90 protein-coding genes, 2 tRNA genes, 1 other RNA gene and 2 pseudogenes (1 of these 95 running past the window's edge) are annotated in these 115,343 nt (G+C 56.9%); 49 read left to right on the forward strand and 46 right to left on the reverse strand.

What is annotated here, in order from left to right; genetic code table 11:
- The 5 genes from BFP89_RS02545 to gdhA all read left to right on the forward strand — a co-directional run.
- Positions 1 to 476: MFS transporter (locus BFP89_RS02545; protein ID WP_141689029.1), on the forward strand; the 476-nt coding region annotated here is incomplete at its 5' end.
- 39 nt (positions 477 to 515) lie between these two features.
- Positions 516 to 1,766, forward strand: coding sequence for an aminotransferase class I/II-fold pyridoxal phosphate-dependent enzyme (locus BFP89_RS02550; protein WP_065883849.1), 1,251 nt, complete (start codon positions 516 to 518; stop codon positions 1,764 to 1,766).
- Between the two features lie 3 nt (positions 1,767 to 1,769).
- The gene (locus BFP89_RS02555; RefSeq protein ID WP_065883851.1) at positions 1,770 to 2,615 is read left to right on the forward strand and encodes a hypothetical protein; all 846 of its coding nucleotides are present in this window, start codon (positions 1,770 to 1,772) and stop codon (positions 2,613 to 2,615) included.
- Between the two features lie 47 nt (positions 2,616 to 2,662).
- Positions 2,663 to 3,553, forward strand: a complete 891-nt coding sequence (gene aepX / locus BFP89_RS02560; protein ID WP_065883853.1) for a phosphoenolpyruvate mutase — start codon at positions 2,663 to 2,665, stop codon at positions 3,551 to 3,553.
- 203 nt (positions 3,554 to 3,756) lie between these two features.
- The gene (gene gdhA, locus BFP89_RS02565) at positions 3,757 to 5,094 is read left to right on the forward strand and encodes an NADP-specific glutamate dehydrogenase (RefSeq protein WP_065883855.1); all 1,338 of its coding nucleotides are present in this window, start codon (positions 3,757 to 3,759) and stop codon (positions 5,092 to 5,094) included.
- Here gdhA and BFP89_RS02570 read toward each other — a convergent pair.
- From BFP89_RS02570 to BFP89_RS02585, 4 genes are all read right to left on the reverse strand, one after another.
- Complete coding sequence (locus BFP89_RS02570; RefSeq protein WP_065883856.1) at positions 5,091 to 5,588, reverse strand: GreA/GreB family elongation factor; 498 nt, start codon at positions 5,586 to 5,588, stop codon at positions 5,091 to 5,093. The two genes, gdhA and BFP89_RS02570, sit on opposite strands and share 4 nt — an antisense overlap.
- Before the next feature lie 55 nt (positions 5,589 to 5,643).
- On the reverse strand, positions 5,644 to 6,000 hold the full coding sequence (locus BFP89_RS02575) for a hypothetical protein (protein WP_065883858.1): 357 nt from the start codon (positions 5,998 to 6,000) through the stop codon (positions 5,644 to 5,646).
- 236 nt (positions 6,001 to 6,236) lie between these two features.
- Positions 6,237 to 8,090 (reverse strand): Lnb N-terminal periplasmic domain-containing protein, encoded by a 1,854-nt coding sequence (locus BFP89_RS02580; RefSeq protein ID WP_065883860.1) that lies wholly within the window; start codon positions 8,088 to 8,090, stop codon positions 6,237 to 6,239.
- Between the two features lie 92 nt (positions 8,091 to 8,182).
- Positions 8,183 to 8,671: a DUF3015 domain-containing protein gene (locus BFP89_RS02585; protein ID WP_003194274.1), complete on the reverse strand. Its 489-nt coding sequence runs from the start codon at positions 8,669 to 8,671 to the stop codon at positions 8,183 to 8,185.
- Between the two features lie 266 nt (positions 8,672 to 8,937).
- On the opposite strand from BFP89_RS02585, the gene BFP89_RS02590 reads away from it, so the two are divergent.
- Together BFP89_RS02590 and BFP89_RS02595 are read left to right on the forward strand one after the other, a co-directional pair.
- Positions 8,938 to 11,376, forward strand: coding sequence for a Lon protease family protein (locus tag BFP89_RS02590; protein WP_065883862.1), 2,439 nt, complete (start codon positions 8,938 to 8,940; stop codon positions 11,374 to 11,376).
- A gap of 655 nt (positions 11,377 to 12,031) precedes the next feature.
- Positions 12,032 to 12,349 (forward strand): PA4575 family protein, encoded by a 318-nt coding sequence (locus tag BFP89_RS02595; protein WP_065883864.1) that lies wholly within the window; start codon positions 12,032 to 12,034, stop codon positions 12,347 to 12,349.
- 7 nt (positions 12,350 to 12,356) lie between these two features.
- On the opposite strand, the gene BFP89_RS02600 is transcribed toward BFP89_RS02595, so the two are convergent.
- Entirely contained in the window at positions 12,357 to 14,177 is a 1,821-nt protein-coding gene (locus BFP89_RS02600) for a hypothetical protein (RefSeq protein WP_065883866.1), read from the reverse strand.
- 165 nt (positions 14,178 to 14,342) lie between these two features.
- Here BFP89_RS02600 and BFP89_RS02605 point away from each other — a divergent pair, with 165 nt between their 5' ends.
- A complete protein-coding gene (locus BFP89_RS02605) occupies positions 14,343 to 14,831 on the forward strand; it encodes a TIGR00645 family protein (protein ID WP_057724985.1) in 489 nt (162 codons plus the stop codon).
- Between the two features lie 15 nt (positions 14,832 to 14,846).
- Here BFP89_RS02605 and BFP89_RS02610 read toward each other — a convergent pair whose 3' ends face one another.
- From BFP89_RS02610 to BFP89_RS02625, 4 genes are all read right to left on the reverse strand, one after another.
- Positions 14,847 to 16,286, reverse strand: a complete 1,440-nt coding sequence (locus BFP89_RS02610) for an ArnT family glycosyltransferase (RefSeq protein WP_065883868.1) — start codon at positions 16,284 to 16,286, stop codon at positions 14,847 to 14,849.
- Positions 16,287 to 16,426: 140 nt separating this feature from the next.
- Positions 16,427 to 17,323 (reverse strand): LysR family transcriptional regulator, encoded by an 897-nt coding sequence (locus BFP89_RS02615; protein WP_065883870.1) that lies wholly within the window; start codon positions 17,321 to 17,323, stop codon positions 16,427 to 16,429.
- A gap of 224 nt (positions 17,324 to 17,547) precedes the next feature.
- Positions 17,548 to 18,546 carry a GTP 3',8-cyclase MoaA gene (moaA, locus tag BFP89_RS02620; protein ID WP_065884004.1) on the reverse strand — a complete coding sequence of 333 codons (999 nt, stop codon included), beginning with the start codon at positions 18,544 to 18,546 and terminating at the stop codon, positions 17,548 to 17,550.
- A gap of 264 nt (positions 18,547 to 18,810) precedes the next feature.
- Positions 18,811 to 19,071, reverse strand: coding sequence for a DUF6124 family protein (locus tag BFP89_RS02625; protein WP_065883872.1), 261 nt, complete (start codon positions 19,069 to 19,071; stop codon positions 18,811 to 18,813).
- Between the two features lie 854 nt (positions 19,072 to 19,925).
- On the opposite strand from BFP89_RS02625, the gene BFP89_RS02630 reads away from it, so the two are divergent.
- Positions 19,926 to 20,894: a hypothetical protein gene (locus tag BFP89_RS02630; RefSeq protein ID WP_065883874.1), complete on the forward strand. Its 969-nt coding sequence runs from the start codon at positions 19,926 to 19,928 to the stop codon at positions 20,892 to 20,894.
- A gap of 290 nt (positions 20,895 to 21,184) precedes the next feature.
- On the opposite strand, the gene BFP89_RS02635 is transcribed toward BFP89_RS02630, so the two are convergent.
- From BFP89_RS02635 to BFP89_RS26965, 4 genes and pseudogenes are all read right to left on the reverse strand, one after another.
- Positions 21,185 to 22,615: an IS1182 family transposase gene (locus tag BFP89_RS02635; RefSeq protein WP_065883876.1), complete on the reverse strand. Its 1,431-nt coding sequence runs from the start codon at positions 22,613 to 22,615 to the stop codon at positions 21,185 to 21,187.
- A gap of 188 nt (positions 22,616 to 22,803) precedes the next feature.
- Complete coding sequence (locus BFP89_RS02640) at positions 22,804 to 24,651, reverse strand: UvrD-helicase domain-containing protein (RefSeq protein ID WP_065883878.1); 1,848 nt, start codon at positions 24,649 to 24,651, stop codon at positions 22,804 to 22,806.
- Positions 24,648 to 26,942, reverse strand: a complete 2,295-nt coding sequence (locus BFP89_RS02645; protein WP_065883880.1) for an AAA family ATPase — start codon at positions 26,940 to 26,942, stop codon at positions 24,648 to 24,650. Before BFP89_RS02645 ends, BFP89_RS02640 begins: the two co-directional genes overlap by 4 nt.
- Before the next feature lie 216 nt (positions 26,943 to 27,158).
- Positions 27,159 to 27,496, reverse strand: a pseudogene (locus BFP89_RS26965) (transposase); the annotation flags it as partial.
- A 219-nt stretch (positions 27,497 to 27,715) separates the two neighbouring features.
- Here BFP89_RS26965 and BFP89_RS02655 point away from each other — a divergent pair.
- Positions 27,716 to 30,577: a DNA methyltransferase gene (locus tag BFP89_RS02655; RefSeq protein ID WP_065883884.1), complete on the forward strand. Its 2,862-nt coding sequence runs from the start codon at positions 27,716 to 27,718 to the stop codon at positions 30,575 to 30,577.
- A gap of 540 nt (positions 30,578 to 31,117) precedes the next feature.
- Here the strand turns inward: BFP89_RS02655 and BFP89_RS29615 are convergent.
- The 5 genes and pseudogenes from BFP89_RS29615 to BFP89_RS02680 all read right to left on the reverse strand — a co-directional run.
- A pseudogene (locus BFP89_RS29615) lies at positions 31,118 to 31,789 on the reverse strand (integrase arm-type DNA-binding domain-containing protein); the annotation flags it as partial.
- Positions 31,790 to 33,058: 1,269 nt separating this feature from the next.
- A complete protein-coding gene (locus tag BFP89_RS02665) occupies positions 33,059 to 34,624 on the reverse strand; it encodes a DUF6119 family protein (RefSeq protein ID WP_065883886.1) in 1,566 nt (521 codons plus the stop codon).
- Positions 34,625 to 35,714: 1,090 nt separating this feature from the next.
- A complete protein-coding gene (locus tag BFP89_RS02670; protein WP_065883888.1) occupies positions 35,715 to 36,575 on the reverse strand; it encodes an SMP-30/gluconolactonase/LRE family protein in 861 nt (286 codons plus the stop codon).
- 39 nt (positions 36,576 to 36,614) lie between these two features.
- Positions 36,615 to 37,088: a DMT family transporter gene (locus BFP89_RS02675; RefSeq protein WP_015371102.1), complete on the reverse strand. Its 474-nt coding sequence runs from the start codon at positions 37,086 to 37,088 to the stop codon at positions 36,615 to 36,617.
- An 11-nt stretch (positions 37,089 to 37,099) separates the two neighbouring features.
- Positions 37,100 to 38,497: an amidohydrolase family protein gene (locus BFP89_RS02680; protein WP_015371103.1), complete on the reverse strand. Its 1,398-nt coding sequence runs from the start codon at positions 38,495 to 38,497 to the stop codon at positions 37,100 to 37,102.
- Positions 38,498 to 38,642: 145 nt separating this feature from the next.
- On the opposite strand from BFP89_RS02680, the gene BFP89_RS02685 reads away from it, so the two are divergent.
- Positions 38,643 to 39,554 (forward strand): LysR substrate-binding domain-containing protein, encoded by a 912-nt coding sequence (locus BFP89_RS02685; protein ID WP_015371104.1) that lies wholly within the window; start codon positions 38,643 to 38,645, stop codon positions 39,552 to 39,554.
- Here the strand turns inward: BFP89_RS02685 and BFP89_RS02690 are convergent.
- Positions 39,467 to 40,714 carry an MFS transporter gene (locus BFP89_RS02690; protein ID WP_015371105.1) on the reverse strand — a complete coding sequence of 416 codons (1,248 nt, stop codon included), beginning with the start codon at positions 40,712 to 40,714 and terminating at the stop codon, positions 39,467 to 39,469. The genes BFP89_RS02685 and BFP89_RS02690 overlap by 88 nt on opposite strands.
- An 88-nt stretch (positions 40,715 to 40,802) precedes the next feature.
- On the opposite strand from BFP89_RS02690, the gene BFP89_RS02695 reads away from it, so the two are divergent.
- Positions 40,803 to 41,597, forward strand: coding sequence for an AraC family transcriptional regulator (locus BFP89_RS02695; protein ID WP_041931406.1), 795 nt, complete (start codon positions 40,803 to 40,805; stop codon positions 41,595 to 41,597).
- 117 nt (positions 41,598 to 41,714) lie between these two features.
- A complete protein-coding gene (locus tag BFP89_RS02700; protein ID WP_015371100.1) occupies positions 41,715 to 42,335 on the forward strand; it encodes a tyrosine-type recombinase/integrase in 621 nt (206 codons plus the stop codon).
- A gap of 99 nt (positions 42,336 to 42,434) precedes the next feature.
- On the opposite strand, the gene BFP89_RS02705 is transcribed toward BFP89_RS02700, so the two are convergent.
- The 3 genes from BFP89_RS02705 to BFP89_RS02715 are packed head-to-tail and all read right to left on the reverse strand — an operon-like array spanning position 42,435 to position 47,357.
- Positions 42,435 to 43,280 carry an SDR family NAD(P)-dependent oxidoreductase gene (locus BFP89_RS02705; protein WP_015371099.1) on the reverse strand — a complete coding sequence of 282 codons (846 nt, stop codon included), beginning with the start codon at positions 43,278 to 43,280 and terminating at the stop codon, positions 42,435 to 42,437.
- Complete coding sequence (locus BFP89_RS02710; protein ID WP_043205928.1) at positions 43,277 to 45,709, reverse strand: flavin-containing monooxygenase; 2,433 nt, start codon at positions 45,707 to 45,709, stop codon at positions 43,277 to 43,279. Before BFP89_RS02710 ends, BFP89_RS02705 begins: the two co-directional genes overlap by 4 nt.
- On the reverse strand, positions 45,696 to 47,357 hold the full coding sequence (locus BFP89_RS02715) for a GMC family oxidoreductase (protein ID WP_003192627.1): 1,662 nt from the start codon (positions 47,355 to 47,357) through the stop codon (positions 45,696 to 45,698). The genes BFP89_RS02710 and BFP89_RS02715 overlap by 14 nt, the downstream gene beginning before the upstream one ends.
- A gap of 209 nt (positions 47,358 to 47,566) precedes the next feature.
- On the opposite strand from BFP89_RS02715, the gene BFP89_RS02720 reads away from it, so the two are divergent.
- Both BFP89_RS02720 and BFP89_RS02725 read left to right on the forward strand, forming a co-directional pair.
- A complete protein-coding gene (locus tag BFP89_RS02720; RefSeq protein WP_043205926.1) occupies positions 47,567 to 48,589 on the forward strand; it encodes an AraC family transcriptional regulator in 1,023 nt (340 codons plus the stop codon).
- A gap of 479 nt (positions 48,590 to 49,068) precedes the next feature.
- On the forward strand, positions 49,069 to 49,440 hold the full coding sequence (locus tag BFP89_RS02725) for a DUF1203 domain-containing protein (RefSeq protein WP_225927072.1): 372 nt from the start codon (positions 49,069 to 49,071) through the stop codon (positions 49,438 to 49,440).
- Between the two features lie 825 nt (positions 49,441 to 50,265).
- On the opposite strand, the gene BFP89_RS02735 is transcribed toward BFP89_RS02725, so the two are convergent.
- The 3 genes from BFP89_RS02735 to BFP89_RS02745 form a co-directional block, all read right to left on the reverse strand.
- Positions 50,266 to 50,847: an NADPH-dependent FMN reductase gene (locus BFP89_RS02735; RefSeq protein WP_065883890.1), complete on the reverse strand. Its 582-nt coding sequence runs from the start codon at positions 50,845 to 50,847 to the stop codon at positions 50,266 to 50,268.
- A 122-nt stretch (positions 50,848 to 50,969) separates the two neighbouring features.
- The gene (locus BFP89_RS02740) at positions 50,970 to 51,713 is read right to left on the reverse strand and encodes an SDR family NAD(P)-dependent oxidoreductase (protein ID WP_056861412.1); all 744 of its coding nucleotides are present in this window, start codon (positions 51,711 to 51,713) and stop codon (positions 50,970 to 50,972) included.
- A gap of 2 nt (positions 51,714 to 51,715) precedes the next feature.
- Entirely contained in the window at positions 51,716 to 52,573 is an 858-nt protein-coding gene (locus BFP89_RS02745; protein WP_056861411.1) for an SDR family NAD(P)-dependent oxidoreductase, read from the reverse strand.
- 149 nt (positions 52,574 to 52,722) lie between these two features.
- Here BFP89_RS02745 and BFP89_RS02750 point away from each other — a divergent pair, with 149 nt between their 5' ends.
- From BFP89_RS02750 to BFP89_RS26975, 4 genes are all read left to right on the forward strand, one after another.
- Complete coding sequence (locus BFP89_RS02750; RefSeq protein WP_234010441.1) at positions 52,723 to 53,682, forward strand: LysR substrate-binding domain-containing protein; 960 nt, start codon at positions 52,723 to 52,725, stop codon at positions 53,680 to 53,682.
- A 256-nt stretch (positions 53,683 to 53,938) separates the two neighbouring features.
- Positions 53,939 to 55,582 carry a GMC family oxidoreductase gene (locus BFP89_RS02755; RefSeq protein WP_065883894.1) on the forward strand — a complete coding sequence of 548 codons (1,644 nt, stop codon included), beginning with the start codon at positions 53,939 to 53,941 and terminating at the stop codon, positions 55,580 to 55,582.
- Positions 55,583 to 55,906: 324 nt separating this feature from the next.
- The gene (locus BFP89_RS26970) at positions 55,907 to 56,653 is read left to right on the forward strand and encodes an AAA family ATPase (protein ID WP_083203152.1); all 747 of its coding nucleotides are present in this window, start codon (positions 55,907 to 55,909) and stop codon (positions 56,651 to 56,653) included.
- A gap of 279 nt (positions 56,654 to 56,932) precedes the next feature.
- Positions 56,933 to 57,301 (forward strand): hypothetical protein, encoded by a 369-nt coding sequence (locus tag BFP89_RS26975; RefSeq protein ID WP_082463679.1) that lies wholly within the window; start codon positions 56,933 to 56,935, stop codon positions 57,299 to 57,301.
- Between the two features lie 25 nt (positions 57,302 to 57,326).
- On the opposite strand, the gene BFP89_RS02760 is transcribed toward BFP89_RS26975, so the two are convergent.
- Positions 57,327 to 57,566, reverse strand: coding sequence for a hypothetical protein (locus tag BFP89_RS02760; protein ID WP_065883895.1), 240 nt, complete (start codon positions 57,564 to 57,566; stop codon positions 57,327 to 57,329).
- A 150-nt stretch (positions 57,567 to 57,716) separates the two neighbouring features.
- Between BFP89_RS02760 and mobI the strand changes: the two genes are divergently transcribed.
- Positions 57,717 to 58,178: a conjugative transfer protein MobI(A/C) gene (gene mobI, locus BFP89_RS02765; RefSeq protein ID WP_065883897.1), complete on the forward strand. Its 462-nt coding sequence runs from the start codon at positions 57,717 to 57,719 to the stop codon at positions 58,176 to 58,178.
- A 381-nt stretch (positions 58,179 to 58,559) separates the two neighbouring features.
- Here mobI and BFP89_RS02770 read toward each other — a convergent pair whose 3' ends face one another.
- Both BFP89_RS02770 and BFP89_RS02775 read right to left on the reverse strand, forming a co-directional pair.
- Positions 58,560 to 58,925, reverse strand: a complete 366-nt coding sequence (locus BFP89_RS02770) for a hypothetical protein (protein ID WP_065883899.1) — start codon at positions 58,923 to 58,925, stop codon at positions 58,560 to 58,562.
- Positions 58,926 to 59,469: 544 nt separating this feature from the next.
- Positions 59,470 to 60,438 (reverse strand): integrase, encoded by a 969-nt coding sequence (locus tag BFP89_RS02775; protein ID WP_065883901.1) that lies wholly within the window; start codon positions 60,436 to 60,438, stop codon positions 59,470 to 59,472.
- 226 nt (positions 60,439 to 60,664) lie between these two features.
- Here BFP89_RS02775 and BFP89_RS02780 point away from each other — a divergent pair, with 226 nt between their 5' ends.
- Positions 60,665 to 61,246: a recombinase family protein gene (locus BFP89_RS02780; RefSeq protein ID WP_065883903.1), complete on the forward strand. Its 582-nt coding sequence runs from the start codon at positions 60,665 to 60,667 to the stop codon at positions 61,244 to 61,246.
- Between the two features lie 225 nt (positions 61,247 to 61,471).
- Here the strand turns inward: BFP89_RS02780 and BFP89_RS02785 are convergent, their stop codons facing one another.
- From BFP89_RS02785 to BFP89_RS02830, 11 genes are all read right to left on the reverse strand, one after another.
- Positions 61,472 to 62,560, reverse strand: coding sequence for an endonuclease NucS domain-containing protein (locus BFP89_RS02785; RefSeq protein WP_065883905.1), 1,089 nt, complete (start codon positions 62,558 to 62,560; stop codon positions 61,472 to 61,474).
- Between the two features lie 35 nt (positions 62,561 to 62,595).
- A complete protein-coding gene (locus BFP89_RS02790; protein ID WP_065883907.1) occupies positions 62,596 to 64,299 on the reverse strand; it encodes a restriction endonuclease subunit S in 1,704 nt (567 codons plus the stop codon).
- Positions 64,296 to 65,765, reverse strand: coding sequence for a type I restriction-modification system subunit M (locus tag BFP89_RS02795; RefSeq protein ID WP_065883909.1), 1,470 nt, complete (start codon positions 65,763 to 65,765; stop codon positions 64,296 to 64,298). Before BFP89_RS02795 ends, BFP89_RS02790 begins: the two co-directional genes overlap by 4 nt.
- 89 nt (positions 65,766 to 65,854) lie before the next feature.
- The gene (gene hsdR / locus BFP89_RS02800) at positions 65,855 to 68,221 is read right to left on the reverse strand and encodes an EcoAI/FtnUII family type I restriction enzme subunit R (protein WP_065883911.1); all 2,367 of its coding nucleotides are present in this window, start codon (positions 68,219 to 68,221) and stop codon (positions 65,855 to 65,857) included.
- A gap of 291 nt (positions 68,222 to 68,512) precedes the next feature.
- Positions 68,513 to 69,103, reverse strand: coding sequence for a helix-turn-helix domain-containing protein (locus tag BFP89_RS02805; RefSeq protein WP_065883913.1), 591 nt, complete (start codon positions 69,101 to 69,103; stop codon positions 68,513 to 68,515).
- A complete protein-coding gene (locus BFP89_RS26980) occupies positions 69,096 to 69,335 on the reverse strand; it encodes a helix-turn-helix transcriptional regulator (RefSeq protein WP_083208001.1) in 240 nt (79 codons plus the stop codon). The genes BFP89_RS02805 and BFP89_RS26980 overlap by 8 nt, the downstream gene beginning before the upstream one ends.
- Positions 69,336 to 69,793: 458 nt before the next feature.
- Complete coding sequence (locus BFP89_RS02810) at positions 69,794 to 70,999, reverse strand: tyrosine-type recombinase/integrase (RefSeq protein WP_065883915.1); 1,206 nt, start codon at positions 70,997 to 70,999, stop codon at positions 69,794 to 69,796.
- Between the two features lie 173 nt (positions 71,000 to 71,172).
- Positions 71,173 to 71,569, reverse strand: a transfer-messenger RNA (tmRNA) gene (ssrA, locus tag BFP89_RS02815).
- 93 nt (positions 71,570 to 71,662) lie between these two features.
- Positions 71,663 to 71,941, reverse strand: coding sequence for a hypothetical protein (locus BFP89_RS02820; protein WP_065883919.1), 279 nt, complete (start codon positions 71,939 to 71,941; stop codon positions 71,663 to 71,665).
- Positions 71,942 to 72,078: 137 nt separating this feature from the next.
- Entirely contained in the window at positions 72,079 to 74,889 is a 2,811-nt protein-coding gene (locus BFP89_RS02825; RefSeq protein ID WP_065883921.1) for an FAD-binding and (Fe-S)-binding domain-containing protein, read from the reverse strand.
- A gap of 70 nt (positions 74,890 to 74,959) precedes the next feature.
- Positions 74,960 to 76,654, reverse strand: a complete 1,695-nt coding sequence (locus tag BFP89_RS02830) for a lactate permease LctP family transporter (protein ID WP_065883922.1) — start codon at positions 76,652 to 76,654, stop codon at positions 74,960 to 74,962.
- Between the two features lie 251 nt (positions 76,655 to 76,905).
- On the opposite strand from BFP89_RS02830, the gene BFP89_RS02835 reads away from it, so the two are divergent.
- A complete protein-coding gene (locus tag BFP89_RS02835; RefSeq protein ID WP_065883924.1) occupies positions 76,906 to 77,673 on the forward strand; it encodes a GntR family transcriptional regulator in 768 nt (255 codons plus the stop codon).
- 37 nt (positions 77,674 to 77,710) lie between these two features.
- Here the strand turns inward: BFP89_RS02835 and smpB are convergent, their stop codons facing one another.
- Positions 77,711 to 78,193, reverse strand: a complete 483-nt coding sequence (smpB, locus tag BFP89_RS02840) for an SsrA-binding protein SmpB (protein ID WP_003235073.1) — start codon at positions 78,191 to 78,193, stop codon at positions 77,711 to 77,713.
- Positions 78,194 to 78,362: 169 nt separating this feature from the next.
- On the opposite strand from smpB, the gene BFP89_RS02845 reads away from it, so the two are divergent.
- Positions 78,363 to 78,797 (forward strand): type II toxin-antitoxin system RatA family toxin, encoded by a 435-nt coding sequence (locus BFP89_RS02845; RefSeq protein ID WP_065883925.1) that lies wholly within the window; start codon positions 78,363 to 78,365, stop codon positions 78,795 to 78,797.
- Positions 78,790 to 79,092 (forward strand): RnfH family protein, encoded by a 303-nt coding sequence (locus BFP89_RS02850; RefSeq protein ID WP_065883927.1) that lies wholly within the window; start codon positions 78,790 to 78,792, stop codon positions 79,090 to 79,092. Before BFP89_RS02845 ends, BFP89_RS02850 begins: the two co-directional genes overlap by 8 nt.
- A gap of 56 nt (positions 79,093 to 79,148) precedes the next feature.
- On the opposite strand, the gene BFP89_RS02855 is transcribed toward BFP89_RS02850, so the two are convergent.
- On the reverse strand, positions 79,149 to 79,676 hold the full coding sequence (locus tag BFP89_RS02855) for an outer membrane protein assembly factor BamE (RefSeq protein ID WP_057725005.1): 528 nt from the start codon (positions 79,674 to 79,676) through the stop codon (positions 79,149 to 79,151).
- A gap of 98 nt (positions 79,677 to 79,774) precedes the next feature.
- On the opposite strand from BFP89_RS02855, the gene fur reads away from it, so the two are divergent.
- Positions 79,775 to 80,179: a ferric iron uptake transcriptional regulator gene (fur, locus tag BFP89_RS02860; protein WP_003194220.1), complete on the forward strand. Its 405-nt coding sequence runs from the start codon at positions 79,775 to 79,777 to the stop codon at positions 80,177 to 80,179.
- 85 nt (positions 80,180 to 80,264) lie between these two features.
- Here the strand turns inward: fur and recN are convergent, their stop codons facing one another.
- Positions 80,265 to 81,938 carry a DNA repair protein RecN gene (gene recN, locus BFP89_RS02865; protein ID WP_065883929.1) on the reverse strand — a complete coding sequence of 558 codons (1,674 nt, stop codon included), beginning with the start codon at positions 81,936 to 81,938 and terminating at the stop codon, positions 80,265 to 80,267.
- 254 nt (positions 81,939 to 82,192) lie between these two features.
- Between recN and grpE the strand changes: the two genes are divergently transcribed.
- The 8 genes from grpE to BFP89_RS02905 all read left to right on the forward strand — a co-directional run bounded on the left by grpE (position 82,193) and on the right by BFP89_RS02905 (position 92,666).
- Entirely contained in the window at positions 82,193 to 82,753 is a 561-nt protein-coding gene (gene grpE, locus BFP89_RS02870) for a nucleotide exchange factor GrpE (RefSeq protein WP_065883931.1), read from the forward strand.
- Positions 82,754 to 82,855: 102 nt separating this feature from the next.
- Complete coding sequence (gene dnaK / locus BFP89_RS02875) at positions 82,856 to 84,772, forward strand: molecular chaperone DnaK (RefSeq protein WP_065883933.1); 1,917 nt, start codon at positions 82,856 to 82,858, stop codon at positions 84,770 to 84,772.
- A 318-nt stretch (positions 84,773 to 85,090) separates the two neighbouring features.
- The gene (gene dnaJ / locus BFP89_RS02880; protein WP_065883934.1) at positions 85,091 to 86,215 is read left to right on the forward strand and encodes a molecular chaperone DnaJ; all 1,125 of its coding nucleotides are present in this window, start codon (positions 85,091 to 85,093) and stop codon (positions 86,213 to 86,215) included.
- Positions 86,216 to 86,225: 10 nt separating this feature from the next.
- On the forward strand, positions 86,226 to 87,032 hold the full coding sequence (gene dapB, locus BFP89_RS02885; protein WP_057725010.1) for a 4-hydroxy-tetrahydrodipicolinate reductase: 807 nt from the start codon (positions 86,226 to 86,228) through the stop codon (positions 87,030 to 87,032).
- Between the two features lie 258 nt (positions 87,033 to 87,290).
- Positions 87,291 to 88,427 (forward strand): glutamine-hydrolyzing carbamoyl-phosphate synthase small subunit, encoded by a 1,137-nt coding sequence (gene carA / locus BFP89_RS02890; protein WP_065883936.1) that lies wholly within the window; start codon positions 87,291 to 87,293, stop codon positions 88,425 to 88,427.
- A gap of 105 nt (positions 88,428 to 88,532) precedes the next feature.
- Positions 88,533 to 91,754, forward strand: a complete 3,222-nt coding sequence (carB, locus tag BFP89_RS02895; RefSeq protein WP_065883937.1) for a carbamoyl-phosphate synthase large subunit — start codon at positions 88,533 to 88,535, stop codon at positions 91,752 to 91,754.
- Between the two features lie 2 nt (positions 91,755 to 91,756).
- Positions 91,757 to 92,233 carry a transcription elongation factor GreA gene (greA, locus tag BFP89_RS02900; protein ID WP_057725061.1) on the forward strand — a complete coding sequence of 159 codons (477 nt, stop codon included), beginning with the start codon at positions 91,757 to 91,759 and terminating at the stop codon, positions 92,231 to 92,233.
- 28 nt (positions 92,234 to 92,261) lie between these two features.
- Positions 92,262 to 92,666 carry an MFS transporter gene (locus BFP89_RS02905; protein ID WP_065883938.1) on the forward strand — a complete coding sequence of 135 codons (405 nt, stop codon included), beginning with the start codon at positions 92,262 to 92,264 and terminating at the stop codon, positions 92,664 to 92,666.
- 9 nt (positions 92,667 to 92,675) lie between these two features.
- Here BFP89_RS02905 and BFP89_RS02910 read toward each other — a convergent pair whose 3' ends face one another.
- Complete coding sequence (locus tag BFP89_RS02910; protein ID WP_003176146.1) at positions 92,676 to 92,984, reverse strand: YhbY family RNA-binding protein; 309 nt, start codon at positions 92,982 to 92,984, stop codon at positions 92,676 to 92,678.
- A 105-nt stretch (positions 92,985 to 93,089) separates the two neighbouring features.
- Between BFP89_RS02910 and rlmE the strand changes: the two genes are divergently transcribed.
- The 16 genes from rlmE (at position 93,090) to BFP89_RS02985 (ending at position 109,303) form a co-directional block, all read left to right on the forward strand.
- Positions 93,090 to 93,740, forward strand: coding sequence for a 23S rRNA (uridine(2552)-2'-O)-methyltransferase RlmE (gene rlmE / locus BFP89_RS02915; protein WP_003235041.1), 651 nt, complete (start codon positions 93,090 to 93,092; stop codon positions 93,738 to 93,740).
- Between the two features lie 200 nt (positions 93,741 to 93,940).
- Positions 93,941 to 95,851 (forward strand): ATP-dependent zinc metalloprotease FtsH, encoded by a 1,911-nt coding sequence (gene ftsH / locus BFP89_RS02920; RefSeq protein ID WP_057725015.1) that lies wholly within the window; start codon positions 93,941 to 93,943, stop codon positions 95,849 to 95,851.
- 8 nt (positions 95,852 to 95,859) lie between these two features.
- Entirely contained in the window at positions 95,860 to 96,711 is an 852-nt protein-coding gene (gene folP / locus BFP89_RS02925) for a dihydropteroate synthase (protein WP_065883940.1), read from the forward strand.
- A gap of 16 nt (positions 96,712 to 96,727) precedes the next feature.
- A complete protein-coding gene (gene glmM / locus BFP89_RS02930; RefSeq protein WP_065883941.1) occupies positions 96,728 to 98,065 on the forward strand; it encodes a phosphoglucosamine mutase in 1,338 nt (445 codons plus the stop codon).
- Positions 98,066 to 98,131: 66 nt separating this feature from the next.
- Positions 98,132 to 98,887 (forward strand): triose-phosphate isomerase, encoded by a 756-nt coding sequence (gene tpiA / locus BFP89_RS02935; RefSeq protein WP_057725018.1) that lies wholly within the window; start codon positions 98,132 to 98,134, stop codon positions 98,885 to 98,887.
- 4 nt (positions 98,888 to 98,891) lie between these two features.
- Complete coding sequence (gene secG, locus BFP89_RS26985) at positions 98,892 to 99,275, forward strand: preprotein translocase subunit SecG (RefSeq protein ID WP_010206600.1); 384 nt, start codon at positions 98,892 to 98,894, stop codon at positions 99,273 to 99,275.
- A gap of 21 nt (positions 99,276 to 99,296) precedes the next feature.
- Positions 99,297 to 99,382, forward strand: a tRNA-Leu gene (locus BFP89_RS02940).
- A 96-nt stretch (positions 99,383 to 99,478) separates the two neighbouring features.
- Positions 99,479 to 99,555, forward strand: a tRNA-Met gene (locus BFP89_RS02945).
- A gap of 140 nt (positions 99,556 to 99,695) precedes the next feature.
- Complete coding sequence (gene rimP, locus BFP89_RS02950) at positions 99,696 to 100,154, forward strand: ribosome maturation factor RimP (RefSeq protein ID WP_065884005.1); 459 nt, start codon at positions 99,696 to 99,698, stop codon at positions 100,152 to 100,154.
- 47 nt (positions 100,155 to 100,201) lie between these two features.
- Positions 100,202 to 101,683 (forward strand): transcription termination factor NusA, encoded by a 1,482-nt coding sequence (gene nusA / locus BFP89_RS02955; protein ID WP_057725019.1) that lies wholly within the window; start codon positions 100,202 to 100,204, stop codon positions 101,681 to 101,683.
- A 27-nt stretch (positions 101,684 to 101,710) separates the two neighbouring features.
- Positions 101,711 to 104,224 (forward strand): translation initiation factor IF-2, encoded by a 2,514-nt coding sequence (gene infB / locus BFP89_RS02960; RefSeq protein ID WP_065883943.1) that lies wholly within the window; start codon positions 101,711 to 101,713, stop codon positions 104,222 to 104,224.
- 159 nt (positions 104,225 to 104,383) lie between these two features.
- Positions 104,384 to 104,779 carry a 30S ribosome-binding factor RbfA gene (gene rbfA, locus BFP89_RS02965; RefSeq protein ID WP_065883945.1) on the forward strand — a complete coding sequence of 132 codons (396 nt, stop codon included), beginning with the start codon at positions 104,384 to 104,386 and terminating at the stop codon, positions 104,777 to 104,779.
- Between the two features lie 3 nt (positions 104,780 to 104,782).
- Positions 104,783 to 105,700 carry a tRNA pseudouridine(55) synthase TruB gene (gene truB, locus BFP89_RS02970; RefSeq protein ID WP_003176136.1) on the forward strand — a complete coding sequence of 306 codons (918 nt, stop codon included), beginning with the start codon at positions 104,783 to 104,785 and terminating at the stop codon, positions 105,698 to 105,700.
- Between the two features lie 116 nt (positions 105,701 to 105,816).
- The gene (rpsO, locus tag BFP89_RS02975) at positions 105,817 to 106,086 is read left to right on the forward strand and encodes a 30S ribosomal protein S15 (protein ID WP_003176135.1); all 270 of its coding nucleotides are present in this window, start codon (positions 105,817 to 105,819) and stop codon (positions 106,084 to 106,086) included.
- A gap of 194 nt (positions 106,087 to 106,280) precedes the next feature.
- Entirely contained in the window at positions 106,281 to 108,386 is a 2,106-nt protein-coding gene (gene pnp / locus BFP89_RS02980) for a polyribonucleotide nucleotidyltransferase (RefSeq protein WP_049711495.1), read from the forward strand.
- A 296-nt stretch (positions 108,387 to 108,682) separates the two neighbouring features.
- The gene (locus tag BFP89_RS02985; RefSeq protein WP_065883947.1) at positions 108,683 to 109,303 is read left to right on the forward strand and encodes a BON domain-containing protein; all 621 of its coding nucleotides are present in this window, start codon (positions 108,683 to 108,685) and stop codon (positions 109,301 to 109,303) included.
- 379 nt (positions 109,304 to 109,682) lie between these two features.
- On the opposite strand, the gene BFP89_RS02990 is transcribed toward BFP89_RS02985, so the two are convergent.
- From BFP89_RS02990 to pgi, 3 genes are all read right to left on the reverse strand, one after another.
- Positions 109,683 to 112,616 (reverse strand): DUF748 domain-containing protein, encoded by a 2,934-nt coding sequence (locus BFP89_RS02990; RefSeq protein WP_065883949.1) that lies wholly within the window; start codon positions 112,614 to 112,616, stop codon positions 109,683 to 109,685.
- Between the two features lie 88 nt (positions 112,617 to 112,704).
- Positions 112,705 to 113,721 (reverse strand): class I SAM-dependent rRNA methyltransferase, encoded by a 1,017-nt coding sequence (locus BFP89_RS02995; RefSeq protein ID WP_065883951.1) that lies wholly within the window; start codon positions 113,719 to 113,721, stop codon positions 112,705 to 112,707.
- Between the two features lie 108 nt (positions 113,722 to 113,829).
- Positions 113,830 to 115,343 carry the 3' portion of a glucose-6-phosphate isomerase gene (pgi, locus tag BFP89_RS03000; protein ID WP_065883953.1) on the reverse strand. It continues 151 nt past the right edge of the window, so the window shows 1,514 of its 1,665 coding nt (coding positions 152-1,665); the start codon falls outside the window, past its right edge; the stop codon is at positions 113,830 to 113,832.

Consider the following 115,343-nt stretch of genomic DNA (forward strand, 5'->3'; position numbering starts at 1 on the left):
TTTTGCTCAAGGCCAAGGGGGCCGGGCCTGCGGGCATTGGCCTGGCGCTGACGATGCTGTTCGTGGGGGGCGCCTTCGGCAAATTGCTGTGCGGTTACCTCGGTGCGCGCATCGGCATGATGAAGACGGTGTGGGCCACGGAGTTCACCACGGCGGTGCTGATAGTCATGGCGGTGTACCTGCCCTACGCCGGCTTGATGGTGATGTTGCCGCTGCTGGGGCTGGCGCTCAATGGCACCTCGTCGGTGCTGTATGGCGCGGTGCCGGACCTGGCGGGGCCGGGCCGGCGCGACCAGGCGTTTGCAGTGTTCTACACCGGCACCATCGGTGGCGGCGCGTTGGCGCCGGTGCTGTTCGGCAGCCTCGGTGATACCACCGGGGTGCCCGTGGCCGTCTTGTTGCTGGCCGCCACCTTGTTGCTCACCTTGCCGCTGTCCTGGCGGGTTCAGCAAGGGCTGGAGGCCCAGGCCCGGTAGGGCGAACGAATTTTCCAGCGTGTTCTGGCAGGTATAACAATGAATAACAGTGAGCCGTCTGCCGTGTCCTTGCCGTTGTCCCAGCGTGCGCAACGCCTCAGCGCTCCGGGCACGTCCAGCATGCGCAGCAAAGCCAATGCCTTGAAAGACGCCGGCGTCGACGTAATCAATTTTGCCGCCGGTGAATTGACCTTCGATGCCTGTCCGGACATGAAAGCCGCCGCGAGCGATGCGCTGGCCACTGCGCGCAACCGCTATACGCCGCCCATCGGCTTGCCCCAATTGCGCCACGCGCTGGCGCAGCAGGTCACTCAGCGCTGCGGCGTGAACTACAGCGCCGATGAAGTCGCGGTGACCGCCGGTGCCAAGCAGGCGCTGTATAACGCCGCGATGGTGCTGCTCGATCCGGGGGATGAGGTCATCGTTGCGGTGCCGTACTGGGAAACCTTTCCCACCCAGATCCAGCTGGCCGGTGGCGTCCCGGTCTATGTCGACACGGCAGCCGATGACTATCGCCTCACCTGCGCGGCCGTCGAAAACGTCCTGACTCCACGCACCCGCATGATTGTGATCAACACCCCGAACAATCCGACGGGCACGGTTTATCAACGCGAACAATTGTTGGGGATCGCCCGGCTCGCGTTCGAACACCGGCTGTGGGTGGTGTTCGACGAGTGCTACCGCAAGCTGGTGCGCGCGCCCCATGAACATCACAACATCGTCTCGCTGTTTGCGCCGCTCAAACACCAGACGGTGCTGGTCGATTCGTTTTCCAAGAGCCACGCGGTCACCGGCTGGCGGGTAGGGTATGCGTGCGCGCCCGCAGCGGTCATCGCCGCCATGCACAACCTGCAGGGGCACACCACATCCAACCCCAGCAGCCTGTCCCAATACGCCGCGCTCGGCACTTTGATGGCGGACGCGCCGCACTTTACCCGCCAGGTCAACGCCTTCCTCGACCAGCAACTGCTCGCGGCCTGCACTTGCCTGGGGCATATCGATGACATCACCTGCGCCCCGCCGGAAGGGGCGTTCTATCTGTTTATCGATGTGTCGCGCAAATTGGGTGGCCGCTACCTGGGCACCGTTATCCGTGATGTCGACCACCTGGCCGATCTGTTATTGACCCAGGCCCATATCGCGGTGGTGCCCGGCTCCGGCTGCGGCGACCGCAACAGTATCCGCATTTCCTACGCCGTTGAGCGCGAAGCATTGATCGAAGGCCTCACGCGCTTTGCTCGCTTCATGGCAGAAATCGTTGCGCACCAACCCCAGCCAAAAAGGATATGAGCCGTGGAAAATCTTAGCCGCCAATTTATCGGGTACGTGAACCAGGCGCTGGTGGATGTCGAGGACCGACATCTGGCCCAGGCCCTGCTCAGCGGTTTCAACAGCCAGCCTGCCGAGCTGGACAGGTACTGCGAGACCTATGTCGACATGACTTCCAGTAACTGGAGCGAGTCGTCGCTGTGTACGTTCTTCTGCGGCTGGCGCAGCCCGGACGGCGCCGCCCATGCTGTCTCAAGCATCATTGTGCGCATTCTCCAGGAGTCGGCATCCCTGGCCGACGCCGCCCGGCTGCAGATGCTCGAAGCGGCGGCGCACTGTGGCGAGATCATCGTCGAGGACATCGGACTGGGCGAAATGCACGGGCATCCGCACCACTCCAAGCTGTATTACCGCATGGCTTCGGCGATATGCGGCTCGGATGAATGGCGCCTGCAGGACAAATTCCTGAACCCGATCACCAAGGAATTTTCCGGCTGGGTTGGCGAAAAACGTCCATTGGCGCCGCAGCTCATTGAGGCGCTGGAAATGATGGCCATGACGGAGCTGTTCAACACCGGCGAATACAACCTGATGACGCCGTTATGGAAGCAGTGGTTGCGCGATGTGCGCGGCTACAGCGCCGGTGAGGCCAGCCGCGTGGCGAGCTTTCTCAGCGTGCACTGCGGCAGCGTCGAAGCGCGCCACTTCAAGCATGCGGCAGAGGCGCTGCGGCTGTATGCCAGCGCCACCGGGCAGGCCGTGGATTACAGCCGTATTGCGCAGCTATCCAGGGAGTACGTGGCCAGGGCCTGTGAGCATCTGCAAAAGATGGCGTCGGTGCTCAAGTGTGAACAGCCCGCCTGGGATTGAGGCGACCCGATAACCCTCGTTGTGCCGCTGACATGGAGCCTGGACCTATGATGGATACTGAAGCGCGCCGACGCCCTCTGTCGGCGCTACTGGATAGCACCCGTTGCCTGCGGGTACTCGAAGCCCATAGCCCGATATCGGCGTTGCTCGCGCAGCGCGCCAGGCTGGAAATCAGCCCAGGGCATACGGTGGGGTACGACGCCATCTGGTCCAGTTCGCTGACCGACTCGACCCAGCGCGGGTTACCCGATATCGAAATTCTCTCGCCCAGCAACCGCTTGCCGGGGATCCGCGAAATATTCGATGTGTGTTCGCTGCCGCTGATATTCGATGCCGACACCGGCGGCAAGCCCGAACATTTCGCGATTCACATCAAGATGCTGGAGCGTGCGGGCGTCTCGGCGGTGGTGATCGAAGACAAGTGCGGCTTGAAGAAGAACTCACTGTTCGGCACCGAGGTCGACCAGGCGCAGGAGCCCATTGAGACCTTTTGCGCCAAGCTCCAGGCCGGTTGCGCCAGCCGCACCGGCTCAGGGCTGATGCTGATTGCGCGGTGTGAAAGCTTGATCCTCGATCGCGGCATGGAAGAGGCGATGACGCGGTGCCTGGCGTATGTGGAGGCGGGGGCGGATGGCATCATGATCCACAGCCGCAGACAGGATGGTCTGGAAATCCTCGAGTTCGCCAGGCAGTTTCGTCGGCAACGGCCCAGGGTACCGCTGATTTGTGTGCCCACCAGCTACGCTCACCTGAAGTTCGAGGTGTTGCAACAGGCTGGTTTCAACGCGGTGATTTACGCCAATCACATGTTGCGCAGTGCCTATCTGGCTATGCGCGATACCGCTGTGGGCATACTCGCCCATGGCAGGACCCTGGAACTGGAGCCGCGCTGCCTGGGCATCGACGAAATACTCGACCTGGTGCCCGGGACGCGCTAGCGCGATGCTGTCGTCCAGCCGTTTACTCATTGGTGCATGTGTCGGATTGAAATCCCCGTTTCGGGGCGAAAAGCGCTGTTTATTTATACAAATGCACCATTTAAATTCATAAAGGCGACATTTTGCCCTGTCACGGTGCGAAATGAATTGATAAAGTCCGGCTCAATCTCTGTTTAACAACAATCATTTTGCCGAGACTTTTCATGAGCGAATCCGTCGAATCCTTCCTTGCCCGCCTCAAGAAACGCGACCCCGACCAACCGGAATTCCATCAGGCCGTGGAGGAAGTCCTACGCAGTCTGTGGCCGTTTCTTGAAGCCAACCCCCACTACCTGACCTCGGGCATTCTGGAGCGCATGTGCGAGCCGGAACGCGCGATCACCTTTCGGGTGTCCTGGGTGGATGATCATGGCAAGGTCCAGGTCAATCGCGGTTTTCGTATCCAGATGAACAGTGCCATCGGCCCGTACAAGGGCGGTTTGCGCTTCCATCCCTCGGTGAACCTGGGCGTGCTGAAATTCCTCGCCTTCGAGCAGACCTTCAAGAACTCCCTGACCTCGTTGCCCATGGGTGGCGGCAAAGGCGGCTCGGACTTCGACCCCAAGGGCAAGAGCGACGCCGAAGTGATGCGCTTCTGCCAGGCCTTCATGAGCGAGCTGTACCGTCATATCGGTGCGGACGTGGACGTACCGGCCGGTGATATCGGCGTGGGCGCACGGGAAATCGGCTTCCTGTTCGGCCAGTACAAACGCCTGGGCAATCAATTCACCTCCGTCCTGACCGGCAAAGGCATGACCTACGGCGGCAGCTTGATCCGTCCGGAAGCCACCGGTTTTGGCTGTGTGTATTTCGCCGAGGAAATGCTCAAGCGCGAGGGCCAGCGGGTCGAAGGCAAACGTGTGGCGATCTCGGGTTCCGGCAACGTGGCGCAATACGCGGCGCGTAAAGTGATGGACCTGGGGGGCAAGGTGGTCTCCCTGTCGGACTCCGAAGGGACGCTGTACGCCGAGAGCGGTTTGACCGAGGAGCAATGGTCGGCCCTGCTCGCGCTGAAAAACGTGCAGCGTGGCCGTATCAGCGAACTGGCTGAGCGTTTCGGCCTGGAGTTTCGCCAGGGTCAAACACCCTGGGCGCTGGCGTGCGATATCGCACTGCCCTGTGCCACCCAGAACGAACTCGACGCAGCGGCTGCCCGCACGCTATTGCGCAATGGCTGCATCTGCGTGGCCGAAGGCGCCAACATGCCGACCACGCTCGAGGCGGTGGATATCTTTATCGACGCGGGCATTCTGTTCGCGCCGGGCAAGGCCTCCAATGCCGGCGGCGTGGCCGTCAGCGGCCTGGAGATGTCGCAGAACGCCATGCGCCTGCTGTGGACCGCGGGTGAAGTGGACAGCAAGCTGCACAGCATCATGCAGTCGATCCACCATGCCTGCGTGCACTACGGCGAGGAAAATGGCCGAGTCAACTATGTGAAGGGCGCGAACATCGCAGGCTTCGTCAAAGTTGCCGACGCGATGCTGGCCCAGGGCATCGTCTAAGCCTCGGGCTCGATGCGCAGCACTTCGATCAACTGATCGCCGACGGGGCGCTTCCACAGCACCTCGTCACCCACCTGGGCGCCCAGCAACGCGCGGCCCAGGGGCGAACCCCAATTGATCAGGCCCGCGTTGGCGTCGGCCTGGTCTTCGCCGACCAACTGGATACGCTGCTGCTCGTCCTGCTCATTGGCGAAGGTCACCCAACTGCCGATGTGCACCTTGTCGGTGGAGGTGGCCGGCGGCACAACCTGGGCGCTTTGCACGCGCTGGTTGAAGTAGCGTAAATCCCGCTCCAGGTCGGCTTGGCGTTGCTTGTCTGCCTGCTCGCCTTTAGTGGATTCGGTGCTGTATTCCAGTTGCAACTGCGTAACCTTGGCCTGCAGTTGCGCCAGCCCTTGCGCAGTCAAACGGTTGGGCTGCGCGCTGACCTGACGCTCCACCGGCTGGTCGGCCTGGGCGGCGGCGTTGTCCTCATTTACAAAAGCTCGGCTCATGACATTCTCCTTCAATGGAGTTTGGGCCATGCTCACCGCCGGATCGTTCCCACGCTCATTGCGAGCGATAGGCTCTGGCCGCATCACGGTCTTTCTCCTGCTGCCACTCGTGCTCGCGATCGTTCCTGCGGTTGTCCTGGTACTCGCGCAATTCCTCGTTCTCGCGCATGGCTTTGCACTGGCGAAAACCGTCCTCCCAGCCTTCGGCGTATTGCCGGTCTTTCAAATAGCGCGGCACGTTCTTGCGAAACTCCCCGGTGATCACCCCAGCGGCCTGGCGCCCGCTGCTGCAACCGTCGTCAAAGCCATCGGCGAAGGCGGGTGGATAACCTTTGGCCAGCAACTCCTGATGAGTGGTTTGGCAGCCTGCTAACCACAGCGCCGTACTCAGCACTACCGCATATCGCCACATGGCGTACTCCCTGGCCGATTTACGGCTGATAGGGAGAGTCTAGAAGGGGATTTGTTGGGGCGGTGTGAAATGGCGGTGAGGAATGTGTGGTAAGCACAATGGCTTTGACTCAGCTCAACACCAAATGTGGGAGGGGGCTTGCCCCCGATGGCGGTGTGTCAGCCAACCTTGCAGTGACTGACACTCTGCTATCGGGGGCAAGCCCCCTCCCACATTTGATTTTCATCAGGCTTTAATTAGTAGTGATACCACTTCACTTCGAGCATCACTTCATTGACCGGCGTCGACAGGTGGCTGTATTCGCGCTGGGCGCTCAGGCGCAGGCCGAGGTTGCGTGACAGTTCCCATTGCTGGTTGAGGCTGATGCTGCGCCGCACTTCGCCATTGGTGAAGAAATCGCCCTTGGCTTCCAGGCTCAGGTTGCCCAGCGGGTTCTTCCACAGCACGCCGGTGTTGAAGCCGGCGGCGGGGGAGATGGCTTCGCTGAAGTCATTGTTGTGTTCCACACGCACGGTGCCGAGGGCGAAGCCGAGCATGTCGTCCGAGAGTTGCCAGGTGCCGCCGGCGCCGCCGTTGACGTGGGCGACCAGGGTTTCGTCGTCGTGTTTGCCCGGCACCCGTTCCAGGCCGCCGGTGACTTGCCAGGACCACGGTTGCAACAGGGCGTTGCGCGGGGTCAGGGAGCGGATGGTGGCCAGGTCCAGTTGCTGCAATTGCCAGTGGTTGCCTTCGTACTGGCGCAGTTTCATCTGCAGGATTTCGATTTGTGCGCCCAGGGGGAAGCCTTCGGCGTTGTCGTTGAGGTCGTGATAGGCCATGCGCAGGCCGTACTCGCCGAAGGCTTTGTCGCCGCGAGTGCCGATGCCGGCCTGCCAGGTGCGCGACTCGTGACCGTTTTCCGGCAAGCCGGGCGGGGTGATCTTCAGGTCGGGCGCCGGGTTCTGATTGATCGCGCGCAGCAGTTCGAAGCTGCGCTGGGAGCGTGCGGTGTCGCGTTCCAGGCCGTTGGCGCGGTAGCGGCCAAGGCGATAGGCCGCGTCCACCACCAGCGCCTGGCGCTCGCGCGGCAGCGCCTTGAAGGCTGGCTCCTGCAACTGTTTCTGGTCATCGCTGATCTTCAGTACCCATTGCTGCTCATCGCTGTCGAGCGGCTTGGCGCGTTCGAGCAGTTCGCGTTCACGGGACGGACGATAGTCGATCTTTTCCACCAGGCCCGCGTCCTTTACCGCTTTGACGGTATCGGTCGGGATCGCAGTGAGTGGGAATTGCTCGGTCAGGCGCAGGCCGGGGCGCGCGACTTGCAGCAGTTCCAGCAGGCGATAGGAGCAGTTTTCATCGAAGAAGAAGTAGTCGAACTGGATCTGCTTGAGCTCCCACACGTGCTCGACCATGCGCTTGGTCTCGACTTCGGTGAGGTTCAGGCGGTATTCCCACAGGTCACGGTTTTCCAGGCTGCGGTATTCGGAGAGTTTTTCCTGGTAGGGCACCAGGGCGAACAGGCCGGGGTAGCCGCCCATCAGGCCCTTCCAGGCATACAGAATGCTGTTGTCCGAGCCTTCGATATAGGCGCCGAAGTTGATTGCGTAGCTGAGCAGGGCGGTGTTGTTGCTCTGCACGTCGGCCTGGTCGATGCGCAGCAAAGTGTGACCGAACATCGACGAGGGGCTGTTGAGGTACGCCGCCGGGAAAATCATCACCGCGCTGTGGGGCGCGACGTCCGAGAACCACTGTTTGAATTCTTTGCAGTCCGCAGCAGGCAGGTCGGTCAGTTGCAACTGATCCTTGAGCCAGCGGGTGCGTGCGGGGTAGACGCATTGGGCATGTTTTTCGCCCAGGCCGGCCGGTGCGTAGAGCGCGTCCACAGTGGCCTTGAGTTCGGCGTCCGGATGATGCGCGCCGTCAGCGGCGAGAAAGAATTTCTTGTCGCTGACATAGCTGCGCCAGCCATTGATCTTGCCGGCCTCGTAATGCCCCAGCGAAAGCCAGAACGGATCATTGGCCAGTTGCTGCAAACGTTGATCGTCGAGGTGCGGGGCCGCGTGCAGCGGGGCGCAGGCGAAGAGAGCCAGGCAAGCGAGGCGTTTGAGCATGGGGGCTACTTAAGTCGGACTGAAAAAAAGACCCAAGGGGGACAGGTCGAAAAAACAAAACCCGCGCCTCGAAAGACGCGGGTGGGTCGAGCTTAAGCCTGGGTAGCGTATTTCGCCAGACGGGCATCGCTTTTCAGTACGGCAATGGTGTTGTTGTGCACGTCATCAGCAGTCACATCAGCCTTGCTGAAGATCTGCTGAAAGTGCTCGTGGGTCACGGCCGCGAAGTGATCGCGATCTTCCGGAGCCACACCCAGTACCACCGCGTAGGTGGTCAGGGCTTCGCCGTTGCCTTTGGCCATGTCTTCGGACAGCTCGTTCATCATGCCATTCATGGCAATCCAGGACTTGCCGCCGTAGGTCAGGGCGCTGTTGGTGCTGCAACCGTTGGTGCCCGAGGTCATGCCGAAGGTGGCGTTACCCGAGGTGCCGTTGGTGGTGGAAGCGAGGAAATGAGCAGGAGTACCGCGCTGGCCTTCAAACAACATGTTGCCCCAACCGCAGTTCGGGCCACCTGGTGCTTCTGCCATTGCATTGAGGGAGACGACGGTGAAGAGAGTACCAAGAAGGATCCGTTTCATAGCTTTGTTCTCTTTGTGTGCAAACCAATGGACAAGGGTTCAGGCGCTTCGCAGCACCCTAGGGGCCAGTTATTAGTCCAACCCGCGCAGTTTGGAGTTTAGGCACGTTCCATGGGTTCCGTGAGTTTTTATAAAACATTCAGTCTTGAACGTTTTTTTTGTGCGGCACGCGCCGTGGCTATGCTTTCCCAACAGCGCGCCTTGCCAGAGCGCGTAACCGAGAGCCAGAATGCCCCCATCTGCCCCGCCTGATGTAAGGAAGCCCGATGCCTGATCCTGTTGCTGCCAGCTTGCGTCTAGCGCCCGAAGCGCTGACTCGCCCTTTCTCCGCTGAACAGTTCAGCTTCTCGACCACCAATGATTTGGAGCCCTTTCGCGGTGTGCTTGGCCAGGAACGTGCGGTTGAAGCCTTGCAGTTCGGTGTGGCCATGCCACGCCCCGGTTACAACGTGTTTGTCATGGGCGAGCCCGGTACCGGTCGCTTTTCATTCGTCAAACGTTACCTGAAGGCTGAAGGCAAGCGCCTGCAAACCCCATCGGACTGGGTCTATGTAAATAATTTCGACGAACCGCGCGAACCACGCGCGCTGGAATTGCCAGGCGGCGGCGCTGCAGCGTTTATCACCGATATCAACGCGCTGGTCGACAATCTGGTGGCGACCTTCCCGGCCGTGTTTGAACACCCGACGTATCAACAGCGCAAAAGCGCCATCGACCGTGCATTCAACCAGCGCTACGACAAGGCCCTGGACGTGATCGAGCGCCTGGCCCTGGAAAAAGACGTGGCGCTGTACCGCGACAGCTCCAACATCGCCTTCACGCCGATGCTTGACGGCAAGGCGCTGGACGAAGCGGAGTTCTCGCAGTTGCCGGAAGCCGATCGTGAGCGCTTTCACACCGATATTTCCGAGCTGGAAGAGCGCCTCAACGAAGAGTTGGCGAGCCTGCCGCAGTGGAAGCGTGAGTCAAACAACCAACTGCGCCAGTTCAACGAAGAAACCATCACCCTGGCCCTGCAGCCTTTGCTTGCGCCGCTGTCGGAAAAGTACGCGGAAAACGCCGCCGTCTGCGGTTACCTGCAGGCCGTGCAGGTGTATCTGCTCAAGACCGTGGTCGAGCAATTGGTCGACGACGCCAAGACCGACGCCCAGGCGCGCAAGCTGCTCGAAGAGCAATACTGCCCAAGCCTGGTAGTAGGGCATTCGGTCAACGGCGGCGCGCCGGTGGTGTTTGAGCCGCACCCGACCTACGACAACCTGTTCGGTCGTATCGAATACAGCACCGACCAGGGCGCGCTTTACACCACCTATCGCCAACTGCGTCCGGGGGCGTTGCACCGTGCCAACGGTGGCTTCCTGATTCTTGAAGCGGAAAAAATGCTCAGCGAGCCATTCGTGTGGGATGCGCTCAAGCGTTCCCTGCAATCGCGCAAGCTGAAGATGGAGTCCCCGCTGGGCGAACTCGGCCGCCTGGCGACCGTGACCCTCAACCCGCAGATGATTCCGTTGCAGGTCAAGGTGATCATCATCGGGTCGCGTCAGTTGTACTACGCGTTGCAGGACGCCGATCCGGACTTCCAGGAAATGTTCCGCGTACTGGTGGACTTCGACGAAGACATCCCGATGGTCGACGAAAGCCTGGAGCAGTTCGCCCAGTTGCTCAAGACCCGCACCTCGGAAGAAGGCATGGCGCCGCTGACGTCGGATGCGGTGGCGCGGTTGGCGACTTACAGCGCACGCCTGGCGGAACATCAGGGCCGTTTGTCGGCGCGCATCGGCGACTTGTTCCAACTGGTCAGCGAGGCGGACTTTATTCGTCACCTGGCGGGCGATGAAATGACCGATGCCGGGCATATCGAGCGCGCGCTCAAGGCCAAGGCCACGCGCACCGGCCGTGTGTCGGCACGGATTCTCGATGACATGCTCGCCGGGGTCATCCTGATCGACACCGCCGGCGCCGCCGTCGGCAAGTGCAACGGGCTGACGGTGCTGGAGGTGGGTGACTCGGCGTTTGGCGTACCGGCGCGGATTTCCGCCACGGTGTACCCCGGCGGCAGCGGCATTGTCGACATCGAACGTGAGGTCAACCTCGGCCAGCCGATTCACTCCAAGGGCGTGATGATCCTCACCGGTTACCTGGGCAGCCGTTACGCGCAGGAATTCCCGCTGGCGATCTCGGCCAGCATCGCGCTGGAACAGTCCTACGGTTACGTGGACGGCGACAGTGCCTCCCTGGGCGAGGCCTGCACCTTGATTTCGGCGTTGTCGAAGACGCCGCTCAAGCAGTGCTTTGCCATCACCGGCTCGATCAACCAGTTTGGCGAAGTGCAGGCCGTGGGTGGGGTCAACGAGAAGATCGAAGGCTTCTTCCGCCTGTGCGAAGCGCGCGGGTTGACGGGTGAACAGGGCGCGATCATTCCCAAGGCCAACGTGGCCACGCTGATGCTCGACGAAAAGGTCTTGCAGGCCGTGCGCGCCGGGCAATTCCATATCTATGCGGTGCGCCAGGCGGATGAGGCGTTGAGCCTGCTGGTGGGCGAGGATGCCGGTGAGCCGGATGCCGAAGGGCAGTTCCCGGAAGGCACGGTGAATGCGCGGGTGGTGGAGCGCTTAAGGGCAATTGCCGAGATGATCAGCGAGGAAGACTTGAAGGAGGCAGAGAAAGAGCTGGCGCAGCAGGCTTTAGCTGAAGCCAAGCCCACCTGATCCCTGAAGCTTGATGAGATCAAAAATGTGGGAGGGGGCTTGCCCCCGGTAGCCATAGGTATCTACACAACTCTGTAGCGCCCAACCGTAACCGCGATGCGAAGCGAGTCGCTCTTGATCTTGATCTGCTTTTGATCTCAGGCGCCCCGTTAAACCACGCTGGCCGAACGCAGGCTTGAATCCGTGGGTAACCCGGCAGGACGCCGGGTTAGCCGCACTGGGCCATGGATGGCCCATTGCGGCGGCCCACGGATTCAAGCCGGAGAGAGGGCACACCGAGCCTAAGCGAGGTGCCGAGTGGTGGGGCAAGAGCGTTTTGCTTACTTTTGCGCTTTTCAAAAGTGAGCCGCCGTTGAACCCTAAGTGGCCGTGACCGCAGAAACGGATATGTACTCGATCTGATCCAGCATCCTGGTCGGCCCAGAGGCCGCCATCGGGGGCAAGTCGAATCGTCGCACCGCCCCTCCCACAGCTTGATCTGTTTTTGTCATTAAATTGACAGGTGCCTGGAGAGAATGTCCGTTGGTCTCTACGAGCTTGGTTCGTCGCGTTTTTCTTCTATTCTCAATATCAGGGATATCCGCAGGAGTCGCAGGATAGAAACAGCCTCGCCTTTGCGTTGGGGCTGAACACCGATCTACCGAGGGTCGCCGCCATGCCGCGCAACCTTTGCCTTACCCGCCAGTGCCTGGGCCTGGAAACCCGTATCGAATGCTCCATTCGTCCCCTCTCCGGGGAGAACGGGCTGTGGACGTTGTTATTTGCCGCCGGCATGTCGGGCGAGCAGCCTTCCACCGTCAAGTCTCAAGGCCCGTTTCACGGGCCGTTCGTGGCGGAAACCATGTTGGGTTCCATTGTCGACAGCCTGACCCTGCACGGTTACGAGCAATTGGACGAACCGCAGATCTGGTGCCTGCACCTGCAAGCCCATCTGCGCCAACTCAACGGCGGCCAGGAGCGATTGGCCCTGTAATCCCGGGCTATTTGCTTTCCGGTTTGTCCAGCTTGACCTCAAAGCCATATTGCACGGTGTTGAGGTCGGTGCGCTGGTAGCTTTCCAGGGTGGTCGGCTGGCCGTAGAAATAATGCACATCAAACAACGCCGTGCCGTATTCCTCGGCGCGGTGGCTCACGCCGAGAATTTCCTTGAGGTAGTTGCCGCTCGCGTCCCTGGCGTAGAAGCGCCAGCTGTCAGCGGGAAACGCTTGCTGGTCGACGATCAGCGCGTTGTCCTTGAGCGACAGACCCTTGGGCAGTTTTCCGACGTCAATCGAGGCCTTTTCGATGGTGGCGAGAAACAAGGGTACCGAGCCGACCACAAACGCCGGGGTTTCCGGGAACAGGTTGAGGTCATAGGTCAGCGTGCCGCTGGCCGCGTTCAGCTCGTAGGCTTCGGTCGGCAACTCGATGGGTTCGCCGCGCTCGCCCTTATCATCTGCGGTGAAAAAGGTGATCGGCGCGGCGCTGTTATTGCGCTCGGCGCCGACCAGGTCGTCATTGAAGGTGAAAGGGTGGTCGAACACGATTTTCGCGGCACTGGCGTCTTCGGTCGATTGGCTGATGGTAACGCTGTTTTTCAACTGATCTTCAGTCATTGACGCGTCTTTGAGCCAGCTGGCGGCGGCGTCGTCATACACCGTGACCGGCATCGGCAAGGGCTGCACGCTCTGTTGCAGGCTGTTTTTGTCGAAGCGCATCACCGGCAGGTCCAGCGCCTTGCGAGTCACCGTGGCTTTGGAAAAATCCAGTACGTTGACCTGCAGGGTATCGATCAAGCCGTTGAAGTACACCTTGGCGTAATGGCTGTTCTGGGTGTGTTCGAAGGCTTTTTGCGCGTCGGTGAGCTGTTTATCCAACGCTTCGGACCAGGCCTTCTGCTGTTGCAGCTGCGTCAGCTGCTTCTCATAGAACGCCACTTGTGCAGCGCTTTCGTTGATTGAACCTGAGCGGGTGAGAAATTGCCCGGTGTTGTCCCGGGCCTGTACCAGCAGCGGGTTGGGCGAGTCGTCGCCCAGCTCGGTGGCCAGCGGCTCGCTGTTGGTCAGTTCGATTTCGGCGTAATTTTTGCCCAGCGACAGCAGCTTGAGGCTGATATTGCCCTCGGTGCGTGAATGGCCAACGTCGTTTTTTGACAGGTCAAAGGTCAGCACCCTGCCCGGCGCGGCGACCTCAATCGTGCCTTTAAGGCTGACGGGCTGCGGCTGGCTCTTGTTTTCCGTCTCGATGCCCTCGATGAACGGGTAGGTCACCGTCAGGTCGTCGGGGTTGGTCAGGTTGGAACTGCTGGGACTGAGCTGGATGCCGGGGTCGGTCTCCGACCACTCCGGCTGGAAGGGAATGACTTTGTTGTTGCTCAAGGTCACCGACTCCCACTCCAGGCCATGGGGGAAGGGGAATTGCTCGGGAGCGTTGAACGTGAACGGGAAGACCGGCTGCAAATCCGTCAGGTAGTCGGAATGGGAGGCCCTGCGCAGGACGAACAGGCCGTTGATATAGGTGTCCACTAAGGCCTGGGGGCTGGGGTAATGCTTGAGCAAGACCAGGCTGTCTTCGCCGTATTCGGCCTCGATGGGCTTGGTGTCGAGCTTGATCCGCGCACGTTCCAGCAACAGCAGCGAACCGCCAAGGTCGGCGATGACGTCGCGCAGCTTGGGGTCCTGGATGCTGTCCAGGGACTGTTCGAACGTGGTGGTTTTTTCTTCGAGGGTGGCCTGCTTCTGCTCTTCTTTGGGAGAGCAGCCGCTGGTCATCAGCAACGCCGCGCACAGGCCTAGACTGGCCAAAGGGGATCGCACATCCATTATCTGAGTTTTCCTGTCCGACATCATCGAGCCGAGTGAATGGTCTCGACACTAGCAGAAAAATCCTCTTACAGATGCCACTTGGCGCAGTTTTCTCGCGGTGACAGGCGCCGGGTAGCCACTGGTATACTCGGCGCCATTTTTAGCCAAGCTGTGTGGGATTCAATGGAACGCTTTATCGAAAACACGATGTATGCCGCGCGCTGGCTGCTGGCGCCGATCTATCTGGGTTTATCCCTGGGGTTGTTGATCCTGGCGATCAAGTTTTTCCAGGAAATCATTCACGTGATTCCGAATATTTTTTCCTTGCTGGAATCGGAAGTAATCCTGCTGCTGCTGTCGCTGATCGACATGGCCCTGGTCGGCGGCCTGCTGGTGATGGTGATGATTTCCGGCTACGAGAACTTCGTCTCGCAGCTGGATATCGATGAAAACAAGGAAAAGCTCAACTGGCTGGGCACCATGGACTCTTCGTCGCTGAAGATGAAAGTGGCGGCCTCCATCGTGGCGATTTCCTCCATCCACCTGCTGCGCATCTTCATGGACGCCAAGAACGTCGATCCGCAACACCTGATGTGGTACGTGATCATCCATATGACCTTCGTGGTCTCGGCGTTTGCCATGGGTTACCTGGACAAGCTGACCAAGCACTGATGGCGCGCGCCGGCCTTACTGCTCGACGAAGTAGTAGGGCTGGCGGTTGATCTTCATTTGCTTGACCACGGTGACTTTCTGACTGAGCCGATCGGTCTGATCCAGCAGCGCGACGTTGCCGGGTTTGGCGCTGAGAAAGGCGTGCAATTGGGCCTCGGTCTGCAGAATCGGCAAATAGGCCTGCAGATAGAACACACTGGCGCCGGCGATTCGCTCATTGGGTTGGAACAGCGCCACCTCTTTACCTTCGTCCTGCAGTGTCTGGACCTGACTGATCACCGGCACGAATGACTGGCGCACATCGGCTTTGGGGGCGAACCAGAAGGCGGCGCTGAGATAGCAGGCGATGGCCAGGGTGAATACACCGCCGATGATCTGTCGGTGGTAGCGGTAGAGTGCCGGCTTGTGTTGTTTGACCCACTCCAGCAGCACCCGCGCATATTCCGCCGCCAGTACGGCGGCGGCCGGAGTCAACGCCATCAAATAGACGGTGCGTTTGCTCGAGGCCAGGGTCAGCAGGGTGAACTGCGCCACCAGCCACACGCTGAAAAACAGGCGGTAGCGGTTGCGCACCAGGCTTTTGCGAAAGTGCCACAGGCCCAGGTACACCAGAATGTTCCATGGGAGGAAGGCCTCAGGCAGTTTAACGAGGTAGTAATAGAACGGCTCGTAATGCCCGGCTTCCACAAACGAGCCGCTGAAGCGCCCGACACTGTTGGTCCACAGCACGTCACCGACAGCCTGCATACCGCCGCGCTGAAACAGAAACCCGAGCCAGATCAGCAGCGGCACCAGCGCCAGCAGCGTGAACAGCGCCGGCTTGAGCCAGTCGCCGATACGCAGGCGCTTATCCATCAGGCTGGTGCACGCCAGGTAGACAAAGATCACAATCCCCGGCATCGCCAGGCCCAGCACACCTTTGCTCAACGTGGCGATGACCATCCCCGCCGTAAACAGTGCCCACGCCCAGGCGCTGGAACCCTGGCGCTCCGACTCGGGGCGCATTGCCTGATAGAACCCCAGCAACGCTGCAGTCACGCCCAGGGCGAGCAACGAATCTTCACCCACTCCTCGCACATTGCCCCAATAGCTGGCCATGGTCGCCAGGATCAACGCGGCGCTGAACGCCAGCGTTGTGGGCCGCCCGAACCGGCGCAACATCCCGTAAAGCAGCATCACGCTGAACAACCCGGCAAACGCCGACGCCAGGCGCACGGCCCCGGTGCTCGCGCCAAACAGACGAATCGCCCCGGCGTCCAGCCAAAGACTCAGTGGCGGTTTCTCCAGGAAAGGCTCACGAAACAGACGCGGCACCACCCAGTCATTGTCCAGGTGCATGGCCATGGCAATCCCCGAGACGCGGGCCTCGGTGGAGCCTTGCAGTTCATGGTTGCCAAGGGCGAAGAAAAACAGCAGGCCAACGAGCAGGAGCAGCAGGGGAACGGGACGCGTCATTGAGTGGCTACCGGGCAGGGGACCGCTCGGGGGAGCGGGCATGGCTGCCGGCTAGTATAGGGAGGGGTTTCTTAACGGTTCGTGAACGAGTGTAGGGTTTTTGTGCGGTCAGGCGGCGAGAGCTTTACGTACCTGACACGCTAATCCGCGCCCTTGGCAGCAAATAATCTCTTGGCCTGCGCAAAACACTTCTCTGCAATGGCCGAGCGCGGTTCGGTCTTGCGCATCACCATGCCCAGTGGTGCGAGCACGCTGGCGTCCGGCAGGTTGATGAACGCGAGGTTCTCGATCGGGCTTTCCAGGCCGCTGTCCAGCGGCATGATTGCGCAGCAGAAGCCTTCGTGGATCGCCTGGAACAGCTGATAGGTTGAGTCGCTTTCGAGCATGGGCTGGGGCGCCAGGCCGCGGCTGCGGAAACTCAGGTCAATGGACTTTCGATAGTGCATGCCCGTGCTGATCATCCCCAGGGGCAATTGCGCGGCGTCTTCCCAGCTCATTTCGCTGCCTTCGAAGTGGAAGTGACGGGTGTCGTACAGCAGGCCGACACGGGTCTCGCCCAGCTCGAAAAAATCCAGGTAGTTGGCGTTAACGTGGTCCAGGTAACACACACCCAGATCCAGTTGATTAGTGCCCAGCGCCTCGATGATGTTGTCCGAACTCATCGACGTCAGGCTGAACTTGAGCTCGGGAAAGGTGTGGGACAGGCTCTGGATATAGCTGATCGGGTTGAACCCGCTGAGCGGCACCAGGCCCAGGCGCAAGTTACCCACCAACTGGCCGCGACACGCGGCCGCTTCGGCGAACAGCCCGTCATGGGCGGCGAGCAAGGTTCTGGCCCACGCCAGCACGCGTTCACCGGCCTCGGTAAAGCCTTCGAAACGCTGGCCGCGGGTGACCAGCTCCAGGCCCAACTCCTCCTCCAGATTGCGCAGGCGCATCGACAACGTCGGCTGGGTGATATGGCAGCGCGCAGCCGCCTGGCCGAAGTGACGGGTCTGCTCCAGCGCAATCAGGAATTTGAGTTGTTTTATGTCCATCAAGGTGCCTGCCAGGGAAGAAGTGAAAGGTCTGTCAGAGTGGAATCACCTATTCCTGAGAACTGGCCAACGCACTCGATAACCGGTCGCCAGACAATGCTGGATAGCCCGATCAGCCTTGACGATTAGACAGGCATTTTTCAGTTCAGTACACAGTCGATGGCTTGAAGGACGGGCGGCAGCCCTGCCGTGCGCAGGATGGTATGGGGTTGAAACCGGGTCGATCAGCCGCCCGTCATGTTCATGAAGCGCACCACCTGCACCTCATCGTCGAGGGTGAAGTTGTGTCGATACGGCTTGAGTTTCATCGACTCGACAATCGCACGCTCCAGGCGTCTCGGTTCGCCCGGATAGCGCCGCAGCACCGCCTTGAGGTCGACCGAATGCTCGTTGCCCAGGCACAGCAGCAACCGGCCCTCAACGGTCAGGCGCACACGGTTGCAGGTCGCGCAGAAGTTGTGACTGTGGGGCGAAATAAAGCCCAGGCGAATATGCGGCGCCTCGGCCAGACGCCAGTAACGCGAAGGCCCCTGGGTCGATTCCGCAGAGTCGATCAGCGTGTAGCGTTCAGCGATACGCTCGCGCACCTGCGCACTGGAATAAAACGCCTCGGCACGGCTGTGTTCGCTGATCACCCCCAGCGGCATTTCTTCGATAAAGGATATATCCAGACCACGGTCGATGGCGAAGGCCACCAGGTCGTTGACCTCATGGTCATTGCGACCCTTCATCACCACGCAATTGAGCTTGGTGTGCTCAAACCCCGCAGCATTCGCGGCATCGATACCGGCGATCACCTTGGCCAAGTCACCGGTGCGCGTCAGTTCACGAAAGCGCGTGGGGTCCAGGCTGTCCAGGCTGATATTCAAGCGCTTAAGCCCCGCATCGAACAACGGAGCGGCCAGCTTGCCCAGTTGCGAACCGTTGGTGGTCATGCACAACTCGCGCAGACCGGGGAGCGCGGCGATGCGTCGGCACAGCTCCACCACGCCCTGACGAACCAAGGGCTCGCCGCCGGTCAGACGGATCTTGCGCGTGCCCAGCGCGACGAAACTGTGTGCCAGTTGATACAGCTCTTCCAGCGACAGAATCTGCTGGCGCGGCAGGAACTCCATGTCCTCGGCCATGCAATACACACAACGGAAATCGCAACGGTCAGTGACGGACATCCTGAGGTAGTCGACCCGGCGCGAAAAGCTATCCATCAGGATTTGATCGGTCATGAAAAACCTCGGCGGCGGCGTCGGGCGCATAACCCTGGCGCTTTAATGGGCGCGTTATCTACGCGAGGCTAGAGTTGTTTTGAGCGTACGTCTAATCAGTATTAGCAACTGGGTGATCGACGGGGTCTATGGGGTGTGGCTGATGGTTTTTAGGGGGCGGCGCGGTGGCGGGTGATGAAGGGCTTGGTCTGTCAAGGTTCGATTCCGTCCAGCGGCGAGGGCGCCTCGCTCGCCGCAGGTACGGAGTGATCGTGCGGTCGGTTTCTATGGGTTCTCGCCAGTTGTCTGCACAGTGAATACCTGAGTTTCCAGCATCCGCTCCAGCAACAACTCCCCCAGCACGACCAGTTGCTGAGCCGCCAGCAGCTTGTGGCGGTGTGAGCCTTCCAGTTCAAAGGCCAGGTCGGTGGTCATGACGTTCAGGGAGGCGAGGGTTTCACTGGCTTGGACCAGCAGGGTTTCGACGGGGATGCCTGGGGCGAGGGTGAACAGGGTTGTTGGGGGATTGGGGGTGATCTTTTTCATGATGAAGCTCCCACACTGTTTAAGGAGCCGCCGCCCCCTGCTGTCAAACAGGATTGGGTGGCAGCTGTACGCGGGTTGACAGACCGGAAGTGTAGGAACCCGGCGCACCCGAAGATGCCCCACGCACAGCCACCATGAACGAGGCGGAACGCGTAGCGCATGCCGTCTTACCAAGGGGTGTGAAAGGTTACACTTTTCGGCCTGTCAAAGCCGATCGCTGATGAGCAGCGACGTGGAAAAGTTAGCGTGGTGGAGGGGGTTGTGCCAGTTCATTGAAGGCGCGATATGTTGAAGGAAAATTCTGAAGGCCTGTCTGCTGGGCTTTTTGAACCTCAGAAACAACAAAACCCGCACTAGGCGAGTTTTGTCGATGCTTCGTCCGGGGTAATCTGAAACGGTAACTTATCATATTGATTATTACAGCTAATATTATTTGTGTGCTTTGATTGGAATACCAAATGGAATACCTTATGAGATAGCACTCCGTTATCCCCGCCTGTATTCGATCTGAAAACTTTGCTTCGCATCCATGATAAGCAGTGATCTTCTCGCGGCAGTCGGGACAACGGGTAGCAATCGATCCAAGTCGGAAGGTGGCAGCAGGCAGAAACCGGCCAAAAGTAGCCATTCAAGGGCACAGCCCGGGTGATTTCGGAACATAATCCCCCTCTTGTCTAAAGCCCGACCTGCAAGCTAATGTGCAATCCGCTAAGCATGGCGGCAAAAGGCCTTGCCAGGTTGGCTCCTAAACCCCAATATTCGCGCAGAAGTCTTAATTAAAACTGTCAAGCCCGCTCACGAGAGAGTTCTCATCCGCCAATGAATGTCTATGTAGTTAGGCTAAGGAAGAAAAAATGGATGCCAGTATAAATGGCCCGGTACTCGCTGCAGCGGCCGCCATTACAGTTGCGGTAATTGCCGGTAGCTTTTCCTTCCTTAATCTAATTACCTCAAAAGAACAGAAAGTCTCTGAGTTCCGCCAGCAGTGGATCGACTCGCTAAGATCATCGATGGCCGAGTACTTGTCTGCTTTGTCCTATCTCTCGGAACTTTACAGAAACTTCTCTGAGCAATCGGGACAAGACAAGGATCGGTTCGAGATTGCTGAAAAAGTGGAAGACACCCATGTCCGGGTAAACCAGTCGTACAACGACATAGTCTTTCGCATAAACCCTGCTGAGGATAATGCCGAGGGCCAAAGCCTTAACAAGACTTTCCTAGATGCGCTTGAAAAGTCAAAGGAGCACTACAACCAAAGTGAACACAAGGAAGCCCTTTCTGCATGTGACGCTGTACGGGAGGCCGGCAAGCCCCTGCTCAAGCACGAGTGGAAGCGTGTAAAGCGAGGGGAACCCTCTTATATCAAAGCAAAGAGAGCCGCTCTAGCGGTGTTGGGGGCGGGATTAATTGCAGCAGTTGTCATCACGGTGCTGGTTGTGGCCGGCTTCCGAGTTATGCCGAGCGAAGCGGCCGTCGTTCAGATGACAGCACAGTCTTCGGCAGTCAGTACGATCGCTGCACCCGAGTCCCCGGAGCGAGCGTTAGCGCTTCAAGGACTCGTGGGCATTGCGAAGCAGTTTGTCTGGGGTATGAATTTGTTCGGGCTGATCGTAATTGCGGCGACGCGGTTTTGTTGGCATACGAAGTTCGGCTGGGCGGCGAGCGGAAGCCTTCTGCTAGTCGTCGCCATCGGCAATGCTCTGCTACTCACAAGCGCGGGCCTAACTCCCTCGCAAGAAGCGGGGTCGATTTTCGGTCTAGTGGTCCATGGATCGCTTGGCTCGCGCTTCATCGGGAACTGGCTGACTGATGGTGCGACCTAAGTAGACATGAGGCCATGATGAACACTGGCGCGCCTCAGTTTGAAGAGCATAAACCTTGAGGCTTAACAAATGGCTGGAGTGCGACGGCTAGTTCGAAGCCGAGGTTCAGCTAAGGAATGAGTGACCGCTTCTGGCCCAGAGTGTGTAAAAACGCTCAAGGCCTCGTCGTCTTGGATCATTGACGTTCGTGGCTGAACGAGCGCATGGCAAATACTGCGTATTGCATCAGCCGCGACCTGGAACACGTCAACTCTGTTTATAGCCTCTGGGATGGGCCAAAATCAGCTTTTTTATGCCGATAGCGCCTTCATCAAACCGTGAGCACCGATGATTTTCATGACTCGTTTCATGTTGTAGGCGAGCACATTTAAACTCATCTCCGCACCCACCCCGGCCAGCTTTCGCGTCAGGAAGTGCGTCGCACCCATCCATTGTTTGAGCGTCCCGAAGGGATGCTCAACCGTCCGCTTTCGGACTCGCATCATCTCCGGCGCTTTGCTCAGCCGAAGCTGCATCTCCTCCAATACGGCTTCATGCTCCCAGCGTCGAACCCGTCGTTCCGTGCTCGGAGTGCATTGCGACTTCAACGCGCAGCCCTGGCATTTCGAACTCCAGTAACGGTGCAACGTCAGGCCTTTTTCAACGTTGGTATAGCGCCAGATCAGCGCCTCTCCAGCCGGGCAAATGTATTCGTTTTTTGCCGCGTCATAGAGGAAGGCATCGTTATTGAAACGCCCGTCTGCCTTGGCTCCAGAGGTCATCGGCTTGGGCACATAGGCGGTGATGCCGGCAGCGTGACAAGCCAGGATTTGTTCGCTTTTGAAGTAACCTCGATCAGCCACTACCGACAACGTTTCTGACGCCATAGCCTCGCGGGCCTGCTTGGCCATTGAGCTGAGTTGATCGCGGTCGGAACCGACGTTGGTCACCTCATGTGCAACGATCAAATGGTGCTGAGTATCGACCGCTGTCTGCACGTTGTAGCCGACGATTCCCGTGCCACGCGTCTTCATGGAGCGGGCGTCTGGATCGGTCAGTGAGACCTGTTTATCCGGCGATTCATTGAGCTGGATTTCGATCGCTTGAAGCTCCTTCATTTGAGTTTTGAGCTTGGCGATTTTCTCTTCCAGCCGCACGGCGCTTGGCTCGGAAGCTGTGGGTTCTTGCCGATCGGCAGCATCGAGTGCAGCCAGGTAACGCTTGATGCTCGATTCAATTTCTTCCATTCGCCGCTTCAATTTGGCGCTGGTGAAATTGCGGTCGCGGTTGTTGACTGCTTTGAATTTACTGCCATCGATGGCGACCAGATTTTCTCCGAACAGTCCCAACTGCTGACACAGCACAACGAACTGGCGACAGACGCCTTGAATGGCCTTGCTGTTGTCTTTTCGGAAGTTGGCGATGGTCTTGAAATCCGGCATCAAACGCCCGGTCAGCCACATCAGCTCGACGTTGCGTTGGGCTTCTCGCTCCAAACGTCGGCTCGACTGGATGCGGTTGAGATAACCGTAGATATAGATCTTCAGCAGGATCGCGGGGTGGTAAGCCGGCCGGCCTGTGTCAGCAGGAATAGCACCCTCAAAACCCAGACTGACCAGGTCGAGTTCGTCGACAAAGACGTCGACTACCCGCACCGGATTGGTATCGCTGACGTAGTCGTCGAGGCTCTCGGGAAGTAAGGTGCCTTGGCCTCGATGTTCACCTTGGATAAAGCGCTTCATGGGCGATCCCTGCGATGAAATCCTCAGAAATCATAGCAAGAGTTCGCGAAGGCGTTTTTACACACTCTGGGCCAAAAGCAGCCGCTGGCGGAAGCCCTGCTCAAAAAAGGGAGCTCGCTCATATAGCCTCACTATGACGCCCGGAAGAGTCTACGCAACTAGGGCGACTCAATCCTAGGAGGAAGGCCTCACAGGATTTCGACCTCGCTCTCATGAAGCCAGCCAGCAGCAACAACGTTTCGCTTAGCCAGCGTCGGCTGGGGTGTATATACTACAATCGCCAGGCTCTTTTCAGCCCGACTACATGTCACGTAAAGCAGCCTACGAGTACGTGCTAGTGCGTTGTCCTTGCCGTCACGCTCGTTGTCTCGGTCTGTCTTTGTTGGTTCTTTTACACCCAGCAATTTGTCGTAGCTGAATAAGAAACCGCCTGCCTCTTCATCGTTGATGACGACCATGACTCGTGGAAACTCCAGCCCCTTTACCCCTTGATGTGTACCATAGGGTGAAAGGCCATCCGCGTAACTCGCAAAGGCTGCCAGCTCCGAAAATGGACGCTCAAGGAATAGCTGGTAGGCGTAGTTGGTCATCGCGTTCGTATCTTTAGGATCTGGAGCCTCACCAGGAGCTCCCAACACCATTGCCCCAACCAGATTTTCAGGGACATCAAGTAGTTGGGTTTGCAACAGAAGCGTTGCGACCTCGCTCAGTGTTGGATCGTTTCTTTCGAAAAGAGAGAGCAGGGCGTGCGTCGCTTCCTCTACACGCTGCATGTGGGCCGATTGATCCCCTGTTGATTGCATAGCGTCCTTACTGAGCAAAGGAGAGCGAGAGCGTACTGCTTCAAGCAGAAGGAAGTGATCGTCCTTTGCGGTAAGAATGGGAAGAACGCCTTCGCTGAAAACGCGAAGTGCGGGCAGGGTTCCATCCAGCAAGCCTGTTTGAAGGTGCTCAACCGCGTGTAGGGGCGTGAACAGCTTCTCGAACCCCATTCGCCGTCCAGCCATCTTATGTTCGAGGATCAAGGTCTTTCGGCCTTCAGGGCCGGTAGCCCATTCTCCGTCGTCGGTGATTGCAGCCATCGAATGAGCGATTCCTTCCTCAAGATTCGATGCCTGTTCTTGGCTTTGACTAATGCAGTACATGCGCACTACGCCTTCAATGGCATCAGGTTTTGGGGTCTGCTGATGAGTGTCGGCAGTGCTTCGAATCACGTTGATAAGGTCTACCACCCTACGAGGGCAGCGGCGATTAACGACCTTTTCAGGTTTCAGCCAGTCACCCGGTATCGCTTTATCAAGGCGCGTTACTCCATGGCCGTAAATCTGTTGCATGGTATCGCCCAGTAGCCCTAAGCAGAAGCGTGTCTGCGCCAATTGCTGGACTTTCAGAAAAGCCTCCATTACTGGAGCGTGGGTGTCCTGACTTTCGTCGATCAATACAACTGGGTAGCGGTCTACTAGAACATCCAGCAAAGGGCGTTCAGGAACGAATGCTGCAGTTAACTTGATGACCTCATCGTGATTAAGTGCTTGCCGCTCTCTGTTGTCGCCAGCGGGGCTGTAGATGAACTTCGTAATCTCGTCGAGAGTCTCAAGCCTGCGTATTTTGCTTTGTAGCTTCCGTCTGTTTGCCCGAGATGTTTTATTGTCGCCTCTCGAGCGTGCTAGCTCGCCCTCGATCTTTTCAATGTCCTGGGCAAGTTTGATTCTTAGCCACTCTCTGATCTCGTTGTCGAATCCTTGGATTAGGCGCCAGGCGAACGCGTGAATGGTCGAGACTTCCACGAGTGGATCATACTCTAGCCTCCGAAGAATCTCATCGCAGGCTGCGTTTGTATAGGTGATCACCGCAATGCGCCTGCCCTCGAATGTCAGGCGTTCTCGCTCGCGACTTTTGAGTTCGCGGATAGCTTCGACGAGTGAGTGGGTTTTTCCTGAGCCAGCACCTGCGTAAAGAAAAAAACTCTTCGGGTCTGCCAGATTCAGGCAAGCCTGCATAATGGTGTCGGCATCTGCGATAGGTGCCTCGCTCATGGCGTCACCTCCACGCCCTCGGGTGGAATTACCAGCAGCTCTTTTTGCTTGCTTCGCAATTTGGACTCAAGCCAGTTGAGGCCTTCACAGATGTATTCAGGGATTTCGAGGCTGGGAAAGTTTTTGTCGCCCAAAACGAGCAACACAAACTCTGCTTTCTTTCCTTCGCGTAATTCGTTGAAAAATCCTTCTCCGACGGCTTCCGATGTTTGCGCTTCATTCAAAACTTTTACGAAAGCCTTCATCAGACCAGTACTGTTTGTCTTTTCCGCAAAGTGACCAGCGTTGCTAAGCACGAAGCTGTCTTCAAAGGTATTTGGAAGAGCTTGTATTGCTTTACCAGTAGCGGGCAGGTGGGTGGAAATAGGAGTTTGATAGGCGATGCGTACCGAGTACAGGTCGTCGATTTGGTGCTCTTTTTGGTTCGCTGGCAGCTCAAGCAGCTCATCCACTGTGCTGCCCAGATGCATCAGTTTCATCCAGCTCCGCAACGTCGGATTGTTCGTAATCTGATCTGCGTTTCTTTGCACCGGTTTTGCAGCTTTATTAAGCCCTGCATCGAGGTCTGTAATAACCAGGGTGAGTATGCCAAGGGCGTCAATTAAAGGCCTTAGTCGGTGTGCGTGACTACCACCGATATCGAGAGTTGTGATGTAGCAGCGGTCAAGGAATGGAAACTTATTTCGCAAAAAATGCGGCAGCATCATTCGCTCTGCTGAACCCTCTACCAAGATGACGGCGTCGGCGAAGAATATGTCCGCGTGCTGTGCACGCAAATACCTGGTTACGAACTCCTTCGTCTTTGTTCCCTCGCCGAACACGTTAGAGAGATTAGAGACCGTCGACACCGGTACACCGATGCCGTACATCCCAGCTGGGAGTCGCCTGAAATACCTAAGGTTCTGGTACTCCACTTCATGTGTTACATGGCTGGAGTGCGTGCTCACCAAAAGCTGAGTCTTCAGATTTGGGTAGCGTTCAAGCAAAGCGTCTCGGCATAGAACTTGGTAGGCGTGCCGCACGAACACTTGTTGCACTTGAACATGAAGGTGGGCTTCAGGCTCTTCAATGAGCACTAGGTGGATGGGCTCGACGCGGTCTATTACTTCAGTGCTGGCGGCCCTGGTTTTTCTCAGCCACTCGTCCCTGAAGCCCATCAGCCGGAAAATCATAGATATCAGGTTTTGATATCCCAACCCGTTAGCGGTCTCTGGTAAGTGAAGAGGAGGGGCTCCTGGAGCGCCCTGGATTGAATCCAACTCAAAAAGGACGGCCGCTTCATGATTCATGCCGTCAGTTGTTGCCAGGCGACTTGCGACTTTGATGCGTGGGTCATTGCGGCCGGGGTAGCCCAATCCCTCGACCTCTCTAATAGCAGGTTCGAAGCTGCTACCTAGCTTCGTATCGAATGCCGACTGGGCTGCTTCTATCGCCCGCAACGCTTCGAGATCTGAAATATCTGGGCTGTCACCTGGATCAAGGTGTCGGGAGTAATAAGATCTGAGTTGTTCCGAGAGTTTTCGAGCGCCGCTGGGTCTAGTGCTATCGCCTTGATTGTCGTCCGAATGGTCGCCGAATCCCCGCTGTGCATTAATTTCATGTACTCGAATTAATCCACTGAGAGGATTGCTTTCCAAGGGCAGGGCAGTAGGGCCCAATTGCTGCATTTGCGCCATTCGAGTCGACTTGTCAGGCTTCTTAAGTTGTTGTGGATCTAGGCGGTACCAACGAATCTTGAATTTATCTCCCAGACGACGGTTCAAGTAATCATGAAGGCTCTGCGGCCATAGTGTCAGCGGGCTACCAGGCGGGTCTTCCTTCCCTAGAGCATCCTCAAGCTCTGCAACCCTCGCGCGCTCCTTTCGGTAGTCCGTGTACAACATATTCATATCATCTGGTTCAAGCAGGAAACGCATTCCTACAAGCCCCCCTCGCCACTCAAAGCTGGGTATGAGATCGCGGATGAAGTGGAACTCTCCTTGATCTGCCGACACCCAGATATCCAGACTAGGGAGCCAGTCGGCCCAGTCCTTGGCTGTAGGAATTTCATAGTTTGCTGGTGGGTTCTCCCAGTCCTTCCCAATCTCGTCCAGCTTGGCGAGATGACAAAGAGTCAGATCCTGGAGCCGAAAAGCAGAAGCCTTCGAAACCAAAAATCTCCGGAGTGCCAGCATAGCGGAGGATTTGCCGCTGTTGTTTGCACCTACAAGCAGAGTGGTCTCATTAGCGAAGTCAATTCGGACAGAAAGCAGTTTTCGAAAGTTAGATATCTCTACGTGCTGGATGCGCATGGGTCGTCCTTGAAAGCCTGAGGAGTATCAATTTGCTATCAATATAGCTAGCTGCCTATAACAATCAAAGAGAGAACAATGGAGAGAAATTTATTTTTTGGCCGAAAGTAGTCGTTCGTGAGCGGCAGCTTTCGGCCCAGAGTGTGTAAAACGCTTTGACCTCATCGTTGGATCATCGACCTTCGTTGGCTGAGCGATCGCACGGTAAATGCTGCGGAACTGGCGACAGACGCCCCGGATGGCATTGCTGTTGTCTTTTCGGAGGTTAGCGATGGTCTTGAAGTCGGGTATCAACCGCCCGGTCAGCCACATCAGCTCGACGTTACGTTGGACTTCTCGTTCCAGGCGTCGGCTCGACTGGATGCGCCGGGTGATAAGCAGGCCGGCCTGTGTCGGCTGGGATAGCACCGTCAAAACCCAAGGAGACCAGGTCGAGTGTCATTGACAAAGACGTGGACTACGCGCACCGGGTTGATAACGCTGACGTAGTCGTCGAGGCCCTCGAGAAGTAAGGTGCCTTGGCCTCGATGTTTACCTTGGATAAAGCGCTTCATGGGCGATCCCTGCGATGAAATCCTCAGAAATCATAGCAAGGGTTCGCGAAGGCGTTTTTACACACTCTGGGCCAGGAGCCGCCGCTCGCGAATGGCAAACGGCCTGAGGTACCCATAATGATGGCGATTTGAACATAAATTTTTACGTAGCGTAGTACAGTAGCCAGCGAAATTTTACGTGCTACACAACTCCTAACCATTGCAGGACGCACATCCGACATGACCGCTATCTGTAAAGCTCCCCTTCAGCAATTTGTTCAATGGTGCTCGGATCACATTATCGGCGATGAGAAAGGTGAGGCCCAAATTTTCTTGGATCAACTTTTTCGAGCCTTCGGTCATGCAGGCTTTAAGGAAGCAGGCGCCGTCTGCGAAATGCGCGTTAAGAAGGCGGACAAGGGCACCAGCTTTGCGGATTTGGTCTGGAAACCAGTGGTGTTAGTGGAGATGAAAAAGCGCGGTGAGGACCTCTCCAAGCATTACTCTCAGGCTTTCACATACTGGACCCGCTTGGTTCCCAACCGCCCGAATTATGTCGTACTGTGTAACTTCGATGAGTTCTGGATCTTCGATTTCAATAGCCAGATGGACAGCCCGGTCGACAAGGTCCGTCTCAGTGAGTTGCCAGAGCGATTTGGGCCGCTGGCGTTTCTATTCGCTGCTCCCACAGAGCCTGTCTTCGGTAACCACCAAGAAAGCGTCACACGTAAAGCCGCCGATCAGTTAGTGCTGCTTTTTCGCTCTTTGATCAAGCGAAATGTTGATCGTGATCTTGCTCAGCGTTTCACGCTTCAAATCCTAATGTCGCTGTTCGCAGAAGATATTGGCCTACTTGAGAAATATTTTTTAACCCGACTACTAGATGACTGCACAAGTCCGGCGCTTGCCTATGACCTGATCGGACAGCTATTCGTGGAGATGAACACCCCCGGCAGAACACCCGGAGGCCGCTTCAAGGGTGTTCCCTATTTCAACGGTGGCCTATTTGCCAATCCTGCTCGCATCGAACTCAGCGCGGACGAAATTGTGATGCTCAAGGAAGCAGCCAAGTTCGACTGGTCGCAGGTGCGACCGGAGATATTCGGCGCCATCTTTGAGCACAGCATGGACTCCGACGAGCGCCGTGCCTACGGTGCCCACTACACAAGCCCTGTGGACATCATGAAGGTGGTTGGACCGACGATTGTCGAGCCTTGGCGGCAGCGCATCGACAACGCGAAAACGCTAACGGAGCTGGAGCACCTCCTGATGCGTATCGAGAGCTTCAGGGTGCTGGACCCGGCTTGCGGCTCAGGTAATTTCCTTTATATCGCCTACCGTGAGATCAAACGCCTGGAAGCTGTCATTTACGAGCGCATGGGTGAGTACAAGAGCATTGACGCATCCCAGAGGCCGATGGGCTTTGTCTCCACACGTAACTTTTTCGGCATGGACATCAATCCATTCGCGGTTGAATTAGCCAAGGTAACGATGATGCTGGCGCACAAGTTGGCTATCGAGGAACTACATGTTCAGGAGCAAGCACTTCCGCTGGATAATCTCGACGCCAACTTCAGTATCGGTGATGCCTTGATACTCGATGACGGAGCTCGTACCCCTTGGCCAGAAGTCGACGTGATCATAGGTAACCCTCCATTTCTAGGCGCTAAACTACTCAAACCCAAACATGGTGCAGACTATGTCAAGCGTTTGCGTAACGCCTACCCAGAAGTACCGGGCATGGCAGATTTCTGCGTTTACTGGTTCCGCCGTGCAGAACTGCACCTAGCTGAAAGCACCATGAACGACTGGCCGTCTGGGCGTGCAGGTTTGGTTGGTACGCAGAATATCCGCAATAATGCTAGTCGCATCGGTGGTTTAGACTTCATTTGTGCAAGCGGTACAGTGATCGAGGCCATTGATAACCAACCCTGGTCCGGAGAAGCCAACGTACACGTTTCTATCGCTAACTGGATTAAATCTCAAGATGCTGCATTGCTGCCGAAAGGCCGGAGGTTGTGGTACAAGATTGAACAGGCACCCAAAGCTCGCAAGGCTCGTGGTAGCGGACATGCAAGCAAGGATTACGAACTGGATATGCGCATAGTGACGCATATCAACGCGTCGTTGTCGGATAAGGTAGATGTGGGGGCTGCAGAAAAACTATCCTGCAACAGCCAGGTCGTTACTTGCCAAGGTATTACCCCTGGTCATTCTGGTTTTCTACTGGACAACTTCGCTAAATCCGCGATGCCTGAAAACGAGCAAGTCATCATTCACCCATATCTGGTTGGTGATGATCTGCTTAGTGGTCGCCAGCTCGCCCGCAATATTATCGACCTTGGCGATATGGACGTTCTCCAAGCCAAGCGTTTCAAGAAGGTTTTTGCCCATTTGGAAACAAACGTACTTCCAGATATGTTGGCAAAATCAGAGGCTTCTGAGCGAGCAACATCTATTAACTACTGGTGGAAACATTGGCGTCGACGTGAGGATTTGATTGATGCCATCAAAGAAGTCCCGCGCTACCTCACCTGCTCCCGGGTCACGAAGCGTCCAATCTTCACATTCATTGATGCGACCATACGTCCCGGTGACGCGCTTCAAGTATTTGCCCTCGCTGATGACTACAGCTTCGGCATCCTACAATCGGCTGCACATTACAAATGGTTTCATGCCAAATGCTCTAATATGAAGTCGGACCCGCGCTACACCTCGGAATCAGTGTTTGATACCTTTCCTTGGCCGCAAGATGTAAGCGTTGCCGAGATCGACGCGGTGGTGAATGCAGGACGTCATTTGCGTCAGGTGCGCGATCAAGCCTTGGAACATCTCGATGGAGGCCTTCGTGCCCTCTATCGCACCATTGATGTACCCGGTAAGAACCCCCTCAAAGACGCTCATGCGATCCTTGATACCTCGGTGCTGAAGGCTTACGGCTTTTCTGCCAAGCAAGATTTGCTTGAAGGATTGCTCAACCTTAATCACGCAGTCGCCACGCAGATTGCTGCTGGACAAGCGGTTAACGGTCCGGGCTTGCCTCCCTCCTACCCACATCCTGAATCACTGGTAAGTACTGATGCTTTTGGCCATCGTAGTTAAACTAGGATTTGCATTTTGTTCTGAGTCGGAGCGTGATGACGCCGTTTTGCCATATGCAGATATCTAAGAACGTCCGACTATGGCCGATTGCTGCCGGTGACGAGGGTAGCAATCGGCTAGAGACATCCGATTCCCGGGGTTAGCTGAGGGAAAAGATCATAGACGCAGTTCTTGTCCGCGAATTATAAGTCTCACATGGCCATACTCTCTCTTCAGGTAGTCCGTATCCAAGCTGAATCCGCACAGATCCGCTATCAATGACGTCAGATCCCAGACAGCGCCATTTGGATTCTGCATCTTTGAATATTCATCCAGGGTTTTGTGAGCAATCTTTAATCCGTGCTCATGAAGCCCAATGGTTGTTCTGACTCCATATCTAAGTTGAGTCGGCTGCGCTGAGTCCAGATCGAGGTTTGAAAATATCGGCGGCCCAACATCTACCCCACCTTTATCAGGTAAGGAAACCGCTATATCAAAAATCTTGCCATCGACTTCAACCCATGAATGATCAAATGTCCCTAAAGTTGACATGACCTCACCGATTACCAGCTCCGGAAGCTCATCAGGTGGTAGCGCGGCCATATTCACTTTCTTGGGTTTCTTGAACACCGCTCGAATGCCGCTGAGAGGGTTGGCAAAGATCATTCCGGAGTTGACCCCGTAGGTCATGATCTCGTTAAGGCGCTGGCTCACTCGCTTAACCGTCTCGAGGCTGCCTTTAGCTTCAATCGGACGAAGCAGTTTGATGACCATTGGCGCGCTCACTTCCGACAACGGCGTTGATTTCATGCTTGGAAAAACATGCAGTGTGAGTGAGCGCCAGATGTCTTCGGCATACGCCGGGGTGACGGAATCCTTCTTCAATTCGAACCAGGCGATGGCTACGTTCTCGAACGTATGTTCCGTTTCCGCTCGTTTGGCTTCTTGCAGCTCATTGCGCTGAGCTTTTGGGTCGATGCCCTGTGCAAGCAGCTCTCTGGCCTCAACGGTTTTCTTCCTCGCTTGCGCAAGAGAAACCTCGGGATAAGAGCCGAGTGCCATGTTGATTCGGTTCTTGGTTACTGGATGCCGGTAGTTGAAATTCCACTGCATCGAGCGATTGACCCTGACTCGCAGCTGGAGCCCGTCGCCATCGGTGAGGACGTAATCCTTGTCTTTCGGTTTGACCGCCTTGAGCTGGCGGTCGGAGAGGCGGGTGGTTTGAGCGCACATGAGAAGTACTCCATGACACCTTTTGGTATTCCCAAGATTAGCGCCGGGTAGCCGGGAATACCGTTGGGAATACCAAACTGCCTGGAACTCACAGAGCCTGGAAAGCCTCCCGTGGCCCTGAAACCCCCGTATTCACTGGATTTCAGACACAAAAAAAGACGTCCATGGACGTCTTTTTTTGTTGAATTGGTGGAGCCGGGGGGATTTAAAATATTTAAATAGGCTATTGTTTTAAGTAGATTTTTTTATAGATTTATTAGTAAGTGCCCCCATAAATGCCCCCGTGCACGTATTTCCGATGAGCGGCTATTTGAGGAGTTGAACTGGCGTCCTGAGTTATCGTTATGCGACCGGGCGAGGCCAGTCAGCCACCGGCGAGCATTCAATAAACTCATTCGTGTACAGCATAACCTCGGTTGCCTGGCCAGGAGGGTTTGATGTCCAGCTCAGACCGGGTGCTGGGTACATGTCAGGTCACGCGGTTGGGTTTTTTCCGCGGTAGCGCACCATGGGCTCATCTAGGACGATTTGAGCTGAGGTGCGGTATGAGACACTCGATGGTTACCTGCCACAACTGTGGCAACGCGATGGTTCCGAGGGCGTCATATAGCCGTGGTTTCTGGGGGTATTCGCCTTCGTCCAATCATTGCCCCTTTTGCCTGAGTGAGAACTGGCACGGCGGAAACCCAGGGTTAGGGGCTCGGCTGTTCGCTTTGGTTGGCCTGGCTCTTGGTGTTCTGGCCTGCGTGTTGGTGGGAGCTCTTCTGTTCAAGGTGCAGTGGTGGCTTGGTGTCGAAGGACAGTGGCCTCTATTGACGCTGGGCACATGTGCGGTGTCGGTTAGCGCGGGATACCAATTTTACAACTGGTTTATTGATTGCTGACCGTGATTATTGCTGTGGAAGGCAGCAATCGGCCCAGAGTGTGTAAAACGCTTCGCCAAAATTGCAGTGTGGGCATCCGCGTTAAATCTTAAATTTATCGGCACGTCAGCAGATGTGGATTTCGCGTAGAAACGCGATTTTCAGTCCGGTTTTGAGCATCAGACGTGCTCAAAAACGTCTTTACGCTGCCTCGGCCAAAAGCGGACGACCAGCCGGGAAGCGGCCCCATTCCCGAAGAGGCCTCTCACAAGCGCACGCGTTCGGCCAATAGGAGCCAGTCGCTGGTATCTGGGAAACTATGGACGATTCAGGCATCGGGCAACGGGCTGACCCAAGTCTTCCCTAGAGGTACAATTGATCTGGGAGTATTTTTGGGACTGGTTCGCTATCGTCGCGCAGCAGTGTTTTGTTGGGGCGTGCGCCTGTAACTAATGTTTACTATGGGGATTCTTCCGCGTAGAAGTGTGAACTTTCTCCAGTTGGCCAGCTTAGTGAGGAATATAAGAGAATTCAGATCAGACAGGCGTTCAATGTCTGTTTGGCGTTCGATAAATAACCATAAGCATACCTGCTTTACATAAAAGTCTGTTCCATTTACTTGAGCAATGAATGAGCTTCGTTCAAGAACACTAAGAGACGCCATCGCCTGGTCAATTGCATAATTCAGTTTTTGCGGTTCTCCAATTTTTACGATGAAGATCGTCTCATCCTTAAAAAGATCGGCAACTTCTACCGTAGCACCTTCGGGTGAGCTCAAATCACGATCGCCGTCACAGTACCCAAAGTTTTCGGCCAGTGTTACGTTGACAAAGCGCTCGGCATATTTAACTCTGCCGGTCTGCTGTCCTTTCCAAATCTCAAAAGCCTCATAATTAAATAGAGGCATTTCAATCGAAAATCTAGTGTCAATCCGATTGACTTCTTGACGAATTGTATTCAGGTAAGTTAAATCATATCGATGCCACCTACCACCCTCGAGATAGTAGCCTTCTTCATCCTTGTAATCCAAGATGTCCTTGAGTGTTGTTATCTGCCTCTCGCCATCATCACCCAAAATAGCAACTGTTGCATTGAATAGCGCTTCATAATCTCCATCGAAATCTTCACGTGCAATGGTACGAAGCGTCGTCAACTCAAGTTCGTCATTCAAGACAAATCGTTGTTTGGGTGTCCTAAGCACATAGTCGCGCTCTTCAGGAAACATCAGAGCGACACCTGATAGCTGCGTTGGACTGATGTCGGCCATATACAGATCGTTTTCAATCGCTTCTATCAACTTTTGATCTTGTTGAAGAATTACGTCTTGTTGATGGATCATAATTCGTCGAGGAATCTGTTTTACAATATCACCTTCAAGCACTCTGACGAGTCTCTGGCATATGAGATGGCAGTTTTCTACTCCAAATTTTCGGTGCCTCAGATGAACTGAATGTCCGCAACTGATGTTCCGCCCCCACATTGTGATGTCAGCTGGAATACCTCGAATGTAATCGACAGTTTCACCAGCTTCATACGCCAGATCTGAAATGATTTTATATGTGTCGATGCTTCTTAATCGGCTTCCGGCAAACTCTTGCGAACTTTTTATTTTGAACGAGCTCAGCAGTCGACTGGCTATATCTATACCGAAGTCGAGATCGGAAAATTTCGAGATATAGAAGTGCGCTGATCCATAACTTAATACAAATGCTTGATCATCAAAGGTAACTATCACGGCGGCGGCGTAATGAGGGGTGCTCTTTTCTTCGATTTGAAAATTTTTTGCTAGGTCGGCGGTCCACTTTATTGGAGTGGGATAGGCACTCTGTGTAAAGAAGAGCCTCAGATTAAAACGTTTCTCTTCGTGCTCACGTTCTATTTCTTGTACGAACGTAAGGTTATTAGCTGTTAATGACTCGACCAAATTATCCAGTTGGGCAGTGTATATTTTAAATATATTGAGGGCCGCCATACCAATCCCCTGGTTGTGAAACCACTTACCCGATAGTGCTGTCAGAACCAGGTATGAGGTGCCATCCTGTAGGTGCAGAAAAAAGCCTGCGAATCTGATGCTAGCACAAAGCTACCCTTGGGTGACTGCTCGTTGGGTAAGCGTGGAGGCCGAGGGTGGAATCGAACCGACATAGGTGGATTTGAAATCTACGAACATCCCCATCGCCTGATGTCAGCTTCGGGGCGGATGTTCCCTCCCTCGAAGCGCCGCAACCGGCCCAAAGCGGACAGTCTCACTGGGACTGGACTGGCGCGCTGAAAGCGCGTCCGGCGAGCGTGCTTGAATGCCTTGCTATGTATTCCTTCGCCGAGTGAGCGGGAAGACAAATGGCTTTTCTTGAGTTAAATTTATTTCGTTTAGCTTGTATTTAAGTCTAATATCACTACAACTAAATCGTCGAATTAGGTCTTCCACTTTAATATCACTTAGCTTGTGATTCCAAGGGTGAATTATAGAACCACCCCTAACTTTATCGAAGCCATACTTTTGTCCCAGAGCTACAGTGATAGTATTTTCAATCTCTGTCACCCAGAAACAATCGCCAATTGATCTAAAGGCCGCATGTAAGTGAGTTGCTTTTCTCTTTCCCGTGAGGCCGCTATCTATATATCTGATGGCGCCATTTTTATTTAATGTAGAGTAAGGGCTTTTTTTACCATGGCTTCGCAGCCTTGATCTCAACCCTTTAGCTGTACCCACGTACCATGAGTTCAGCTCAAGCTTCAAAATATAGATATACCAATTTCTAATTTCTTCATTCCTTTTCCGGAATCAAATTGTCCATAACGATTAAGCTAAGCATTTTGAGACACTACTCGATTCGCACTGAGCGTGTCTATTGCAAGTGGGTTATACCGCACTGCAGGATTAGGTCTGCTGAGGTCGAAGCGTCTCATGCAGGTATCTAGCGGAGCGAGGGGTAACCCAAAAAGTCCGCTCTCGGCCAAAAGCGGCCCTTCGCAACAGGCATAAATCGGCCAGAAGCGGTCATTCATACGCGTCTACCAAGTTGGCATTCAGAACGGCGCGACAGGCTAGAACCTACTATTCAGTGCAGTCGTCCTGTAAATCGCTCTTCAGGGGATCCGGCAGCTAAAACGGCTTCGGCTTTTATCAGCGTGCCATCGAAATCTGCCGGCTTATCCAGCCCTATCCGTGCGCTGGTGCAGTAAAGCGTTTCATAACCAAGTCCCGCTAACACCGGACAAGTGGTCTGAATACACGGGGAGTCGATCACGCTGTCAACTTTGCCGTCAGTCGCGTAACGCACGACTCTGCTACCGCCCCATTCCGCATTCCAGAGAAAGCCCTGCGCATCAATACAAGAACCGTCTGGAGCACCCTGACCGTTGACTGTAGTGAATACACGCTGGTTTTCTAGCGACGGGTAATCGCAGCAGAAAATGCATCCTTGCAGGGAGTCCGCGTAATACATGGTGGAACCGTCCGGGCTAAAACAGATGCTGTTCGGGATCGCCACTTCGGGAAGGTCCAGCGTTTCAGTCTTGAGCGTCGCGGCATTGAACCGGTGAAATCGCCCTATAGTTTGCACCGCCTCACCGGCATCCATAGTGCTAAACACAAAGTTGCCCATACGGTCGCAGCGGCCATCATTGACCCGGGTTCCGGGTACTCCAGGCGTGATGGTAATTTTGGTGAAGCGAAGAGTACTCAGGTTGTAATAACCTAGGCAGGAGGCCAATCCCATTAGCAATACGTCTGTATTGGTCGTAAGGGCGAACGACCCCAGCGGCTCGGGCACTCGCCAGTGCTGTACTTCACCGCTCACGGGGTCCAGAGCAAGCAGTTCGCAACCAGGGATATCGGTCCAGAACAGGCGTTCCGTTCTTTCACACCAGACAGGGCACTCGCCAAGAAGACTGGTGGTGCCGCTTAGGGTTTTAAACATGGTTGCGTCCTACGAAACAGGATGGGGCAAACAAGGCAGTCAGTTGGAGAAAAGCGCTGACCACCTGTCACCGAACAGGGCGATGGCCAGTCCTGCGAGCATCACCATCGACCCGGCCAACTTGATGAGAGACACCGGCCTTTCCGATGCCCCCATCAATCCGAAATGATCGATAACCAGTGAGGAGATAATCTGACCTGCGATAGCGAGGCCCAGCAGGGCTGACAGGCCGATTTTTGGCGCAAGCACCACATAACTAAGCAAGGCACCGGCACCCAGCAGACCGCCCAGCAGGCTCCACCAGGGCTGGGCAGGTATAGCCGCCAGTGAGGCCACTATCCCGCCACGCATCAATGAAAAGACGCCCAGGCACACCGCTCCGGCAGTAAATGAGAACAGCGCCGCCGCTACGGAATCTCCACCCACACCTTTAGCGAGTTGACCATTCAGCGTGGTCTGCAGGGTAATGCCAAGCCCCGCGGCGATGGCCAGCAGGTAGTAAGCTGCGTTCATTTCGCGCCTCCTTACTTGGCTGACTCAAGCGGCATGAATGTCTCGGCAAAAATATCCGGCTGGTAGCCTGCGGCAGCAAACAGATGCTCACGGGATTCGTCGATTGCTGCACGCAGCCTTTCGCTGTCCACGCCCAGCACCTTGCCGCCGCGCTTGACGATGCGCCCGCCAATCATGACCGTGTCGACATTGCTGCGTTCGGCCGCGTGTACCACGGTGCCGAATGCGTTACCCGACGGGTAAAGGTTGATGTCCTGCGCATTGATAAGGATCAGGTCGGCCTGTTTGCCGGGGGTCAGGGTGCCGACTTTGTCCTGCAATCCTGCACAGGTGGCGCCGTCAAGAGTGGCGGCTTTGAGCAGGCCATGAGCCGACAGGGTCACCGGATGATGCTCTGCGCCGCAGCAGCGCTGCTGGTGCATGCCCATGACGCGTTGCAGGTAGAACGCCACCCGCATCTCCATGAACATGTCACCGCTATAGGAGGTTTCGTTATCGACACTCAGCCCCGGGCTGATGCCGTGACGCTGGGCCGACTGCATGGCGAACATTCCATCTTCAATGCCGTAGTGGGCATCTGAACGCGGGCATACGTTGACCCGCACGCCAGCCTCGCGAATGATTTTCCAGCCGGCGTCCGGCAGCGCTGTGCAGTGGTTGAAGATGTTATCGGGGCGCAGCAGACCCTCGCGATGCAAACCCTCCAACTCAGCTGCCATGTCCCCGCCGAAGAATTCGGTAATGATAGGCAGCCCCAAGCGCCGGGCCTCAGCCCATAGCTCAGGCTCCAGCTGCGCCATTACCGCCAGCGAGAGCAGCGGGTTGTCACCGTTCTTGACGTATTTCCCCTGGAGACGCTCCAGGTTGCCGGGCCAGTGGGCTTTGTCCCACTCACCAGAAACTGGCGCACCGGAGGCGTGTACAGACCGGATACCAGCATCGAGCAGCGCCTCGACCGCGGCGTCGGAGTGCGCGCCGGTGCGGCTGTTGTGCGAGTTATCGACCACGGTCGTGATGCCCGCATCGATGCACCCCAATGCAGTCAGTAGATTGCCAATATACATGTCAGCCGGGCGATAGTATTTGGCGAACGAGAAGTGCGTTGCGTTGCAGTAGTCTTCCAGGGTTTCGGCATTCGGATTGATTCGACGCAGTTGGCCCTCCCAGGAGTGACGATGCGTATCGACCATGCCGGGCATGGCAATCATGCCGGATGCCTCGATAACCATAGCGTCGCCGGCCTCGATGTTTTCACCTATGGCCGTGATGGTGCTGCCTTCGATAAGGATATCGCCGCGCGCCAGATTGCCGATATCACCGTCCATGCTCAGCACAGTGGCGCCGCGGATAAGGGTGCGGGCGGCCTGAGCGGTCGGGGCCTGCACAATGCTGCGGTTATATTCAGCCATTTTCTGTACACCTCTTCAAATTTCGTTGGAAGCAATGTACGCAATGCGATACTGCGGGAAAAAGATGGTTAAACTGTTTTTATTATTCAATATATACGAATAATAACGACTTTACCCGATCACTGCTTTGAGGCTGCTAACAGTCATGGACCGTATTCAAGCGATGCAGGTTTTCGTACGTGTGGCTGAAGCAGGAAGCTTTATCCAGGCGGCGCAGACGCTCTCTCTGCCGGCCTCCACGGTTACCAGCAGCGTTAAAAATCTTGAGAAGTACTTGCAGGTACGCCTGCTGAACAGAACAACGCGTCGGGTCAGCCTGACCTCTGAGGGCGCACAATATCTGGCGCAATGCCGGGAAATATTGGAGCTGATCGAACACACAGAGACCAGCCTGACGGATTCCGTAAAACGGCCACAGGGGCGTTTGCGTGTCGATATGCCGGGTGGCATTGCACACTTCATCGTCATGCCAAACCTGCAAGACTTCTACAGGCGCTACCCGGATATCTACCTGATGATAGGCGTCAACGATCGGCAGGTTGATCTGGTTCAAGAGGGTGTCGATTGCGTTATTCGTACAGGCGAGCTCGATGACTCAACGCTCGTTGCGCGCCCACTCGGTCGGTTTCGCTGGGTAACCTGTGCGTCTGCCGCCTATCTCGAAGAGAACGGCACTCCGCAAAATCCGCAAGATTTGTCTCACCACCGGGCCATCCATTACTTCTCGGGCCGCGCAAGGCAAGCAGGTGAAATGCGCTTTGCCCGTGGTACCGAAAAAATCTCAGTCCCGGTGAACGGCACAGCGGCCGTCAACGAGACTGGGCTTTACATCAAAATGTGCCTTGAAGGCTTCGGGCTGGTGCAGCTCGCTGAGAACGTGGTCAGCGAGCATCTGCGAGAAGGGCGACTGGTCGAAGTGCTTGCTGACTGGCAGCCCGCATCGGTTCCTGTTCACCTGCTATACCCGCATCAGCGCTTTTTATCGCCAGCTGTGAGCGCATTCGCTGACTGGATTGCTGGGCTTGTTCGCGACGATGATTCAGCAGATTCAAGTTGAACGTTGCGCCCGGCCAGCATGCCGGTGAATGCTCCGGCTACGGAGATTGCGGCTGTGATCAGCAGCGGTCCTGTCCAGCCACCGGTCCAGTCGTGCAGTTGGCCCAGCAGCAAGGGGCCTGCGGCTGCCATCAGGTAGCCGACGCACTGCGCCATTCCTGAAAGTGCCGCCGTGTCACCGGCATTTTTTGTGCGCAAGCCGATGAAGGTCAGGCCGAGCATCATGCTGGCACCAGAGCCGAAGCCCAGGACCGCGGCCCACAACATGGCGTAGTCTGGCGCGTAAATGAGCCCGATCAGGGATGAGGCGGTTAACAGGCTGACGGTAGCGGCTGCCAGTTTCTGGTCTTTGAGACGACGAAGCGTGGCCGCCAGAATCAAGCCGGGAATGGCCGTCGTCAGTTGAAGCGTGCCGTGTACCGTGCCTGCTTGCTCCGGGGATATGCCATGGTCCATCAGAATGGTCGGCAGCCAGCCGACGGCGACATAAAAAGGCATCGCGTTCAGCCCCATGAACAGTGTGACCTGCCATGCCAGCGGCGAACGCCAGACGGCCACGGTTGGCGCTTGTTTCGGACCTGACAGATTTACGTGTTCGTGTTTTTTCAACTGCGGCAGCCACACCACCAGCGCCAACAACGGGGCTGCGACCAACAAACTCAGGGCAATCGGCCATCCCCATGATTGGGTCAGCGGAACTATTACGGCTGAACCGACAGCGCCCGCTGCACCCATGGTGATGGAATAAGCGCCGGTCATGGACGCCATTTTTGTCGAGAAGTCGCGTTTGATCAGGCCGGGCAGCAGCACGTTGCCCAGGGCGATCCCAGTGCCTATCAATATCGTACCGGCGTACAACACCCATGCGCTGCCTGCGGAGCGGAGCAGGATGCCCGCTGAAATGACCAACAGTGCACCGAAAAGCGTGCGCTCGATGCCGAACCTGCGGGCGACCGATGCGCTGAGCGGGGAGAAGGCTGCAAAGGCAAGTAATGGCAGTGAAGTAAGCAGGCCTAGAGCTGAGGCGCTCAAGCCAAAATCATTCTGGATCAGCGGCAAAACGGGCGCGATGCTGGTAAAGGGAACGCGCAGGTTCACGGCGATAAGCAGAATGCCTGCGACGAGCGCGATGGCATGCCACTTGTTTTTTGTATCTGACATATTCTTTATCTGTCCTCTTAAAAGAAGACAACTGTAGAGAACTTCAGAACCGGCTAATATAGATATCAAGACACCTGATATCTAAATTATGCCAAGCTCAAAAAATGTCGTTTCCTCGCCGGAAGATTTCGATTCAGACCTTTTCGCCCAGGCAGCGATTGCCCTCAAGGTTGCGCCTGACCTCAATGATTCGGGTGCCCGTCCGCATGATCATCGCAAAGGCCAGCTCATCCTGTCTTTGCATGGCGCAGTGAGCTGTGAGGTGCAAAATGCACTCTGGCTTGTCCCTCCCCAGCACGCCGTATGGATCCCGGGCGGCACGCCGCACAGTTGCCGAGTGACCGAAAACGCCCGGACCTGCTTTCTGTTCGTTGAGCCCGGTGCGGCAGCCATGCCTGAAGAATGCTGCACGGTTGCCATTACGCCCCTTGTTCGGGAGATGGTCCTGCATCTCGCTGAACAGGAACCTGCTTACCATTCCGAGGGCAAGACAGCTCGGCTGGTTGCAGTGCTGCTTGAGCAGCTTTCCGATGCCCCGCTGAAAGAGCTGCATTTGCCGATATCAGACCACCCCAAGATCAAACAAATCGCGGATACGCTCTTCTCAGATCCAGGCGACCGAACCACGTTGCGCGAGTGGGCCACTCGGCTTGCAACCAGTGAACGAACGCTGGCCAGGCTTGTAGAAAGCACGACCGGGCTGAGCTTCGGACGCTGGCGTCAACAATTGCATTTGATGATCGCACTGAGTCATTTGGCGGAGGGGGTATCCGTGCAACGTGTGGCGGGCATCCTGGGATATGACTCTGTTAATGCATTCATCACTATGTTCAAGAAAGCACTGGGTAAACCGCCTACTCAGTATTTTTCCTCTCTGCGCTAGTGCTCTGCTGGCTGATACAAAGCGCCGAGGCTGTAGAACGATCTGTCTGCTATTGGCCGGTTAGCGACCGTCGCTCTGATTAGCCATCCTTGTCTTTCCACACGTGGAGGACTTGTCATGAACATCATCGCTACCTGCGGCCGTCAGCCCTGGAACAAAGGAAAACTAGTCGGGCAGAAAGCCCCACTCCGACTGAGAGATATCTGGGCCATCCGAGTAAGGCTTCAAATTGCGAAAAGAACCCGGGATCTGGCTCTCTTCGATCTGGCCATCGACAGTAAGCTTCGAGCCTGCGACTTAACCAAGCTCCGCGTGCGTGATGTCGCCCATGGCGAGCACGTATCATCACGAGCCATGGTGATGCAGCAGAAAACGCAGCGACCAGTGCAGTTTGAGATCACTGAGCAAACACGGTCAGCTCTCGTGGCCTGGATACATCAGGCACAACTTCGCAGCGAGGACTGCCTTTTTCCTAGCCGGCTACATACCTCAGACCATCTATCCACTCGTCAATACGCTCGTATCGTCAAAGGCTGGGTGAAAGCCGTAGGCCTTGATCCAGCCATGTATGGCACTCACACAATGAGACGTACGAAGGCATCACTAATCTATCGCAGAACGAAGAACCTACGGGCGGTTCAGTTGCTGCTCGGCCATACGAAGCTGGAGAGCACTGTTCGATATCTGGGTATTGAGGTCGATGACGCCCTGGAGATGGCGGAACAGACTGAGGTTTGATCATGCATAGCGACGGTCGAAGTCAGGCCGTCGCTAACCGGCCATCAGCAGTCATTGGTATCAAGATATTGGTTGGGGTCAAGAGGAAATTAAGCTTTCCTATTTTCCGCCGCGTGCTTGCTGGGCGAGTCGGATGGTCTCGACAATATCCGCATCCTTGAAGCCGACTGCTTCGACCACACGGCGAAATATGCCTGGCAACCATGCAACTAAAGTATTGCGCTTGGGAATAATCACAGTGTCACAACGACGCTCGATACCCTTGACGATGCTGACGATGACATCATCGAGTCCAATCATTTTCCATAGCCCCCTCTCGTTTCCGCCCCAGACCTTGTTCCCGACTGGATCAGCTTGTACAGCATCCATCATTGGGGTCCTGAAAAATGTCGGGTGCACGCATCCTACGCCGACCCCAAGATGACGTACCTCAAGTCGGACACTGTCGCACAGCGCCCAGACCCCCGCCTTGCTAGCCGCATAGTGACCGCTGAGCGGGCCATGGATGAATGCAGCCATTGATGAGATCGCCATGAGATAGCCCTTACGCTCCTTCACGTAAGGCAGCACCGCACGGAACGTACGGAAGACACCATTGAGGTTGATGTCGGTGTGGCGCTCGAATAGACGAGGTTCCATAGTGGCCATGGAGTCGACGACGTAGATGCCTGCGCCGGCAATCACCACATCGATTCCGCCAAAATGCTGAACGACCGAAGCCATGGCTGTTTCGACGCTATCCAGAGAACAGACATCTGCTTGCCAGCCAGCTGCGACATCGGTTCCGCCCAGCTCACGAGCCTTCTCATCTACAACCGCGCCATCGAGGTCAAGCAGCGCGATCCGGGCGCCTTTGGCGCGAAGCGCCTTGGCCAGAGCCAACCCAAGGCCGCCGGCACCGCCCGTGATAGCCACCACGCGGCCGTTGAGCACGTAGGGTTTCATTGCTGCTCTCCTGAGCGGGGCAGTTGCCCCTGCGCAAAACTGCCTATGGCCTGTAGCGCATTTGCCGCTGAACGCAGGTAGAACGCTTGCAATTGAAAGACGTGCCACCGCGTCATGTAGATCTCCACACGACAATCGACTCCGCTACAGATGGCGTGCTCGGCTAAGCGAGTGGAGTCGGACAGCAGCAACTCATCGTCGCCGACCTGAACCATCATCGGCGGTAGCCCTTTCAGGCTGACCTGCAGCGGCTGCTCCATCAGCTCACCGGCATACCACCTCAACCCCTGCTCCAGCCAGCCTCGACTGATCATCGGATCTTGCTTTTTGCGCGAGGACATAGAGGTGCCGCTAAGACGTGGGTCGACCATCGGCGACATCAATAACAGCGCGCCGGCAAAGCGAACGTATATGTCGCGTAGTTTTAGCGCCAGGCACAGCGCCAACGAAGCTCCGGCTGAATCACCCGCCAGGAAAATCCGTGAGGGTGTATAGCCCTGAGCCCTCAGCGCCTCGTAGCAGAGCAACGCATCATCGAGCCCCGCAGGACACGGATTCTCCGGTGCCAATCGATAATCAACCACCCACACCGACATACCCGAGCTCCTGGCAAGACGGCTTGTAATGCTCCAGTGAGTATGCGGCGACCCCACACAAAACGCCCCACCGTGCAAATACAGGATCACCCCACCGTTTTCGCCTTGCTTAGGAGCAACTACTTGCACCGGTACGTTATTGACCAATTGACGATACTGAAACACACCTTGCGTACCCGGCATCAATGCCGACAACACGCGCACCACTTTACGCTGCGCCGCAGCGCTCAAGCCCGGACCGATCAGTGAACGGAATGTGGTGCGCAAAAACAGCCTTAAGAACCCAGCACTCAGCTTTTCCTTTAGCCCCGTGGGGGCTGCTATGGTCGAACCACCGTCGAACGGACGGCTGAAACGATAGGTGTGCAAGCCTGAAAAACGAGTTAACCCGCGATAGCTGAGTGTGAAACCCGGCCAGTTAGTGCTGTTATTACCGGAGGCATCGACGTACCAGCTTTTGCAGCCGCTCCATACCGTAGCGGCCAGGCGCTGCTGAGTACGCCTGTGGAAGCGTTGATACACGCTCGAATCAACTTCGACAGTATTGGCACCCGTGTCCTTGAGCATACGCCAGCAACGCATGACATGAGAAATCTGACTCTCCAGCATATAAACGATTGAGTTGTGCCCCAAATTGGTGTTCGGTCCGTACAACATGAAGAAGTTCGGAAACTCGGGCACAGTCAACCCAAGATAGGCACGCGTACCATTGCGCCAGGCATAGTTCAGGTCCACCCCCCCACGTCCGACGATACGCATCGGCGCCAGGAACTTGGTTGCCGCAAAACCGGTGCCGTAGATGATCGCGTCCACCTCATGTCGCTCACCGTCAACGGTCTCAATACCGCTCTCGTTGACCCGCGCAATTCCCTGCGTCACCAGCTCCACATTGGACCGGCTCATGGTCTTGAAGTACTCGCTGGACAGTAGAATACGTTTGCAGCCGTACGGATAATCCGGCGTCAACTTCTGTCGCAACGACGGATCGCGCACTTGCTCGGCCAGTAATCGACGAAACGGGACCCCCACCGCCCACTTCATCAGGCCTTTGAAACGGGTGAAGGCCAGCGCGCGTGATTCGTAGCGCAGATAGATTAGAGCGCGGTAGGCGCGCATAAACCCCGGCATTCTGAGAAAAAGCGACTTTTCCCTTTCGGAGTAGGCGCGGTCCGGCCGTGGCATCAGGTGCGCCGGCGAACGCTGGAAGACTTTCAGGTGCCCGACAGTTGCGGCAATCGCCGGTACGAACTGAATCGCCGACGCACCGGTACCGACCACCGCCACCCGCTTACCGGCCAACGGATAATCATGGTCCCAGGTCGCTGAATGGAACACATGGCCCTTGAAGCGCTCCATACCCGACAGCGCGGGGAATGCCGGACGGCTGAGCTGGCCGGTACCACTGATCAACAGGGAAGCACTCAGCACCTGGCCGTCTTTTAGAATCACACGCCAGAGCGAGTTGGCTTCATCGAATTCAGCGGACAACACTTCAGCGCCAAAACGAATGGAGGGATGCAACCCGTACTTCTCTGTGCAACGACGCAGATAGGCATGAATTTCGGCCTGGGGTGCGAACACCCGGCTCCATTCCGGGTTCGGTTCGAACGAGAACGAGTACAAATGCGAAGGCACATCACACGCGGCACCGGGGTAACTGTTGTCCCTCCAGACGCCGCCAACATCGAGTTTCTTCTCCAGGATCAGAAAGTCCTTCACCCCTGCCTTTTGAAGGGCCACGGCCATACCTATGCCGGCAAACCCCGTACCGATGATAATGGCGCTCAGGGGCTTGTCCGCTTGATTATCGACTTGCGCTTCAGGCTGTGACATGAGGCACCTCTTTAGCAGCGACGGCGTTTTCGAAACGGGCGGACGAATGCGTCTGCGGGAGACCACGAATCAAGTCCACGGCCTTCTCGGCGATCATGATCGTAGGCGCATTGGTGTTGCCGCCAATCAGGGTCGGCATAATTGATGCGTCGACGATGCGCAGAGCTTGCAAGCCGTGTACGCGCAGTTGAGCGTCGACCACGGCCAATGGATCATCGCCCATTCGGCACGTGCCCACGGGGTGATAGACGCTATCGGTGCGCTCACGCAGCAGAGTGCGAATCTGCTCATCGGTTTCGACCCCTTCGGTGTACAGGGTCCGTGTGATCCACTTGGCCAGTGAAGGAGCCTGCATCAGACGACGGGTGAGTTTGAATGCCGCGACCATGTCTTCGAGATCCTGCGGATCTTTCAGAAACGCCGGATCGATCAGCGGTGCCGCTTGTGGATCGTTACTCGCCAACGTAACGCTGCCGCGACTACGCGGGCGTAATAGACAGACGTGGCACGATAACCCGTGCCCCATGCGCAAGGTACGCGCATGGTCTTCGACCGGGGCAACGACAAAATGCAATTGGATATCCGGTTTGTCTAATGTGTCGCAGGTTTTGAGAAACGCTCCCCCTTCAGCGAAGTTAGAGGTGAGCATGCCGCGACGCTCTTGGCGAAATCTCCAGATCTCCTTCAATATTTTCAGGCAGCCGCCCAGGGAAACGCCCATGGCGTCGAGGCTGTTTGTCTTGTAGACGAAGACAAAATCCGGATGATCCTGCAGGTTTTGCCCGACCCCCGGCAGTTCGTGCAACAACGGGATGCCATGGCGCTGCAACTCCACCTTCGGCCCCACGCCGGAGAGCATCAATAACTGCGGGGTCTGGAACGCACCTGCGGCAAGGATCACTTCACGCCGAGCTCGAAGGACGTAAACCTGTCCGTGTTGCAACACCTCCACACCCACAGCACGAGTACCTTCGAACAGAATGCGTTGCACTTGGGCGCGGGTTTCAACGCTCAGGTTATCGCGCACGCCAATGTGGGGCAGCAGATAAGCGCGTGCCGCACTGTAGCGCTCGCCATGTTTTTGCGTGACTTGATAGGCACCGACCCCCTCCTGCTCTGCCCCATTAAAGTCGTCGTTGAGCGGCAACCCGGTCTCGCGGGCAGCCTCCAGAAAACGTTGCTGAAAGGGGTTGTCGGAGCGCAAATCGCTGACCCATAGCGGCCCGTCTCTGCCGTGCCAGGCATCATCAAGGCGCTCGTTATGCTCACTGCGCAGGAAATACGGCAAGACGTCCTTGTACCCCCAGCCAGGATTGCCCAGAGAAGCCCAATGGTCGTAATCCCACTGATGCCCACGCACGTAAATCATGGCGTTGATCGACGAAGAGCCGCCCAACGTCTTGCCTCGCGGCTGATACCCCGTACGTCCTAGCAGCGCGGCCTGCGCAACAGTGTCGAAGGCCCAGTTGTTCACCTTGGTCGGTACCATGGCCACTGTCGCAGCAGGAATACGGACCAGACTGGACCGTCCCTCCCCTCCCGCTTCCAGCAAGCAGACGCTGGTGTCCGGATCTTCGGACAACCGTCCGGCCGCCACGCAACCAGCGGAACCTCCGCCGACGACAATGAAATCGAAAGTCTTTTTCATGGTTGTTATTCCTTGGGCAAGGCAGAGCGGCGTTTGCGGCTTCGCAAACGCGCGACCTGGCTTGACCAGGCGCTGCGGTGACCTTTTATTGTTGTTGGAACGGCGAACCGTGCGACTCAATGGTGACGCGCCTTGTTAAAGATCCGAATGCTGCAACGGGACAACTACTTTATTATTTGGGCCAATGTTTTCATCGAAGGCACCTCGGTATGAGCTTTAGGAATTTTCTTCGGGGTCCGACCAGTACCTTGCTGATGGTTGAGTTCGGCGATGAAAAAGGTTTTCGGGCTGAAAAGATTTTGCTCGGCTCGGGACTGACGTTGGCTCAATTGACCGATCCGAATTTGGAGTTAACTGCCGACCAGGAGCTGCGCGTTGCCGAAAACCTGTTGCGTTTATCAGGCCATGCTGCGGGGCTAGGTTTCGAAGTCGGCACGCGCTATCACTTCTCGACCTACGGCCTATTCGGTTACGGTCTGATTAGCAGTGCAACCGTCGGCGATGCGCTGGCCCTGGCGCTGCGCTTTTTGCCGTTGACCTACGCGTTCACGGTGGTCGCCTATGAGGAACAAGGCGATGAAGGAGTGCTGACCTTTGCCGTTCTAGGATTAGCACCGGACCTACGCGAATTTCTATTGACCCGCGACATGTCAGCGGCTGCGCTGTTGCTAAAGGAACTGGGCGGCAATGACTTCTCGTTATCACGCTTCTGCCTGAGCAAGCAGCCGCCGCCTATCCCTGACAATGTGAAAGTGCTGGGGTGTGCCCCTTCGTACGCGGCTAATAGCAACAGCTTGGCCTTTAATCGCTCTTTTCTCAGTCTCCCTTTACCTCAAGCCAACGCGGTGACTGTTTCGATGTGCGAACAGATGTGCACGCAACTGATGCAACGTCGCATCGCACACGCCGGGATGACGGCATTGGTGCAGCACTACCTGAACACCCCGGATAATGGCATGCCCGATCTATCCAGCATTTCCGAACTACTACATGTGAGCCCGCGCACACTCAAACGCAGATTAAAAGAGGAAGGGACAACATTCCGAAAACTGCTCGCCGACGTCCGCAGTCGCAACGCCATCAATCTGCTAAAGGACGGTCACAACCTGACTGAGATCGCTGAACGCTTAGGTTTCAGCGACCTGTCAAGTTTCTCCCAGGCATTCAAGCGCTGGCATGGCATATCGCCAAGTCAGTTTTCACAGCAAAAAAATAACTTTGGTAATTATTAGACAGACGAACTGTAAACACCCCAGAGCGCTTTCACGAGAGTGAATACCCACTTCTGACCGATTTTGTTGAAGACTTTGGTTTTATAAACTATTGGTATACCAACCGCTGAAAGTACCTTTTGGGCACACCGCTGCACAAAACTTAAGCTCGGCCCCCTCAAAATAATGAACTGCCCATGGCTGTATAGACAGATCCAAGCGTCAGCTTCCTCAGCTAGGACCAGACTGACCGGATGCTTTTGGCCGATGACTGCCAGTCGTCACCGGCAGCTATCGACCCTAAGCAGTCGGTCTCGGTCAGCTTGAATAAGGCAGCAAGAAACGGATAGTAAGTGCTGGACGAATTCCAGCCTGATACGACTCCAACTAATAGGAGTTTAACCATGGCGTTTCGTATAACTGGCCTTTCCCCCGAGCCATTCCAGTCACTGTTTGGATTGCCCGACCAAGAGCTAGCATCTCTCGGGATAAAGCGTTACATGGTCGACAGCAACCCAGGCTTTCCTGACCGTATCGAAATAAAGGATGCAGAGCTAGGTCAGAGTGTGCTTTTACTCAACCATCTCTCTCAGCCAGCCGAGACGCCATACCGTGCCTCACATGCGATCTTCATAAGGGAGTGGGCTACGCAAGCTTATGACGCAGTCGATCAGATACCCGAGTCTATGCGAATCCGTCTGCTATCACTTCGTGCATTCACTGATGATGGGATGATGCTCAATGCCGACGTCGTAGATGGAATAGCGATAGAACCTGTTGTTACTCGGATGTTTGCTGATCCAGGGGTTAGTTACATTCACGTTCACAATGCCAAGCAGGGTTGCTACTCCGGGCGAATAGATAGGGCGTAGTCGCCGCAGTCTCGATGGCTCGTTCCGCTTTCGACTTTTCTAGTCACCAACTTTCCGCTATTGGCCGATTTCTGCCTGTCGTAGCGGGCAGTAATCGGCCAGAACCGGATGTTTAAAGCTGGGGCAATGAACTCGTCGAATTTCTTCCCGCTTTAAGAGTTTGCCGACGCGCTTTTACACACTCTGGGCTGGCAAGTAGAGTTAGGAAATCAACTCGTCCCTTTTTATAAAGTAGGTGCAAATGGTGGCTCCCTTCGTTCTCCAGGACTTTGATGTTGGATGGGTCGCCACCGACGCCGTCGGGCAGGTTGCGCTCTTCACTACGGGGGGGCCAGGGCCGGTTCCTGATTCCGCAATGCCCTCCGTCGAAAACTCCGAAGAATTTGTCCTTTCATTGCCGGAGGTGTCCGATGTAGATCGGGTCACTGCCAGGGCTGGCGTAAACGCTTTCGTTGAATTTGCCAAACGTGGGTTCTTCGCGTACGACTGGTCAGACGTTCATCGCGATTCACGCCAGGCCTTGAGGGGGTATGAGCTGCAATGCCGCCCACTGAATCCACTGACACTTTTCGATTTGCCTGCCCCTTTACGGGCATTAGCTGAGGCTACTCGGCTATCTGATGTAACCTTCGGAGCACCCATCATAGTGATAGGTGATCAGGTTTCTTAGCCTTCATTCGGCGATTCGGAGCCGCTTTTTTGGGCCGGAAGCTTTCAGTTGCGTACCGCAGCTCCCGGCCATTAGCGGACACTAAGGCCGTACGTGAAACCTGAGACGACTCATACAACGCCTTAGATCAGCCAAAGCAGAGAGTTTCTAGCACCCTAGATTAAACCCGTTGACTTGGCGGTATTGATTTCGACCCATGCAGCAAAGGCGTCAATGAATTTTTTCAAGAACTGAGTAGTTCCGTCGTCATTCAAATTTCCGCCTGGCCCCAGTAGCCTTGTCGCCCCACCGATATACGCTTCCGGCTGCTGCAAAAGTGGCATGTCCAGAAATACCATAGACTGACGTAAATGATGGTTAGCACCGAAGCCGCCGCTGGCACCGGGCGATACGCTTACGATAGCTGCGGGTTTGCCTGCCCACACAGACTCGCCGTAAGGGCGAGAACCAATATCAATGGCGTTCTTCAATACACCAGGAACTGACCTGTTGTATTCGGGAGTGAAAAACAGTACTCCATCTTTCGACGCCATATTTTGGCGAAAACGAGTCCAGGCTTCAGGGGCACTCTTACCGTTTTCTTCCAAGTCTTGGTTAAACAGATTCAGTTCATTGATCTCGACTATTTCTAATAAAAGGCTCGGTGGCGCAAGCGCGATTACTTCTTGAGCAAATAGGCGGTTCAACGACTCTTTGCGCAGGCTGCCGACAATGACGGCAATCTTTTTAGGCGACATGATGGGACCTTGATTTAAGTGGCTTTAAAGGGGGTAATCAATTTGAAAAGAACAAAAAAACGGACGTCGAACGGTGGCCGAACGATGAGGACTGCCCCACCGCCTGGTCATGTGGGTCTGCCCTATACTTTGGCGGCGCCGTTGACAACCAGGTGATGACCGGAAATCCAAGCTGCATCGTCACTTGCCAGGAAAAGCACGGCGCCTTCGACATCGGCGACAGAGCCCAAGCGCGCAAATGGCGACAACTGTGCCAATGCCTGATAGTCATTTTCCTGAAGGTTTGCGATGACACCGGCGTCACGTAGCGGCCCCGGTACCACACCGTTCACCGTGACGTTACGCTTGCCCATTTCCTGCGCGAGACATTCAACGTAAAGCCGGCCGGCGGCTTTGCTTCCGGCATACGCGGTGAAGCCTGCGTTCGGTACGATCGTCGTAGTGGACGAAATCACGATGATGCGTCCACCATCGGTAACATGGCGCGCACTTTCGCGAAGCGTATAGAAGGTGCCAAACACATTGGTTTTGGTGACAGCCTCGAACATCGCGTTATCGATTTCCGTGATCGGTGTGTCGATAAGCTCCCGCCCGGCATTGGCCACGACAATATCGATGCGCCCAAATCGAGCCAGCACTGCTGCGAATATGGCTTTGACAGCGTCCGGGTCGCTGATGTCTCCCCCGATGGCCATTGCTTGAGCGCCCTCAGCAACGAGAGCCTCGACATTTCGGTCGGCTGCGGCAGCGTCAGTGTTGTACGTCAACGCAACGGAAGCCCCCTCTCTGGCAAAACGACGTGCCAGGGATAATCCGAGCCCGCGCGATGCGCCGGTAATCAGTACAACTTTGTTGGTCATTCGCATGATCAGATTCCGTTGATGCTGCGTTCTGTAGAGGTTGCGTTGCCCTGCCACTGGACAAGTTCCTGCTCGACTTTGGCCATTTTTGCACGCATTCCGCCCATCGCATCGGCACCCAAGGCCGCGTGTACGGGTGGATGATCCGCCTCCATCAGGTTGATAATCGCCAAAGCCCCTTTTCCTGGAACATTCGGCTGCTTACCTTGCAGACCACCTATAGCTACACGGAACTTACCGACGGGTGTGCCTTCATAGTCATCGATTTTTTGCTCGACGTAAGCCAGTGAGCGACCCGCAAATTGGGTCTCGAATACACCGATGGTCAACACAGTCGTGGCGATGTTAAAGGGTGCAAGTTCACCTGCCAGTGCTTCCCCCAGGATGTCAGTAGCGCCCTTAGCGGCCGAGTACACGCCCATGCCCGGGTAGCCAATGAAGCCACCGATTGCGGAGAATTGAATGATGTGCCCGCTGCGCTGCTTGCGCATCGCAGGGGTTACAGCGCGAATGATGTTCAGGCCGCCAAAGAAATTCAGATCGAATACACGCCGCGCTTCTCGATCCGTCATTTCTTCAACTGCACCCACTGTGCCAGCACCCGCACAGTTGGCGACAATGTCGATACGTCCAAAGTGATCCAGCACCTGGGCCACACCCGTTTTGACCGCCACATCGTCTGTCACGTCTACCAAAACGCCCATGCCCTGCGCAGCATGTTTACCGTTATAGAAATCCACTTCTTCTTGCTTGCGAAAGGTGGCTGCGACTAGCGCACCTTTTTCCAGCAGTTGATGCACTAACTCGCGCCCCAATCCCGATGAGGCACCAGTAACGAGGACGACTTTGCCATTTATTGATTTCATTCTCTGCTCCGGGGTTTGGCTATTCACCGGATGTTAGGTATTGGGCCTCCCCCCAACAAGCCGGTTTGGCCAGATTCAACTTCCCGCTCATTGGACGCTCCTTCCCAGCGAAACATTGCCAAATAACCACATAGTTCTAGACGGTACCCTTGGAACTCTTCAAGATTAAAAATTGCCTTCCTATGATTGGGCCATACGTGAATCGGCTGGACCTGAACGATCTGTTTATTTTTGTCAATGTGGTCGATCGCGGTGGGTTTACTGCCGCAGTTGCAAGTACCGGTATGCCCAAGTCAACGCTTAGCCACCGCATGCAACAATTGGAGGGCGAATTAGGTGTGCGTTTGCTTAGCCGAACGTCGCGTCGCTTCGGTATGACCGAGGCAGGAGAAGAGTTTTACCAGCACGCGCTGGCCGCGCTGCGAGAAGCGGAGATGGCAGAAATGTCAGTGCGTCAGCGGTTGTTGGAGCCCGTCGGGACCATCCGGTGTACCGCTGGAGTCGCGACCATGAATTTCGCCATGGCGGGCATGATCGCTGACTTCCTTCGTGTCTATCCCAAGATCAATATGGTCGCTCATGCAGCCGATCGAACCATCGATATTGTTGGCGAAAATTACGACGTCGCCATCCGGGCGCATGAGGCTCCATTGCCGGACTCCGATCTTGTCCAGCGCATGCTCGGGGTCGCTCCCTGGTTTCTGTTCGCCGGATCAAGCTATCTGGCCGAACATGGCGCACCGGCCACGCCAGCGGAGCTAAGCAGCCACGCCTCGATTTTCTTTGCGCGAGCTAATGCCCCCATGAACTGGCGGTTGCGCCATGTCACTTTATCGATCGAAGAAATTGCTGTGCCCATCATGCCGCGGCTGCAAAGCGAGGACATGCTCAGCCTGCAACATGCAGCTATCAGCGGGCTTGGGATTGTGGCCCTGCCGAGTTACATCGCGCGGGCGGCCGTTGCGCGTGGTGAGCTTCATCGAGTTCTGCCCGAATGGATAGCTGGCGATGCCAGGATCACTGCACTGGTACCTTCCCGCAAAGGATTACTGCCGTCAGTACGTGTTTTCTTGGATCACTTGGCTTCGGAGTTTCCCAAGATCCTCTAGCTGTAAAGCCATCCTTAATACGCTGGGCAAATCGTTGCAGCGGCTTCTCCGTGAATACAGCACATTTTTTTACCGAATACAGCAACTACGGCGGCACTACCGAGCGGGTAGGCGCCGAAGATAGGGGGAGTTCTCGACGTCCATTCCACCGGACACAGATTCCAGAAACCCCGTCTTGCTGGGTCAGGTACGCGTTCCTACCATGGTTTCTTGCCTCTCATCCTCGACGGCACTAACGATACCTGATCTGGAATCTATGACTTTGACAATCACACGACGCGGCGCGATAGCTTTGGGAGCACAGGCAGTGCTGGTTGCAATGACGGCAGGCGCTGCTACGTTTGCCTCTAGTGCAACGCGCAGCTCCAGTAAAACTAAAGAGACCCCTCGGACTGGCAAGCAGTTTGACGTGGTGATCGTCGGTGGTGGATCTGCCGGTGCCGTCCTTGCAGCACGTCTCAGTGCCGACCCGCTGCGCAGTGTGCTGCTGCTCGACGCAGGTCCCGACTTTGCGCCCGACCGGTATCCAGCAGTGCTGACGAACGCCGACCTAGTTGCCGCCTCTCCCGAATACGACTGGCATTACCATAGTGACGACTCAGCTCGGATAGGTCACGACATAGCCATCCCACGCGGCCGAGTGATCGGTGGTAGCTCCGCGGTCAATGCTGCTGTGGCGATGCGTGCGCGTCCTGCCGACTTTGCGCGCTGGGCCGGACGCGGAATCGAAGGTTGGGCTTGGCCGGAAGTGCTGTCCGCCTACCGAACGATGGAAAACACGCCAACTGGCGAAGATGCATGGCATGGCCGTACCGGCCCATTTCCAGTGCGTCAGCGCACTGCTGCGCAGAATACTATCTCAATGCGTGCTTTCGTGGCGGCTGCCGAGTCAGTTGGACTGCCGCTCGTGGATGACTTCAACGGCGCGCGCCAGCACGGCGTAGGTCCCTACCCGTTGAATGTCATCAACGGCACCCGAATCAATACCGGCATGGCTTACCTGAGTGCAGACGTGCGGGCTCGCGCCAACCTCACTATCCGCGGCCACGCTGAAGCCGACCGCGTCCTGATAGAACGAGAACGCGCCATAGGTGTATTGCTAGTAGACGGCGAGATAGTTCCAGCCGGCGAAGTAATCTTGTCGGCCGGTGCCATAGGCAGCCCCGCTATCCTGCTACGCTCCGGTATCGGCCCACAAGGCCATCTTCGCGAGATGGGAATCGCCACCGTCGCTGATCTACCGGTAGGTGAACGGTTGCAAGAACATCCGTTTTTCTTCAACGTCTACGCGCTGAAGACCTCCGCAATTGCTATGACCCCAGCCGGCGGCGCCATCGCCTGGACTCGTTCGCAACACGCCGCACCGGACGATCTGGACTTACATATCTCCGGTACACACCTGATCGACCCAAAGGCAAGCCCTACCGGCGGTGCGATAGTGCTGGCATGCGCCGTCACATTACCTAAATCCAACGGTAGCGTACGCTTGACCAGCCGTGACCCCCGAGTTGCGCCGAACATTCGGTACAACTTTTTTGAACAGGAAAATGACTTGGATCGCATGGTCGAAGCTGTAGAACTGTCTCGCAAGATTGGCCGCAGTGCACCGTTTGCTGACTTGGTTGACCATGAAATGACACCGGGTAGCAGCGTACTTGAAGGCAAGGCTTTGCGACAAAACATCGTAAACAATGTCGCCGGCTATCAGCACCCCACGTCGAGCGTGCCGATGGGCGCGGACGGTGACAAGGCCGCCGTAGTCAACAATTGGGGCGCGGTGCGAGGTATCGCGGCACTGCGTGTTGTGGATGCCTCTATCATCCCGGATATCCCATCGGTGGCGACAAATCTTACTACTATCATGCTAGCCGAACGCATTGGTGCCCACCTGACTCGATAATTTCCCCGAACGCAGCGTAAAACTGGAGCATCAATGATTGGATCGCTAAAGCCGAACTCTGCAATAAGAACCATAATCTGAAATTGAATAAAATATACGGAGACCGTTGAGCAAACGCCGTCAATAGACGATAAATTGCAAATTAGAAGTTTGGCCGAAACAGCGCCGCAACTGCGGCGCGAGCCAAGAATGGTTTATTTTTATGTCGGACATATCTAGTGCTTATAAAAAAGAGCCAAACTACAGAAAGACTATTTATAATTACCCTAAGTATCACACATATAACTATAACCATCAAATAAGATAAATAAAGTCAGGAAGTTAATGCCTTACATTAAGAGAATTGAAATCTTAGAGAACTATAGAGAAGAGAATAATTTCCCCTTCTATTTGCCTTCAATTCAATCAATTAGCAAAATCGAGCTTCATCCCGTGATAAATTTTTTCGTTGGAGAAAACGGTAGCGGTAAGTCAACCCTCTTAGAGGCTATTGCAGTTTCATGTGGCTTTAATCATGAGGGAGGCAGTAAGAATTTCAAGTTTTCTTCCAGCGATGAAAAATCCCTACTGTCCAAGGCATTGCGCTTGTCACGCACAGCAAAGCGACCTCGAGATGGCTATTTTTATCGCGCAGAAAGTTTTTATAATGTAATTACAGAGATGAATAAGTTGGATTGCGGACCTGGCGGGCCAGCTATTAAGGACTCATACGGGGGAAACGATCTTCATACGAGGTCTCATGGGGAGGCTTTTATGGATCTGATTTTACATCGATTCGGAGGAAACGGATTGTATTTACTAGACGAGCCTGAATCTGCGCTATCTCCCCAACGCCAATTATCTCTGCTGGTACGTATAGCGGAACTCGCAAAACAAAATTCGCAGTTCATAATTGCAACTCACTCACCAATTTTAATTGCTTACCCGGGCGCCAGAATTTGGGAGTTTACCAATAGTGGATTGGTAGAGAAGGAATATTCAGAAACTGAAAACTACCTAATTATGAAAAGTTACTTTGCTAACCCTGAAAGCTTTATGAGCAAACTATTTGATGAAAAGCATGATTTTTAGTTAGTTCAGGCACTGAAGAACATCGATGGCTAGAGCGTTTATCAAGATCGCTGGCGCAAAAAAATGAATTGTTGCCGATCGCGGCTTAATAAGTACGACGGCATTATTGCCTTGTTTAGCGTAGATCGAGATGCCGCCGATTTTGAGGAGAATGGCCACTTCTTGCCGAAAGCGGTAGCCTGGTACGGCAGGTTTCGGCTAGAAGCGCACTCGACAGTTAGCCGCTGATGTCTCTACGCTGATCGATCTGGTGAAAGCACACCACTAAAAGGAGCAGTCATGTTGGTAGTTGCCGTTGATCGAGATAGCGTTCATGCGGGAGATGATCTGGAAAGTCATGCAATATCGATCACATTCGATCAATCAGCAACACTGCGCACCTTGATCGAAGTGATACAAGATATGGACTACCTACCTCGTATCAGTGGAGGCAAGGCCACTTGGGTTGTTTATTCATCTGGCAAACCATTAGGTGTTTTAGCCCAGCAATGGCCAGAACCTAAATTGGTCGTGCGCCCCGAGAGCATCGTGGATCAATATTTCGGAAATATCGAGCCTCGCCTACTTTTCAGATATTGGTGTCAGGCAGATCCAGATGAGGTCTTTTCGGATGCCCAGGCCGGAAATGAACTGCCATCACGATTTTAGGATGGGCAGGAGGCATTGCTTTAAATCAATGCGAGATTACTGCTGTGGGTCGAGAGCCGCCTCCCGTGAACGACTGCTTTTGGCCGATTTCTGCCTGTCGTAACTGGAAGAAATCGGCCAGTTGCAGCTTGGCAGGGATACGCGCCCGCTTGCTGTCATCTGCTTCTAACATGTCGACCTTGTTCCACACAGGGTCAAGGCTGCCGTCGTCATCTATCGTGCATCCTTTGTACGTTATGTTTTTCTGCGACTGACCTGTCGTCATCCGTCGGTCATCTGATGCGAAGTAGGGTCATAGCGTGGGCAAGCCACCCACTTTCAACAGATTTCCGGCGATAAAACCGTCTGAAATCGACTTCCGTGTGCTCAGCGATCGGTCACCATTGTTGCTCTTACAGCGAAGAGAGCCGTGATTATGAGCAAAGATGCACAAACTATAGTCACCCTGCTGGATCAACAGTACGAGCAGCTGCTCACGGACGCAAGATGCTTGGTCTCAAGCTATATGGATGCGTCAATGAAGATATACAAAAAGACCGGGGTCAAATCTGTCGTGGCTGCTGTGTCAATCAAGCAAACGAGCCCGAACGCGTACTCGATCTACTGGTGCAGACTGGTGCCACTGCAAGGGCAAAAAAACAAGTTCGCGCCGCTGACTATTCCTAAAGGCAACGGCAAGCACAAATACCCTGCCTCCTCGTTTGAGTTTGTTAAATCCCCTTACCGTCGCCTCGTTTTACAGGTTGAGGAGCGTCTGGCTGAGATTCGCAGCATCGCCAGTGAGAATCGTCAGCTGCGTCGGTCGTTGGTCGCCTATGAGAAAAAGCTGTCTAGATATCAGGCGCTCGATCATGGCGATATCTGCTCGGAGGAGTAGGGGCTGAGTGCACTATAAGCAGTGCCGAACGGATCTGAACCGACTTCAATGCCCGAAAGCCCCGTGCAGCAAGGTCTGGCGGGGCTTTCGCGTATCAGCAGTGAACTCCGGCGAGACATGCTGTTGCGCTTCGTCAGGGAAGTCGATGGGTACGGGCTATAAGCAGTGTAGGGCGCTAAATCTACTCGCTGTCAGCCTGCAGGCCCGTGCAGGCGGGGGGCGGAAGCCGTATTTGCTATTAGCAGTGACGCTTATGATTAAGTCAGCCGGCGAGCTGTGATCTGTATTAGTAGTGAAGGGCTTCACTTTCATAAAATAATCTTTGGTAGGTGTCGACCTAGCTGGTACCCGTGTCGCGTAGCGGGTGGTGACGGTAACGCGCTACCCCTCACTGCCTCGCTGCTGTTCGAATGCAATGCGGTTCATTACGCACAAGGGAATGGGGTAGCCCTGGATGTGTGTCGTGAGGGCCTCGTTGCCTGCGATCACCATGATGCAGGATAGGCCTCTGCGGAAGCGCATCCCTCGTCCCGAGTAGTTGCGCGGGATGATCTCCCATGATTCGTCGTCGTAGTAACAACCAACGATTTCTGACCAGTGCGATTGGATGCCCGCGCCCATGATACCTACTGGGGTCAGGCAGAAAATTTCTACCTGGGTTTCCTGCCCAAGAGGTACAGCGTAAATCCGACCGTTTGGTGCAATAGGTGGGAAGTACTGCCCGTTACCAACGTAACGAAATTCCATGGTGCTGCTCCGGTTAGATGAGGTCGCTAGACACTCTCCGGTAGCTTTCGGAAAACCCAAGATGAGATGCTACCTGCGAGTCGGCGCATGGGTTTCAGCGTACTCGGCAAGCTAACTCGTCACATGGAGGGCGTGCATGTCGCTGATCTAAACGCTTCGGCACTCTGGTCACTTTCGCTATGGTGCGGAAATTGGCAGCCCTTCCGAAGTCATCTCATGACCTCATGGGGTTGGGGAAATACTGCGTAGCGCAGCGGTAGATTGCCTTGCCGATAGATTTGGGTAAGCGCCCGCTGCCAAGGGGGTAGCGGGCAGTTTGTTGCAGGTATCTGGCTGTTCCGCTGAAGGCTCAATCGTCGCCGTGCTTCTTGTCCAGGTACGCTGCGACCATATAGCCAATTACACCTGCGATAGTCAGCGCACTGATGACGGCAAGCACGGCATATACAAGCAATTCAAAACGATCCATACCCTGACTCCTTTAATTCGAGCTCTGCCAAGGTTAAGGCTGTCTGATCTAATCCCAAATTTGCTGTGTGATGGCTTAGCGACTGGTACCGGCGGCTTCCTTCCTCAGGTTGGCCCGGGCACCGACGTATGCATCAGTTTCCCAGATACGCATATTCCCGAGCTCGTAGGCGACGTGATTCCGGGCCTCCAGATCCTCATCGTTGGGAGCTTTGCCCCTAAGAATCGGGGCGTGGTGACCAGACAATCGCCGGTAGAGCTCGCAGGCATATGCCGCGCGACAATCATCAATGTTTAGTCCGTGAGAAAGTAAAAGCTCTTGAGCTGCAGTTAGATTCTTTAATTTCCATGTACGCCAACCTGCTGGCGTCGCGTGACTGCTACCCTGAAGGTTTTGAAACGCTGCGGCCTTCTCCAAAATTACAATTTGCTCAGGGGCAGAAATATTAACGATCCGATGCTCATGCTTATCTTTGCTGAACACATAAAAGATGTTTTCTTCTTTGGCGTCCTTGTGAGCATCTTCTGCGTCGAAGAAAAAAGCCTCAAGCAGTGACATGCCGAGGTATCGAACTAGACTGATTAATGTTGCAAGCTGCTCTGAGTAGAGAGCCTGAATATCCACCATCGCGGCTTCAAACTTAATTCGGTCAAGACTGCGCGGCACGGTAATGCGTGCGTGGCTTGGGAAACCAAGACGGCTACCGACGTTAGCCGCTGCGCCTTTCCAACGGCCATCAGTTGCGAAGCCCATCACTGAATATACAGTCTCAAGCAGGACCGACACGCTTTGCAGCGGAAGATTCCCTTGGTATGCCTGGATATAGAGCTCTTCACCGTACTTCCTCACCAGTTTTTTATTGACGAGCTCCAGGATATCCACCTCATCAGACTCCCTGGCATAAACACTAAACTGCGCCCATTGCTGGTCGTGGATCATGGCCTCGTGCTGACTGAGTAGCCCGCGCCGGACTGCCTCCTCGAGTATCGCCGAGCCGGCCTTGGTCAAGTCCCGATCAAAATGTGAGTGGAAACTCTGCTTCATGGTCATTCCTCCATTCAGCTCAGGTGCTGAGCCGCTAAAGGAAATGTTGAGCGAGAAAAAATATCCTGGGCTTCGTTTTCGGTCGCATTCAGCGCCTGAAATTGACGAGCGCATCCATCCCGTAAACGGTCGTTTATGGCACACCTACCCCAGATGATTTTTTGGACTTGGGATTTACCGCTTTCCTGTCACTTTTCCCGTACCGAAATCAGTGTGAGAAAAACGTATGGGAAAGCGGATTGGGTACGCCCGAGTTTCGACTGATGATCAGAATCTCGACCTGCAGCGAGATGCACTTGCCCTGGCTGGGTGCTCCGTGGTTTACGAAGAGACCATGAGCGGAAAGTCGGCGGACAGGCCGGAGCTGGGGCATTGCCTCAAAGCTCTGCGTGGTGGTGACACTCTGGTTGTCTGGCAACTGGACCGCCTCGGTCGTTCTTTGCCTGACTTGGTTGGGATTGTCAGTAGCTTGGAGCGGGAAGGGGTGGCCTTCGAATCCATAACCGAACGAATCGAAACCACCAGCGCTGCCGGCAAGCTGATCTTTCACGTGTTCGCAGCCCTCGCAGAGTTTGAGCGCAATCTCATTCGGGAGCGCACTCGTGCGGGACTGGTAGCTGCTCGTGCAAGAGGGAGGACAGGAGGGCGAAAGCCTATGCTTGATGATCGCCAGGTACGTGAAATACGGGCGTTGCTCAGAGATCCGGTTATACAGGTAGCCGATATTGCTAGGCGTTATGGAGTTTCGAGGACGACTTTGTATCGTTACATCCGCTCGTCCAATTCATCGAAAGCGGGTCCGTATTGAGCAGACTGCCTGGGCAGTTTCCTGACAACGAGTTAAAGGTACTACACGCTCAAGAGCAGAGCCTTGCCGTACCCACGAAGTTACATAGATTTAGCCGGCGGGTAATTTCCGCGAACCCCGCCTTACTTGTTACCTGTTGGGTTTGGCAGATTACCGGTGATGATTGAGGCTGCTAGGTGCCTGAGCCGATGGCTTGTCCGCAAATGAATCGGATGGCCTTGGCAGTCATTGCGCCCCGTTGAGCAAACGCACCTTCAACCGCTCTATCGTCCAGCGCCACTTTGGCGTAGTCGGGCGGCAGACGGTGTTTTGATTGCCGAACAGGCCGACTTCTTTGATGGCCTGTTCAACCGGCACGGTTTGCAGCCATTCCACCGGCACGAAGTATTCGCATAGCGTTGGGTCATTGCTGTGTTCGGCGTGGTAGGTGCCGCGTGTTGCGGCTTGCAGCACCGGCTTATCGATGCCGTTGTGGGGCACGGTGAAGTCTGCTGCCGCCGTGGCGCGTCCGGTTACGCGGCCAACGCCAACGTAGCCCTGCTGCGGAATGTTGACCCAGACCCGGTCGCCGGGGGCGAGCATCTTCAGGCTGTTGCTGTACCAGGTGCCGCCACCGCCGCAGATAAAACCCAAGGCTTGTGCATCCAGCCAGGAGCGCGTCGAGCTGTGGCCAAACGAGCAATAGAACTCACCATTCCACGGCTCACTCGGGCCGTCGCTGCGGGTGTTGCTGGCATTGGCCTGGGTTGCCACCGGGTCGAGCAGCCAGGAGCGGCTGATCAGCTGTTGCGCGCCCTGCTGGAACACCTGAAAACACAGCACGTTGATGGCGATATCGCGCTCGCTGAGGTACGCGACGATGCGCTCGGTGCTGGCATCCAGCCCGGACGCGACGATGATGATCTGGTGGCTTTGGTTGAGCGCCTCTTCATCCAGCGGCAGGCCAAAGTAGGCCTGAAAGTCCGCCGCCAAATCGGCGTTCTGGCGATAGCGTTTGTAGATGGCGGCAATGTCCTCGGCGGCCAGTTTCTCCACCCATGAGGCATAGTCCAGCGCCTGCGCCACCACATCACGCGGGGTACGGTCGCGCTTGAGTTCGATCAGCACCAGGGAGGCATCCGGGGCGATTGCCAGTAGATCGATCCGCCCGCCCAGCCCGGTGCTTTCCTGGCGACCGATCAGCATCCACTCTTCCGACAGCAGCCGTGGTGCGCTGACGATCATGTCTTCCAGTAACTGCTCGCTGGGCAGGATGCACTCCTGCAACTGGCTGGGTTGGCCACCGACCGTCCAGATTTGCGTTTTGATGGGCATGGGGTTGTCCTTAACGTGATGCGGCGGGCAATCCGCTAGGCCACCGCCTGCTCAACCAGGGTGCTGGCTAGTTGTTCGTTGAGTTGGCGGGCCTGGGTCAGGCGGTTTTTTAGTTGGTCGCAGAGGGCCATTAGCTGATCGACTTTGGCGACGATGCGGTGTTGTTCGACGAGTGGTGCTAACGGGATCGGTGCGACTCTTAGCTTTTCCTGCGAGATGTTGACCTGACTAGCAGCCATCCCTGATTTAGCTTCTTCTAAATATTTAGCGGTTACCCCTGCGTTTAAGCAAAGGGCAATAAAACGGCCATTAGCACCTAACTCAATGGGGTGAAATCTGATGATTTTGTCGGAAATCATTAGCTTCGGACGCGTACTGTCAACTAAGCAGGAAATACCTACGCGATTCATGGGGCCAGCACGAGTGAACAGAATGTCACCGGCCTTGGCTTCTGCCTCGGGACGAGGCTCAAGATGATCAGGAAGCTCCTTATTTTCATGCTCTAGGTATCTCATTACTTGCACTGCAGTTGTTTTGAGAACACCCCATACGTCATTAGACGGTGAGCTATTACTAAGGCAAGAAGGGCTCCATCCTGAGTCCATCCCTGTTGTTATTTCTAAAAGCGGCACCCATTTCCATGTCGAAGGCAATTTGAGCTGAATAGCCTTTGGGTCGATTTCTGCCAAGGGCTTCTGCTTTCTCAGTGTCCCCTTTGTCACCAGCCGCTGCCTTTCAGCCTGGATACGCTCGTACAGATCTTCAGCCGATTCATCGTTGGAATCTTGCGGCACCAGTTTGCCCATCACGGCCAGTTGCAGCAGGGTTTGTTTGAGGGCGTCGATGCTTGGTTCTGTGGTGAACAGTGTGTGGAAATGTTCGGCCAAGCGTTGCCAGTTGGTGGCAAAATGGGTCGCATCGCTGGCTTGGGTCAGGCTGTCGAGCAGCGCTTGCACCAGTCGGGCGTGGGCGCTTTCGGCGTCGGTCTGCTGGGCTTCCAGGCGGTCGCACAGGGCCATCAGCTCATCGACTTTGGCGATGATGCGCAATTGCTCGACAAGAGGTGGAATGCATACTACAGAATCCAGAACATCCTCACGAGAAATGCCAGGGATGGCAATTCCAATTGATTTGCTTTGGAAGTGATCGGCCATAGAAAACAGCATGTTTCTAACGAATTGGCTATTGACTAGGACTGGCCGAATTGCCATAAGTTGACGGCTGATGGCGAGCATTGGTTTATCAACAAAGTTTGTTTTTCCGACGCCCGACCCTTTGACTGTAAGTAGAATGTCACCTTCGACAGAGACCGCTCTCCTTTCAAAAGTATGCCTAGTCGGCCGAGGAAAGACCTCGCCAAAATCAGCTGGACCGGTGAGATATGGAATCGCACCGTCTTTCGGATCTCCAAAATACTCCTCTGGCCCCAGATGTTGACCTGATATCAGCTCAATCAGGATTCCAAACCGAACTCGCTCCCATCCTTTCGGCAGATCAAATAGTTTTTCCTCGCCAGTAACATCAGCCAACGATTTCTGTTTTTTAGTCTTGCCCTGTGCAGCTAGACGCGCCTTCTCATCAGCAATGCGTTTGAGCAACTCGCTGGCCGGTTCATCATTCGGATCTTGCGGTACCAGCTTGCCGCGCATCGCTAGCCCCAAAATTAGGTTGCGCAGCTTTTTTATGCCATTGGGTGCATCGGCCAGCAGCGGTAGGTTGTCGGTCAGCAGAGCGGTCATACAACTCGCTCCAGGGCTTCCACTAGTACCGCCTTAAGCTGGTCGCGCAGGCCGCTGATTTCGTTTTGCAGGTCCGCATAGCCGCGCAGCAGTGCCTCCGGGTCGTGGGTAATCTGTTCGCCGATATGCGGGTTCTTGCAGTCCAAGTTCCAGTTGCGCGCTTGTATCTCTGCGACGCTGACCTTCCAGGCGAATTCGTTCTCCACCCGTGCGGCAAAGCCGTCGGCCTGGCTGCCCCACCAGTCTTCTTCGACGGCAAACTCTTCGATACGCATGGGGCGAGTTTTGGAGTAGTTCTTAACGCCTGCCGGGTACTGGTGTTCATAGAACCACACCTGTTTGGTCGGTGTGCCTTTGGTGAAGAACAGCAGATTGGTCTTGATGCCGGTGTAGGGATTGAACACGCCGTTGGGTAGACGAACGATGGTGTGCAGGTTGCACTCGGTCAGCAGCTTTTCCTTGATCCGGCTTTTTATGCCTTCGCCAAACAGAAAGCCATCAGGAAGCACCACGGCGGCGCGACCACCGTCTTTCAGCAGTTGCATGATCAGCACCAAAAACAGGTCTGCTGTCTCACGAGTGCGGAAGGTGGCGGGGAAGTTGGTTTCGATGCCGTCTTCTTCCATGCCTCCGAACGGCGGGTTGGCGACGATGCAATGTACACGCTCGCTCGGGCCCCAACTGATCAACGGCTTGCTAAGGGTGTTGTCATGGCGGATCTGGCTGGGCACCTCGATGCCGTGCAGAATCATATTGGTGGTAGCCAGCAGGTGCGGCAGCGGCTTTTTCTCCACGCCGAAAATGCTGGCCTGCAAGGTGCGTTCGTCTTCAGCGGTTTTTACATAACGGCTGCGCTTGTGCTCAATGGCACAGGTGAGGAAACCGCCTGTCCCGCAGGCCGGATCCATAACCTTTTCGTCCAGCTTAGGATCGACCATACGCACCATAAACTCGGTGACCGGGCGTGGGGTGTAGAACTCGCCAGCGTTGCCCGCGTTCTGCAGGTCGCGCAGCAGTTGCTCATAGAGATTGCCGAACTCGTGGCGCTCCTGGGCCTTGTTGAAGTCCACGCCTTCCTGAATCTTGTTGATCACCTGGCGCAGCAACTGCCCGGACTTCATGTAGTTGTAGGCGTCTTCAAACACGCTGCGCACCACGAAAGCTGACGGTGTGTTGCTGTACTCGTTCAGGTTCTGCAACTGGGGGAACAGGTTATTGTCGATAAAGTCCTTCAGCGCATCGCCAGTCATGCCTTCCGGATCAGCGGCCCAGGTACGCCAGCGGCAACTGTCGGGAATGGGCGAGCGGTAGTTGTCGTCCATCAACTCCCATTCCAGCTCGCGGTCATCGAAGATTTTCAGGAACAGTAGCCAAACCAACTGGCCGATGCGCTGGGCGTCGCCGTCTACGCCAACGTCTTTGCGCATGATGTCCTGAATGGACTTGATGGTGGAGCTAATGGACATGAAGTTCTCTCAACGCGTACCGCAAGGGGGGGCGAAATTCTACCGGATAGTGGGGGCGACTGCCTTGGCATGTCGTCGGTGTTTAGCCCTTAGCTTGCGTAAAGTTCGTCTTCCAGCTCATGGATAGCCTTGTTGTAGCCAGCCTTACCGCCAAAGGCCTTGACCAGCTCGATGGGTGCACCTAACTGGCTAAAAGGGTCGAGTTGGAGGATTTTGATGTCCTCAATATGCTCGATACCGGTATCGGCATATTTATCCAGCAACGCCTCCAACACCTGGCGGGCTGCGCCGGAATACTTGGCGAAATAGTTGCGCTTTTTCACCTGCTCGGCTCGCTCGCGACGTGATAGGGCAGGTTGATCGAAAGCGACGTGGCAGATCAGGTCGAACGGATCGAGGGGCTTGCCCTGTTTCTTTTCCACTTCATCCGCCAAGGCTTCCCACATCACGCCCTGGACGGCCATCTCCTCGATGATGACTTTCTTTTGCTCGGAATCACTCCAACGCCGTAGGAAGTCATCTAGCGAGGCGAATTGCTTTTGCACACAGGCGCGGGTGTAGTCGTGCAGCGATTCGGTGATCAGCCGGCCATCCGGGCCGTAATACTGCACGCGCTCAGCGATGACATGAATCGGGACGTTGTCGATGACGTACCTGATGCGTTTTTTGCCCTCATCTTCGCTGGTAAAATCCAGGTCATCGCCTTCGTTATCGTTGCCTGCGCTGATGCCAACTTCATCTGTTAGTGGGTCATCCGGCGGTACGGGGGAGTCATCGCCTTCTGGGGCGTAGATCACTACTGGGTCGCCGTCAAAAGCCGGGTCGGCAAATAGCTCGGTGGCCTTTTTGAAGTCCATGATGGTAAACCAGTACTTGCCGTAGTCCTCGTTGATGCGAGTTCCACGACCGATGATTTGCTTGAATTCGGTCATCGATTTGATGTGCTGGTCGAGCACGATAAGCTTGCAGGTCTGAGCATCGACGCCGGTGGTCATCAGCTTGCTCGTGGTGGCAATCACCGGGTAGCGCTCTTCCGGGTTGATGAAGTTATCCAATTCGGCCTTGCCTTCCTGGTCATCGCCGGTGATACGCATGACGTATTTGCGATTCTCCGCCACACGCTCGGGGTTTAGGTTGACCAGTGCCTGGCGCATGCGCTCGGCGTGGTTGATGTCGTCGCAGAAGACGATGGTTTTCTGAAACGGATCTGTGGCCTTGAGGAGTTCGGTAACCTTCTGCGCCACCAGTTGGGTGCGCGCCTCGATCACCAGGGTGCGGTCCATGTCCTTGAGGTTGTAGATGCGGTCTTCGATCAGTTCGCCATTCTTGTCGACCATGCCCTTGGGCGGACGCCAGCCTTGCAGGTCCTTGTCGAAATCGATGCGCACCACTTTGTAGGGGGCAAGGAAGCCGTCTTCGATGCCCTGCTTGAGGGTGTAGCTGTACACCGGATCACCGAAGTAGGTGATGCTGGAAACCTCTTTGGTCTCCTTCGGCGTGGCAGTGAGGCCGACGTGGGTGGCGTTGGAGAAATAGTCGAGAATCTCACGCCAGGCGGAGTCCTCGGCTGCGCTGCCACGGTGGCATTCGTCGATCACGATCAGGTCGAAGAAGTCGCGGGAGAACTGCTTGTAGATGTTCATCTCTTCTTCAGCGCCGGTCACGGCTTGATAGAGCGACAGGTAGATCTCGTAGGAGGTATCGATCTGGCGTTTGGCGATCTTGGTCATCGCCTGGCCGAATGGCTTGAAGTCGTTGTTCTTGGTCTGGTCGACCAGGATGTTGCGGTCAGCGAGGAAGAGGATGCGTTTCTTCTGCTTGGACTTCCACAGCCGCCAGATGATCTGGAAAGCGGTGTAAGTTTTGCCGGTACCGGTGGCCATCACCAGCAGCACGCGATCCTGCCCGCGTGCCACGGCCTCTACCGTGCGGTTGATAGCATTCATCTGGTAGTAGCGCGGCATGCGCCCAGAGCCGTCGTCGTAGTAGGGCGCTTCGATCTTGTGCTGAGCCTGGTCGTCCAGGCCTTTCCATTGGCAGTAGCGCTGCCAGAGTTCATCCGGGCTGGGGAACTGGTCGAGGGTAAGCTCGGTTTCGACCTGGCAGCCTGTGCCGCTGCGGTCGTGAAACAGAAAGCCATCGCCATTACTGGAGAACACGAACGGCACATCCAACGCCTCGGCATAGCCAAGCGCCTGCTGCATACCGGAGCCAATAGAGTGCTTGTTGTCCTTCGCCTCGATCACGGCGATGGGCAGGTTGGCTTGGTGATAGAGGATAAAGTCGGCTCGGCGGGATTCGCCTCGGCTGTGCAGCTTGCCCCGGACGATGATGCGGCCCTTGGTAAAGCTGACTTCCTCGCGCACCTGCTTGTGCATGTCCCAGCCAGCCTGCTGGACGGCCGGGGCTATGTACTTGCTGCAGATGTCCCGCTCGGAAAGCGACTTTTTGTCCATAACCCCAATTCCCTTTCAAGCCGGCCTGGTCGCTCCATTCCGGCACTGCTGATCATGCTCGATTAGTGTAAATATACCGCGTTCAGTCTCGGCTCGGTGGTTGATCAGGTTTCGATAGCTGAAGGTGGAGGCGAGTAATGGCATTGCAGTGTTCCCGCGCCGAGTCGTCCAACTGTTCTTAGAATTTTTTTAATTCTTTCTTTTTAGGGGCTCAGCCTGAGCCCAATTCTGATTAGGATAGAGCTCTCAGTGAGCTCTATCCGCATCCATTACAGCTCAGAGTGATACGTATCACTCTGAGCTGTGTATAAGATCGGTACGGCGATTGAGATTTCTACGCAGCGTTTCTCGAATGCCGGCTGGCAGTCGATCTAGGTCAGCTTGCAATGAGCCTAAGTCAATTTGGGAGTTTCCGCCTGACAGGTTGATTTGGATATTCAGACTATCGATGTTCAGTATTCGCGTACTTGCGAGATCGCCAGCGTTCATGGCTTTCTTGAGGTCCCTAACGGTCTCATATGCGAGATTTGGCACGTAATCCCAGGTTACTACCTTATGTGGTAATCCGGCCTGAGTGACCTGCACCTTTTCGCGTAATGTGTAGTGATTGGATCGGCCGAACTTTTTCTTCGCGATGAAGCCGGCTTTTTCGAGAACTACCAGTGCCCGTTTGACCTGTGCCTGACTGACTCCAGACTGTTCGGAAATCCGTTGAATGCCCGGTTTTGATAAGCCATGGTCGAAGTTGGCGTGTGCCTTGATGACGGCATAAACCGTAAACGCATGGGGCCCAATTCGAGCGACGTCGCCCTGATCGATCATAGCCCTGAAAACATGGAACCACTGGGTCTGCGCACGCAGTGGGGCTGATACGTTAGTCATTGTTAGGCCCCCCACGCAGTTGCACACGCGGCCGGCTCAGGATCCAGGCAGATATCTCCGTGCTGAGCCAGCCAACCGATCTGCTGCTGCCTAGATCATATGGAGCAGGGAATTTTCCTGCGGCTATGTCGCGATAGATCGTGGATCTCTTTTTCCCGACAACGAGCTCAACCTCGGGCAGGCGAAGGAAGCGCGGGTCTTCTGGGCAGGTTGTAATCGTTCGTGCTGACATGTGATTGGTGCTCAGGCGGTGGCGTTGCAGCAGTCCTCAAGTGCTGCAATACGCATATGTGTTAGGAGTGGCGCTCGGATTTTCCTACTGCAAAGCAGGGAAGTTTGTCGGGGCTCGTGTTACGGGCCTCCGAGATTTATTGCCTGCGGCAGCTGTACGCATGACAGCTGAAGCTGTGTCTTTGGCGTGGGAGAGAGGAAAGACCCTGCTGGTACGGAATAGGAGTCCGTACGTTTCTTTAGCAGCCTTGTTCAGGCGAGCAGGCACAGACGGCACTGCGAGATGCTGGCGAAACCCGATGAGGTAGCCAGAAAGTCCATCTGCTAACAGCAGGCGGACTTCGGATTTTTAACGCCGTAACCGGGGCGGCGTGACGATCCCGTGGAGTCTTATGAACGTCCTAGAGATGCCTGTTTTTTACCAAGCGGGAAGCGGTATTGCAAGCCCAAGCAGTAAGCTCAGGCCTTGATCGCATCTAGGTAATCTGACCAGCGCTGCATCATGTCGCGTCGCTCTGGCAGAAATGAGGTTCGATCGTACGCACGTCCCAGCGGATTTTTTACCGTGTGAGCAAGCTGATGTTCCAAGAGATCTGGGCGAAACCCCAGCACCTCCGCACCTATGGTTCTCGCTGTCGCACGAAAGCCGTGCCCAGTCATTTCGTCGCCGCTGATGTCCATGCGGCGTAACGCACTGAGGACGGCATTGTTGGACATCGGTCGGTCGCCTCCTCGGGCTGAAGGGAAGGCATATCGATGTCTACCGGTGAGTGGTTTCAGCTCGCGCAGAACCGCGACTGCTTGTTGGCTTAGGGGAACCAGGTGATCTGGGCGATCCTGTTTGGTGGCAGTGAGCCCTTTCATTTTGTGGCCGGGAATCAACCATTCGCCAGCATCCAGATTTACCTCCGACCACTCCATGTGTCGAAGGTCTCCAGGTCGGCAGAACAGCAACGGGGCCAACTTCAACGCACAACAAACAGGCATCGTTCCGGTGTAGCTATCCAGTGCTTTGAGCAGCGCGCCGAGTTTTTCAGGATCTGTCACGGCAGCAAAATGTTTCACCCGCTTGGCTGGGAGCGTACGTGAGAGATTCCCGATCTGGTTGGGTGGGGTAATACCGGCAGCTTCAGCGAACTCGAAAATCTGTTTGTAGATTTGGGCTACACGACGCGCCGTCTCGCGAGCACCACGCTTGATGATGCGCTGGAGGTTTTCTACCAGCATGGGCGTGCTGATGCTGCTGATGGGTAGTTTTCCCAACCAGGGGTAGGCATTGAGCTCAAGGCGCTGCCGCACCGTGCGTGTGTATTCGGGGTCCCACGAGGACTCGCGAATACTGAGCCACTGCGTGGCAACCGACTCAAAGGTGTGCTGGTGATCGAGCTGGCTGACTACCTTGGCCATGCGTCTTTGCAGCGACGGGTCATGGCCACCGGCGAGCTGGACACGAGCATCATCACGCTTGCGACGAGCATCCTGTAAGCCGACCTCTGGGTAAACGCCAAGAGCAAGGCGTTTTTCCTTTCCCAGAAAACGGTACTTCAAGCGCCAATAACGGCCTCCGTTGGGCTGCACTTCCAGGTACAAGCCCTGTTCGTCGTACAGACGGTATGGCTTGTCCTGTGGCTTGGCGTTACGGCAGTTGGTGTCTTTCAGGGGCATTGGGGGCACATCCTCTCCGGGCGAGCAGATGAGCGTTTTATGCCCCCATATATGCCCCCGTCAACCGTGGGATGCCCTGGGACTAGGTGGGAAAACGCGGGCAAGAAAAAAGCCGTAAAGCTTTGATTTATCTAGGCTTTACGGCTTTTCTGGGTCTTCCTGGGAAGACTAAATGGTGGAGCCGGGGGGATTTGAACCCCCGTCCGCCAGTACTCCGCTGTCGGTACTACATGCGTAGCCGTTTCTATTAAGTTAACCCTCAGCGACCCGAAGGGCAGGGTGCTTTGGGCGAGTTGTGTAAGTTTTAGCCGCTTCGTCCACAACGTACTGCACGGCGATTCTGTTCTATATGACAATCACTTTGGGTTTACAGACATCCCCTGGTGATTGCTGGACCCGAAGGTACCAGAAGCTCAGGGCTAAGGCTGCTTACGCAGCGAGAGCGAATTCCTGGCCGTAGTTTTCGTCATTGGCAACTATAAGAAGTTGCAACAGTGGATTTACGAGTTCTGTTACCAACTCGGCATGCACCTAAAGTTTCGCGACCGGCGTCGAATCCTAAACGGCCCCGTGCTTGTAACTCGTTGTTTCTAGTGAGTGACAAGCTTGTGCAGTGTACGCCAAACCTTCACGAAAGGCCAACCCGAAGGTCGGCCCTATCGCTTACTGACCGCCTTTCTCGCTGTTCTGCAGGTCTTGCAGGGCCTTGGAGGTGATTTCGATGCACTTCTTGTCATCACCTGCCGCATGGGCGGCCTTGGCTTGGGCGACGGCGGTGTCGATTTCGCCGCTTTTGCCACTGGTGTCGGTGGACAGCAGGGCTTTACCGTTGTTGATTTTGTCCAGGTTGATCTGGCACAGGTCTTTATCACCGGCTGCAAAAGCAGGGGATGCCAGCATCGCAGCGGTAATGAACAAGCCAGCAAGAGCGGAACGCTTCATAGGGTATCTCCTTGCGCAAAGGGCTCGACGCTGCTGGCGTTGAGGGGCTGCCAGCGACATCACTGATGAGCCTCGTTTGTCGAGGCCTATGCAGATGACTACACCGGCGCGCAGGGGTTCTGTTTTATTTTTCAGGTTCAATGGGCGCGGGCCTGGGTGACGCGGTCGACGAGGTAGACCAGCCCGTGATAATCGATGCCGCCGTGCAGGCTCAGGCCGATCTCGCAGGTGCGGCTGGTGGAGATGCCTTCGCTGCAGTGTTGCACCGCGTCCTTGAGGCTGCGCAGTGAGTGGGCGTTGAGTTCCGGGGTGGTGAAGCCTTTGTCGCCGGCGAAGCCGCAGCAGTGAATGCCTTCGGGGATGACGACGGTCCTGGCGCAGCGTCGGGCGAGGTCGATCAGCGCCTGGCTTTCGCCCAGGTGCTGGGTGCTGCAGGTGACGTGGACGGCAATGGGCGCTTCCTGCGGCGTGAAGTCGAGGCGGTCCATGAGGTGGGTGCGGATGAAACGTACGGGGTCGTAGAGGTCCAGGCGTGTCTCGCCCAGGTCTTGCGTCAGGCGCAGGGTGCACGGGCTGGTGTCGCAGTAGATCGGGTCGAGGCCGCCACGGCTGGCGTGGAGCAGGGCGCCGATCAGTTCCTGGCGCTTGTGTTCGGCCTGTTCGGCATAGCCTTTGGAGGCGAAGGGTTGGCCGCAGCACAGGTTGTCCTGGTGGTCGGGGAAGACGACCTGGTAACCGGCTTTTTCCAGCAGACTACGGGTTTTGTCGTACAGCGACATTTGCTCTTTATCCCCCGCCGCCGGGCCCATGGCGCGTGAGACGCACGCCACCAGGTAGACCACCCGTGGTCGCTCGTCGGTGACGGCCGGGCTGAAGCGAATGGCTTTTTCCGGCTGTGGCATGGCGTTGGTCCACTGCGGGACTTGCCCCTTGGACAGCCGGGTGACGGTGGCCGATAACTTCGCCAGGCGCGGGGCGCCCAGCAGCATGCGTGCGCCGTTGGCGACGTGCAGGGTAAAGCGCGCGCCTTGCAGCGCGGTGGCGAAATGGGTGGCGAGCCATTCAGCGGTTTTCGTACGGTCGGCATCGCGGCTGCACAGCTTTTTCACCAGGTCGCCGGTATTGATGCCTACAGGGCAGCGTTGGGCGCAGAGCCCGGTCGCGGCGCAGGTGTCGATGCCTTGGTAGTGGAAGGCCGCTTCCAATTCGGTGGTGTCGACGCCGGTGCGTTGTTTGGCCTGGATGTCGCGCCAGATCACAATGCGTTGGCGCGGGCTCAGGGTCAGGCCTTTCGACGGGCATACCGGCTCGCAGAACCCGCATTCGATGCACTTATCCACAAGCTCATCGGCGGCGGGCAGGGGCTTGAGGTGTTTGAGGTGAATCTGCGGGTCTTCGCTGAGCACCACGTCCGGGTTGAGGATGCCGTTGGGGTCGAGCAGGCGCTTGAGCTGCCACATCAGTTGATAGGCATCGCTGCCCCATTCCAGTTCGACGAACGGCGCCATATTGCGACCGGTGCCGTGTTCGGCTTTCAACGAGCCACCGAATTCCACCGCCACCAGTTGGGCCACGTCGTCCATGAACGCTTGATAGCGTGCGATTTCTTCCGCGCTGTTGAAGCCTTGGGTGAAGACGAAGTGCAGATTGCCTTCCAGGGCGTGTCCGAAAAGGATGGCTTCGTCGTAGTGGTGTTTGTCGAACAGTTCGATCAAACGGTTTACACCGATGGCCAGCTGCTCGACGGGGAAGGTGACGTCTTCGATGATCACGGTAGTGCCGGTTTTGCGTACGGCGCCCACGGCGGGGAAGGTGTCCTTGCGAATCGCCCAGAGCCGGGCGTTTTCCAGCGGGTCTTCGGTGAAGTCGACCTGCTTCTCCACCGCAAAAGAGGCAAGTGAGGCCATGATCAGCGCCAGTTGTTCATGCAGTAATGAAGGAGACGCGGCGCGGGATTCGATCAGCAGCGCGCAGGCATTTTCCGACAGTTGCTGTACGAACGCCGGCATGCCCGGTTTGTTGTGTACCGAGCGCAGGCTGCGCCGGTCCAGCAGCTCAACGGCCGACACCGGCTGGGTTTTCAGCACGGTGACCGCGTTGCAGCAGGTCTCGACGTCCGGGAATACGATGAGTGCCGAGGCTTTGTGCGGGTGATCGATCACTGTGTGGTAGGTCACGGCGCTGATAAACCCCAGCGTGCCCTCGGACCCCACCAGTAAATGGCTGAGGATATCCAGCGGGTCATCGAAATCCACCAGGGCATTCAGTGACAGGCCGGTGGTATTTTTCAGACGGTATTTGTGGCGAATTTTTGCCGCCAGTTCGGCGTTTGCCCGCGTCTCCCGGCCCAGTGTGGCCAGGCGTTCTAGCAGCGCGCCATGGGTGTGGCGGAAGGCCTGGACGCTGGCGGGGTCTTCGGTGTCGAGGCGGCTGCCATCGGCCAGGACCAGACGAATGCCTGCGAGGGTGTGGTAGGTATTTTGCGCCGTCCCGCAGCACATGCCACTGGCGTTGTTGGCAACGATGCCGCCGATCTTGCAGGCGTTGATCGACGCCGGGTCCGGCCCGATCTTACGCCCGAATGGCGCAAGCCAGGCGTTGGCCTGAGCGCCGATGACGCCGGGTTGCAGGCGGATCTGCAGGCCTTGCTCGCGAATTTCGCGGCCATTCCACTGATCACCCAGCACGATCAGCACCGAGTCGCTGATGGCCTGGCCGGACAAGCTGGTGCCCGCCGCGCGAAAGGTCACGGCGACGCGGTCGCGCTGGGCCAGTTGCAGCAGCGTGACCACTTCGTCTTCCGACTCCACGCGTATCACCAGCTGTGGGATCAATCGGTAAAAGCTGGCATCGGTGCCGAAGGCGAGGGTGGAAAGTGGATCGTCAAAACGACGATCCTTCGGGATCAGTTGTGCGACGTCGCTCAGGAATGCGGCAGGCAGGCTCATCGGTCCTCCAGAAATAGCTGACGCCGGAACCGTTGTCCGGCGTCGATTCTTACCCTATTGCGTGCAGGTCTCAGTGCACCAGCATACCGGTGAACCAATACGCCTGTGCCAGGGTGATCAGCCCGACGATCGTGGCAAAGAACAGGCTGTGTTTAAGGGTGAAGCGGAACAGGTCGGATTCCTTGCCGACCAGGCCGGTCGCGGCACAGGCCACGGCGATCGATTGTGGCGAAATCATTTTGCCGGTCACGCCGCCACTGGTATTCGCCGCCACCAGCAAGGTGTCGTTGACGCCGATCTGGTGGGCGGTGGTGGCCTGCAACGAGCTGAACAGTGCATTGGACGAGGTGTCCGAGCCTGTCAGGAAAACGCCGAGCCAGCCGAGGAACGGTGAGAAAAACGGGAAGGCCGCGCCGGTGCCGGCCAGCACCAGGGCCATGGTCGAGGACATGCCCGAGTAGTTGGTGACAAAGGCGAAGGCCAACACCATGCCGATGGACAGGATCGGCCAGCGAAGCTCGTAGAAGGTCTCTTTTAAAGTGGTAAGACCAGTTTTTACGTCTATTTTCAATACCACCATCGAGATCAGCGCGGAGAAAAAAATCGCGGTGCCGGTTGCAGAAATCGGGTCCAGCTTGAATACCGCCGGTATGGCGGTGGGGTTGGTGACGATAGGCGCGACTTTGATTACCAGTTGGTCCAGGTGCGGGATCGCAAAGTTGAACACCCAGCTGTACATCGAGCCGCCGGCGGCGAACATCGCCTTGAAGGGTTTGAGGGTCCAGATGGTCACCAGCACGGTGAGTATCAGGAAGGGCGACCACGCCTTGAAAATCTGCCCCAGGCTGTACGGCGAAACCAGGGTGTTGCGCGGCAAACCGAAGCCACCGGCGCTGGCGGTAACCGCCGTGCTCGAGGTGGCGCCGGCAATCTGCGCGCCGGCGCTGCGTTTGGGTTGCCAGACTTTGAGGAATAAAGTCAGGGCGATCAGGCTGGCCAGTGCCGAGGTGATGTCGGGCAGTTCCGGGCCGATGAAGTTGGAGGTGAAGTACTGAGTGACGGAAAAGCTCAGGCCCGCCACCAGGGCTGCGGGCCAGGTCTCGCGAACGGCGCGCAGGCCGTCCATCATGAACACCAGCCAGAACGGCACGAACAGTGACAGCAGGGGCAGTTGGCGACCGGTCATGGCGCCGATCTTGAAGGCGTCGATGCCGGTGACCTGGCCCGCCACAATGATCGGGATACCCAACGCACCGAAGGCGACCGGGGCGGTGTTGGCAATCAGGCACAGGCCGGCGGCGTAGAGCGGGTTGAAACCCAGGCCGACCAGCAGGGCGGCGGTAATGGCCACGGGCGCACCGAAACCGGCCGCCCCTTCGAGGAAGGCGCCGAAGCAGAAGCCGATCAGCAGTACCTGCAGGCGCTGGTCGTCGGTAATCGACAGGACTGAGCTGCGGATCACTTCGAACTGGCCGCTCTTGACCGTCAATTTGTAGAGAAATACCGCCGCCACGATGATCCATGCAATCGGCCACAAGCCATAGGCGAAGCCGTAGCCGGCGGCGGCCAGGGCCATGTCCACCGGCATCTGGAAGGCGAAAATCGCCACCAGGATCGACAGCGCCAGCGTGATGCTGCCGGCCACGTGCCCCTTGAGGCGGAATACAGCCAGGGCCAGGAAGAAAAATACGATGGGGATAACGGCGGCCAGTGCGGATACACCGAGACTGCCAAGAGGGCTGTAGAGCTGTTGCCAGGTTTGCATATGGGGTGGCCCCTGATTGTTGTTGTTTATACGCTCTGGATAATTGGTAATACCAATTTACAGTCGCTGTGGGCTAGATTAAGAGGCTTGGCAGGGGGGTGTCAATTTGCCGCTCAGGAAACTTTGGTCGTACGAGTGGGTGTGCGGCGTTCTGATCGGGATAATCCGAGGCGTTCTGATAGGTGCCGGGAGCGCGGCGATAGGCCAGAATAGAGAGCCCGGCGCGTGGTCGGGATGGTGGAGAGCGGGTTATGGGGTTTGATCAGGTGCGTCAGCGCCGTTTGTCTGACGATATTGTCGAGCAGCTCGAGGGCATGATCCTTGAGGGCACGTTGAAGTCGGGCGAGCGCTTGCCGGCCGAGCGCGCATTGGCTGAACAATTTGGTGTGTCGCGCCCGTCGCTGCGAGAAGCGATTCAGAAGCTGGCGGCCAAAGGGTTGTTGGTCAGTCGTCAGGGCGGCGGCAACTATGTGGTGGAATCCCTGGGGTCAACCTTCAGTGACCCTTTGTTGCATCTGCTGGAAAACAATCCTGAAGCGCAGCGGGACTTGCTGGAATTTCGCCAGACGCTTGAGGCTTCCTGTGCTTATTACGCGGCATTGCGGGCAACGGAAGTGGACCGTGAGCGGCTGACGGCGGCGTTTGAGGCGTTGCAGCATTGCTACGCGCGCGTCGATGAGGTGAGTCGAGTGGAGGAGGGCGCGGCAGATGCGCGGTTTCACCTGGCCATTGCCGAGGCCAGTCATAACGCCGTGCTGCTGCACACCATTCGCGGGCTGTTCGATCTGCTCAAGCGTAACGTGGTGACTAACATTGGCGGCATGTATCAACAGCGCACCGAGACCCGCGACATGCTGATCAGCCAGCATCGCGATCTGTATCTGGCCATTATTGAAGGGCGGGCCGAGCAGGCGCGGGAGATCTCAACGCGTCACCTGCTGTATGTGCAGGAAGTGCTGGAGGAGGTTCGTCAGGAGGTTCAGCGCGTGGCTCGGGCGGAGCGACGTAAAGGCATGTAGCCTCGGGCGAGTTGCCCGAAGCCGCATCGTCACAAGGCTAGTCTTCCTTGCCTTTGTTACGCACTGCGCGATGCAATTCGCGATTGGAGTCGCGCTCGCGTTCGGTATCGCGTTTGTCGTATTCCTTCTTGCCCTTGCCCAGCGCAATTTCGCACTTGACCAGGTGCTTGCTCCAGTACCAGGACAAGCAGATGCAGGCGTAGCCTTTCTGTTGCACTGCCGCAGCGAGTTTTTCCAGCTCGCGGGCATTGAGCAGCAGCTTGCGCGTGCGCACCGGGTCGGCAATTACATGGGTGCTCGCGGTGGTCAGCGGGGTGATATGACTGCCAAGCAGCCACGCCTCGCCATCCTTGAGCAGCACATAGCTGTCGACCAGCTGCAGCTTGCTGGCACGCAGACTTTTTACTTCCCAGCCGGCCAGGACCAGACCAGCCTCGAACCGATGCTCGATGAAGTAATCGTGTCGCGCCTTTTTATTTTGCGCGATGGTCCCTGTTGGGTGTTTCTTTTGTTTAGCCATAGGGGCGGCATTATAGGGAGTTGCGAGCGTGTCGGCTACGGTCAACCTGCGTGCTTGAGCGTGTTGGACGAATCCCGGACAATGCGGGCAGTTCTCTGGTTTTTTTCTCTCGCGGATCTGGCTGTTGTTTCGCGATGTTTGCCCGCTCAGCTGTGGAAATAACGCTCACATGACGACGCATATTCAACGTTCGGCCCTGCTGCCGTATCCCGCACAGGCGCTCTATGACCTGGTCAACGACGTGGCGCGTTACCCGGAATTCCTGCCGTGGTGCTCCACCGCCGAGGTTTTGGAGGGCGATGACGGGTACATGGTTGCCAGCGTCGGCGTAGCCAAGGGTGGGCTTAGCCAGCATTTTGTTACGCGCAATGTGCTGGTGCCTGGAAAATCCATCGAGATGAATCTGCAGGAAGGCCCGTTCACCCAGTTGCATGGGGTCTGGGTATTCAAGGCGCTGACGGACAAGGCCTGCAAGATCAGCCTGGATCTGTCGTTCGATTACGCAGGGCCGATCGTCCGCGCGACATTGGGGCCTTTGTTCAATCAGGCGGCGAATACGCTGGTGGATGCGTTCTGCCAGCGGGCCAAGCAACTGCATGGTTGAGATTGAAGTGGTGCATGCCACCGTTGATCGCCAGGTTTTATTGCAGGTGAAGGTTCCGGCGGGCACGAGCCTGAGGGCGGCGGTGCAAATGTCGGGAATGGCTGAGCGGTTTCCGCAATGCATGCTGTCTGACTGCCCGCTGGGGATCTTCGGCAAGGTGGTTTCGGACGCTGATGCGCGTGTTGTGCAGCCAGGTGATCGAATTGAGATCTACCGGCCGTTGCTGGCAGATCCCAAGGAAATACGCCGGCAGCGTGCGGCCAGGGCGGCGAAGACCAGGCAGCAAAACTCATAAATCCTTCAGACAACAAAAAGCCCGGCATGCCGGGCTTTTTGTTGAGTGTTGCTTTGTTACTGCGGGCTGGTGTCCAGAGGCTGTGGCGTCGGGACAGGCACGGTTTCCACGCCATCGACGTCTTTCTGGATCTGGTCCAGCAAGGAGCCTGGCTTGGCCGGCACCTCGGATTTCGGCTTCTCGGCTTCCTGCGCAGGGGCGGTCACGCTGGTGCCGCTGTCCTTGCCCAACAGCGCTTCATCGCGGCTTACGCCAGGCATGAAGTCACCGGACAGGCTGACAAGCTGGTCATTGCCATTGAAAATGACACTGACGCGCTCCTGCTGGCGCTCACCGCCGCCAGGCTGGAGGCTGTAGAGATAATCCCAGCGATCGGCATGGAAAGTGTCGGTCAGCAGGGGATTGCCCATGATAAACCTTACTTGCCGTCGGGTCATTCCCGGGCGTAACTGGTCTATCATGTCCTGCGTGACGACATTGCCCTGCTGGATGTCGATTTTGTAAACCCCGGGGAATGAACAACCGGCGAGTGCGAGCAGTCCCACAAAGGTGAAACTGGTTAGCAAGAGCTTGGTGTTTTGCATCGGTGGGCGACTTCCACTATCTTGGCTGGGACAACGTAAACGCCGATCATACCCGTATTAAGAGAAGCTGCGAAGCAGCATCCGCGAGAAAGCTAACCATGGTTGAAAATAGCGAACTACGCAAAGCCGGTCTCAAAGTGACTCTGCCCCGAGTCAAGATTCTACAAATGCTCGATTCTGCTGAGCAACGCCACATGAGTGCCGAGGACGTTTACAAGGCGCTGATGGAGTCTAATGAAGACGTCGGCCTGGCCACGGTTTACCGTGTCCTGACCCAGTTTGAAGCCGCAGGGCTGGTGGTTCGTCATAATTTCGACGGCGGTCATGCAGTGTTTGAATTGGCCGACGGCGGGCATCACGACCACATGGTTGACCTGGATACCAATGAGGTTATCGAGTTCACCAGCCCTGAGATCGAAGCGCTGCAGCATAAGATCGCTGAGGAGCATGGCTTCGATTTGGTTGACCATAATCTGGTGCTGTACATCCGTAAGAAAAAGTAAAAATCGACGCAGATTTGCTCTGCGCAACGATCGAAGGCGACCCCAGGGTCGCCTTCGTGCTTTATATAAGAGGGAAAATGCTCGCTCAGGCCTTCGCTGCTACGACCATCTTCTTCGCGTGCGCCAGGGACTCCTTGGTCAAATCAATACCGCCGAGCATCCGCGCCACTTCTTCCACGCGCTCCGACTTGTTCAGCTTGGACACGGCCGTGCGCGTCGCATCACTGCCCCGCACTTTGTGCACGAACAAATGCTGATGCCCCTGGGCCGCCACTTGCGGTAAGTGGGTCACCGTCAGCACCTGGCCGCGATCGCCCAGACGGCGCAACAACTGACCAACAATCTCGGCAGTCGGCCCGCCAATGCCCACGTCCACTTCATCGAACACCAGAGTCGGTACGCGCGAGGTTTGCGCCGTGATGACCTGGATCGCCAGGCTGATCCGTGACAGCTCGCCGCCGGAGGCGACTTTTGCCAGGGCTTTGAGCGGTTGCCCCGGGTTGGCGCTGACCAGCAGCTCTACCTGTTCCAGTCCGTGGGGTTGCAGTTCATGGCTGGTATTGGCGTGCAGCTGGATGGTGAAGCGGCCGCCGGGCATGCCCAGGCGCTGGATTTCCTGTTCCACGGCACCGGCCAGGCGGGTAGCGGCCTGTTGGCGAAGGTCGCTCAGCTCACGAGCCTTTTCCTGATAATGGCGGGCGAAGGAGGCGAGTTCTTCGCCGAGGCGCTCAATGGACTCGTCGTTCGCGTTCAGGGTCTCGATTTCATCCAGCAGCTTTTGTTGCATTGCCGCCACTTCGGTTGGCTGGATTCGATGTTTGCGCGCCAGGGTGTAGATAGTGTCCAGGCGCTCTTCTATTACCTGCAGGCGCGCCGGGTCGGCATCGAAATGATCGAGGAAGCGGTTCAGCTCGCCGACCGCTTCCTCCACCTGGATCTGCGCGCTGGTCAGCAGGGTGGTGGCTTCACTCAGTGAGCCGGAGGCGTTAGTCACGCTGGACAGGCGATTGAGGCTGGCGGTCAGTGCATTAAGCACATTGCCGGAATCACTTTCGCTGCATTGCTCGATCACCTGGCGACAGATGCCCAGCAATGTCTCGGCGTTGGTCAGGTTCTTGTGTTCCTGTTCAAGCTGTTCCAGTTCGGTCTCGCCCAGGCCCAGGCTTTCAAGCTCTTCGAGTTGATAGCTGAGCAGTTGGTGGCGAGCGCGTTGCTCGTCGCCGGAATTGGAAAGGCGTTCCAGTTCCTGGCGCGTCTGGCGCCAGCGTTGGGCGGCCAGGTGGACCTGGCGGGCAAGTTCGGTGGCGCCGGCGTACTCATCCAGCAGGCGGCGATGGGTGTCGGTTTTCAACAGGGACTGGTGCTCATGCTGGCTGTGGATATCAATCAACAGTTCACCCAGGGCTTTCAAGTCGCCAAGGGGGCAGGGCGTGCCGTTGATGTAGCCGCGTGAGCGTCCTTCGGCGGTGATCACCCGGCGCAGGATGCACGGCCCTTCGTTATTGAGGTCGCGCTCGGCCAGCCAGGCCTCGGCCTCGGGAATATCCGCCAGATCGAATGTGGCCAGGATGTCGGCCTTGTCGGCGCCGGGGCGCACCACGCCACTGTCGGCGCGGTCCCCGAGCGTCAGGCCCAGGGCGTCGAGCATGATCGACTTGCCGGCGCCGGTCTCGCCTGTGATTACGCTCATGCCGCGATCCAGTTCGAGATCCAGATGTTCAACGATGGCGTAGTTATGTACGGACAGGTGCACGAGCATGACGGCCGCTCCCAGGCTTTAGGTCTGGTTATTTATACAGTGTTTTGTTTGAGGCTGACAATCCTGGCGCTTAGCTCGATTTGCTTGATCGGGTGCTTTTTTTAGCTCAATAAGGAATGTAGGGGCAGGAAATGATCCGAGACATGCGAAAGACTTTTGGTAACGTCCGCGCCCTTGAACCTGAAAATTGTGGCCCCATATACCGGAACAGAAGCGCGAGTTGAGTTCGCGCATGATTTTGAAAGGAGAAAGCTATGGCTGACGAACAGACGCAGGATACGCAAACGCCAGACGCCAATTCGGCTGCCGGTGATGAGCTGGGTACTCGTGTGCAAGTGCTCGAAGAGCAATTGGCCGCAGCGCAGGATCAGTCGTTGCGTGTTGCCGCCGATCTGCAGAACGTCCGCCGCCGTGCCGAGCAGGACGTAGAGAAGGCTCACAAATTCGCCTTGGAAAAATTCGCCAACGACCTGCTGCCGATTATTGACAGCCTGGAGCGTGGCCTTGAATTGTCCAATCCGGATGACGAAAACATCCGCCCGATGCGCGAGGGGATCGAACTGACCCTGAAAATGTTCCAGGACACCCTGAAGCGTTATCAGTTGGAAGCCATCGATCCACTCGGCGGTGAGCCGTTCAACGCGGAGCACCACCAGGCGATGGCGATGCAGGAAAGCCATGACCTGGAGCCCAACAGCGTATTAAAGGTATTTCAGAAGGGCTATCTGCTCAACGGTCGCTTGTTGCGCCCGGCGATGGTGGTGGTGAGCAAGGCTCCCGCACCTGTTTCGCCATCTATTGATGAGCAGGCTTGAAATCCGCCGCAAGGCCCCCATTTATAAGTCAAGCGATTAAGTGCTACCGCAGTTAGCCACAACTGCTGCGGCAACCAAATTCAAGTTTCGGGAGAGTCAAACATGGGCAAGATTATCGGTATCGACCTGGGGACCACCAACTCGTGCGTCTCGGTCATGGAAAACGGCAAGGCCAAAGTTATCGAAAACGCTGAAGGCGCGCGTACCACGCCGTCGATCATCGCTTACGCCAACGATGGCGAGATCCTGGTCGGTCAGTCGGCCAAGCGTCAGGCCGTTACCAACCCGCACAACACCCTGTACGCGGTAAAACGGCTGATCGGTCGCAAGTTCGACGAAGAAGTCGTACAGAAAGACATCAAGATGGTGCCTTACAAAATCGCCAAGGCCGACAACGGTGACGCCTGGGTTGAAGTGAACGGCAACAAGATGTCCGCACCGCAGATCTCGGCTGAAGTCTTGAAAAAGATGAAAAAGACTGCCGAAGACTACCTCGGTGAAACCGTGACCGAAGCGGTCATCACTGTTCCGGCCTACTTCAACGACAGCCAGCGCCAGGCAACCAAAGACGCCGGCCGCATCGCGGGTCTGGACGTAAAACGTATCATTAACGAACCTACCGCAGCGGCCCTGGCCTACGGTATGGACAAGGCCAAAGGCGACCACACTGTGATCGTTTATGACCTGGGCGGTGGTACTTTCGACGTCTCCGTCATCGAGATCGCAGAAGTTGACGGCGAGCACCAGTTCGAAGTGTTGGCCACCAACGGCGACACGTTCCTGGGTGGTGAAGACTTCGACATCCGTCTGATCGACTACCTCGTTGACGAATTCAAGAAAGAAAGCGGCATGAACCTCAAGGGTGATCCGCTGGCGATGCAGCGCCTGAAAGAAGCTGCCGAGAAAGCCAAGATCGAACTGTCGTCGAGCATGTCCACCGACGTGAACCTGCCGTACATCACTGCAGACGCGACCGGTCCCAAGCACTTGAACGTGAAGATCTCGCGCGCCAAGTTGGAAGCACTGGTTGAAGACCTGGTTCAACGTACCATCGAACCATGCCGCATTGCGCTGAAAGACGCCGGTATCGACGTTGGCGCGATCAACGACGTGATCCTGGTCGGCGGCCAGACCCGTATGCCGCTGGTGCAGCAGAAAGTCACCGAGTTCTTCGGTAAAGAAGCACGTAAAGACGTGAACCCGGACGAAGCGGTTGCCATGGGTGCTGCGATCCAGGGCGCGGTATTGGCCGGTGACGTGAAAGACGTGCTGCTGCTGGACGTCAGCCCGCTGACCCTGGGTATCGAAACCATGGGTGGCGTGATGACCGCGCTGATCGAGAAAAACACCACGATTCCTACCAAGAAATCCCAGGTGTTCTCGACTGCCGACGACAACCAGGGCGCCGTGACCATTCACGTGCTGCAAGGCGAGCGCAAGCAAGCTGCGCAGAACAAATCCCTGGGCAAGTTTGACCTGGCCGAGATTCCACCAGCACCCCGTGGCGTGCCACAGATCGAAGTGACCTTCGACATCGACGCCAACGGTATCCTGCATGTTGGCGCGAAAGACAAGGCGACCGGCAAAGAGCAGAAGATCACCATCAAGGCCAACTCCGGCCTGTCTGATGAAGAAATTCAACAGATGATTCGTGATGCTGAAGCCAACGCTGATGCGGACGCCAAGTTTGCCGAGTTGGCGGGTGCCCGTAACCAGGGTGACGCGCTGGTTCACTCGACGCGCAAAATGGTTGCTGATGCTGGCGACAAGGTGACTGCCGAAGAGAAAACTGCAATCGAAGCCGCTGTAGTTGCCCTGGAAGCCGCTATCAAAGGCGACGACAAGGCCGCTATCGAAGCCAAGGTTGAGGAGCTGTCGAAGGTGTCCGCGCCAGTGGCCCAGAAAATGTACGCCGAACAAGGCCAGCCGGCTGAAGGTGCTGCGCAGCAAGCAGAGCCTGAAGCCAAGCACGACGATGTTGTCGATGCCGAGTTCGAAGAAGTCAAAGACCAGAAGTAACTTGGTCGCCCGGTTGACCGCTCACAAGCGGTGACTGGTAGGATGTCGCCGCGCGGGAGCTTGCTCCCGCGTTGGCGTGTCTGGGGTATGCGAATTTTTACAGTATGCGACAGCGTTTGGGTGCTGGCGGTGTGGCCGGGAATGCTCCTGCTTTCCGAGCAGTAAATACCGCGTTTTTAGTCGGGTGGCCGGCTAAAAAGTAGTAATGACCAGGATCGTTGAATTGACGTGAGTTGGGTCCGGGCCTGCATTGGGGCTCAACGAGTTTGGCGAGGCTCAGGAGGGTCTGGCTGAACGTCCTTAAGAGTGCAAAGACTTATGGCAAAGCGTGACTATTACGAAGTATTGGGTGTGGAGCGCGGGGCTAGCGAGGCGGACCTGAAAAAGGCTTACCGTCGCCTGGCGATGAAGCACCACCCGGACCGTAATCCGGATAGCAAAGAATCCGAAGAAATGTTCAAAGAGGCCAATGAGGCCTACGAATGTCTGTCTGATCCCAACAAACGTGCAGCCTACGACCAGTATGGGCATGCCGGTGTCGACCCGAGCATGGGCGGCGGCGGTGCCGGTTTTGGTGGTCAGAACTTCTCCGATATTTTCGGTGACGTGTTCAGTGATTTCTTTGGCGGTGGCCGTGGTGGCCAGCGTGGCGGGGCCCAGCGTGGCAGCGACCTGCGCTATACCCTGGAATTGAACCTGGAAGAAGCCGTGCGCGGCACCAGTGTCAACATCCGTGTACCGACGCTGGTCAACTGCAAGCCGTGCGACGGCTCGGGTGCCAAGAAGGGCTCTTCGCCCATCACCTGCCCGACCTGCGGCGGTATCGGCCAGGTGCGGATGCAGCAGGGCTTCTTCTCGGTGCAGCAAACCTGCCCGCGTTGCCATGGTCAGGGCAAAATCATTTCCGATCCGTGCGACTCCTGCCATGGCGAAGGTCGTGTCGAAGAGTACAAGACGCTGTCGGTGAAAGTGCCGGCGGGCGTGGATACCGGCGACCGCATTCGTCTGTCGGGTGAAGGGGAAGCCGGTACTCAGGGTGGGCCTACGGGCGACCTGTACGTGGTGATCAATGTGCGCGAGCACTCGATCTTCCAGCGTGATGGCAAGCATCTGTTCTGTGAAGTGCCGATCAGCTTCGTCGATGCGGCCCTGGGTGGTGAGCTGGAAATTCCGACGCTGGACGGTCGGGTCAAGCTCAAGATTCCAGAGGGTACGCAGACCGGCAAACAGTTCCGTATCCGTGGCAAAGGCGTTGCGCCGGTGCGCGGTGGCGGGGCCGGCGACCTGATGTGTCGCGTGGCGGTAGAAACGCCGGTCAACCTGAATCGCCGTCAGCGTGAGCTGCTTGAAGAGTTCCGCAGTTCGTTGGAAGGTGATGACTCTCACTCGCCGAAAACCACGGGCTTTTTCGATGGTGTGAAGCGTTTCTTCGGCGACCTGTAAGGAATTGAGTATGCGACGTATAGCCGTAATGGGCGCTGCCGGGCGCATGGGCAAGACGCTGGTCGAAGCCGTGCAGCAGCGCTCGCCGGCGTCCGGGCTGACCGCGGCGATCGTGCGTCCGGGCAGCACGTTGATCGGTGCGGATGCGGGTGAGTTGGCCTCACTGGGCCGTATCGGCGTTTCGTTGTCCGGTCATCTGGCGCAGGTGGCCGACGAGTTCGACGTGTTGATCGATTTCACGCTGCCGGAGGTGATGCTGGAAAACCTGGCGTTCTGTCGCAAGGCAGGCAAGGCAATGGTGATCGGTACCACCGGTTTGACGGTTGAGCAGAAGCAGTTGCTGGCTCAGGCGGGCAAGGATATCCCGATCGTCTTTGCGGCGAACTTCAGCGTAGGCGTGAATCTGTCCCTCAAGCTGCTGGATATGGCGGCTCGCGTATTGGGTGATGAGGCGGATATCGAGATTATCGAAACCCATCATCGTCACAAGATCGATGCGCCGTCCGGGACTGCCTTGCGGATGGGCGAGGCCATCGCCGATGCGTTGGGGCGTGACCTGTCCAAAGTGGCGGTGTATGGCCGTGAAGGGCACACCGGTGCCCGTGCGCGCGACACCATTGGTTTTGCCACTGTACGCGGTGGTGATGTGGTCGGTGATCACACTGTGCTGTTTGCCACTGAGGGCGAACGCCTGGAAATCACGCACAAGGCTTCCAGTCGCATGACGTTTGCCAAGGGCGCGGTGCGCGCTGCGCTCTGGCTGGAAGGGCGCGAGCCTGGCCTGTACGACATGCGTGATGTGCTCGACCTGCACTAATCGGTAGCTTAAACAGGGCCTCAAGCTTATGCTTGGGCCCCGTTTTACCCGCTAAGCGACGCCCTGTCGCATTCCCCTGCCTTTCAGGCTCATTAGCGGTGGACCAAAAAAGCCTTTTTCTGTAAGCTACAGCTTTAGTGTGTCCACTAAAAGCGCGCAGAATAATTCAGTGAAGAAGCGGGGTGACGTGTCCATACGTCACTCCGCTTTTTTGCAACCTGCGATCGCCCCTTCAGGCTTTATTTACGGGAGGTCTTCTTGACTAAGCCAGCCATACTCGCCCTTGCTGATGGCAGCATTTTTCGCGGCGAAGCCATTGGAGCCGACGGTCAAACCGTTGGTGAGGTGGTGTTCAACACCGCCATGACCGGCTATCAGGAAATCCTTACCGATCCTTCCTACGCCCAACAGATCGTTACCCTGACCTATCCGCACATCGGCAACACCGGTACTACACCGGAAGACGCCGAGTCTGATCGTGTCTGGTCGGCCGGTCTGGTGATTCGTGACCTGCCACTGGTTGCGAGCAACTGGCGTAACACGATGTCGCTGTCCGATTACCTGAAAGCCAACAACGTCGTGGCGATCGCCGGTATCGATACGCGCCGCCTCACGCGCATCCTGCGTGAAAAAGGCTCGCAGAACGGCTGCATCATGGCCGGTGAGAATATCTCCGAAGAGGCCGCGATTGCCGCAGCGCAAGGGTTTCCTGGCCTGAAAGGCATGGACCTGGCGAAAGTCGTCAGCGTCAAAGAGAAGTACGAATGGCGCTCCACTGTCTGGGACCTGAAGACCGACAGCCACGCGACTATCGAGGCCGCCGACTTGCCTTATCACGTTGTGGCCTACGACTACGGCGTGAAGTACAACATCCTGCGCATGCTGGTTGAGCGCGGCTGCCGCGTGACCGTGGTGCCGGCGCAAACCCCGGCCAGCGATGTACTCGCCCTGCAACCGGACGGCGTGTTCCTGTCCAACGGCCCTGGTGACCCGGAGCCATGCGACTACGCGATCCAGGCGATCAAGGACGTGCTGGAAACCGAGATCCCGGTATTCGGTATCTGCCTGGGCCACCAGTTGCTGGCCCTGGCCTCGGGCGCCAAGACCCTGAAAATGGGCCACGGTCACCACGGTGCCAACCACCCCGTGCAGGACCTGGACACCGGCGTTGTCATGATCACCAGCCAGAACCACGGTTTTGCGGTGGATGAGGCGAGCCTGCCTTCGAACGTGCGCGCCATTCACAAGTCGCTGTTCGACGGTTCCCTGCAAGGCATCGAGCGCACCGACAAGAGCGCGTTCAGCTTCCAGGGTCACCCTGAAGCCAGCCCGGGCCCGAACGACGTAGCGCCGCTGTTCGACCGTTTCATCAATGAGATGGCCAAGCGACGCTGACTGAGCGGCCTGCGGGTGGTCCCGAATTTCGGTGGCCCCCGCAGGCTCTTCAAAGAATGTTCAAGACGGCTTGCCGACTGACCTGCGGATTTGAGTGACAAACCCATGCCAAAACGTACAGACATAAAAAGCATCCTGATTCTCGGCGCTGGCCCGATCGTGATCGGCCAGGCCTGCGAATTCGACTACTCCGGCGCCCAGGCCTGTAAAGCCCTGCGCGAGGAGGGTTACCGCGTCATCCTGGTGAACTCCAACCCGGCCACCATCATGACCGACCCGGCCATGGCCGATGCCACCTACATCGAACCGATCAAATGGCAGACCGTTGCCAAGATCATCGAGAAAGAGCGTCCGGACGCGCTGTTGCCAACCATGGGCGGCCAGACCGCACTGAACTGCGCCCTGGACCTGGAGCGCGAAGGCGTCCTGGAGAAGTTCGGCGTCGAGATGATCGGTGCCAACGCCGACACCATCGACAAGGCTGAAGACCGTTCGCGTTTCGACAAGGCGATGAAGTCCATCGGCCTTGATTGCCCGCGCTCCGGTATCGCCCACAGCATGGAAGAGGCCAACGCGGTTCTCGAAAAGCTGGGCTTCCCGTGCATTATCCGTCCGTCCTTCACCATGGGCGGCACCGGTGGTGGCATCGCCTACAACCGTGAAGAGTTCGAAGAAATCTGCGCCCGTGGCCTGGACCTGTCGCCGACCAAAGAGCTGCTGATCGACGAATCCCTGATCGGCTGGAAAGAATACGAGATGGAGGTTGTCCGCGATAAGAAGGACAACTGCATCATCGTCTGCTCCATCGAAAACTTCGACCCGATGGGTGTGCACACCGGTGACTCGATCACTGTTGCGCCGGCGCAGACCCTGACGGACAAGGAATACCAGATCATGCGTAACGCCTCGTTGGCGGTACTGCGTGAAATCGGCGTTGAAACCGGTGGTTCCAACGTTCAGTTCGGCATCTGCCCGGATACCGGCCGCATGGTCGTGATCGAGATGAACCCGCGTGTATCGCGTTCTTCGGCGCTGGCATCGAAAGCCACCGGCTTCCCGATTGCGCGTATCGCGGCCAAGCTGGCGATCGGTTACACCCTGGATGAGTTGCAGAACGAAATCACCGGCGGCGCCATGCCGGCGTCTTTCGAGCCGTCTATCGACTACGTCGTGACCAAGCTGCCGCGCTTTGCCTTTGAGAAATTCGCCAAGGCCGATGCGCGCCTGACCACTCAGATGAAGTCGGTCGGTGAAGTCATGGCCATTGGCCGTACGTTCCAGGAATCCCTGCAGAAAGCCCTGCGCGGCCTGGAAGTCGGTGTATGCGGCCTGGACGAGAAGCTCGACCTGAGCAACCCGGAAAGCATGAGCATCCTCAAGCGCGAGCTGACCGTGCCGGGCGCCGAGCGTATCTGGTACGTGGCTGACGCCTTCCGTGCCGGCCTGAGCGTCGAAGATATCTTCGGCATGAACATGATCGACCCGTGGTTCCTGGTGCAGATCGAAGACCTGATCAAGGAAGAAGAGAAGGTCAAGACCCTCGGCCTGTCGTCCATCGACCGCGACCTGATGTTCCGCCTCAAGCGCAAAGGCTTCTCCGATCAGCGTCTGGCCAAGCTGCTGGGTGTGACCGAGAAAAACCTGCGTACTCATCGCCACAAGCTGGATATCTTCCCGGTCTACAAGCGCGTTGACACCTGCGCCGCCGAGTTCGCCACCGACACTGCGTACATGTACTCCACCTATGAGGAAGAGTGCGAAGCCGCGCCGTCGGGCCGCGACAAGATCATCATCCTCGGTGGCGGCCCGAACCGTATCGGCCAGGGCATCGAGTTTGACTATTGCTGCGTACACGCCGCTCTCGCCCTGCGCGAAGACGGGTACGAGACCATCATGGTCAACTGCAACCCGGAAACGGTTTCCACTGACTACGACACGTCCGACCGTCTGTACTTCGAGCCGGTGACACTGGAAGACGTGCTGGAAATCTGCCGCGTCGAGAAACCCAAAGGCGTGATCGTCCAGTACGGCGGCCAAACCCCGCTGAAACTGGCGCGTGCCCTGGAAGCCGCTGGCGTGCCGATCATCGGTACCAGCCCGGATGCCATCGACCGTGCAGAAGACCGTGAGCGCTTCCAGCAGATGGTCGAGCGCCTGAACCTGCGTCAGCCGCCGAACGCCACCGTGCGCAGCGAAGACGAAGCCATCCGTGCAGCCAGCAAGATCGGTTACCCGCTGGTGGTGCGTCCGTCCTACGTACTGGGCGGCCGCGCGATGGAAATCGTCTACGAAGAAGAAGAGCTCAAGCGCTACCTGCGTGATGCGGTGAAAGTCTCCAACGACAGCCCGGTGCTGCTCGACCACTTCCTCAACTGCGCCATCGAAATGGACGTGGATGCGGTGTGCGACGGTACCGACGTGGTGATCGGCGCGATCATGCAGCACATCGAACAGGCGGGCGTTCACTCCGGTGACTCCGCGTGCTCGCTGCCGCCGTACTCGCTGCCGGCGCACATCCAGGACGAGATGCGCGAACAGGTCAAGAAAATGGCCCTTGAGCTGGGCGTGGTCGGCCTGATGAACGTGCAGTTGGCGCTGCAAGGCGAAGACATCTACGTCATCGAAGTCAACCCGCGCGCTTCGCGTACCGTACCGTTCGTGTCCAAGTGCATCGGTGTGTCCCTGGCCATGATCGCTGCGCGCGTGATGGCCGGTAAGACCCTGAAGGAAATCGGCTTCACCAAGGAAATCATTCCGAACTTCTACAGCGTGAAAGAGGCGGTGTTCCCATTCGCCAAATTCCCTGGGGTGGACCCGATCCTGGGCCCGGAAATGAAGTCCACCGGTGAAGTGATGGGCGTGGGCGACACCTTCGGCGAAGCCTTCGCCAAGGCCCAGATGGGCGCCAGCGAAGTGCTGCCGACCGGCGGTACTGCGTTTATCAGCGTGCGCGATGACGACAAGCCACTGGTTGCGGGTGTGGCCCGTGATCTGATCAACTTGGGCTTTGAAGTCGTGGCTACCGCCGGGACCGCCAAGCTGATCGAAGCTGCCGGCCTGAAAGTACGCCGCGTGAACAAAGTGACGGAGGGCCGTCCGCACGTGGTCGACATGATCAAGAATGACGAAGTCACCCTGATCATCAACACCACCGAAGGTCGCCAGTCGATCGCGGACTCCTACTCCATTCGTCGTAATGCCCTGCAGCACAAGATCTACTGCACCACCACCATTGCTGCTGGCGAAGCCATTTGCGAAGCGCTCAAGTTCGGTCCGGAAAAGACCGTGCGTCGCTTGCAGGATCTACACGCAGGATTGAAGGCATGAGCATAACCAAATACCCGATGACCGTTCAGGGCGCTCGCGCCCTGGAAGAGGAGCACGCCCATCTGACCAAAGTCGTACGTCCAAAGCTGAGCCAGGACATCGGTACGGCCCGCGAGTTGGGTGACTTGAAGGAAAACGCCGAATATCACGCTGCTCGCGAGCAGCAGGGTATGGTCGAGGCGCGGATCCGTGATATCGAAGGCCGCATGCAGAATGCGGTGATCATCGACGTCACGACCATCCCGCATACCGGCAAGGTGATTTTTGGCACCACGGTGGAAATCGCCAACGTCGAGACCGATGAGCGCGTTGTTTATCACATCGTGGGCGAAGACGAGGCTGACTTCAAACTCGGCAAGATCTCCGTCGGTTCACCGCTTGCCCGTGCCTTGATTGCCAAGGAAGAAGGGGACGTGGTGTCTGTGAAAACCCCCGGCGGCGTGATCGAGTACGAGATTGTTGAAGTTCGTCACATCTGAAAGACGGCGCCCGCTTCGTGCGGGCGCCATGCTTTGGCAGCTCTCCCAGATGCTTTGGGTGGGTGGCCTGTGGTTGTTGCACATTGGCGTGCTGCCAGCGCTGGGTTTGATTGGCCTGGCACCGCTGCTGATCGATGAGATCGACGGTTTGCTCAGTGCGCTGCTGGTGGCTTTTGCGGCGGCGTGCGTGACCCTCCAGGCATTAGTGCTGGTCAAGGCTGAAGGCCTGGGGAGTTTGTGGCGGGATATTCGCGGCCAACTGCTATTGATGGCGCTGTATGCGTGCGCAATGTATTGCGTCGTGCATGTCTGGCTGCCGCAAGCGTTGCGCTGGCAGCTATTCAGCTATCTTGTGCTAGGGTTCTCCGGCCTGGTGCTGGTTATACAGCCCGCACCGGGATGGAGTGGCGGGGCGCGCGAAGCACGCCCCTGACCCTTGTCATCATTTGAAGCGATGAACGTTCGACAGTTGCTTGTTGACGCTGAAATTCTTGCGATACAGCAGCGCCATCTTGCCGATAACCTGAACCAGGTCCGCCTTGCCCACCTTGCACAGTTCTGCAACGGCGGCCAGGCGCGCTTCGCGATCAAGGATATTGACCTTGATCTTGATCAGTTCATGATCATTGAGTGCGCGTTCGAATTCGGCTAACACACCTTCAGTCAAACCGTTGTCTGCCACAATCAGAACTGGTTTCAGATGGTGGCCAATGGATTTGTACTGTTTCTTCTGCTCTTGAGTGAGCGGCATAATCTGACCCCTGCGTCTGATCTTGTAAAAAGCGGCGGCCAGTTTACCCGAGCGAGTCCGGGACCGCCCAGTTAATCACGACCCGTTTTATTTTCGAGGTGGCCCGTGGCCCGTTCCAAAACCAGCCTTAAGTGGCTACAAGAGCATTTCAACGATCCTTACGTCAAAAAGGCGCAGAAGGACGGCTACCGTTCCCGGGCCAGTTACAAATTGCTGGAGATCCAGGACAAGGACAAATTGATCCGTCCCGGCATGAGCGTCATTGACCTGGGCGCGGCCCCGGGTGGCTGGTCCCAGGTGACCAGTCGTCTGATTGGTGGGCAGGGCCGCTTGATCGCTTCAGACATCCTGGAGATGGACAGCATCCCGGATGTGACCTTTGTTCATGGTGATTTCACCCAGGACAGCGTGCTCGCAGAGATTCTTGAGGCGGTGGGAAATTCGCAGGTAGACCTTGTGATTTCCGACATGGCCCCCAATATGAGTGGATTACCGGCCGTCGATATGCCGCGTGCCATGTTCCTGTGTGAACTGGCGCTGGACCTGGCGGGTCGGGTGCTGCGTCCTGGTGGTGATTTCCTGGTGAAAGTCTTCCAGGGCGAAGGGTTTGACGAGTACCACAAGAACATCCGCAAGCTGTTCGACAAGGTGCAGACACGCAAGCCTGACTCTTCCCGGGACAGGTCCCGGGAGCAATACCTGCTCTGTCGCGGCTTTCGCGGCGTTGAAGGCGCGGCGAGCGAAGAGCGTTTTTGAGAGATTCGAGGAGGGCGATAGGTTTTTTTATATCGCTTTCGTCATGAAGCTTTACGATTATTGTGTAGTCAAAGTTTCACAAAGGGTTACAGACGGCGCCTGCCAGTGGTGTAGGTAATGTAGTAAGTTAGGCCGGTGAATATCATGCGAAGCGCGCGCCAGTAGCGGAGCTTGCTTCAGAGGGTAGTTAATTGAACGATATGGCAAAGAATCTGATCCTGTGGTTGATCATCGCGGCTGTCCTGGTGACGGTGATGAACAACTTCTCCAGCCCTAACGAGCCGCAGACCCTCAACTATTCCGACTTCATCCAGCAAGTTAAGGATGGCAAGGTCGAGCGCGTGGCGGTTGATGGCTACGTGATTACCGGCAAGCGTATTGATGGCGACAGCTTCAAGACCATTCGTCCGGCCATTCAGGACAACGGTCTGATCGGCGACTTGGTGGACAACAAGGTCGTTGTGGAAGGCAAGCAGCCTGAGCAGCAGAGCATCTGGACCCAGCTCCTGGTAGCCAGCTTCCCGATCCTGGTGATTATCGCCGTGTTCATGTTCTTCATGCGCCAGATGCAAGGGGGTGCGGGAGGCAAGGGCGGGCCGATGAGCTTCGGTAAGAGCAAGGCACGCCTGCTCTCCGAGGACCAAGTGAAAACCACCCTGGCGGATGTCGCCGGTTGCGACGAAGCCAAGGAAGAAGTCGGTGAGCTGGTCGAGTTCCTGCGTGATCCGGGCAAGTTCCAGCGCCTGGGCGGACGCATTCCTCGTGGCGTACTGATGGTCGGCCCTCCGGGTACCGGTAAAACCTTGCTGGCCAAGGCGATTGCCGGCGAAGCCAAGGTGCCGTTCTTCACCATTTCCGGTTCTGACTTTGTCGAGATGTTCGTCGGTGTCGGTGCCAGCCGTGTTCGCGATATGTTCGAACAGGCCAAGAAACACGCGCCATGCATCATCTTCATCGACGAAATCGATGCCGTGGGTCGCCATCGTGGCGCCGGCATGGGTGGGGGTCATGACGAGCGTGAGCAGACCCTCAACCAGTTGCTGGTGGAGATGGACGGTTTCGAGATGAATGACGGCATCATCGTCATCGCCGCAACCAACCGTCCGGACGTACTGGACCCTGCGCTGCTGCGTCCTGGCCGTTTCGACCGCCAGGTGGTGGTAGGCTTGCCGGACATCCGCGGTCGCGAACAGATCCTCAAGGTCCACATGCGTAAAGTGCCAATGGGCGACGACGTGGCCCCGGCCGTGATTGCCCGTGGTACGCCAGGCTTCTCCGGTGCTGATTTGGCCAACCTGGTCAACGAGGCTTCGTTGTTCGCAGCCCGTACCGGCAAGCGCATCGTTGAAATGAAAGAGTTCGAGTTGGCCAAGGACAAGATCATGATGGGCGCAGAGCGCAAATCCATGGTCATGTCCGAGAAGGAAAAGCAGAACACTGCGTATCACGAAGCGGGTCACGCCATCGTGGGTCGAGTTGTGCCTGAGCATGACCCGGTCTACAAGGTGTCGATCATTCCACGTGGTCGTGCCTTGGGCGTGACGATGTTCCTGCCGGAAGAGGATCGTTACAGCCTCTCCAAGCGCGCGCTGATCAGCCAGATCTGTTCGCTGTACGGCGGTCGGATCGCGGAAGAAATGACGTTGGGCTTCGACGGTGTCACTACCGGCGCTTCCAACGACATCATGCGCGCCAGCCAGATCGCCCGGAACATGGTGACCAAGTGGGGCCTGTCGGAGAAACTCGGTCCGTTGATGTATGCCGAGGAAGAAGGCGAAGTATTCCTGGGGCGTGGCGGTGGCGGTCAAAGTGCCAGTTTTTCGGGCGAGACAGCCAAGCTGATCGACTCCGAGGTGCGCAGCATCATTGACCAGTGCTACGGCACGGCCAAGCAGATCCTCACCGACAATCGCGACAAGCTGGACGCGATGGCTGATGCGCTGATGAAATACGAGACTATTGATGCCGATCAGATCGACGACATCATGGCGGGGCGTACGCCTCGTGAGCCTCGCGATTGGGAAGGTGGTTCAGGTACCTCGGGCACTCCGCCAGTGGTGCAGAATGAACGTCCTGAAGCTCCGATCGGCGGCCCGGCGGCTGACCATTAAGGTTTGAAATGATTTCTGCGTCGTCCTCCACCCGGTTGCCTTGCGGCAACCGGGTTCTTGATTTGGCCCATACGCACGTCATGGGCATTCTTAATGTAACTCCCGACTCGTTCTCCGATGGCGGCCGCTTCAGTCAGCAGGATGCCGCGTTGCGTCATGCCGAGGCGATGGTGGCAGCCGGCGCGACGTTGATTGATGTCGGCGGCGAGTCGACTCGGCCGGGTGCCCGCGTTGTTTCTCCTGTGGAGGAACTGGAGCGGGTGGCGCCGATTGTCGAGCGCATTGCGCGCGAGCTGGATGTGATCATCTCGGTGGACACGTCAACGCCGGCGGTGATGCGGGAAACTGCACGCCTGGGAGCGGGCCTGATTAATGATGTGCGTTCGTTGCAGCGCGACGGTGCCCTCGACGCCGCTGCGGCGACCGGCCTGCCCGTGTGTCTGATGCATATGCTGGGAGAGCCCGGCAATATGCAGGATAATCCGCACTACAACGACCTGGTTGGCGAGGTCAGTCGCTTCCTCGCTGACAGAGTCGCCCAGTGCGCGTCAGTGGGCATTGGCGCTGAAAAGATCATTCTCGATCCTGGGTTTGGCTTCGCCAAGACCCTGCAGCATAATTTAAGCCTGTTCAAGCATATGCAAGCCCTGCACGCCCTTGGTCGGCCTCTTCTGGTCGGTGTTTCGCGCAAGAGCATGATAGGGCAGGCCCTGAATCGCCCGGTGGGTGAGCGGCTGTATGGCGGCCTCGCGCTGGCTGCGCTTGCCATGACCAAGGGCGCTCGTATTTTGCGTGTGCATGATGTCGCCGAGACGGTGGACGTGGTGCGCATGATTGCCGCTGTAGAATCAGCCGAATAAGAATGATGGAGCACTCATGACTAAGAAATATTTTGGCACCGACGGTATCCGTGGTCGGGTCGGTGAATACCCGATTACCCCAGATTTCATGCTCAAGCTGGGTTGGGCGGCAGGCATGGCGTTCCGCAGCATGGGCGCGTGCCGCATCCTGGTGGGCAAGGACACGCGTATTTCCGGCTACATGTTTGAATCCGCGCTGGAGGCGGGGTTGTCCGCCGCGGGTGCCGACGTGATGCTGCTGGGCCCCATGCCTACACCGGCGATCGCCTACCTGACGCGTACCTTTCATGCTCAAGCCGGTATCGTGATCAGTGCCTCGCACAATCCGCACGATGACAATGGCATCAAGTTTTTCTCGGGGCAGGGCACCAAGTTGCCGGACGAGATCGAGCTGATGATCGAAGAGCTGCTGGACGCGCCGATGACGGTGGTCGAGTCCAGCAAGCTGGGCAAGGTGTCGCGTATCAACGATGCCTCCGGTCGCTACATCGAATTCTGTAAAAGCAGCGTGCCGAGCAGCACCAATTTCGCCGGGCTGAAGATCGTCGTCGATTGTGCCCACGGTGCGACGTACAAGGTGGCGCCGAGTGTCTTCAAGGAGCTGGGTGCGCAAGTCACTGTGCTGTCGGCTCAGCCCAACGGGTTGAACATCAACGACAACTGCGGTTCCACGCACATGGAGCAGTTGCAGGCGGCGGTACTGGCCGAGCATGCGGACCTGGGCATCGCCTTTGACGGCGATGGCGACCGCGTGTTGATGGTGGATCACACCGGCATGGTCGTGGATGGTGATGATCTGCTGTTCATCATTGCCCGCGACTTGCATGAGCGTAACAAGCTGCAAGGGGGTGTCGTCGGTACGCTGATGAGTAACCTGGGGCTTGAATTGGCGTTGGCGGAACTGGGGATTCCCTTCATTCGTGCCAATGTCGGTGACCGTTACGTGATCGCCGAGTTGCTGGAACGCAATTGGCTGATTGGTGGTGAAAACTCGGGGCATGTCGTTTGCTTCCAGCACACCACCACGGGCGACGCAATCATCGCCGCGCTGCAGGTGTTGCTGGCCTTGCGTCGTCGCGAAGAGAGCCTGGCGCAGGCGCGACAGGCGCTGCGCAAGTGCCCGCAGGTGCTGCTCAATGTGCGTTTCGGCGGTGGCGAAAATCCAATCGAGCACCCCTCTGTCAAGGAAGCGTGCGAGCGTGTTACCCAGGCAATGGCTGGGCGTGGGCGGGTGTTGTTGCGCAAGTCCGGCACAGAGCCTCTGGTGCGTGTCATGGTCGAAGGCGAGGACGAAACACAGGTTCGCGGCCATGCCGAAGACCTGGCAAAACTGGTAACTGAAGTTTGCGCCTGAATTCGGCTTGCCAGTGATGGTGTGGTTGGGTAACATCTGCGCCCACTTTGACCGACGGGGTACAGCATGCGTCGCACGATGGTAGCTGGTAACTGGAAGATGCACGGTACCCGCGCCAGTGTCGCTGAGCTGATCAATGGCCTTCGTCACCTGGCCTTGCCTGGCGATGTGGATGTTGCGGTTTTCCCGCCTTTCCTGCATGTCGGCCAAGTGGTTGATGGCTTGAAAGGTCAGTCGATTCAGGTCGGTGCGCAGAATTGCGCGGTGGAACCCGCCCAAGGTGCGTTGACCGGTGAGATTGCGCCGAGTCAGTTGGTTGATGCGGGTTGTGCCTATGTGCTTGTTGGGCACTCCGAGCGCCGCCAGTTGATGGGTGAAAGCGATCAGATGCTCAACCGCAAGTTCGCAGCGGCACAGGCTTGTGGCTTGATCCCGGTGTTGTGCATAGGGGAAACCCTTGAGCAGCGCGAATCGGGCAAGACGCTTGAAGTTGTCTCGCGTCAGCTGGGCAGCATCATCGAGGAACTGGGTGTTGGTGCGTTTGCAAAGGCAGTAATCGCTTACGAGCCGGTCTGGGCCATTGGTACCGGGCTGACTGCTACACCGCAACAGGCGCAGGATGTGCACGCCGCCATCCGCGCGCAGTTGGCGGCAGAAAATTCTGAAGTCGCACAAGGTGTGCGGCTTCTATACGGCGGCAGCGTGAAGGCGGCCAATGCGGTCGAACTGTTCGGCATGCCGGATATCGATGGGGGGCTCATTGGTGGAGCTTCCCTGAATGCAGATGAGTTCGGTGCGATCTGTCGCGCCGCGGGAAACTGAAAAAATGCTGGAAACAGTCGTAGTCGTTTTTCATCTGTTGGCTGCCCTGGGCGTAGTTGCCCTGGTTTTGTTGCAACAGGGTAAAGGTGCGGATGCTGGTGCGTCTTTCGGTGCAGGTGCTTCAAATACTGTATTCGGAAGCCAAGGTTCCTCTACCTTTCTTAGTAAGTTTACTGCTATACTTGCCGCCGGTTTCTTCATAACCAGCTTGGGGTTAGGTTACTTTGCTAAAGAGAAGGCTCATGTGCTGACTCAAGTAGGTTTGCCAAATCCAGCAGTGTTGGAAGTACCAAAAGCAAAACCGGCTTCTGATGATGTCCCGGTGCTTCAAGAGCAAAAGTCGGCTACTCCAGCGACTGACGTGCCTCCAGCTCAAGAGCAGAAGTAAGAAGGTTGTAAACGCTGTATTGCCGAGGTGGTGGAATTGGTAGACACGCAACCTTGAGGTGGTTGTGCCCATAGGGTGTAGGGGTTCGAGTCCCCTTCTCGGTACCAATTATCAGGAGAGCCCGCTGTTGCGGGCTTTCTTGTAGGTGGAAGGTTACATTGACCCTGTAAGGGATCGGTCGTATACTTCCGCCCCAGCTTTGTCGCGGGGTGGAGCAGTCTGGTAGCTCGTCGGGCTCATAACCCGAAGGTCGTCGGTTCAAATCCGGCCCCCGCAACCAGTTTTAGCGGAGCCCCTTTTAAGGGGCTTTTTGTTAGCTGGACACTTTCAACGCCGCTGTTCGACGGCGTTTCAAGGATGGGCGTTTCGCCCATTTTTTTATTTTGCACAGCATGCACATACATGCACGAGGGGGTTCAGGTGTCGAGCAAGCTAGAAGAGTTGCAGGCCTTGCTGGCCCCGGTGGTCGTGGCCCTAGGCTATGAATGCTGGGGTATTGAGTTTTCGGCTCAAGGTCGCCACTCAATGTTGCGCGTTTATATCGATAAAGAGGGCGGCGTGCTGGTGGACGATTGTGCAATTGTCAGCCGTCAGATCAGCAGTGTCCTGGATGTTGAAGATCCGATTTCCGTTGAATACACCCTTGAAGTTTCCTCGCCAGGCATGGAACGCCCACTGTTCACTATTGATCAGTTTGCAAAATTTGCCGGTGAACAAGTGAAGATCAAGCTGCGCTCCCCGTTCGAAGGGCGACGCAACTTTCAGGGCCTTCTGCGCGGTGTAGAAGAGCAGGATGTCGTGGTGCAGGTAGAAGACCACGAGTTCCTGTTGCCGATCGATATGATCGACAAGGCCAACATTATTCCCAGTTTTGACTGAGACGCGGATCCCGCGGATCCAATGGCTTGCGAAAGGCGAGGCGTACGATGAGCAAAGAAGTACTGCTGGTTGTTGAGTCGGTATCCAATGAAAAGGGCGTACCGGCAAACGTGATTTTTGAAGCGTTGGAGCTGGCCCTGGCCACTGCTACCAAAAAGCGTTTTGAAGATGAAGTTGATCTGCGTGTGGAAATCAACCGCCACACCGGTGCCTATGAGACTTTCCGTCGCTGGACGGTCGTCGAAGAAGCCGATCTTGATGATCCGGCGATTGAAACCTGGCCGAGCAAGGTTGCGCAAACGCACCCTGGCGCCAACGTCGGTGATGTCGTCGAAGAAAAGATCGAATCGATCGAGTTCGGCCGTATCGCTGCACAGACCGCCAAGCAGGTCATCGTGCAGAAGGTTCGCGAAGCCGAGCGTGCTCAAGTCGTTGACGCCTATCGCGAACGCCTGGGTGAAATCATCTCCGGTACCGTGAAAAAAGTGACCCGCGACAACGTGATCGTCGACCTGGGCAACAACGCCGAAGCGTTGCTGGCCCGTGAAGACATCATCTCTCGCGAAACCTTCCGTGTCGGCGTGCGCTTGCGTGCGCTGCTCAAGGAAATCCGCACCGAGAACCGCGGCCCTCAGTTGATCCTGTCGCGTACCGCGCCGGAGATGCTGATCGAGCTGTTCCGTATCGAAGTGCCGGAAATCGCCGAAGGCCTGATCGAAGTCATGGCGGCGTCCCGCGACCCGGGTTCGCGCGCCAAGATCGCGGTCCGTTCCAAGGACAAACGCATCGACCCGCAGGGCGCTTGCATTGGTATGCGCGGTTCGCGCGTCCAGGCAGTGTCGGGCGAATTGGGCGGTGAGCGTGTGGACATCGTGCTGTGGGACGATAACCCGGCGCAGTTCGTGATCAACGCCATGTCGCCGGCTGAAGTGGCGGCAATTATCGTTGACGAAGATGCCCATGCAATGGACATCGCCGTTGGCGCAGACAATCTGGCTCAGGCCATTGGTCGTGGTGGTCAGAACGTGCGTCTGGCCAGCCAACTGACCGGTTGGACCCTGAACGTGATGACCGAATCGGACATCCAGGCTAAGCAGCAAGCTGAAACCGGTGACATCCTGCGCAACTTTATCGAAGAGCTGGAAGTCGATGAAGATCTGGCGCAGGTGCTGGTAGATGAAGGCTTCACCAGCCTGGAAGAGATTGCCTACGTACCGTTGGAAGAAATGCTCAACATCGACGGCTTTGACGAAGACACCGTCAACGAGCTTCGCGCTCGGGCCAAGGATCGTTTGTTGACTAAAGCCATCGCTACTGAGGAAAAGCTGGCAGACGCCCATCCGGCCGAAGACCTGCTCTCGCTTGAGGGTATGGACAAGGATTTGGCGATGGAACTGGCGGTGCGCGGCGTAATTACCCGCGAAGACCTGGCCGAGCAGTCTATTGACGATCTGCTCGACATCGACGGCATTGACGAAGATCGTGCCGGCAAGTTGATCATGGCCGCCCGAGCCCATTGGTTCGAGTAATTAGGCGCGGCCTGAGGAGAGAAGTGCATGACGCAAGTCACGGTGAAACAACTGGCCGATGAGGTCAAAACACCGGTAGAGCGCCTGTTGCAGCAGATGCGTGAGGCAGGTCTGCCGCACACCGCCGCCGAGGAACATGTGAGCGACAGTGAGAAGCAGTCTTTGCTGACTCACTTGAAAAGCAGCCACAAGGCGAAAGTGGAAGAACCGCGCAAGATTACATTGCAGCGCAAAACTACCAGCACCCTGCGTGTTGCAGGTAGCAAGAGCATCAGCGTTGAAGTACGCAAGAAGAAAGTCTTCGTACAGCGCAGCCCGGAAGAAATCGAAGCCGAGCGCAAACGCGAGCTGGATGAACGTCGCGCAGTAGAAAATGCTGCTCGTCAGAAGGCTGAAGAAGAAGCCAAGCGTCGCGCCGAAGAAGAAGCGCGTCGCCAGCCTGCTGCTGCGCAACCTGCCAGCACTGAAGCGGTCGCCGCTCCTGTTGAAGCGGTGCGTGAGGCTGCCCCGGTGGCTGCCGCACCTGCTCCTGCAGCAGATCGCAAGCGCGACGAACCTCGTCGTCCGGACAAACCACGTGCCGACGATAACAATCGTCGCGGTGGTGGCGGTGATGGCGAGCGTAAAAACGCTCCGCATCGCGCCTCGGTCAAAGAGAAAGCGCCTGCGCCACGCGTTGCCCCACGTACCACCGACGAAGAAAGCGACAGCTTCCGTCGTGGTGGTCGCGGCAAGGCCAAGCTGAAAAAGCGCAACGCCCACGGTTTCCAGAGCCCAACCGGCCCTGTCGTGCGTGATGTGCAGATCGGCGAGACCATCACTGTTGGCGATCTTGCCAATCAGATGTCGGTCAAGGCGGCTGAAATCATCAAGTTCATGTTCAAACTGGGTACCCCAGCGACCATCAACCAGGTGCTTGATCAGGAAACTGCTCAACTGGTAGCCGAAGAACTGGGCCACAAAGTGACCCTGGTCAGTGACACCGCCCTGGAAGACTCCCTGGCCGAGTCCCTGAAGTTTGAAGGTGAGACGTTCTCCCGTGCGCCGGTCGTGACCGTAATGGGCCACGTTGACCATGGTAAGACGTCGCTGCTCGACTACATCCGTCGTGCCAAGGTAGCGGCTGGCGAAGCCGGTGGTATCACCCAGCACATCGGTGCGTACCACGTTGAAACCGAGCGCGGCATGGTCACCTTCCTCGACACCCCGGGTCACGCCGCGTTTACCGCAATGCGTGCCCGTGGTGCCAAGGCGACCGACATCGTGATCCTGGTGGTTGCAGCGGACGACGGCGTAATGCCGCAGACCATTGAAGCTGTCCAGCACGCCAAGGCCGCCGGTGTTCCACTGGTGGTTGCAGTGAACAAGATCGACAAGCCGGGCGCCGATCTCGATCGCATCCGTAGCGAACTGTCGGTTCACGGCGTGACGTCCGAAGAGTGGGGCGGTGATACGCCGTTCGTTTCGGTCTCGGCCAAAGTCGGTACCGGTGTGGACGAACTGCTCGAAGCGGTGCTGCTGCAAGCCGAAGTACTCGAACTGAAAGCAACCCCATCGGCCCCAGGCCGCGGTGTTGTGGTTGAATCGCGTCTCGACAAGGGTCGTGGCCCGGTTGCTACCGTACTGGTTCAAGACGGTACCCTGCGCCAGGGCGACATGGTGCTGGTCGGTTCGAACTATGGCCGCGTGCGTGCCATGCTCGACGAGAACGGCAAGCCAATCAAGGAAGCCGGTCCTTCCATCCCTGTCGAGATCCTCGGCCTGGACGGTACCCCGGACGCTGGCGACGAGATGAGTGTGGTTGCCGACGAGAAGAAAGCCCGTGAAGTGGCTCTGTTCCGTCAAGGCAAGTTCCGCGAAGTCAAACTGGCGCGTGCTCACGCCGGCAAGCTGGAAAACATCTTCGAGAACATGGGCCAGGCAGAGAAGAAGACGCTCAACATCGTCCTCAAATCTGACGTACGTGGTTCCCTCGAAGCGTTGAACGGCGCCTTGAACGGCCTGGGTAACGACGAAGTGCAAGTGCGCGTGGTCGGTGGCGGTGTCGGTGGTATCACCGAATCCGACGCCAACCTGGCACTGGCTTCCAACGCTGTACTGTTCGGCTTCAACGTGCGTGCCGATGCCGGCGCTCGCAAGATCGTCGAGCAGGAAGGCCTGGACATGCGTTACTACAACGTCATCTACGACATCATCGAAGACGTCAAGAAAGCCCTTACCGGCATGCTTGGCAGTGACGTCCGGGAGAACATCCTGGGTATCGCCGAGGTGCGTGACGTGTTCCGCTCGCCGAAATTCGGCGCGATCGCCGGTTGCATGGTTATCGAAGGTACGGTGCACCGTAACCGTCCAATCCGTGTACTGCGTGAAGACATCGTTATCTTCGAAGGCGAGCTGGAATCCCTGCGCCGCTTCAAGGATGACGCTTCCGAAGTACGTGCCGGCATGGAATGCGGTATCGGCGTCAAGAGCTACAACGACGTCAAGCCTGGCGACAAGATCGAAGTCTACGAGAAGGTTCAGGTTGCTCGCAGCCTCTAACTCGCGCACTTCCGGAGCCACGCCGCGTGTGGGCATGCAGATGCCCCGCGTAGCGTACGGACTCTAAACGCAACGCCCGGTCTGGCTTTTGTCAGGCCGGGCGTTTGCCGCTTTCAGACCCCACGGGTTTCACCGTGTGGCAGTAACAGGTAACAAGACATGGCAAAAGAATACAGCCGTACCCAGCGTATCGGCGATCAGATGCAGCGCGAGCTGGCTCAACTGATCCGTCGCGAAGTCAAAGACCCGCGCGTTGGCCTGGTCACCATCACCGCCGTTGAAGTGAGCCGTGACGTGGGTCACGCCAAGATCTTCATTACCGTGATGGGCCAGGACAACAGCGAAGAAATCGCGCAAAGCATCAAGGTGCTCAACGCCGCCGCAGGTTTCCTGCGCATGCAGTTGGCCCGTGAAATGAAGTTGCGCAGCGTTCCCCAGTTGCACTTCCACTACGACGAAAGCGTCGTGCGTGGCGCGCACCTGTCGGCATTGATCGAGCGCGCCGTGGCTGAAGACAGCCAGCATCCGTCCACACCTGAAGACGCCAAGGAGTAAGCGGTGGCTCAGGTCAAACGTATCCGCCGTAACGTCAGTGGCATCATTCTGCTCGACAAACCCATTGGCTTTACCTCCAATGCCGCGTTGCAGAAGGTCCGCTGGCTGCTCAATGCCGAGAAGGCCGGGCACACCGGCAGCCTCGATCCCCTGGCCACCGGCGTACTGCCGTTGTGCTTTGGCGAGGCGACCAAGTTCTCGCAATACCTGCTCGATTCCGACAAGGGTTATGAAACCCTGATGCAACTGGGCAAGACCACCACCACGGCCGATGCTGAAGGTGATGTCCTGCAGGTTCGCGATGTGACCGTTGGTCGTGCCGATATTGAAGCCGCCTTACCCGCTTTCCGTGGGCAAATCAGCCAGATACCGCCGATGTACTCGGCGCTCAAGCGTGATGGCCAGCCTCTTTACAAGCTGGCGCGTGCCGGTGAAGTGGTGGAGCGCGAACCGCGTTCTGTTACTATTGCCCGGCTGGAATTGCTCGCCTGTGAAGGTGACACTGCCCGATTGGCGGTGGACTGCAGCAAAGGCACCTATATCCGCACCCTGGTGGAAGATATTGGTGAGCAGCTGGGCTGTGGCGCATACGTTGCCGAACTGCGACGTACACAGGCCGGTCCTTTCACCCTGGCCCAGACGGTCACGCTGGAAGAGCTCGAAGCGGTACATGCCGAAGGCGGCAATGAGGCGGTTGATCGCTTCCTGATGCCATCGGACAGCGGTTTGCTGGATTGGCCATTGCTGCACTTTTCGGAGCACAGCGCGTTCTACTGGCTCAACGGCCAGCCGGTACGCGCCCCGGATGCCCCGAAATTCGGCATGGTGCGAGTACAGGATCATAACGGTCGCTTTATCGGTATCGGTGAAGTGAGCGAAGACGGGCGCATCGCGCCGCGTCGACTGATTCGGTCAGAATGACCGAACGAGTGTGGCTGTTAACAGGCATGGTCAACACTCATTTTTAGATACAGGGATTTGTCCCTGGCCTGTTGAAACTGCCCTTTGGGTGGTTTCCTGAAAAAAAGGATTGCCTCATGGCTCTCGACGTTCAAGAAAAAGCACAAATCGTAGCTGACTATCAGCAAGCTGTTGGTGACACTGGTTCGCCAGAAGTGCAAGTTGCACTGCTGACCCACAACATCAACAAACTGCAAGGTCACTTCAAGGCCAACGGTAAAGATCACCACTCCCGTCGTGGTCTGATCCGCATGGTAAACCAGCGCCGTAAGCTGCTGGACTACCTGAAAGGCAAGGATCTGGGTCGTTATCAGGCTCTGATCGGTCGCCTGGGTCTGCGTCGCTAATCAGCGATTGCGCTAGAGGTTGGTTGTCTGCCGTGTGTCAGTGGGAATCCCGCTGGCCCATGGCAGGCTCCCAGCCTCAAGTTTTATCTGGATACACGTTTTACCCTGGACAAGGGTTGGGCCGATTCCCGACGTTGCCCAAGAATTTCGCAAGAAGACAAGTTCCCCAAGAGCCACAAAGAAGGTAGGACACCGTGAACCCGGTTATCAAAAAATTCCAGTTCGGTCAGTCGACCGTTACCCTCGAGACAGGCCGTATCGCCCGTCAAGCCTCCGGCGCAGTGCTGGTTACCGTTGACGACGACGTTACCGTACTGGTGACCGTGGTTGGCGCCAAGACCGCTGACCCGAGCAAAGGCTTTTTCCCTCTGTCCGTTCACTACCAGGAAAAAACTTACGCTGCCGGTAAGATCCCTGGCGGTTTCTTCAAGCGCGAAGGCCGTCCTTCCGAGAAAGAAACCCTGACTTCCCGACTGATCGACCGTCCGATCCGTCCGCTGTTCCCGGAAGGCTTCATGAACGAAGTGCAGGTTGTCTGCACCGTCGTTTCCACCAGCAAGAAAACCGATCCGGACATCGCTGCGATGATCGGTACTTCGGCTGCCCTGGCTATCTCGGGTATCCCGTTTGATGGCCCGATCGGCGCCGCCCGTGTTGCGTTCCACGAAAGCACCGGCTACCTGCTGAACCCGACTTACGAGCAACAAAAAGCATCGAGCCTGGACATGGTCGTTGCCGGTACCTCGGAAGCCGTATTGATGGTTGAATCGGAAGCCAAAGAGCTGACCGAAGACCAGATGCTGGGCGCTGTGCTGTTTGCCCACGACGAGTTCCAGGTGGTGATCAACGCCGTCAAGGAACTGGCTGCCGAAGCTGCCAAGCCAACCTGGACCTGGGCTCCACAACCAGAAGCCACTGCTCTGCTGGGCGCTATCCGTGCCGAATTCGGCGACGCGATCTCCCAGGCTTACGCCATCACCGTCAAGGCCGACCGTTACGCTCGCCTGGGCGAGCTGAAGGATCAGGTTGTCGCCAAGCTGTCCGGTGAAGAAGGCCAGCCTTCTTCCAGCGAAGTCAAAGCGGCTTTCGGTGAAATCGAATACCGCACCGTTCGCGAAAACATCGTAAACGGCAAGCCACGCATCGACGGTCGCGACACGCGTACCGTGCGTCCGCTGAACATCGAAGTCGGCGTTTTGCCGAAGACTCACGGTTCGGCGCTGTTCACCCGTGGTGAAACCCAGGCCCTGGTGGTCGCGACCCTGGGCACCGCCCGTGACGCGCAACTGCTGGACACCCTGGAAGGCGAGAAAAAAGACCCGTTCATGCTGCACTACAACTTCCCTCCGTTCTCGGTGGGCGAGTGTGGTCGCATGGGCGGTGCTGGTCGTCGTGAAATCGGTCACGGCCGTCTGGCCCGTCGTTCGATCGCCGCGATGCTGCCGGCTGCCGACGTGTTCCCGTACACCATCCGTGTTGTGTCGGAAATCACCGAATCCAACGGTTCCAGCTCCATGGCTTCGGTTTGCGGCGCTTCCCTGGCACTGATGGACGCCGGTGTACCGATGAAGGCACCGGTTGCCGGTATCGCAATGGGCCTGGTTAAAGAGGGCGAGAAGTTCGCCATCCTGACCGACATCCTGGGTGACGAAGACCACCTGGGTGACATGGACTTCAAGGTAGCCGGTACCGCCAAAGGCGTAACCGCGCTGCAGATGGACATCAAGATCAAGGGCATCACCGAAGAGATCATGGAAATCGCCCTGGGCCAAGCCCTGGAAGCGCGCCTGAACATCCTCGGCCAGATGAACCAGATCATTGGTCAGTCGCGTACCGAGCTGTCGGAAAATGCTCCGACCATGATCGCGATGAAAATCGACACCGACAAAATCCGTGATGTCATCGGTAAAGGCGGCGCGACTATCCGTGCGATCTGTGAAGAAACCAAGGCTTCGATCGATATCGAAGACGACGGTTCGATCAAGATCTTCGGCGAAACCAAGGAAGCGGCTGAGGCAGCACGCCAGCGCGTCCTGGGTATCACCGCTGAAGCCGAGATCGGCAAGATCTACGTCGGTAAGGTTGAGCGCATCGTCGACTTCGGCGCATTCGTCAACATCCTGCCGGGCAAGGATGGTCTGGTTCACATCTCCATGCTGAGCGACGCTCGCGTTGAGAAAGTGACCGACATCCTGAAAGAAGGCCAGGAAGTGGAAGTGCTGGTACTGGACGTGGACAACCGCGGCCGTATCAAACTGTCCATCAAGGACGTAGCAGCAGCCAAGGCTTCGGGCGTTTAACTAGCCGCAAGCGTCACGCTGTAGAAAAGGACTCTTCGGAGTCCTTTTTTTATGAGCGTGAGAAAATGGAGGAGAATCAGCTGTTTAGCCCTGCGCAAAAGCCGCAACTTGCATGCAGGCACGATGGACTTCATGCAAGTTGCACGATTCCGGAAATTAACGTTTTTTATAACTGATTGTTTTATAAGGGTTTTTATATTTCTGGCGACTTGGCACACTGCCTGCAATATCCCTGTTAGCGCTTCAGTACCAAGATTTATGTACTGCAGTCTTTTAATAAAACAGGAGTTACTCGTATGAAGAAGTTCGCTCTCGCTACTGCTACCGCTCTGACTCTGGCCATGGGTGCTAACGTAGCCTTTGCTCAGACTTCCCAAGCCCCTATGACTCTGGCGGCCGGCGAAGCCACCCAGGCTAAGGAAAGCGTTTCGGATACTTGGATCACCACCAAAGTCAAAGCTGACCTGCTGACTGAAAAAGGCATTCCAGGTTCGGACATCATGGTTGAAACCAACAAAGGTGTGGTTTCCCTGTCCTCCAAAGTAGCCGTTTCGGACTCGCAGAAAGCGACTGCCGTAGCGATCACCAAGAAAATCAAAGGTGTAACCGCAGTTTCTGCTGACGGCCTGCTGGCTGGCGGCGCTACCAAGGCTGACGGCATCGACAAAACCAAAGGTGCTGCTCATGACGCTGGCGAAGCGACTAGCGATACCTGGATCACCACTAAAGTAAAAGCTGATCTGGTTACCGAGAAAGGTATCCCTGGCACCGACATCAAAGTTGAAACCAACAAAGGTGTTGTGTCCCTGTCGTCCACAGCGGCTGTGACTGCTGCGCAGAAAGAAACTGCTGTAGCGATCGCCAAGAAAATCAAAGGCGTTAAAGCTGTATCGGCTGATGGCCTGAAAGCTCAGTAACACTACCGATTGCGTCTGAACCGAATGGCGGCGGCTTAGGGTGAGTTAGATTTCCACCCGAGGCACCTCTGGAGTTCATGCGACCGACCACACGGATGTGGTCATTACAGGCCCCGGCACTTGTGTCGGGGCCTGTTCTATTGGGCTTATAATTTGCCAGCCAGCAAGGAACTATAAGTGTGGGAGGGGGCTTGGTAACCTGACGCATTGGCATTACTGCCCGACCGTCTTTCTCCGTCTGCCCCTGCACAACACCATCTAGCTTGCCGGGCGAGGAGTAAAAAATGTGGGAGGGGGCTTGCCCCCGATGGCGGTGTATCAGTCAACATCTCACTGACTGACCTACCGTCATCGGGAGCAAGCCCCCTCCCACATTGGTTTACTCGGCATCCAGATGCATCGGCGTCACCACTCGACCATCTTTTTCCGCCTGTCCCAGCTGCGCATCGATGAAGTACACGCGGTCGTCTTCCAGCTTAGCCTTGTCCACCAGGTAATCCTTGATGGTGCTGGCCCGGTCCTGGCCGAGCTGGCGCAGCAGCACGTCACTGCCACTCCAGAACTTGATCACGCCGTCCTTGAGCCTGGCCGCGCGCTCATCGTCGCCCAGGCCTTTCCATTCGGCCGGTGGTTGTTGTTTCAGGCGGGTGCGGTAAATGCCTTCCAGCAAAGGCGCCTTTTCCTTCTCGGGCACCACAAGCAACGATGCCTGGGCCGGGACTTTATCGCCGCGACGCTGCAGGATTTTGTAGTAGTTGTATTGGTACTCACGCTCCAGTCGTTGCGCGGCCAGGAACGGGCCGTCACTGCCGGCCGCTGCGGTGCCTTCGATTTCCAGGCGCAGGGCAGGGCGTTCCTTGAGTGCCTTGGCCAGCGTGTTAAGGGCTCCCTCGGCATTTTTATCCAGGTCACTGGAGCCCGCCGCAAACGACACACTCCCCAGGTCTTGCGAACCGCCGCCGGTGACCAGCCCACCAATGAACTTGAAGGGCGCCGTCGCGGCGCGCACCACGAGGTTGCGCAAGGTCTGCCACACAATCGGCATAACACTGAATTGCGGGTTGTTCAGGTCACCGCTTACCGGCAGCTCGATGGAAATCTTGCCGTCGCTGTCCTTGAGCAAGGCCACCGCCAGGCGAATCGGCAAGTCCACCGCATCGGCGCTGTCGACTTTCTCGCCCAGTTGCAGTTGCTCGACCACCACCTTGTTTTCAGCCTTCAACTGGCCTTTGGTGATCATGTAGTGCAAGTCCAGGTTCAAGCGACCTTTGCGGATTCGAAAACCTGCGAATTTGCCCGAGTACGGCGTCAGGGTGGTCAACTCGACACGTTTGAAGCTGGTCGCGATGTCCAGCGCGGCCATAGGGTCAAACGGGTTCACGCTGCCCTTGATGGTCACTGGCGCATAGCGGTCCACCTTGCCCTTGATGTCGACGCTGGCCGGTTTGGCCTGGCGACTGTCGATGGTGCCGATCTGGCCGTTGAGTTGTTGAATCGCGGTAGCGAAGTTGGGCGTAAGGCTGAAGTCGGCGAAATTGGCCGAGCCGTCGTTGATCGCGACCTGTCCGACGTGGATACCCAACGGTTTGTCTTTGCTCGCAGCCGGCTTGGCTGCCGATTTGTTCCCGCTGTCGGCAGGCTGCGGGATCAGCAGGTCGTCGATATTGGTGGTGCGGTCCTCGTTGATCATGAAGCGCGCATAGGGTTGCAGCAGGTTGACCTTGTCGATCGACAGGCTGTCGCCATGCTGGTAATTGACGCCTTCCAGCACCAGGCGCTGCCATTTGAGGAAGTCACGGGACTTGAGGGTGTCGAGCGTGTGCATCTGATCCACTTGCGCGCGGCCGGTGACTTGCAGGGTCAGCGGCTCGGTACGCTTGAGGTTGACATCCAGGTTGCTGCCCAGCATGCCGCTGCGCAGTTCCAGACGGATGAACGGGCTGATATAGGATTGAGCGACGCGCAGGTCGATGTCCTGGGTGTTCACTTTCAGCCTGGCGCTGACCGGATTGAGGTTGACCTCGCCGGCTGCCTGGATCTTGCCTTGCTTGCCCAGGCCGCTGTCGACCTTCAAGGTAAAAGGGCGCTGGTTGAGGCTGTCGAAGTTCTGCACATCGACGTTCAACGGCCCCAGATCCACGGCTACCGCAGGCGTGGCCTGACGGTCAGCCAGATGCACCTGGTAGTTGCGCAGTTGCACATCTTTGAGCAGCACTTGCCAGGGTTTGTTCGGCGCTGCCGGTGGCGCTTCAGGTGAGTCGGCAGTCGCGGGCGCGGAGGCCGGTTCCGGCGTCTTGGCCGTTTTGCCGGGTTGGCTGGCGAACAGCTTCTGCCAGTCCAGTTGCCCATCAGCCTCGCGGGCGGCCCAGGTTTCGAGTTTGTTGCTGCGGATCTTGCCGATCACTACCTGTTGCTTGGCCAGGTCCACCGTGGTCTCGCTGACGTCCAGGCGCTCCAGGCGTGCCAATGGCCGGCCATCCGGCGCTTTGATCGCAAAAGGCGCAATGCTGGCGGTGGTGTTGGTCAGGTTCAGTTCGGTCTCTTTGGCCAGGCTGAACTTATAGTGGGTGCTGAAATTGAGCACTCCGTCCTCAAGCACCAGCGGTACGGCGTCGCGCACATACGGCCACCAGGCTTTCATTTTGCCGTCGGTGACTTTCAGCGAGCCTTCGGAGGTGATCGGCACCAGGCTGAAGTTGCCCTTCCAGTCGATCTGCCCGCCCTGGGGGCCGGCGGCCACCAAAGTCATGTCGGCGTTATCTTCCGGCAAGGTGCTGAGGTTTTTCAGCTCGAAGTCGAGTTTGTCGTAGAGAAATTCGATGGGTTCGCTGGGGCGCAGGTCCCGAAAGTGCACATAGCCGCCCGCCAGCTTGATGCTGTCGATGCGCAGCGGGAAAGGCTTGGCGTCGGGATCGGCAGGGGTTGGCTCGCTTGGCGGCAATTTGAACAATTGCGCCAGGTTCAACTGGCCGGACTTGTCGAAGAGCAATTCGGTCCTGGGCTGCTCGAGTTGAACATCGGCCAGGTGCAGGGCGCGGGTCCAGAGACTGTCGATCTGCAGGTTGGCATACAGGCGCTCGAAACCCACCTGTTCCTTGCCCGGCTCACCGATCTTCAGGCCCCATAGCGTCAGCTCCAGGCTGAACGGGTTGAGTTCGATACGCTCGATACGCGCCGGCACCGTTGCGTAATGGGCCAACTGCTGGTTGGCAATACGAAGGGCGATACCGGGCAGAATCAGAAAGCCCAGCACGCTATACACAGCAAGGGCGGTCAACAAGGCGCCTATGGCGCGGAACAATCCTTTGGACATGGGTGACAGCCATCTATGTCGAACGAGAGTGCCTTGGAGTATGGCACGTGATTTCGGTTCCGAAGAACCGCCAGGCCTGGGAAACTTCCTACAATTGCAGGATCAGGGTCTTCAGCGGAGGTTGCTGGTCTTTCGACGGAAAGTCCGCGCCTGGCGCCATGATCTGCCAGTCGCGTACGGGGCGACCGGCTTTTTCCGCGCAACGCAGCACCTGTTCGCGCCAGTCGTCCATGCTCACTTTCGCCAGGTTGTTGCAGCAAATGAGCACACCATTATCGGCGGTTGCCAACAGTGCGGGCTTGAGCAGGCTTTGGTAGTCGCGCAACAGGTCGACGGTACCGAAGGCGCTTTTGGCCCAGGCGGGGGGATCGAGCAGGACCAGGTCATACTGGCGCTGTTCCAGGCGCGGATAGCTCGGCAGTTTCTGGCCACGACGCTGAGTGACAGGGAGGCCGGCCAATTGGCGAATCGCCGGGAAGTAATCGGACTGTACGAAGGCCATGGTCGGCAACTGCGGGTTAAGCAGACCGTTCTCGCGACCCACGGCGAGGTTGCCCTCGGCAAAGTCCAGGTTGCAGACTTCGCGTGCGCCACCGGCTGCCGCGCTCAAGCCTACGCCGCAGGTGTAGGCGAACAGGTTGAGCACGCTTTTACCGGCGCTGTGGTCCTTGACCCAGCCACGGGTGTTGCGCAGGTCAAGGAACAGCAGCGGGTCCTGCCCGGCATGCCGCCCACGCACTCGATAGTTGAGGCCCCATTCGTGACCGACCAGATCCTCCAGCGCGGCAGGTTCGGCGCGGTACACGCTGTCTTCACGGTCGATCCGTGAGTTGCCACGGGAGCGGTCGTTGTACACCAGCAGCAGCTCCAGGCCCATGTATTGATTGATCAGTTGGTGCAGGTCCAGCAGATCGGCGTTTTGCAGGGATTGGTGGAAGCTTTGCACCAGCAATTGCGGGCCGTAGCGATCGATCGTCAGGCCACCGGCGCCTTCCTGGCTGCCGTGGAACAGCCGGTAGCAATCGGTGCCTTGGGTATGCAGTTCACTGATCAGGTCTTGGCGATGGTCGAGGGCGGCGCGCAGCGCCTGGTTCAAGGAAGTCATGGAGCGCGCCTTGCTTGCGGGGGAATGAGGACAGTGGGGGCGCGCAGTTTAACAGCCCCGGCCTGAACAGGCCGGGGGTTATTTCGAGGCTAGCGGTTCAGGCGTTGATCAGCCGCGGTGACGACCGCGGAAGTAGTTGATCAGGCCCTGAGTCGAAGCATCTTCGGCCGAGGTTTCTTCGGCGCCGGTCAAGCGGTTGTAGACGCCTTTGCCCAGTTCCTTGCCCAGCTCGACACCCCATTGGTCGAAGGCGTTGATGCCCCAGATGACGCTCTGGACGAACACCTTGTGTTCGTACATGGCGACCAGCGCGCCCAAGCGGCGCGGGCTGATGCGTTCGACCACGATCGTGTTGCTCGGACGGTTGCCCGGGATCACCTTGTGAGGCGCCAGTTTCTGCACGTCGGCCTCAGGGATGCCCTTATCGCGCAGCTCCGCTTCGGCTTCGGCGCGTGTCTTGCCGAGCATCAGCGCCTGGCTCTGGGACAGGCAGTTGGCATACAGCCACTGGTGGTGGTCGGAAACCGGGTTGAAACTGACGATCGGCACGATGAAGTCGGCCGGGATCAGTTGGGTGCCCTGGTGCAGCAACTGGTGATAAGCATGCTGGCCGTTGCAACCCACGCCGCCCCAGATGACCGGGCCGGTATCGGTGGCGACCGGCGTGCCGTCCTGGCGCACGCTCTTGCCGTTGGACTCCATGTCCAGCTGCTGCAAATGCTTGGTGATGTTACGCAGGTAATGGTCGTACGGCAGGATCGCATGGCTCTGCGAACCCCAGAAATTGCCGTACCACACGCCCAGCAGGCCCAGCAGCACCGGCATGTTGTCTTCGAATGGCGCGTTCTGGAAATGCTGGTCCATGGTGTAGGCACCGGACAGCAGCTCCTTGAAGTTGGACATGCCGATCGCCAGGGCGATCGGCAAGCCGATTGCGGACCACAGCGAGTAACGACCGCCGACCCAGTCCCACATCGGGAAGATGTTTTCTTCGCGAATGCCGAACGCGACGGCCGCCGCGTTGTTGCTCGACACGGCGATGAAGTGGCGGTACAGCTCGGCTTCCGAGCCACCCTGGGCCAGGTACCAGGCGCGGGCGGCCTGGGCGTTTTTCAGGGTTTCGAGGGTGTTGAAGGATTTCGACGAGACGATAAACAGCGTGGTCTCGGCGCGCAGCTTCATGGTCAGTTCGTGGAACTCGCTGCCGTCGATGTTCGCCAGGTAATGGCAGCGTACGCCCTTATGGGCGTAGGACAGCAGCGCTTCGGAGACCAGCTCCGGGCCGAGGAACGAACCACCGATGCCGATGTTCACCACGTCGGTGATCGGCTTCTCGGTGTAGCCACGCCACAGGCCGTCGTGGATACGGCCGACCAGGTCAGTGATCTGGTTCAGCACCTTGTGCACGTCGGGCATGATGTTCACGCCGTTGACCGACAACTTGTCGCCCACCGGGCGACGCAGGGCGGTGTGCAGCGCCGGACGGCCTTCGGAGGAGTTGACCGGCTCGCCGGCATACAGCGCGTTGATCGCGTCTTTAAGGCCGACTTCGTTGGCCAGGCCCACCAGCAGGTCGCGGGTTTCGCGGGTGATCAGGTTTTTCGAGTAATCGAGGAAAAGCC

The sequence above is a fragment of the Pseudomonas sp. 31 R 17 genome (assembly GCF_900004915.1).
Classification (GTDB): domain Bacteria; phylum Pseudomonadota; class Gammaproteobacteria; order Pseudomonadales; family Pseudomonadaceae; genus Aquipseudomonas; species Aquipseudomonas orientalis_A.

What these genes read in the sequence shown, in the direction of transcription:
- BFP89_RS02835 (WP_065883924.1), top strand. Translation starts at nt 76,906, where the DNA reads ATGGGGTTTGATCAGGTGCGTCAGCGCCGTTTGTCTGACGATATTGTC.
- gdhA (WP_065883855.1), top strand. Translation starts at nt 3,757, where the DNA reads ATGAGCGAATCCGTCGAATCCTTCCTTGCCCGCCTCAAGAAACGCGAC.
- BFP89_RS02735 (WP_065883890.1), bottom strand. Translation starts at nt 50,847, where the DNA reads ATGTCGCCTAAAAAGATTGCCGTCATTGTCGGCAGCCTGCGCAAAGAG.
- BFP89_RS02640 (WP_065883878.1), bottom strand. Translation starts at nt 24,651, where the DNA reads ATGAGCGAGGCACCTATCGCAGATGCCGACACCATTATGCAGGCTTGC.
- BFP89_RS02615 (WP_065883870.1), bottom strand. Translation starts at nt 17,323, where the DNA reads ATGGACATAAAACAACTCAAATTCCTGATTGCGCTGGAGCAGACCCGT.
- BFP89_RS02825 (WP_065883921.1), bottom strand. Translation starts at nt 74,889, where the DNA reads ATGAGCCTGCCTGCCGCATTCCTGAGCGACGTCGCACAACTGATCCCG.
- BFP89_RS02705 (WP_015371099.1), bottom strand. Translation starts at nt 43,280, where the DNA reads ATGAAACCCTACGTGCTCAACGGCCGCGTGGTGGCTATCACGGGCGGT.
- mobI (WP_065883897.1), top strand. Translation starts at nt 57,717, where the DNA reads ATGAGCAAAGATGCACAAACTATAGTCACCCTGCTGGATCAACAGTAC.
- BFP89_RS02675 (WP_015371102.1), bottom strand. Translation starts at nt 37,088, where the DNA reads ATGAACGCAGCTTACTACCTGCTGGCCATCGCCGCGGGGCTTGGCATT.
- BFP89_RS02720 (WP_043205926.1), top strand. Translation starts at nt 47,567, where the DNA reads ATGAGCTTTAGGAATTTTCTTCGGGGTCCGACCAGTACCTTGCTGATG.
- BFP89_RS02995 (WP_065883951.1), bottom strand. Translation starts at nt 113,721, where the DNA reads ATGACTTCCTTGAACCAGGCGCTGCGCGCCGCCCTCGACCATCGCCAA.
- grpE (WP_065883931.1), top strand. Translation starts at nt 82,193, where the DNA reads ATGGCTGACGAACAGACGCAGGATACGCAAACGCCAGACGCCAATTCG.
- BFP89_RS02685 (WP_015371104.1), top strand. Translation starts at nt 38,643, where the DNA reads ATGGACCGTATTCAAGCGATGCAGGTTTTCGTACGTGTGGCTGAAGCA.
- fur (WP_003194220.1), top strand. Translation starts at nt 79,775, where the DNA reads ATGGTTGAAAATAGCGAACTACGCAAAGCCGGTCTCAAAGTGACTCTG.
- BFP89_RS02665 (WP_065883886.1), bottom strand. Translation starts at nt 34,624, where the DNA reads ATGGCGGCCCTCAATATATTTAAAATATACACTGCCCAACTGGATAAT.
- BFP89_RS02605 (WP_057724985.1), top strand. Translation starts at nt 14,343, where the DNA reads ATGGAACGCTTTATCGAAAACACGATGTATGCCGCGCGCTGGCTGCTG.
- BFP89_RS02710 (WP_043205928.1), bottom strand. Translation starts at nt 45,709, where the DNA reads ATGTCACAGCCTGAAGCGCAAGTCGATAATCAAGCGGACAAGCCCCTG.
- BFP89_RS02810 (WP_065883915.1), bottom strand. Translation starts at nt 70,999, where the DNA reads ATGCCCCTGAAAGACACCAACTGCCGTAACGCCAAGCCACAGGACAAG.
- BFP89_RS02830 (WP_065883922.1), bottom strand. Translation starts at nt 76,654, where the DNA reads ATGCAAACCTGGCAACAGCTCTACAGCCCTCTTGGCAGTCTCGGTGTA.
- BFP89_RS02550 (WP_065883849.1), top strand. Translation starts at nt 516, where the DNA reads ATGAATAACAGTGAGCCGTCTGCCGTGTCCTTGCCGTTGTCCCAGCGT.
- BFP89_RS02695 (WP_041931406.1), top strand. Translation starts at nt 40,803, where the DNA reads ATGCCAAGCTCAAAAAATGTCGTTTCCTCGCCGGAAGATTTCGATTCA.
- BFP89_RS02715 (WP_003192627.1), bottom strand. Translation starts at nt 47,357, where the DNA reads ATGAAAAAGACTTTCGATTTCATTGTCGTCGGCGGAGGTTCCGCTGGT.
- rpsO (WP_003176135.1), top strand. Translation starts at nt 105,817, where the DNA reads ATGGCTCTCGACGTTCAAGAAAAAGCACAAATCGTAGCTGACTATCAG.
- recN (WP_065883929.1), bottom strand. Translation starts at nt 81,938, where the DNA reads ATGCTCGTGCACCTGTCCGTACATAACTACGCCATCGTTGAACATCTG.
- BFP89_RS02755 (WP_065883894.1), top strand. Translation starts at nt 53,939, where the DNA reads ATGACTTTGACAATCACACGACGCGGCGCGATAGCTTTGGGAGCACAG.
- BFP89_RS02790 (WP_065883907.1), bottom strand. Translation starts at nt 64,299, where the DNA reads ATGACCGCTCTGCTGACCGACAACCTACCGCTGCTGGCCGATGCACCC.
- secG (WP_010206600.1), top strand. Translation starts at nt 98,892, where the DNA reads ATGCTGGAAACAGTCGTAGTCGTTTTTCATCTGTTGGCTGCCCTGGGC.
- BFP89_RS02910 (WP_003176146.1), bottom strand. Translation starts at nt 92,984, where the DNA reads ATGCCGCTCACTCAAGAGCAGAAGAAACAGTACAAATCCATTGGCCAC.
- BFP89_RS02990 (WP_065883949.1), bottom strand. Translation starts at nt 112,616, where the DNA reads ATGTCCAAAGGATTGTTCCGCGCCATAGGCGCCTTGTTGACCGCCCTT.
- BFP89_RS02780 (WP_065883903.1), top strand. Translation starts at nt 60,665, where the DNA reads ATGGGAAAGCGGATTGGGTACGCCCGAGTTTCGACTGATGATCAGAAT.
- BFP89_RS02580 (WP_065883860.1), bottom strand. Translation starts at nt 8,090, where the DNA reads ATGCTCAAACGCCTCGCTTGCCTGGCTCTCTTCGCCTGCGCCCCGCTG.
- BFP89_RS02595 (WP_065883864.1), top strand. Translation starts at nt 12,032, where the DNA reads ATGCCGCGCAACCTTTGCCTTACCCGCCAGTGCCTGGGCCTGGAAACC.
- tpiA (WP_057725018.1), top strand. Translation starts at nt 98,132, where the DNA reads ATGCGTCGCACGATGGTAGCTGGTAACTGGAAGATGCACGGTACCCGC.
- BFP89_RS02630 (WP_065883874.1), top strand. Translation starts at nt 19,926, where the DNA reads ATGGATGCCAGTATAAATGGCCCGGTACTCGCTGCAGCGGCCGCCATT.
- folP (WP_065883940.1), top strand. Translation starts at nt 95,860, where the DNA reads ATGATTTCTGCGTCGTCCTCCACCCGGTTGCCTTGCGGCAACCGGGTT.
- carB (WP_065883937.1), top strand. Translation starts at nt 88,533, where the DNA reads ATGCCAAAACGTACAGACATAAAAAGCATCCTGATTCTCGGCGCTGGC.
- BFP89_RS02985 (WP_065883947.1), top strand. Translation starts at nt 108,683, where the DNA reads ATGAAGAAGTTCGCTCTCGCTACTGCTACCGCTCTGACTCTGGCCATG.
- nusA (WP_057725019.1), top strand. Translation starts at nt 100,202, where the DNA reads ATGAGCAAAGAAGTACTGCTGGTTGTTGAGTCGGTATCCAATGAAAAG.
- dapB (WP_057725010.1), top strand. Translation starts at nt 86,226, where the DNA reads ATGCGACGTATAGCCGTAATGGGCGCTGCCGGGCGCATGGGCAAGACG.
- BFP89_RS26980 (WP_083208001.1), bottom strand. Translation starts at nt 69,335, where the DNA reads ATGTCAGCACGAACGATTACAACCTGCCCAGAAGACCCGCGCTTCCTT.
- BFP89_RS02700 (WP_015371100.1), top strand. Translation starts at nt 41,715, where the DNA reads ATGAACATCATCGCTACCTGCGGCCGTCAGCCCTGGAACAAAGGAAAA.
- ftsH (WP_057725015.1), top strand. Translation starts at nt 93,941, where the DNA reads ATGGCAAAGAATCTGATCCTGTGGTTGATCATCGCGGCTGTCCTGGTG.
- BFP89_RS02645 (WP_065883880.1), bottom strand. Translation starts at nt 26,942, where the DNA reads ATGCGCATCCAGCACGTAGAGATATCTAACTTTCGAAAACTGCTTTCT.
- BFP89_RS02575 (WP_065883858.1), bottom strand. Translation starts at nt 6,000, where the DNA reads ATGTGGCGATATGCGGTAGTGCTGAGTACGGCGCTGTGGTTAGCAGGC.
- BFP89_RS02740 (WP_056861412.1), bottom strand. Translation starts at nt 51,713, where the DNA reads ATGCGAATGACCAACAAAGTTGTACTGATTACCGGCGCATCGCGCGGG.
- BFP89_RS02610 (WP_065883868.1), bottom strand. Translation starts at nt 16,286, where the DNA reads ATGACGCGTCCCGTTCCCCTGCTGCTCCTGCTCGTTGGCCTGCTGTTT.
- BFP89_RS02785 (WP_065883905.1), bottom strand. Translation starts at nt 62,560, where the DNA reads ATGCCCATCAAAACGCAAATCTGGACGGTCGGTGGCCAACCCAGCCAG.
- BFP89_RS02850 (WP_065883927.1), top strand. Translation starts at nt 78,790, where the DNA reads ATGGTTGAGATTGAAGTGGTGCATGCCACCGTTGATCGCCAGGTTTTA.
- BFP89_RS02570 (WP_065883856.1), bottom strand. Translation starts at nt 5,588, where the DNA reads ATGAGCCGAGCTTTTGTAAATGAGGACAACGCCGCCGCCCAGGCCGAC.
- aepX (WP_065883853.1), top strand. Translation starts at nt 2,663, where the DNA reads ATGATGGATACTGAAGCGCGCCGACGCCCTCTGTCGGCGCTACTGGAT.
- BFP89_RS02760 (WP_065883895.1), bottom strand. Translation starts at nt 57,566, where the DNA reads ATGACGACAGGTCAGTCGCAGAAAAACATAACGTACAAAGGATGCACG.
- BFP89_RS02795 (WP_065883909.1), bottom strand. Translation starts at nt 65,765, where the DNA reads ATGTCCATTAGCTCCACCATCAAGTCCATTCAGGACATCATGCGCAAA.
- BFP89_RS02725 (WP_225927072.1), top strand. Translation starts at nt 49,069, where the DNA reads ATGGTCGACAGCAACCCAGGCTTTCCTGACCGTATCGAAATAAAGGAT.
- BFP89_RS02590 (WP_065883862.1), top strand. Translation starts at nt 8,938, where the DNA reads ATGCCTGATCCTGTTGCTGCCAGCTTGCGTCTAGCGCCCGAAGCGCTG.
- BFP89_RS02680 (WP_015371103.1), bottom strand. Translation starts at nt 38,497, where the DNA reads ATGGCTGAATATAACCGCAGCATTGTGCAGGCCCCGACCGCTCAGGCC.
- BFP89_RS02655 (WP_065883884.1), top strand. Translation starts at nt 27,716, where the DNA reads ATGACCGCTATCTGTAAAGCTCCCCTTCAGCAATTTGTTCAATGGTGC.
- dnaK (WP_065883933.1), top strand. Translation starts at nt 82,856, where the DNA reads ATGGGCAAGATTATCGGTATCGACCTGGGGACCACCAACTCGTGCGTC.
- BFP89_RS02635 (WP_065883876.1), bottom strand. Translation starts at nt 22,615, where the DNA reads ATGAAGCGCTTTATCCAAGGTGAACATCGAGGCCAAGGCACCTTACTT.
- BFP89_RS02845 (WP_065883925.1), top strand. Translation starts at nt 78,363, where the DNA reads ATGACGACGCATATTCAACGTTCGGCCCTGCTGCCGTATCCCGCACAG.
- BFP89_RS02855 (WP_057725005.1), bottom strand. Translation starts at nt 79,676, where the DNA reads ATGCAAAACACCAAGCTCTTGCTAACCAGTTTCACCTTTGTGGGACTG.
- BFP89_RS02820 (WP_065883919.1), bottom strand. Translation starts at nt 71,941, where the DNA reads ATGAAGCGTTCCGCTCTTGCTGGCTTGTTCATTACCGCTGCGATGCTG.
- BFP89_RS02745 (WP_056861411.1), bottom strand. Translation starts at nt 52,573, where the DNA reads ATGAAATCAATAAATGGCAAAGTCGTCCTCGTTACTGGTGCCTCATCG.
- BFP89_RS02600 (WP_065883866.1), bottom strand. Translation starts at nt 14,177, where the DNA reads ATGGATGTGCGATCCCCTTTGGCCAGTCTAGGCCTGTGCGCGGCGTTG.
- glmM (WP_065883941.1), top strand. Translation starts at nt 96,728, where the DNA reads ATGACTAAGAAATATTTTGGCACCGACGGTATCCGTGGTCGGGTCGGT.
- BFP89_RS26970 (WP_083203152.1), top strand. Translation starts at nt 55,907, where the DNA reads ATGCCTTACATTAAGAGAATTGAAATCTTAGAGAACTATAGAGAAGAG.
- BFP89_RS02690 (WP_015371105.1), bottom strand. Translation starts at nt 40,714, where the DNA reads ATGTCAGATACAAAAAACAAGTGGCATGCCATCGCGCTCGTCGCAGGC.
- BFP89_RS02805 (WP_065883913.1), bottom strand. Translation starts at nt 69,103, where the DNA reads ATGACTAACGTATCAGCCCCACTGCGTGCGCAGACCCAGTGGTTCCAT.
- BFP89_RS02905 (WP_065883938.1), top strand. Translation starts at nt 92,262, where the DNA reads ATGCTTTGGCAGCTCTCCCAGATGCTTTGGGTGGGTGGCCTGTGGTTG.
- BFP89_RS02670 (WP_065883888.1), bottom strand. Translation starts at nt 36,575, where the DNA reads ATGTTTAAAACCCTAAGCGGCACCACCAGTCTTCTTGGCGAGTGCCCT.
- rbfA (WP_065883945.1), top strand. Translation starts at nt 104,384, where the DNA reads ATGGCAAAAGAATACAGCCGTACCCAGCGTATCGGCGATCAGATGCAG.
- BFP89_RS02585 (WP_003194274.1), bottom strand. Translation starts at nt 8,671, where the DNA reads ATGAAACGGATCCTTCTTGGTACTCTCTTCACCGTCGTCTCCCTCAAT.
- BFP89_RS02775 (WP_065883901.1), bottom strand. Translation starts at nt 60,438, where the DNA reads ATGAAGCAGAGTTTCCACTCACATTTTGATCGGGACTTGACCAAGGCC.
- infB (WP_065883943.1), top strand. Translation starts at nt 101,711, where the DNA reads ATGACGCAAGTCACGGTGAAACAACTGGCCGATGAGGTCAAAACACCG.
- hsdR (WP_065883911.1), bottom strand. Translation starts at nt 68,221, where the DNA reads ATGGACAAAAAGTCGCTTTCCGAGCGGGACATCTGCAGCAAGTACATA.
- BFP89_RS02770 (WP_065883899.1), bottom strand. Translation starts at nt 58,925, where the DNA reads ATGGAATTTCGTTACGTTGGTAACGGGCAGTACTTCCCACCTATTGCA.
- dnaJ (WP_065883934.1), top strand. Translation starts at nt 85,091, where the DNA reads ATGGCAAAGCGTGACTATTACGAAGTATTGGGTGTGGAGCGCGGGGCT.
- BFP89_RS02625 (WP_065883872.1), bottom strand. Translation starts at nt 19,071, where the DNA reads ATGAAAAAGATCACCCCCAATCCCCCAACAACCCTGTTCACCCTCGCC.
- moaA (WP_065884004.1), bottom strand. Translation starts at nt 18,546, where the DNA reads ATGACCGATCAAATCCTGATGGATAGCTTTTCGCGCCGGGTCGACTAC.
- smpB (WP_003235073.1), bottom strand. Translation starts at nt 78,193, where the DNA reads ATGGCTAAACAAAAGAAACACCCAACAGGGACCATCGCGCAAAATAAA.
- BFP89_RS26975 (WP_082463679.1), top strand. Translation starts at nt 56,933, where the DNA reads ATGTTGGTAGTTGCCGTTGATCGAGATAGCGTTCATGCGGGAGATGAT.